This is a genomic window from Haemophilus parainfluenzae T3T1, from assembly GCF_000210895.1.
GTDB lineage: Bacteria > Pseudomonadota > Gammaproteobacteria > Enterobacterales > Pasteurellaceae > Haemophilus_D > Haemophilus_D parainfluenzae_A.
The window spans coordinates 1,633,709-1,749,051 of record NC_015964.1; the positions used below are offsets into that span (position 1 = coordinate 1,633,709).

Annotated in this window: 95 protein-coding genes, 1 tRNA gene and 1 riboswitch (1 of these 97 cut by a window edge); of the genes, 50 read left to right on the forward strand and 46 right to left on the reverse strand. The window is 38.3% G+C overall.

The features are described from left to right. The 7 genes from recB to PARA_RS08190 all read left to right on the forward strand — a co-directional run. Positions 1–1,659, forward strand: the end of a protein-coding gene (gene recB / locus PARA_RS08160; protein WP_014065354.1) for an exodeoxyribonuclease V subunit beta. The gene continues 2,022 nt to the left of window position 1, outside the view; the window shows 1,659 of its 3,681 coding nt (coding positions 2,023–3,681); the start codon falls outside the window, past its left edge; it ends in the stop codon at positions 1,657–1,659. Beyond that, positions 1,659–3,593 (forward strand): exodeoxyribonuclease V subunit alpha, encoded by a 1,935-nt coding sequence (gene recD / locus PARA_RS08165; RefSeq protein ID WP_014065355.1) that lies wholly within the window; start codon positions 1,659–1,661, stop codon positions 3,591–3,593. Before recB ends, recD begins: the two co-directional genes overlap by 1 nt. A gap of 3 nt (positions 3,594–3,596) precedes the next feature. Next, entirely contained in the window at positions 3,597–4,244 is a 648-nt protein-coding gene (gene grxB / locus PARA_RS08170; RefSeq protein ID WP_014065356.1) for a glutaredoxin 2, read from the forward strand. A gap of 129 nt (positions 4,245–4,373) precedes the next feature. Continuing rightward, positions 4,374–5,144 (forward strand): threonine/serine ThrE exporter family protein, encoded by a 771-nt coding sequence (locus tag PARA_RS08175; protein ID WP_014065357.1) that lies wholly within the window; start codon positions 4,374–4,376, stop codon positions 5,142–5,144. A 4-nt stretch (positions 5,145–5,148) separates the two neighbouring features. Continuing rightward, on the forward strand, positions 5,149–5,610 hold the full coding sequence (locus tag PARA_RS08180; protein ID WP_014065358.1) for a threonine/serine exporter family protein: 462 nt from the start codon (positions 5,149–5,151) through the stop codon (positions 5,608–5,610). 234 nt (positions 5,611–5,844) lie between these two features. Continuing rightward, positions 5,845–7,101, forward strand: coding sequence for a tetratricopeptide repeat protein (locus PARA_RS08185; protein ID WP_014065359.1), 1,257 nt, complete (start codon positions 5,845–5,847; stop codon positions 7,099–7,101). Positions 7,102–7,208: 107 nt separating this feature from the next. Next, on the forward strand, positions 7,209–8,420 hold the full coding sequence (locus PARA_RS08190) for a tetratricopeptide repeat protein (RefSeq protein ID WP_014065360.1): 1,212 nt from the start codon (positions 7,209–7,211) through the stop codon (positions 8,418–8,420). Positions 8,421–8,497: 77 nt separating this feature from the next. Here PARA_RS08190 and PARA_RS08195 read toward each other — a convergent pair whose 3' ends face one another. Next, positions 8,498–8,980 carry a Dps family protein gene (locus PARA_RS08195; RefSeq protein WP_014065361.1) on the reverse strand — a complete coding sequence of 161 codons (483 nt, stop codon included), beginning with the start codon at positions 8,978–8,980 and terminating at the stop codon, positions 8,498–8,500. A gap of 355 nt (positions 8,981–9,335) precedes the next feature. On the opposite strand from PARA_RS08195, the gene PARA_RS08200 reads away from it, so the two are divergent. From PARA_RS08200 to cdd, 5 genes are all read left to right on the forward strand, one after another. Continuing rightward, on the forward strand, positions 9,336–10,934 hold the full coding sequence (locus PARA_RS08200; RefSeq protein WP_014065362.1) for an ABC transporter substrate-binding protein: 1,599 nt from the start codon (positions 9,336–9,338) through the stop codon (positions 10,932–10,934). A gap of 292 nt (positions 10,935–11,226) precedes the next feature. Continuing rightward, positions 11,227–12,180 (forward strand): ABC transporter permease, encoded by a 954-nt coding sequence (locus PARA_RS08205; protein ID WP_014065363.1) that lies wholly within the window; start codon positions 11,227–11,229, stop codon positions 12,178–12,180. Continuing rightward, positions 12,180–14,156, forward strand: a complete 1,977-nt coding sequence (locus PARA_RS08210; RefSeq protein ID WP_014065364.1) for a dipeptide/oligopeptide/nickel ABC transporter permease/ATP-binding protein — start codon at positions 12,180–12,182, stop codon at positions 14,154–14,156. Before PARA_RS08205 ends, PARA_RS08210 begins: the two co-directional genes overlap by 1 nt. A gap of 1 nt (position 14,157) precedes the next feature. Then, the gene (locus PARA_RS08215; protein WP_005696082.1) at positions 14,158–14,970 is read left to right on the forward strand and encodes an ABC transporter ATP-binding protein; all 813 of its coding nucleotides are present in this window, start codon (positions 14,158–14,160) and stop codon (positions 14,968–14,970) included. A 176-nt stretch (positions 14,971–15,146) separates the two neighbouring features. Further along, positions 15,147–16,022 carry a cytidine deaminase gene (gene cdd / locus PARA_RS08220; RefSeq protein WP_014065365.1) on the forward strand — a complete coding sequence of 292 codons (876 nt, stop codon included), beginning with the start codon at positions 15,147–15,149 and terminating at the stop codon, positions 16,020–16,022. An 87-nt stretch (positions 16,023–16,109) separates the two neighbouring features. Here the strand turns inward: cdd and metE are convergent, their stop codons facing one another. Further along, positions 16,110–18,383, reverse strand: a complete 2,274-nt coding sequence (gene metE, locus PARA_RS08225) for a 5-methyltetrahydropteroyltriglutamate--homocysteine S-methyltransferase (RefSeq protein ID WP_014065366.1) — start codon at positions 18,381–18,383, stop codon at positions 16,110–16,112. A 522-nt stretch (positions 18,384–18,905) separates the two neighbouring features. Between metE and PARA_RS08230 the strand changes: the two genes are divergently transcribed. After that, on the forward strand, positions 18,906–19,925 hold the full coding sequence (locus PARA_RS08230) for an ABC transporter substrate-binding protein (protein ID WP_014065367.1): 1,020 nt from the start codon (positions 18,906–18,908) through the stop codon (positions 19,923–19,925). A 63-nt stretch (positions 19,926–19,988) separates the two neighbouring features. Here PARA_RS08230 and PARA_RS08235 read toward each other — a convergent pair whose 3' ends face one another. The 6 genes from PARA_RS08235 to PARA_RS08260 form a co-directional block, all read right to left on the reverse strand. Then, positions 19,989–22,256, reverse strand: a complete 2,268-nt coding sequence (locus PARA_RS08235) for a FepA family TonB-dependent siderophore receptor (RefSeq protein WP_014065368.1) — start codon at positions 22,254–22,256, stop codon at positions 19,989–19,991. Between the two features lie 233 nt (positions 22,257–22,489). Beyond that, the gene (locus tag PARA_RS08240) at positions 22,490–22,750 is read right to left on the reverse strand and encodes a SemiSWEET family transporter (RefSeq protein WP_014065369.1); all 261 of its coding nucleotides are present in this window, start codon (positions 22,748–22,750) and stop codon (positions 22,490–22,492) included. A gap of 251 nt (positions 22,751–23,001) precedes the next feature. After that, on the reverse strand, positions 23,002–23,211 hold the full coding sequence (locus PARA_RS08245; RefSeq protein WP_007525241.1) for a TOBE domain-containing protein: 210 nt from the start codon (positions 23,209–23,211) through the stop codon (positions 23,002–23,004). 68 nt (positions 23,212–23,279) lie between these two features. Next, on the reverse strand, positions 23,280–24,314 hold the full coding sequence (locus PARA_RS08250; RefSeq protein ID WP_014065370.1) for an ABC transporter substrate-binding protein: 1,035 nt from the start codon (positions 24,312–24,314) through the stop codon (positions 23,280–23,282). Positions 24,315–24,335: 21 nt separating this feature from the next. After that, the gene (locus PARA_RS08255) at positions 24,336–25,124 is read right to left on the reverse strand and encodes an ABC transporter ATP-binding protein (RefSeq protein ID WP_014065371.1); all 789 of its coding nucleotides are present in this window, start codon (positions 25,122–25,124) and stop codon (positions 24,336–24,338) included. Next, positions 25,124–26,110 carry a FecCD family ABC transporter permease gene (locus PARA_RS08260; RefSeq protein WP_005698982.1) on the reverse strand — a complete coding sequence of 329 codons (987 nt, stop codon included), beginning with the start codon at positions 26,108–26,110 and terminating at the stop codon, positions 25,124–25,126. The genes PARA_RS08255 and PARA_RS08260 overlap by 1 nt, the downstream gene beginning before the upstream one ends. Positions 26,111–26,438: 328 nt before the next feature. On the opposite strand from PARA_RS08260, the gene PARA_RS08265 reads away from it, so the two are divergent. The 12 genes from PARA_RS08265 to PARA_RS08320 all read left to right on the forward strand — a co-directional run bounded on the left by PARA_RS08265 (position 26,439) and on the right by PARA_RS08320 (position 44,586). Beyond that, positions 26,439–28,016 carry an SrfA family protein gene (locus PARA_RS08265; protein ID WP_014065372.1) on the forward strand — a complete coding sequence of 526 codons (1,578 nt, stop codon included), beginning with the start codon at positions 26,439–26,441 and terminating at the stop codon, positions 28,014–28,016. 36 nt (positions 28,017–28,052) lie between these two features. Further along, a complete protein-coding gene (locus PARA_RS08270; protein WP_005696099.1) occupies positions 28,053–31,091 on the forward strand; it encodes a virulence factor SrfB in 3,039 nt (1,012 codons plus the stop codon). Positions 31,092–31,103: 12 nt separating this feature from the next. Then, positions 31,104–33,785 (forward strand): putative virulence factor, encoded by a 2,682-nt coding sequence (locus PARA_RS08275; protein WP_014065373.1) that lies wholly within the window; start codon positions 31,104–31,106, stop codon positions 33,783–33,785. Positions 33,786–33,795: 10 nt separating this feature from the next. Next, positions 33,796–34,785 (forward strand): hypothetical protein, encoded by a 990-nt coding sequence (locus PARA_RS08280; RefSeq protein ID WP_014065374.1) that lies wholly within the window; start codon positions 33,796–33,798, stop codon positions 34,783–34,785. After that, entirely contained in the window at positions 34,785–36,788 is a 2,004-nt protein-coding gene (locus tag PARA_RS08285; protein ID WP_041918268.1) for a vWA domain-containing protein, read from the forward strand. Before PARA_RS08280 ends, PARA_RS08285 begins: the two co-directional genes overlap by 1 nt. A 13-nt stretch (positions 36,789–36,801) precedes the next feature. Continuing rightward, positions 36,802–37,530 (forward strand): ABC transporter ATP-binding protein, encoded by a 729-nt coding sequence (locus tag PARA_RS08290; protein ID WP_014065376.1) that lies wholly within the window; start codon positions 36,802–36,804, stop codon positions 37,528–37,530. A gap of 9 nt (positions 37,531–37,539) precedes the next feature. After that, a complete protein-coding gene (locus PARA_RS08295; protein ID WP_014065377.1) occupies positions 37,540–38,748 on the forward strand; it encodes an ABC transporter permease in 1,209 nt (402 codons plus the stop codon). Then, positions 38,741–40,318, forward strand: coding sequence for an SUMF1/EgtB/PvdO family nonheme iron enzyme (locus PARA_RS08300; protein ID WP_014065378.1), 1,578 nt, complete (start codon positions 38,741–38,743; stop codon positions 40,316–40,318). The genes PARA_RS08295 and PARA_RS08300 overlap by 8 nt, the downstream gene beginning before the upstream one ends. Before the next feature lie 20 nt (positions 40,319–40,338). Next, complete coding sequence (locus PARA_RS08305) at positions 40,339–41,043, forward strand: membrane protein (protein ID WP_014065379.1); 705 nt, start codon at positions 40,339–40,341, stop codon at positions 41,041–41,043. 9 nt (positions 41,044–41,052) lie between these two features. After that, complete coding sequence (locus tag PARA_RS08310; protein WP_014065380.1) at positions 41,053–41,538, forward strand: hypothetical protein; 486 nt, start codon at positions 41,053–41,055, stop codon at positions 41,536–41,538. A gap of 99 nt (positions 41,539–41,637) precedes the next feature. After that, complete coding sequence (locus PARA_RS08315; RefSeq protein WP_014065381.1) at positions 41,638–43,128, forward strand: VWA domain-containing protein; 1,491 nt, start codon at positions 41,638–41,640, stop codon at positions 43,126–43,128. A 9-nt stretch (positions 43,129–43,137) separates the two neighbouring features. Then, positions 43,138–44,586 carry a hypothetical protein gene (locus PARA_RS08320; RefSeq protein ID WP_014065382.1) on the forward strand — a complete coding sequence of 483 codons (1,449 nt, stop codon included), beginning with the start codon at positions 43,138–43,140 and terminating at the stop codon, positions 44,584–44,586. Between the two features lie 157 nt (positions 44,587–44,743). Here PARA_RS08320 and PARA_RS08325 read toward each other — a convergent pair whose 3' ends face one another. The 11 genes from PARA_RS08325 to mukF form a co-directional block, all read right to left on the reverse strand. Beyond that, a complete protein-coding gene (locus PARA_RS08325; RefSeq protein ID WP_014065383.1) occupies positions 44,744–45,073 on the reverse strand; it encodes a TusE/DsrC/DsvC family sulfur relay protein in 330 nt (109 codons plus the stop codon). A 1-nt stretch (position 45,074) separates the two neighbouring features. Further along, positions 45,075–46,004 (reverse strand): tRNA 2-thiocytidine(32) synthetase TtcA, encoded by a 930-nt coding sequence (gene ttcA / locus PARA_RS08330; RefSeq protein WP_014065384.1) that lies wholly within the window; start codon positions 46,002–46,004, stop codon positions 45,075–45,077. A 348-nt stretch (positions 46,005–46,352) separates the two neighbouring features. Continuing rightward, positions 46,353–46,577 carry a DUF2513 domain-containing protein gene (locus PARA_RS10475; protein ID WP_014065385.1) on the reverse strand — a complete coding sequence of 75 codons (225 nt, stop codon included), beginning with the start codon at positions 46,575–46,577 and terminating at the stop codon, positions 46,353–46,355. A gap of 299 nt (positions 46,578–46,876) precedes the next feature. Beyond that, positions 46,877–46,962: transfer RNA gene (locus tag PARA_RS08340), tRNA-Leu, on the reverse strand. A gap of 194 nt (positions 46,963–47,156) precedes the next feature. Then, positions 47,157–47,657 carry a non-heme ferritin gene (gene ftnA / locus PARA_RS08345; RefSeq protein WP_014065386.1) on the reverse strand — a complete coding sequence of 167 codons (501 nt, stop codon included), beginning with the start codon at positions 47,655–47,657 and terminating at the stop codon, positions 47,157–47,159. 20 nt (positions 47,658–47,677) lie between these two features. Further along, positions 47,678–48,163 carry a non-heme ferritin gene (ftnA, locus tag PARA_RS08350; protein ID WP_014065387.1) on the reverse strand — a complete coding sequence of 162 codons (486 nt, stop codon included), beginning with the start codon at positions 48,161–48,163 and terminating at the stop codon, positions 47,678–47,680. Positions 48,164–48,931: 768 nt separating this feature from the next. Next, a complete protein-coding gene (gene sbcB, locus PARA_RS08355) occupies positions 48,932–50,353 on the reverse strand; it encodes an exodeoxyribonuclease I (RefSeq protein ID WP_014065388.1) in 1,422 nt (473 codons plus the stop codon). A gap of 2 nt (positions 50,354–50,355) precedes the next feature. After that, a complete protein-coding gene (locus PARA_RS08360) occupies positions 50,356–51,228 on the reverse strand; it encodes a DMT family transporter (protein ID WP_014065389.1) in 873 nt (290 codons plus the stop codon). Between the two features lie 69 nt (positions 51,229–51,297). Beyond that, entirely contained in the window at positions 51,298–55,815 is a 4,518-nt protein-coding gene (mukB, locus tag PARA_RS08365) for a chromosome partition protein MukB (protein ID WP_014065390.1), read from the reverse strand. Beyond that, positions 55,815–56,567 (reverse strand): chromosome partition protein MukE, encoded by a 753-nt coding sequence (gene mukE / locus PARA_RS08370; protein ID WP_014065391.1) that lies wholly within the window; start codon positions 56,565–56,567, stop codon positions 55,815–55,817. The genes mukB and mukE overlap by 1 nt, the downstream gene beginning before the upstream one ends. A gap of 46 nt (positions 56,568–56,613) precedes the next feature. Continuing rightward, positions 56,614–57,948, reverse strand: a complete 1,335-nt coding sequence (gene mukF, locus PARA_RS08375; protein WP_014065392.1) for a chromosome partition protein MukF — start codon at positions 57,946–57,948, stop codon at positions 56,614–56,616. Between the two features lie 432 nt (positions 57,949–58,380). Between mukF and PARA_RS08380 the strand changes: the two genes are divergently transcribed. The 4 genes from PARA_RS08380 (at position 58,381) to PARA_RS08395 (ending at position 63,301) form a co-directional block, all read left to right on the forward strand. Continuing rightward, a complete protein-coding gene (locus PARA_RS08380; protein WP_014065393.1) occupies positions 58,381–60,153 on the forward strand; it encodes a YadA family autotransporter adhesin in 1,773 nt (590 codons plus the stop codon). 278 nt (positions 60,154–60,431) lie between these two features. Beyond that, a complete protein-coding gene (locus PARA_RS08385; RefSeq protein ID WP_014065394.1) occupies positions 60,432–61,205 on the forward strand; it encodes an FNR family transcription factor in 774 nt (257 codons plus the stop codon). Between the two features lie 137 nt (positions 61,206–61,342). After that, the gene (gene uspE / locus PARA_RS08390; RefSeq protein ID WP_014065395.1) at positions 61,343–62,266 is read left to right on the forward strand and encodes a universal stress protein UspE; all 924 of its coding nucleotides are present in this window, start codon (positions 61,343–61,345) and stop codon (positions 62,264–62,266) included. Positions 62,267–62,464: 198 nt separating this feature from the next. Continuing rightward, positions 62,465–63,301: a DUF4198 domain-containing protein gene (locus PARA_RS08395; RefSeq protein ID WP_014065396.1), complete on the forward strand. Its 837-nt coding sequence runs from the start codon at positions 62,465–62,467 to the stop codon at positions 63,299–63,301. 37 nt (positions 63,302–63,338) lie between these two features. On the opposite strand, the gene PARA_RS08400 is transcribed toward PARA_RS08395, so the two are convergent. Beyond that, positions 63,339–63,899 carry a TIGR00730 family Rossman fold protein gene (locus PARA_RS08400; protein WP_014065397.1) on the reverse strand — a complete coding sequence of 187 codons (561 nt, stop codon included), beginning with the start codon at positions 63,897–63,899 and terminating at the stop codon, positions 63,339–63,341. A gap of 1 nt (position 63,900) precedes the next feature. Beyond that, positions 63,901–66,507, reverse strand: a complete 2,607-nt coding sequence (gene topA / locus PARA_RS08405) for a type I DNA topoisomerase (RefSeq protein WP_014065398.1) — start codon at positions 66,505–66,507, stop codon at positions 63,901–63,903. 97 nt (positions 66,508–66,604) lie between these two features. Here topA and PARA_RS08410 point away from each other — a divergent pair, with 97 nt between their 5' ends. Beyond that, the gene (locus PARA_RS08410) at positions 66,605–67,504 is read left to right on the forward strand and encodes a LysR family transcriptional regulator (protein WP_014065399.1); all 900 of its coding nucleotides are present in this window, start codon (positions 66,605–66,607) and stop codon (positions 67,502–67,504) included. Positions 67,505–67,533: 29 nt separating this feature from the next. Here the strand turns inward: PARA_RS08410 and rnm are convergent, their stop codons facing one another. From rnm to pepN, 4 genes are all read right to left on the reverse strand, one after another. After that, the gene (gene rnm, locus PARA_RS08415; protein WP_014065400.1) at positions 67,534–68,361 is read right to left on the reverse strand and encodes an RNase RNM; all 828 of its coding nucleotides are present in this window, start codon (positions 68,359–68,361) and stop codon (positions 67,534–67,536) included. Continuing rightward, complete coding sequence (gene pyrD, locus PARA_RS08420) at positions 68,362–69,381, reverse strand: quinone-dependent dihydroorotate dehydrogenase (protein WP_041918269.1); 1,020 nt, start codon at positions 69,379–69,381, stop codon at positions 68,362–68,364. 131 nt (positions 69,382–69,512) lie between these two features. Further along, entirely contained in the window at positions 69,513–71,123 is a 1,611-nt protein-coding gene (locus PARA_RS08425; protein WP_014065402.1) for an ABC transporter substrate-binding protein, read from the reverse strand. 151 nt (positions 71,124–71,274) lie between these two features. Next, on the reverse strand, positions 71,275–73,884 hold the full coding sequence (gene pepN, locus PARA_RS08430; protein WP_014065403.1) for an aminopeptidase N: 2,610 nt from the start codon (positions 73,882–73,884) through the stop codon (positions 71,275–71,277). A gap of 161 nt (positions 73,885–74,045) precedes the next feature. On the opposite strand from pepN, the gene purE reads away from it, so the two are divergent. From purE to PARA_RS08445, 3 genes are all read left to right on the forward strand, one after another. Beyond that, the gene (gene purE / locus PARA_RS08435; protein WP_014065404.1) at positions 74,046–74,540 is read left to right on the forward strand and encodes a 5-(carboxyamino)imidazole ribonucleotide mutase; all 495 of its coding nucleotides are present in this window, start codon (positions 74,046–74,048) and stop codon (positions 74,538–74,540) included. Positions 74,541–74,610: 70 nt separating this feature from the next. Then, positions 74,611–75,699 (forward strand): 5-(carboxyamino)imidazole ribonucleotide synthase, encoded by a 1,089-nt coding sequence (gene purK / locus PARA_RS08440; protein ID WP_014065405.1) that lies wholly within the window; start codon positions 74,611–74,613, stop codon positions 75,697–75,699. A gap of 138 nt (positions 75,700–75,837) precedes the next feature. Further along, positions 75,838–77,028 carry an amino acid aminotransferase gene (locus tag PARA_RS08445; RefSeq protein ID WP_014065407.1) on the forward strand — a complete coding sequence of 397 codons (1,191 nt, stop codon included), beginning with the start codon at positions 75,838–75,840 and terminating at the stop codon, positions 77,026–77,028. 98 nt (positions 77,029–77,126) lie between these two features. Here PARA_RS08445 and PARA_RS08450 read toward each other — a convergent pair whose 3' ends face one another. The 5 genes from PARA_RS08450 to moaA form a co-directional block, all read right to left on the reverse strand. Continuing rightward, the gene (locus PARA_RS08450; RefSeq protein ID WP_014065408.1) at positions 77,127–79,712 is read right to left on the reverse strand and encodes a YadA-like family protein; all 2,586 of its coding nucleotides are present in this window, start codon (positions 79,710–79,712) and stop codon (positions 77,127–77,129) included. 289 nt (positions 79,713–80,001) lie between these two features. Next, positions 80,002–80,454 carry a molybdopterin synthase catalytic subunit MoaE gene (gene moaE / locus PARA_RS08455; RefSeq protein ID WP_014065409.1) on the reverse strand — a complete coding sequence of 151 codons (453 nt, stop codon included), beginning with the start codon at positions 80,452–80,454 and terminating at the stop codon, positions 80,002–80,004. Further along, on the reverse strand, positions 80,455–80,700 hold the full coding sequence (moaD, locus tag PARA_RS08460) for a molybdopterin synthase sulfur carrier subunit (protein ID WP_014065410.1): 246 nt from the start codon (positions 80,698–80,700) through the stop codon (positions 80,455–80,457). Between the two features lies 1 nt (position 80,701). Further along, positions 80,702–81,184, reverse strand: a complete 483-nt coding sequence (gene moaC / locus PARA_RS08465) for a cyclic pyranopterin monophosphate synthase MoaC (RefSeq protein WP_005625811.1) — start codon at positions 81,182–81,184, stop codon at positions 80,702–80,704. Between the two features lie 88 nt (positions 81,185–81,272). Next, a complete protein-coding gene (gene moaA, locus PARA_RS08470) occupies positions 81,273–82,286 on the reverse strand; it encodes a GTP 3',8-cyclase MoaA (protein WP_014065412.1) in 1,014 nt (337 codons plus the stop codon). Then, a riboswitch (molybdenum cofactor riboswitch) is annotated at positions 82,275–82,416 on the reverse strand. (Overlaps the previous gene by 12 nt.) A 157-nt stretch (positions 82,417–82,573) precedes the next feature. Here moaA and PARA_RS08475 point away from each other — a divergent pair. After that, positions 82,574–83,518 carry a gluconeogenesis factor YvcK family protein gene (locus PARA_RS08475; RefSeq protein ID WP_014065413.1) on the forward strand — a complete coding sequence of 315 codons (945 nt, stop codon included), beginning with the start codon at positions 82,574–82,576 and terminating at the stop codon, positions 83,516–83,518. A 35-nt stretch (positions 83,519–83,553) separates the two neighbouring features. On the opposite strand, the gene thiI is transcribed toward PARA_RS08475, so the two are convergent. Next, positions 83,554–85,005 carry a tRNA uracil 4-sulfurtransferase ThiI gene (gene thiI / locus PARA_RS08480; RefSeq protein WP_014065414.1) on the reverse strand — a complete coding sequence of 484 codons (1,452 nt, stop codon included), beginning with the start codon at positions 85,003–85,005 and terminating at the stop codon, positions 83,554–83,556. Positions 85,006–85,172: 167 nt separating this feature from the next. Here thiI and xseB point away from each other — a divergent pair, with 167 nt between their 5' ends. From xseB to dxs, 3 genes are all read left to right on the forward strand, one after another. After that, on the forward strand, positions 85,173–85,415 hold the full coding sequence (gene xseB, locus PARA_RS08485; protein ID WP_005696153.1) for an exodeoxyribonuclease VII small subunit: 243 nt from the start codon (positions 85,173–85,175) through the stop codon (positions 85,413–85,415). A gap of 3 nt (positions 85,416–85,418) precedes the next feature. After that, the gene (gene ispA / locus PARA_RS08490) at positions 85,419–86,312 is read left to right on the forward strand and encodes a (2E,6E)-farnesyl diphosphate synthase (protein WP_014065415.1); all 894 of its coding nucleotides are present in this window, start codon (positions 85,419–85,421) and stop codon (positions 86,310–86,312) included. Between the two features lie 69 nt (positions 86,313–86,381). After that, positions 86,382–88,235: a 1-deoxy-D-xylulose-5-phosphate synthase gene (gene dxs / locus PARA_RS08495; protein WP_014065416.1), complete on the forward strand. Its 1,854-nt coding sequence runs from the start codon at positions 86,382–86,384 to the stop codon at positions 88,233–88,235. A 244-nt stretch (positions 88,236–88,479) separates the two neighbouring features. Here the strand turns inward: dxs and rplT are convergent, their stop codons facing one another. The 5 genes from rplT to thrS form a co-directional block, all read right to left on the reverse strand. After that, on the reverse strand, positions 88,480–88,833 hold the full coding sequence (gene rplT / locus PARA_RS08500) for a 50S ribosomal protein L20 (RefSeq protein WP_005596075.1): 354 nt from the start codon (positions 88,831–88,833) through the stop codon (positions 88,480–88,482). Positions 88,834–88,898: 65 nt separating this feature from the next. Continuing rightward, positions 88,899–89,096, reverse strand: a complete 198-nt coding sequence (rpmI, locus tag PARA_RS08505) for a 50S ribosomal protein L35 (protein ID WP_005596065.1) — start codon at positions 89,094–89,096, stop codon at positions 88,899–88,901. Positions 89,097–89,294: 198 nt separating this feature from the next. Continuing rightward, entirely contained in the window at positions 89,295–89,837 is a 543-nt protein-coding gene (infC, locus tag PARA_RS08510) for a translation initiation factor IF-3 (RefSeq protein ID WP_080351268.1), read from the reverse strand. Between the two features lie 144 nt (positions 89,838–89,981). Then, complete coding sequence (locus tag PARA_RS08515; protein ID WP_014065417.1) at positions 89,982–90,800, reverse strand: D-hexose-6-phosphate mutarotase; 819 nt, start codon at positions 90,798–90,800, stop codon at positions 89,982–89,984. A gap of 127 nt (positions 90,801–90,927) precedes the next feature. After that, positions 90,928–92,859 (reverse strand): threonine--tRNA ligase, encoded by a 1,932-nt coding sequence (gene thrS, locus PARA_RS08520; protein ID WP_014065418.1) that lies wholly within the window; start codon positions 92,857–92,859, stop codon positions 90,928–90,930. Positions 92,860–93,119: 260 nt separating this feature from the next. On the opposite strand from thrS, the gene PARA_RS08525 reads away from it, so the two are divergent. The 10 genes from PARA_RS08525 (at position 93,120) to PARA_RS08570 (ending at position 102,710) form a co-directional block, all read left to right on the forward strand. Next, positions 93,120–93,701 (forward strand): FMN-dependent NADH-azoreductase, encoded by a 582-nt coding sequence (locus PARA_RS08525; protein WP_014065419.1) that lies wholly within the window; start codon positions 93,120–93,122, stop codon positions 93,699–93,701. 203 nt (positions 93,702–93,904) lie between these two features. Next, complete coding sequence (gene trpE / locus PARA_RS08530; RefSeq protein WP_014065420.1) at positions 93,905–95,455, forward strand: anthranilate synthase component I; 1,551 nt, start codon at positions 93,905–93,907, stop codon at positions 95,453–95,455. A gap of 12 nt (positions 95,456–95,467) precedes the next feature. Beyond that, positions 95,468–96,052: an aminodeoxychorismate/anthranilate synthase component II gene (locus tag PARA_RS08535; RefSeq protein ID WP_014065421.1), complete on the forward strand. Its 585-nt coding sequence runs from the start codon at positions 95,468–95,470 to the stop codon at positions 96,050–96,052. Between the two features lie 9 nt (positions 96,053–96,061). Further along, a complete protein-coding gene (locus tag PARA_RS08540) occupies positions 96,062–96,448 on the forward strand; it encodes a tautomerase family protein (RefSeq protein WP_005629316.1) in 387 nt (128 codons plus the stop codon). An 11-nt stretch (positions 96,449–96,459) separates the two neighbouring features. Beyond that, entirely contained in the window at positions 96,460–97,461 is a 1,002-nt protein-coding gene (trpD, locus tag PARA_RS08545) for an anthranilate phosphoribosyltransferase (protein ID WP_014065422.1), read from the forward strand. A 45-nt stretch (positions 97,462–97,506) separates the two neighbouring features. Continuing rightward, positions 97,507–98,943, forward strand: a complete 1,437-nt coding sequence (trpCF, locus tag PARA_RS08550; protein ID WP_014065423.1) for a bifunctional indole-3-glycerol-phosphate synthase TrpC/phosphoribosylanthranilate isomerase TrpF — start codon at positions 97,507–97,509, stop codon at positions 98,941–98,943. Positions 98,944–98,966: 23 nt separating this feature from the next. Beyond that, positions 98,967–99,725: an SDR family oxidoreductase gene (locus PARA_RS08555; protein WP_014065424.1), complete on the forward strand. Its 759-nt coding sequence runs from the start codon at positions 98,967–98,969 to the stop codon at positions 99,723–99,725. Between the two features lie 12 nt (positions 99,726–99,737). Continuing rightward, positions 99,738–100,934: a tryptophan synthase subunit beta gene (gene trpB / locus PARA_RS08560; protein WP_014065425.1), complete on the forward strand. Its 1,197-nt coding sequence runs from the start codon at positions 99,738–99,740 to the stop codon at positions 100,932–100,934. Continuing rightward, a complete protein-coding gene (trpA, locus tag PARA_RS08565) occupies positions 100,934–101,740 on the forward strand; it encodes a tryptophan synthase subunit alpha (RefSeq protein ID WP_014065426.1) in 807 nt (268 codons plus the stop codon). Before trpB ends, trpA begins: the two co-directional genes overlap by 1 nt. A gap of 40 nt (positions 101,741–101,780) precedes the next feature. Next, positions 101,781–102,710: a hypothetical protein gene (locus PARA_RS08570; protein ID WP_014065427.1), complete on the forward strand. Its 930-nt coding sequence runs from the start codon at positions 101,781–101,783 to the stop codon at positions 102,708–102,710. 46 nt (positions 102,711–102,756) lie between these two features. Here the strand turns inward: PARA_RS08570 and PARA_RS08575 are convergent, their stop codons facing one another. From PARA_RS08575 to rplM, 4 genes are all read right to left on the reverse strand, one after another. Continuing rightward, positions 102,757–103,203, reverse strand: a complete 447-nt coding sequence (locus tag PARA_RS08575; protein ID WP_014065428.1) for a ClpXP protease specificity-enhancing factor — start codon at positions 103,201–103,203, stop codon at positions 102,757–102,759. Beyond that, a complete protein-coding gene (sspA, locus tag PARA_RS08580) occupies positions 103,203–103,841 on the reverse strand; it encodes a stringent starvation protein SspA (RefSeq protein ID WP_005696172.1) in 639 nt (212 codons plus the stop codon). Before sspA ends, PARA_RS08575 begins: the two co-directional genes overlap by 1 nt. Before the next feature lie 229 nt (positions 103,842–104,070). Next, positions 104,071–104,463 (reverse strand): 30S ribosomal protein S9, encoded by a 393-nt coding sequence (rpsI, locus tag PARA_RS08585; RefSeq protein WP_005696173.1) that lies wholly within the window; start codon positions 104,461–104,463, stop codon positions 104,071–104,073. A gap of 16 nt (positions 104,464–104,479) precedes the next feature. Beyond that, positions 104,480–104,908: a 50S ribosomal protein L13 gene (rplM, locus tag PARA_RS08590; RefSeq protein WP_005628896.1), complete on the reverse strand. Its 429-nt coding sequence runs from the start codon at positions 104,906–104,908 to the stop codon at positions 104,480–104,482. Between the two features lie 329 nt (positions 104,909–105,237). Between rplM and metF the strand changes: the two genes are divergently transcribed. After that, a complete protein-coding gene (gene metF, locus PARA_RS08595) occupies positions 105,238–106,128 on the forward strand; it encodes a methylenetetrahydrofolate reductase (protein ID WP_014065429.1) in 891 nt (296 codons plus the stop codon). 43 nt (positions 106,129–106,171) lie between these two features. On the opposite strand, the gene PARA_RS08600 is transcribed toward metF, so the two are convergent. The 4 genes from PARA_RS08600 to pheS all read right to left on the reverse strand — a co-directional run bounded on the left by PARA_RS08600 (position 106,172) and on the right by pheS (position 110,473). Beyond that, positions 106,172–106,657 carry a C40 family peptidase gene (locus tag PARA_RS08600; protein WP_005696176.1) on the reverse strand — a complete coding sequence of 162 codons (486 nt, stop codon included), beginning with the start codon at positions 106,655–106,657 and terminating at the stop codon, positions 106,172–106,174. A 47-nt stretch (positions 106,658–106,704) separates the two neighbouring features. After that, positions 106,705–107,004, reverse strand: a complete 300-nt coding sequence (locus PARA_RS08605; RefSeq protein ID WP_005697518.1) for an integration host factor subunit alpha — start codon at positions 107,002–107,004, stop codon at positions 106,705–106,707. A 13-nt stretch (positions 107,005–107,017) separates the two neighbouring features. Continuing rightward, positions 107,018–109,408: a phenylalanine--tRNA ligase subunit beta gene (gene pheT, locus PARA_RS08610; protein ID WP_014065430.1), complete on the reverse strand. Its 2,391-nt coding sequence runs from the start codon at positions 109,406–109,408 to the stop codon at positions 107,018–107,020. Between the two features lie 75 nt (positions 109,409–109,483). Continuing rightward, a complete protein-coding gene (gene pheS, locus PARA_RS08615; protein ID WP_014065431.1) occupies positions 109,484–110,473 on the reverse strand; it encodes a phenylalanine--tRNA ligase subunit alpha in 990 nt (329 codons plus the stop codon). Positions 110,474–110,673: 200 nt separating this feature from the next. On the opposite strand from pheS, the gene PARA_RS08620 reads away from it, so the two are divergent. After that, entirely contained in the window at positions 110,674–111,537 is an 864-nt protein-coding gene (locus PARA_RS08620; RefSeq protein ID WP_014065432.1) for a fructosamine kinase family protein, read from the forward strand. A gap of 64 nt (positions 111,538–111,601) precedes the next feature. Here the strand turns inward: PARA_RS08620 and PARA_RS08625 are convergent, their stop codons facing one another. Beyond that, positions 111,602–112,459 carry an OmpA family protein gene (locus PARA_RS08625; protein WP_014065433.1) on the reverse strand — a complete coding sequence of 286 codons (858 nt, stop codon included), beginning with the start codon at positions 112,457–112,459 and terminating at the stop codon, positions 111,602–111,604. 213 nt (positions 112,460–112,672) lie between these two features. Beyond that, on the reverse strand, positions 112,673–113,728 hold the full coding sequence (gene sohB / locus PARA_RS08630; protein ID WP_014065434.1) for a protease SohB: 1,056 nt from the start codon (positions 113,726–113,728) through the stop codon (positions 112,673–112,675). 140 nt (positions 113,729–113,868) lie between these two features. On the opposite strand from sohB, the gene asnS reads away from it, so the two are divergent. Next, positions 113,869–115,272, forward strand: coding sequence for an asparagine--tRNA ligase (asnS, locus tag PARA_RS08635; protein ID WP_014065435.1), 1,404 nt, complete (start codon positions 113,869–113,871; stop codon positions 115,270–115,272). Positions 115,273–115,343: the final 71 nt, after the last annotated feature.

Sequence of the window (115,343 nt, forward strand, 5' to 3'; positions counted from 1 at the left end):
TGGGCTGAAAAATTCGCAGAGTATCAACAAATTTGGCAACGCCAAGGCGTATTGCCGATGTTGCACCATTTACTTTTAGCTGAAAATATCACAGAAAAACTATTATCTCGGCCTGATGGCGAACGAAAACTGACGGATTTATTACATTTAGCCGAAATTTTACAGCAAGCAGCGGCATTAAATGAAAGTGAAGCGGCATTATTGCGCTGGTTTGAAAAGCAAATTCAAGATGAAGGTCGTCAAGAAGCACAAATTCGTTTAGAAAGCGAACGTCAATTAGTGAAGATTGTGACTATCCATAAATCCAAAGGCTTGGAATATGATTTGGTTTGGTTGCCATTTTTAGGTAATGAAGCAAAAGACCCAACAAAATCAGGTAAGCAGAAGAAACTGTTTAATTTATATTACGACAGTGATGAAGAGAAAACCTTGTGGGATATGCAAGATCAACACTTGGATGAATTAACAGAAGAAGTTTTTGCGGAAGAATTGCGTTTGCTTTATGTGGCATTAACCCGAGCAAAATACCAAATGGCCTTTGTGTTACCGAAAGCCTTTGATAAAAAATGGAATGCTTTATTATATGTTTTAACGCAAGGTGAAATTGGTCGAAAACTCGATTTGCCAAATAATTGGGATACCCAACCGGTATTGGAAAAATTTAAGCAGCTTTTACCCAATGATGTAGCGATTGAATTAACCGATGTGTTACAAGCCAGTGAACCACTGACCTTAAATGTTTCTCAAGAAAATTTAAGTGCGGAAACTTTCCGAGGTGAAATTGAACAAGATTGGCGAGTGACAAGCTTTAGTGGCATTGAACAAACACATCAACGCAAAGCTTATTTGAATGAAAGTGCGGTGAAAAAATCGCTCATTTTTGATGATGCGAAAGATTATGATGCCTCGATTTCAACAGAAAATATCCCTGAAAATCTGACCGCACTTGCTCATGATAACGATGAAATGGTTTTAGATTTCCCACGGGGAACACAAATCGGTACGTTATTGCATCGTTATTTTGAAAAGGTGCCTTTTGCTCAACTGGCTGAGAAAGAAAATATTGAAAAATTATGTCAGGATTTGAATCTTGCAGAAGAGCAATTTGTAGCAGTTCAATACTGGTTTGCACAAATACTCAGCACGCCAATTTTGCCAAACGATGATTTTACCCTTGCACAAATTAACGAAAAACAATGCTTAAAAGAGTTGGCATTTTATCTCAATATCACAAGCCATTTTGATGTCACAGGTTTTAATCGAGCGTTATCAACCTTACATCATTTGCCGTCAGAACCGTTACAGTTTGATGATATTCAAGGCATGGTGCGAGGCACAATAGACTTAGTTTTCAGTCATCAAGATAAATATTATTTGCTTGATTACAAATCGAATTTCTTGGGCGAAATATTAAAGGATTACGATCAAGCTGCATTGAAAAAAGCCATGTTAGAGCATCATTATGATTGGCAATATTTGTTGTATGTGGTGGCATTGCACCGTTATTTAAAAACACGTTTGCCTCACTACGATTACAAGCGAGATTTTGGTGGTGTGGTCTATGCATTTTTACGAGGAATGAATGGTTCGCCACAATCGGGCATCTTTTTTGATAAACCAGATTGGCAATTAATCCAACAATTAGAGGAATTATTTTAATGTTAAGCCTATTAAAATCCTTGCAAGAACAAGGTGTGATTACTCAAGGCGATTATTATTTTGCTCAATTAATTGCTGATAAACAAAAAGATAAAGGCTATGCCGAACCCGTACAAAATTTAGCGATTTTATTAGCCGCACTTTGCAACTGGAGCTATACACAAGGCAATACTTGTTGTGTGTTAGATCGTTTCTTAGAACGTAATTTATTTGGTTTGGCTTATCGTCATACTGAAACGGATTTTTTGTCGCTTATCAATGAAAAGATTGGTTCGCTTCCTGTATCCAAATGGCAATCAGCCTTAGCGGGGCATATTGCTTTTACACAAGATCCTGAAAATCAGATTGCGCCTCTCGCATTTCAATTTGGGGCTATTTATTTCTATCGAGCTTGGCAAGATGAGTTCCGCGTGGCGCAATATATTAAAAATGCCTTGAAAAATAACCGCACTTTATCGGTAGAACCGCAACAAATTCGGGCATTATTAGATCGTTATTTCCCTCAACAACAAGCACAAATTGATTGGCAAAAAGTAGCAGTCGCAACAGCAGTGAAAACTCCATTTTCTGTGATTACAGGTGGACCGGGAACAGGGAAAACCACGACAGTCACTCGATTATTATGTGTATTACAGGAATTATTTGGTGGCAAACTTCATATTAAATTGGTTGCGCCAACGGGAAAAGCGGCGGCTCGTTTAACGGAATCCATTGAAAATGCCTTGGCACAAATGCCGATTTCAGATGAGTTACGTGCATCCATTCCGAAAACCGCAGAAACGTTGCATCGTTTATTAGGCGTTCGACCTTTTACCGATAGCGTGAAATATCATGCACATAATCCACTGCAAATTGATGTGTTAGTGGTGGATGAAACTTCGATGATTGATTTGCCGATGATGGCGAAACTGGTGCAAGCGTTGAAGCCCGAAACGCGTTTGATTTTATTGGGCGACCAAGCTCAATTGGCTTCAGTGGAAGCTGGCGCGGTATTAGGTGAAATTGCACAGTTTTTAACGCTAGATTATAGCCCCGCTCAAGCTGATTATATCCATACAACAACAGGCTATACCGTTCCAACTTCAGATGAACATAGTCCGCTACGTGATGCCATTTGCCATTTAACCTTTAGTCGTCGTTTCCGAGATGATTCGGGCATAAAACAACTTGCTGAGCAAATTCAACAAGGAAAAGGTGAGGGCAGTGTGGCAACCTTTGCGGAATATCCACAAGAGTTACATTTCCATCATTTTGATGAAGAGCAAGACGTTAAAGAATCTGTTCGTCAAGTGGTGAAAAGTGCGGTCGAAAATTACCGTGTTTATTTAACGCAACTTCAAACTTATTTTGCTCAGAAGAAAGATCTCAATGCAAAATTTATAGATGAAAAGGGCAATGAGAAAACTTATGCGGAAGCAATTTTAGACCGTTTTAATTCGGTGAGATTTTTGACCGCACTTCGCGCTTCGGCATTAGGTGTGGAAGAGTTAAATCGAGAAATTGCTTTAGCATTGCGTGCAGAAAAACTACTTTGGTTCCGCCAAGAGGATGATTGGTATATCGGTAAGCCAATTATGATTACCGAAAACGATCATAACGTGAAACTGTATAACGGTGATATTGGCTTGTGTTTAGCTAAAGGCAAAGTGTGGTTCGGCAATCGAGAAGTTTCTACCAGTCGTATTCCCGCTCACGAACCTGCATTTATGATGACGATTCATAAATCCCAAGGTTCGGAGTTTGATCATACCGTTATAGTGTTACCAACAGAACCCAATCCAGTGCTTTCACGAGAGCTGGTATTTACCGGTGTTACCCGTGCGAAAAATCAACTTTCCGTATTTGCTAATGAAAAAATCTGGCAAAGTGCGGTCAGAAATACGGTAAAAAGACAAAGTGGTTTAGGAAAGTTATTACAGGAAGAAGAGGAGTAAAAAATGAAATTATATGTTTACGATCATTGCCCGTTTTGTGTACGTGCCCGCATGATTTTTGGTTTAAAAAATTTACCGGTAGAACTTGTAGTGCTGGCAAATGATGATGAAGCAACGCCAATTGGTTTAGTGGGCAAAAAGGTTGTGCCAATTCTTGTCAAAGAAGATGGTACTGCGATGCCGGAAAGTTTGGATATCGTGCATTATGTAGATGAACATTTTGGTGAAAAAATCTTATCTGAACACGTTCGTCCTGAAATTGAAGCATGGTTAAAAGAAGTCGGCAGTTATTATGGTCATCTTACGACTGCACGCTTTACGCAAATTGGTTTAGCTGAATTTGAAACCCAAAGTGCGGTTAATTATTTTACTAAAAAGAAAACGGAATTTATTGGTGATTTTGCTGAAAATATTGCGAAGACCGAAACCTATCTCACTCGCTTAAAAGGCGATTTAGAGAAATTAGCTGTATTAATTCAATCTGAAAATGCCTTAAACGGCCAACTTTCTCTCGAAGATATTATCGTTTTCCCTGTATTACGAAATCTGACTTGTGTGAAAGGAATCGAATTCCCACCAGCGGTTTTAGGTTATATCACGAATATGGCTAAGTTAAGCGATGTACCATTGTATTTTGATAAAGCTATTTAACCACAGCTGATTAATAGGGCTAGGAAATACTGAAGTTTTGACTTGGATCATAGGTGCGGTCATTTTTTCAGTATTTTTTATTCATCGATCTATAATCTCTAACGTTTACTTTAATAAGAGCGCAGAGATATGGATCAGGAATACCAACGAGCGGTTACCCGTATTTGTGTGGAAACCGCTTTATTATTGTTACAGCATGGCGCAGAAAGTGCTGTCGTCGTACAAATGGCACAGCGATTAGGTGTAGCGTTAGGCATTGAAAGCGTGGAGTGTGCTTTAACGGCAAATGCCGTCTTATTGACCACACTTTCTAAGCAGCATTGTATTACCACCGTGCGGAAGAATGTCGATAAAGGCATTAATATGCAAATCGTTACGGATGTTCAGCACATTGTGGTTGCTGTAGAGCATCACTTGTATGATTTGTCCATGGCTCAAAAGAAACTGGATAAATTAAAACCACTAAAATATAACCGTTATTTGGTGGTGTTTATGATTGGTTTATCTTGTGCCTCTTTTGCTCATCTTTCTGGTGGAGATATCACAATTTGTGCAATCACCTTTATCGCTTCTGCCATTGCCATGTTTGTTCGACAAGAAATTTCTAAACGTCATTACAATCCACTCATCGTTTTTGCCATTACCGCTTTTGTTGCCTCACTGATTTCCGGTGTCAGTTTGAAATATAGTTTAGGTAATGATCCTCATATTGCATTGGCTTCTAGCGTTTTATTACTCGTCCCGGGATTCCCATTAATTAATTCACTTGCAGATATTTTAAAAGGGTATGTCAATATGGGAATAGGACGATGGACCATTGCTACGGTTCTCACCTTTGGTGCTTGTTTAGGTATCGTTTTTGCATTAGATCTTTTAAATATTGTTTCGTGGGTGGGGTAATAGAATGTTTTTACTGAATTTACTCGACGATATGCTTTTTGCCGCCATTCCAGCAGTAGGATTTGCTTTAGTATTTAATGTTCCGCCTAAAGCCTTAAAGTATTGTGCTATTTTAGGCGCGCTTGGGCATGTCACGAGAACTTTATTATTACACTTTGGAGTCCCGATTGTTTTTGCCACTTTTTTTGCCACTTGTGTGATTGGTTTTATTGGTGTGCATTTATCTCATCGCTATTTAGCCCATCCAAAAGTCTTTACCGTTGCGGCAATTATTCCAATGATTCCGGGTGTTCATGCTTATAAAGCGATGATTGCTATCGTACAAATTCATCATTATGGATTTTCCGATAAATTATTTGAGCAAATGATCAGCTCTTTTATCAATACCAGCTTTATTTTGGGGGCGCTAGTTTTAGGTTTAGCCTTGCCAGGATTATTGTTTTATAGACAAAGGCCCGTTGTGTAGAAAAAAAGTATTTTGATTATAACGTTAATAAGTTTAAATTAAGGACGTGTGTAATACTTCCTTATTTTTTTAATTGAATCATAATCCCATATATTCCCTTGATTTCTAAATTTTGTAGGTGTTTTTTCTTGAATAGTTGAGTGAAATAACTATATTATTTAGTGTTTATTAGATTTCACGATGTTTTTATAAAAGAGTAGAAATTTAACCGCTCTTAAAATAGAAGGAATACAAATGCTTAATCTTATTGTCACTATCATTGCAACTATTTTTGCTGCAAACGCATTAAACTCACTTCCTGAGTTATCACAAAAACATCCAGGTGATATGACATCAATGACACAGGACCAACGTCTTGAAAAAGCAAAAGCACTTTATGAGAAAGGCTTTGATTATGAATATGGGATCACAAAAACCGTTGATCGTACTTTAGCGAATAAATTTTTAAAAGAAGCTGCCGATTTAGGTCACGCTGATGCCCTCTTTTTCTTAGGGATGAATGCGGTAGATAATGGCGATCTTGAACAAGCTAGAAAATATGCTGATTCTGCTATTGAGCTAGGAAACATGGCAGGAAAGTATATATTGGCGGAAATTTCCGAACTGGAATATTTTGGGGATGCTGAAGAATTATATAAGGCAGGCTTTAAGGCATTAAAAGAGAAGGTTGAACAAGGCGATTTACATTATTCTAATGTACTTGGCTATGCTTACCGTTTCGGTATCGGCACTGAAGAGAATATTAAACAGGCAATTAAAGTTTTTACCCCTTCGGCTGAGCAAGGTAATGCGATGTCATTAGGACATTTAAGTGAAATTTACCTTGAACAGGATAAAATTGAAAAGGCTAAACCGCTTATGCTGAAATCGGCTGAAAAAAATAATGATATGGCACAATACAATTTAGGTTATAGCATTTATGAGGCGGGCTCAGAAGAATCACTTTATTGGCTCAATAAAGCGGCTGAAAATAATAACCTTCAAGCCATCATGTATTTAGCGAGTTATTATCATAATCAGGATATAAACAAAGCCATTTATTATTATCAAAAAGCTGCCAAATTGAATGATTCTCAGGCGATGCTTGAGTTAAGTTATTTATATGAAAATGGCGAAGGCGTAGAAAAGGATGATAAGAAAGCTGTAGAGTTATTAGAGGAAGCATTTCGATTACAAAATTTAGAAGCCATGAATGAGCTTTCTATTCGCTATTTAGAAGGCAGAGGTGTTGAACGAAATTATGAAATAGCAGAAGGGTTATTTAATAACATAATTGCATTGGATGAAAGTTTAAGCGAGAAAGAAAAAGCTTCATATAATGTATATTATCAATTGGCAGAGCGTTATGAAGAATTCGCCAAAGATGATAATGCGGCATTAGATGCTTATAAACAAGGGTACGAAATTGAAAAGAAAGAAACCAAACGAGATAACAAAAAAATTAAAGCAAAAATTAAAGCATTAGAAGCAAAATTAAACAAGAAAAAATAATGAAAGTGCGGTTAAATTTCATCGTGTTTTTGCAAAACAAGGAAGAAATTTAACCGCTTGTTATTCTTGAATGGAAACAGAATAGTCCTCTAACAAAAGGAATCCAAATGACAAATATTGTCGCATTAATTGCAGCAACCGTATTAAATCTACAAACTCATTTTATACCTGTGAAATCAAATGAGGCTCTAACAGACTTGGTGATGATTGAACAGATACCCATGACTCAAGCCCAGCGCGCTGAAAAAGCGAAAACCTTTTATGAAGAAGGTTATGATTATTTCTACGGTATTTCATATCCCGTAAATCGTACTCTAGCAGTGAAGTATTTTCAGGAAGCTGAAAAGTTAAAGAATGCGGATGCTTTATTTTTCCTATCTATTCATCAACAAAATAATGGCAATTTGAAGGAAGCCGCCCAAGCAGCGAAAAGATCGCTTGAGTTGGGGAATGAAGCTGCCAAAATTATATTAGGTAAAATTCAAAAAGATGAAAAATTGAGGAAAGAAGGTAATACACTTGAATTAGGAAATGAAGTCACCAAAATTACAGTAGGTGAAACTCAAGAAGATGAAACATTGATGAAAGAGGGTTTCAATGCACTTAAAAAGAAAGTGGATTCTGGCGATATGCATTATTCGGATTCTTTAGGCTATGCTTATGAATTTGGAATCGGCACTTCTTTTAGTATTAAAGAAGCGATGAAATACTATGAAATGGCAGCAAAACAGAACAATACGATGGGGATGACGAATCTCGCTAATCTTTATCTTCGAGAAAATAAGTTTAAAAAAGCGAAGCCTTTATTAGTTAAAGCCGCAGAAAAAGAATATGGCTATGCACAGTATTTACTCGCGATGAATTTTTTTGATCTTTATTCTGACAACAATAAAGAAGCATTATTTTGGTTAGAAAGGGCAGCGAGCAATGATGAGCCACATGCACTTTATCAATTAGGTTTGTATTATGGAGAAAAAGCTGATTTAGCTAAATCCATTCAATACTATCAACGCGCCGCAGAGCTTAATTATGGAGATGCGCTTCTTGAGTTATATTATATCTATGGCGAAGGTATTGGTGTTGAGCAAGATGATGATAAAGCGCTATTTTTCCTTAAGAAGGTTGCAGAATTAGGGAACCAAGAGGCGATTGAGGAGTTAGCCGCTATGGCATTGAGTGGGCAAGGCAATATGGATGCTAAAGAAGCAGAGTATTGGATTAAAAAAGCTGGCTATACGGAAGAGATGCTTAAAGAATTAGATAAGCTACAAGAAAAAAGTTTAGAGATGTTTGAAAAAATGCAGAAAGAGAATCAGTAAAAGCGATAGATATACATATTAAAAAACAAAATAAAAACCTGCTTTTCAGCAGGTTTTTATTTTATATGAATGCCAAATTAAGCATGGCAAGTTTGACAAGCAGCCTGGAACATCCAAACAAGTTTTTCTTGTTCTTTGATGTAGTCGCTCATTTGAGAAGCGGTACCTTCATCATCAGACTCACCCGCTAATTCAAGGATTTCACGTTGTTGTTCAAGTAATACTTTTAATCCTTCTAATGTGCCTTTTAAGCAAGATTGCGCATCACTTACCCCTAACTCTTCTTTAATACGTGAGTGTTGGAAGTATTGTGAATAACCGTTATGCGGAGTGTAACCTAAAGTTAAGATACGTTCTGCTACTTCATCGACTTTTTCTACTAAATCGGTGTAGATTTCTTCAAATTTTGCGTGTAATTCAAAGAAGTTTACCCCTTTAATGTTCCAGTGGTAACCGCGCACGTTGGTATAGAAGACTTGATAGGTTGCTAATAATTCATTTAATTTTGCTGCTAATTTTTCAGATGCTTTTTTATCTAAACCGATTGATGTTTTTGACATAGTATTTTCCTCTTTATTGTTGATTAAAATGTTGTTCCCTTGCTTGGGAAGTGTGGTCATTATAAGCATCGTTTTTTCTGATAGCTATTTCATATTATCTAGTGGTTCAATAGTTAAAATCTATCCATAATAAATTATACATAGTTAAAAACTTTTATTGTGAATTGCGAAAAAAACTCTGTGAAGTAGATCACACATTCAATATTTCCCCTTTGACAGAATGAATCGAAGATGATTATGATTGATGCAAATCATTTTATTCTAAGATTTGATTGCTTTACTTCATTTTCGAATGAAATGTTTGGCTAGGTTTAAAAACCAAAAATATGATTTTATTACTCATCAGGAGTTTAGTATGACAAAGCATTTTTCCTTTGAAACTAATGAATCTCGTCGTCATTTTATGAAACTTATGGCTGGCGTAGGGGCAGGTCTTGCATTTAGTGGTACATTAGGCACATTTGCACCAAAAGCCTTTGCTGCAGAAATTAAAGGTAAAACCATTGAAGCGGGGATTGCTTATCCGCTTTCTACCGGTTTTGACCCAATGACATCAAGTGGTGCATCACCTTATGCAGCAAACTTGCACATTTTTGAAGGTTTGGTGGATTTGCATCCTGCAACTCGTGAACCTTATCTTGCTTTAGCTGGAAAAGAGCCAGAACAAGTTGATGAAACAACATGGCGTATTACTTTACGTGAAGGCGCAACCTTCCATGACGGATCTCCAGTCACCACTGAAGACGTTGTATATTCTTTCAATCGTATTATGGATCCAGCCAATAAATCACTATTTGTGATGTTTATTGATTTCGTTGAAAGTGTGAAAGCGGTAGATGATAAAGTGGTGGAATTCAAACTGAAATATCCATTTGCTTTATTCGCTAACCGCTTAACTTGTGTGAAAATTGTACCGAAACATGTGATCGATAAAGTGGGACAATCTGCCTTTGATGCACACCCAGTTGGTTCGGGTCCATTCAAATTTGTTTCAGCAGTGAAAGATGACAAAATCGTCTTTGAAGCTTATGAACCTTACAATGGTAAATATCCAGCGCAAGTTGAAAAAATGTCTTGGTTATTACTTTCTGATGCCGCAGCTCGTGTAACTGCACAAGAGTCTAAACGTACTCAAGCAATGGAAAGTGTGCCTTATTTAGACATTAGTCGCTTGAAAAACAAAAAACAACAAGTGCAATCCGTTCAATCTTTCGGCTTGCTATTCTTAATGTTTAACTGTGAGAAAGCTCCGTTTAACAATCCAAAAGTACGTCAAGCGTTACACTATGGTTTAAACACTGACAAACTTGTTGATATTGTATTTGATGGTAATGCAGAAGCTGCAACATCATACTTACAAACCACTCACCCTGATTACATTAAGGCATCAACTCAATATCCTTATGATCCGGAAAAAGCAGCGGCATTATTAAAAGAAGCCGGTGTAACTGAGCTTAAATTTGAATTGCTCGCAACCGACCACGACTGGGTAAAAGAATCAGCACCGTTAATTTTAGAGTCTTGGAACAAGATTCCTGGTGTGAAAGTGACTTTACAACACTTACAATCAGGTGCGTTATACAGCAACAACGTGGATCCAGGTGTATATGAAGTGGCAATCGCTCCAGGTGACCCATCAGTGTTCGGTAATGACTTAGACTTGCTTTTAAGCTGGTGGTACCGTGGTGATGTATGGCCGAAACGTCGTTTCCGTTGGAGCAACACCCCTGAATTTGCGAAAGTGACTGAATTACTCAATGCAGCAGTGAGAGCAAAAGATCACGCTGAAGCGAAAAAATCATGGGAAGAAGCGATTAACATTATTGCGGCAGAAGTACCACTTTATCCGATTGTTCATCGTAAACTTCCTTCTGCATGGGATGATAGCAGCCTTGAAGGCTATCAACCATTGGCAACAACCGGTTTATCTTTCCTCGGTGTGGGCCGTAAATAAAAGCACTTTTTAATTTAATGTTTTGGCTGTTGAGCAATCAACAGCCTTTTTTCTTTTTATCTTAAAGTGCGGTCATTTTTCTCTCTGTTTTTCAGTCATTTTTTCTCTTAATTTCATTTCCAAAAAATCTTTGTGAAGCCGATCACAGATTTGAATTTTGCTCTATGCACTTGGATTGACAGGGCTTAGACTGAACACTATGATTACTGTGATTCATTTTGTTTTTGAATTTGATTGTTTTACTTCATTTTTGAAGCTAACGAATTTCTCAAGCTAGAATAGGAGAAGTCAGATGGAAATGATACTTCGATTATTGTTACGCCGATTGATGGCTTTGCCGGTCATGATACTTGGTGTAACAGCACTCGTCTTTGTAGTGCTTCAATTCACGCCGGGTGATCCCGCTACAGTGGCATTGGGCGAAAGTGCTAGTGAAGCGGCAAAACAACTTTACCGCGAATCACATGGCTTAAATGATCCACTCTTTGTTCAATATTTTCGTTTCTTAGGTAATTTACTTGTATTGGATTTTGGTGTGACCATGCCACCAGAATTACCCATCAGTAGCATGCTAGCGAAATCTTTCCCAATCACGTTACAGCTTACTCTAATTGGTGTGGTGTTTGCGGCAGTAGTGTCTTTCTCATTAGGTGTACTTGCTGCGCTTTATCGTGATAGCTGGGTAGACCAAGTGATTCGTTTAATCTCTGTAGCAGCGGTTGCGACACCATCATTCTGGTTAGGTATCTTACTTATTCAATGGTTCTCTTTGGAATTAGATTGGTTGCCTTCTGGTGGTTTTGTGCCATTCAGCGAAAGCCCGATGGGGTATATCAATTCCATGATTTTGCCATCTCTTGCGCTTGCCGTGCCAGTATGTGCGTCATTAATTCGTGTGGTGCGTACAACCATGGTAGAAGAAATGGATAAAGATTATGTGAGAACCGCGATTGGTAACGGTGTGCCTTATGCAACCGTTATTCGTCACAACGTATTACGCAATGCCTTAATTACACCTGTGACTGTATTAGGCTTACGTGTAGGTTACTTACTTGGTGGTGCGGTAGTTATCGAACAAATCTTTGACTTACCAGGCATGGGGAAATTGATTTTTAACGGCATCGTCAACCATGACTTACACTTAGTACAAGGTGTGGTTCTGACAATCGCTTTTACCTTCGTTTTAGTGAATATTATCGTTGATATTCTCTATGTGTTGATTAACCCTAAAATTCGGAGTCTATAATGTTTCGTCAAGGTTTAGCAGATCGATTAGCTGCAAGCGGTGCGAGATTCCGAGCACTTTCCACCGCATCAAAAATTTCATTATTATTCTTAGTTTTCGTTGCCTTAGTGGCGGTGTTTGCTCCTTGGGTCGCAACACATGATCCATTAGAAGTGATCGCACGTATGCGTGCTCCAAGTGCGGAATATTGGTTTGGGACTGATCGACTTGGTCGTGATATTTTCTCTCGTATTGTTTACGGTGCCCAAACGTCATTATTTATCGGTTTAGGCGCAGTAGCTTGTGCCATTCTTTTCGGTAGTGTTTTAGGGGCTACTGCAGCGACATCCGATAAATGGGGCAATGAAATTATTATGCGCTTAATGGATATTTTAATGGCTTTCCCGGGTATCGCATTAGCCGCAGTGTTATTAGCGACCTTTGGGAACTCAGTGCCGGTTATTATTATCACTATTGCCGTGGTTTATACTCCGCAACTTGCGCGTGTGGTTCGTGCGAATGTGGTATCACAATGGGATGAAGACTATGTGCGCGCTGAACGCGTGATTGGTGGTAGCCGTACTTATATTCTTCTCAAACACGTTGTACGCAATACTGCTGCACCTGTTTTAGTCTTCGCAACCGTAATGGTAGCAGATGCTATTGTATTCGAAGCCTCGCTTTCTTTCTTAGGCGCAGGTGTACAACCACCACATCCTTCATGGGGTAACATTCTTTCTGAAGGCCGTAACATCGTATTAAACGGTGCATGGTGGGCAACAACCTTTGCGGGTGTCATGATTCTTTTAACTGTATTAGCCTTAAATATCTTGGCGGAAGGTCTTACCGATGCCTTGGTTAACCCGCGCTTGAAAGGCGGTAAAAAACCAGAAGGCAAATCAGATGAGCGTCTTTCTACCGATGTACAAGAAGCACTTGCTGAAGGTCTTGCGTTAAAACGTTACTTACTCAAATTACATGAAAAAGAAATCACACGTACGAATCGTATGCAATTAAATCCAAATGCAAAACCGATTTTACAAGTGAAAAACTTATCAATCCGTTTCCCGAATCGTTATGGTGAAATTCCATTGGTTGATAACATCAGCTTCACCGTAAATGAAGGGGAAACCATGGGGTTAGTGGGTGAGTCTGGTTGTGGTAAATCCATTACAGCATTCTCTATCATGGGCTTGTTACCAAAAACAGCCAAAATCACTGGGGAAGTGCTTTTCACCGACCGTAGCGGTAAACAACACAGCTTACTCAATTCTCACAATTTAAGTGAATTGCGTGGTTCTGAAATTGCGATGATTTACCAAGACTCTTTAAGTGCGTTAAACCCATCAATGCGTATCAAAGATCAAATGGCACAGCTCATTAAACGTGGCAGCCACCATACCGCAGAAAAATTGTTGGAATGGGTACACCTTGATCCTGAAAAAGTATTGAACCGTTATCCGCATGAACTTTCTGGTGGTCAACGTCAACGTGTGGTAATTGCGATGGCATTAACTCGTGAGCCGAAATTATTAATCGCCGATGAACCAACAACTGCATTAGACGTAACTGTTCAAGCTGAAGTCGTGAAATTATTAAATGAATTACGTGAAAAACTGGGTTTCGCGATGGTGTTTGTTAGCCACGATTTAGCATTGGTAGCTCAATTAGCTCACCACATTACGGTAATGTATGCGGGACAAGTGGTTGAAATGGCACCAACATCCTTATTGCTTGCTAATCCAACTCATGAATATACACGTGGCTTATTGGGTTCCGTACTTTCAACTGAAGTGCGTGCGAAACGTTTATATCAAATTCCGGGCAGCGTACCATCACCTTACGATTTTGCTGTGGGTGACCGTTTCGCAAGTCGTTCATTACGACCAGATGCAGATCCGGATCAAAAATTGATATTAACCGCCGTGGAAGGCGAGCCGTCTCACTTGTGGGCTTCTCATCTAGCTAAGCCTGTAACGGAAGCGAAAGGAGCATAATATGAGCAGTAGTATTAAAGTCATTAAAGAACAAAACATCATCGATTTAGAAAATATCGTGGTGCAATTTCCTTCTCGCGACGGTTCATTGTTTGGTCGTAAAAAATTCACTGCGGTGAACAATGTGAGTCTTGGCATAAAAGCAGGGGAAACCATTGGTTTAGTTGGGGAGTCTGGCTGCGGAAAATCTACCTTAGCCAACGTGATTATTGGACTTCTTAAACCGACATCAGGTTTAGTGAAATTCAACGGTTTACAAATGCAATATGGCAGCTCAGAAGCGAGAAAACAATTCGGCCGCCAAGTATCGGTCATTTTCCAAGACCCAGCAACCGCACTGAATCCTCGTATGAAAGTGTTGGATATTTTGCGTGACCCAATGGATATTCACAATGTGTTACAACCCCATGAACGGGAAAAACGTGTGTATGACTTGCTTTCTCGCGTCGGTTTACCGCGTTCTGCAGCACAAGTTGAACCAACTCGTTTATCGGGTGGGCAAAAACAACGTGTGGCGATTGCACGTGCTTTAGCACTGAATCCAAAACTGATTGTTGCGGATGAGCCGACTTCTGCATTAGACGTATCCGTTCGTGCTCAGGTATTAAACTTATTGGCTGATTTGAAAAAAGAACTCAATCTTGCCATGGTGTTTATCTCTCATGATATCCAAACAGTACGCCAAGTATCTGACCGCATTGTCGTAATGTACGGCGGCCAAATTTTGGAAACGGGTAGCACTGAAGATATTTTCAACCACCCAACAGTGGATTACACCCGAAAATTACTCGGTGTTGCACCATCGTTGTTATAACACGAGCGAATAAAATACTTTAATTTATAACCGCACTTTTAAAGTGCGGTTATTTTTTTGCTATTTTTTGTTTTAAGGTGCTGATAAATTTTAGAAACATATTCCGAAAGCCTTTTAGAGTTTAGGTTTTTTCTCAAATAGCGTAGAATGGGCATATAAAAATAAGGAGATTTAATATGCAACAAAAAATTCAACAAGCATTAGCCGATTCGCCACTTTCAAATGCAATTCTTTCTGCATTAGAAGAACAAGAATGGAAAGGTTTTTTACCGGCTGAGAAAGTGCGGTCAATTTGTGATGAATTTAAGCTTACGCCTGTTCAATTAGGTTTGGCGCTTTTACCTGTGGCAGCTTGTTATAGTCATACACCCATTTCAGAATTTCATGTTGGCGCGATTGCGATTGGTGAAAGTGGTGATTTTTACTTTGGTGCGAATCAAGAATTTAAGGGTAGTAGTATGGCTCAAACCATCCATGCTGAACAAAGTGCGATTAGCCATGCATGGTTACGTAATGAGCCTCGCATCACGGATATCGTGGTGAATTACACGCCTTGCGGTCACTGCCGTCAATTTATGAATGAGCTTTATCAAGCGGATGATTTGAAAATTCATTTGCCACACAGCCAAAATAATCCACTTCCTCAATATTTACCCGATAGCTTTGGCCCGAAAGATTTAGGTGTTGATTTGCTTCTATTAAACAAAGAAGAACAAGGTTTCACATTGACGACGGAAGATGAAGTGGCAAATAAAGCGATTTTAGGCGCAAACCGAGCTCATTCACCTTATTCTAAAAGCCCTCATGGTGTAGGCATTTTATTTAAAAATGGGGAAATGATTTGTGGTAGATATGCAGAAAATGCGGCATTCAACCCAAGCCTACCTGCTATGCAAACAGCGATTAATTTTGCTTATTTAAATCAACTGGATGTATCGAAAATTGAGCGCGTAGTATTTGCAGAGAAACCATTGCGTTTAAGTCATCGTAAGATGGCAGAGCAGTTATTAAAGAGCCTCTGCAAGGTGAAAATGGAATATATTAGCCTGTAAGTGCGGTCAAAAATGAATTAGTTTTTTTAACTAAAAGAAAAGGTGAACAGAGATAATCTCTCATGTTCGCCTTTCTTTTTACTGATTTTATGCTAATTCAGCACGTAATTTTTTCGTAACATCAACCATCACTTTTAATGCCGCAATTGTTTCTGGCCAACCGCGCGTTTTCAAACCACAGTCTGGGTTTACCCATAAACGTTCTTTCGGCACCACTTGTAATGCTTTACGAAGAAGATGTTCAATTTCTTCTGCTGCAGGCACTCGTGGACTGTGAATATCATATACACCTGGGCCAATATCATTCGGGTATTTGAAATCACCAAATGCGGTGAGTAATTCCATATCAGAACGCGAGGTTTCGATAGTAATGACATCGGCATCTAAGGCTGCGATAGCAGGTAGAATGTCGTTAAATTCGGAATAACACATGTGCGTATGAATTTGTGTATCATCTTGGCAACCCATTGAGCTTAAACGGAAGGCTTCGCCCGCCCATTTCAAATAAGCATCCCAATCTGCACGTTTTAATGGTAAACCTTCACGAATAGCCGGTTCATCAATTTGAATCACTTTGATGCCTGCTTTTTCTAAATCTAATACTTCGTCAGAAAGCGCAACCGCAATTTGTTTACAGACGGTTTCACGAGAAATATCGTTACGCACGAAAGACCATTGTAAGATCGTGACTGGACCAGTCAGCATGCCTTTCATGACTTTCTTGGTAAGGCTTTGGGCATATTGCGACCAACGTACCGTCATTGGTTCTGGACGACTAACATCACCGTAAATCACTGGCGGTTTCACACAACGTGAACCATAACTTTGTACCCAACCGAATTTGGTGAAAGCAAAACCATCGAGTAATTCGCCGAAATATTCCACCATGTCGTTACGTTCTGCTTCGCCATGTACCAATACATCTAAGTCTAATTTTTCTTGTTCACGTACAACGAATTCAATTTCTTTTTTCATTGCAGCTTCGTAATCCGCTAAGCTAAGTTCGCCTTTTTTGAAGGCTGCACGAGCGTGACGAATTGCTGTCGTTTGTGGGAAAGAACCAATATTCGTCGTTGGCAGAAGTGGTAAATTTAACCACGCATTTTGTAATTTAATACGTTCTGCAAATGGCAATTTACGTTGGTCAGCATTTTTCGGTAGATTTGCTAAACGTTCTGCCACACAAGTGCGGTGAATTTCATGCGAGTTTTTACGTGCATCCGCAGCAGCTTGAGAAGCCGCTAATTCAGCTTGAACCACTTCACGACCTTGGTCTAGTGCTGTCTTAAGAACGCGTAATTCTTGGATTTTTTGTAATGTGAAAGCCAACCATTGATAAAGCTCAGGCTTATTGGCTTGTAGCTGTGTTTCGACTTCTAAATCATAAGGTGTATGAAGGAGAGAGCAGCTTGGCGCAATCCATAAACGATCGCCTAATTTCGCTTTTAATGGTTCAACCACATCTAACACTTGATTTAAGTTTGCACGCCAGATATTACGACCATCAATGATGCCGACAGATAAGATTTTGTCATAATCCGCAAAGGCAGAAAGTTGTTCAGGTGCACGTACTAAATCAATATGTAAACCGGCTACTGGTAAGGCTTTTAACAAATCAGCATGTTCTGCGACAGAACCAAAATAAGTCGCAAGCAATAATTTCGTTTTCACTTGTTCAGCAAAAGTGGCGTAAACCGCTTTATAAGCGGCAATCCATTCTGACGGTAAATCTAAGGTGAGAGCGGGTTCATCAATTTGAATAAACTCCACGCCTTCCGCAGCTAACGCATTTAAGATTTCAACATAAACAGGCACGAGTTTTGCTAATAAATCAAAGCGATTAAATGCAACGCCTTTTTCTTTCCCTAACCAAAGGAAGGTGAGTGGCCCAACAATTGTTGGTTTAACTTGGTACCCAAGCGCTTTAGCTTCGCGGATTTGTGTCACATAATGTGCTGGGTTTGCTTTGAATTGTGTCTCTTTATGGAATTCTGGTACAAGATAATGGTAGTTGGTATCGAACCATTTTGTCATTTCAATGGCAAATTGTGTTTTGTTACCACGCGCCAATTGGAAATATTGATCGAGCGTTAAGTTTTGGCTATCAAAACCAAAGCGTGCAGGAATCGCACCTGTTGCCACTTGTAAATCTAAAATGTGATCGTAAAGTGTGAAATCAGCCACCGCAACAAAATCAGCATTTGCCTTGGCTTGGTGTTGCCAGTTAAGTTCACGTAATCTTTTTGCAATATCTAATAAATCCGCTTCTGCAATTTCGCCACGCCAGTAACGCTCTTGAGCAAATTTAAGTTCACGCTTTGCGCCTACGCGCGGAAATCCTGCTAAATGAAATGTTGTCATAATTAATCCTTCTATTGTTTGTTTTGTTTAGACGTCTAAACGTCTGTTCGAACATAGAATGCAATAGAATTTAAAATTAAACAACTTCATAATTTTCAAGTTTTGGATGAATTTAATTAATAATTATTTGAAATTATATAACCAGTTTTCGCTATTTACATTTTTATATAGCAATATAAGATACAATCACTACGTTTGAATTTGTGTAGCAATTTTTTAAAGATAAGCTAATGAAAAAATATTATAACGAGCGAGGTCGTTCCTACTTTGCAAATTTAAAATATAGTTTCTAATTTTTTCATCCTCTATCGTCGTAATCAAAGTGCGGTCAATTTGGCCGCCTTTTTTATTCAATATAACGATCATTATATATTTTAGTTTATAATTCACCTCTCTGTAGATTTCAATATTGGAAGGCTATTTTGAGGTGAAAATGGAACTTCACTAGAGACTATAAAAGCCACTAATTCGTTTCTAAGAATTTTTACATTAACTTTTCTAACTATTAGGGAGATAAAAAATATGTGGAAAAAAGCAATAAAACTGAGCTTGATTGCTTTATTAGTTGCCCCTTGTGCATTGCAAGCCAAAGTGATTGAAGATGTAGCCGGCAATAAAATTGAAATTGCTGATAATGTGCAACGTATCGCAGATTTATGGAATGCAAACAACCAAATCGTCCTTTTATTAGGCGGAATGGATAAAGTGGTTGCCACCACTAATTATATTCATGATCATCCTTGGTTTGCGGAAGTTTATCCTAAAATCAAAACCGTGACTGCGCTAGGCAACGGACGTGATTTACAGACTGAAGAATTATTAGGTACACAACCAGATGTCGTGATTCTTCCTAGTCAAAACATGGTCGATGAAGTTAATCGCGCAGGATTAAAAGGAGTTTTAGCCATTTTCAAAGATTTTGATGGTCTCAAGAAAACCGTTCGATTAACCGCTGATATTATCGGTGGTGATGCAAAAAACATTGCAGAAGAATACATTAAAGAATTAGAAGGTAATATTGCTTTCACCAAGGAAAGAACGAAACATCTTACTGAGTCAGAAAAACCTGTGGTCATGCATATTACAGGCAATGAAAATCTCACCGTGGTAGATGGTGGAAAAAGTATTATCGGAGCCTGGACCCGTCAAGCAGGGGGGAGAAGTGCATTCCCAGAATTAGACAGTGCAGTCGAGGTGGGATTAGAAGAAGTGATTAAAATTAATCCTGATGTGATTACTGTTGGTGGTCCAAATGCAGCACGTGCAGTTACGGAGATTAAACAAAGCCCTCGTTGGCAAAGTATAAGTGCGGTTAAAAATAATCGTATTTTTGTCAACCCAATGGGCACCTTCTTGTGGGATCGTTATAGTGCAGAAGAAGCATTACAAGTTCTTTGGGCGGCGCAGGTTTTTCATCCAGACTTGTTTAAAGATTTAGATATGGTAGAAAAAACACAAGTTTTTTATAAAAAATACTATAACTATGATCTAAGCAAAGAAAATGCACAGCAAATTTTACAAGGCTTACCGCCTTTAAAATAAGGTATAGATAAAATAAAAGAGCGATGAATATGATTTTTCATCGCTCTTTTTTATTTTAAGAGATTAGAAGCTATATTTTAAAGTCGTGTAATAAGCACGTCCTGGTTCATTATAGCTTTGTGCTTTGCCATCAACATATAATCTTTTATTTAAGATATTGCTGACACCGATGCGTGCACTAAAGTTTTGCCATTTATAACCAATACTTGCCCCCCAAATACCATAACTACCTTGGCTTTCTTGAAGCGTTGTATCTTGTGCTAAACCATTACGACTGAAATCCATATAACGTGTTCCTGTCGATTTGCTAAACTGTTTACCAAAACGAGTATAAGTTGTGGCAAAATCAAGGTTATCTGTCACTTGATAAGAAAGGGTAGAACTAATCGTATATTTGGGTGAAAGATTTAACGGGTTACCTGTTGCACGGTTTTTACTTTTTGTGAAATAAGTAAAGTTAGTATTTAAACTTAATTTATTCGCAATAAGAGGTAAGTTTAAATAACCTTCAAAACCAGCAACCGTTGCACGAGTTACATTACCCCATTTATAAATATTGGTGGTTTTAATGTAATCTTTTTGGTCTGCTTTTGTCCCATAACGTGTAACGCGAGAGAAACTTGGGTTAAAGGTTGTACCAAGCAAGGTTTCATCTGCTTCAATTTTATTTCGGTAATCATTATGGAAATAGGTTAAGCCGAATTTATAACCATCTTGATTATGAAGTTCAAAACCAATCTCTTTATTTACACTGGTTTCCGGTTTGAGATCTTTCGTACCAATGGTATAACATGCGCCTACCGTTCTAATATTTGCAGCGGTTGCAGGGCAGTTATTTTGACGGTTTGCCAATACATAACCTTCTGTAATTTGATAAAGGTTAGGAGCTTTATAGGCACGAGCGATACCACCTTTTAAGGTTAAATATGGATTCACTTCTTGTGAAAGATTTAAGCTCGGTGTCCAGTTACCGCCAGAAACACTGTGATGATCAAAACGAATGGCTGGGGTAACAACTGTTCCTTGACCAAAGTCAATCATATCTTCAACAAAGACACCGTATTCGCTTAAGCTGGTTTCACCGCTACGGTTTTCACTTTGTAACCAAGGAATCACACCTAAATTCATCGGTTTATTATTTTTCAAGTTATAACTCATTGAACTTGGGTCATTGAGTTTACTGTGATTGGCTTCCATACCAATAGTCAATAGATGTTCTGCACCCAATGTGAATGGAATACGTAACTCATTGCTAAAGCGAGTATTGGTAAGATCACTATCAGTAAAGTTTAAATCACCGCCATTCCAATGTCCTTCCATTGCAAAACCTAAGCCAACAGGTAGTCGTGCGTTAGTTGTTTTGTCAAAAGCAATGTAAGTTTCATTTTCCCCCCAAGACCATTTACCTTTATGAGTGAGAGAATAAGCTTGACGATAAACACGGTTAGTTTCTAAATTTCGTCCTGCTAATGCTTTTTCACTTTCATTTGCGCCCCAAGATTCGCTATCGCCAGAATAAATATTGCCTTGGCGGCTATAACTTGCGTCTAAGGTTAAGGTTTGATTTGGGGTAATATTCCAATCTAAACGACCAGCAATATCTTTATTGCGTAAACCTTCACGACCTGCATAAGACCATGTACCATCTGGGTTTTCATTAATAGATGGTGAATCTGCACGAGTTTTACTCCAACTACCGTATAAACGGAATCCTAATACATCTTTGATTAAAGGGCCGCTTAAATTAAACGTTGTACGGTTAGTTGTGCCGTATTTACTGTCTTCAGGTAAATTTAAATAATAGGAAAGGCCACCTTTTAATTCATTTGTAACAGGTTTTGTTTTGATGTTTACCACACCGCCCATCGCACCTGAACCATAACGCGCGGCTGATGTACCACGAATTACTTCTACAGAATCAATTTCTTCCACCGGAACCCATTTACTGTCACCGTGTGTATCACGTGCACCGAATCGTCCGTAACGCGCACTATTACGTGAAGTAGCTGGTTTTCCATCAATTAAAATAAGCGTATTTTCTGGCCCCATAGAACGAATATCAATTTGGCGTTTGTTGCCATAAGAAGCATTGCTGTTACCAGATGTAAAGTTCACACCAGGCTGCATTCTTACTAATTCAGCAATATCATTGACAATAGGTTGTTTAGCAATTTCTTTAGCAGATACAACGCTTGTATTAAAACCTTGTTGTGACTGTTCAGCGCTACTATTTGCTGATACCTGTATTTCCTCTAATTGTTCTTCTGCATAGGTAAATGCAGAAATGAGCGCCAAACTCAATAAACTGAGTTTGTACTTTTTGTGTAACATAAAACCTCCATATAATAAAAACAAATATGCTATATATAATTATATATAACGATTGGTAAATTTATCACTAAAACATGAGATGTAAAATACCCCAGAGGGGATAATCTGAAATATTGATGAGATTTTCTGTTTGTTTATAAACAAGTGCGGTTAATTTAGCCGCCTTTTTAATAACAAAAAACCGCACAGTGATTTTATCAACGTGCGGTTTTTTATATGAGCATTTTATGCTGTTATAAAGCGGTGACGAAAGTAATTAAACCAAGTATGACACCAGGCGCATTTGCTAATGAAATAGGCAGATCGCGTTTTTCTTTTAACAAACCATAAACCACCCATAAACTACAGTTAATCATGGTGGCAAAAGGTTGTAACCAACCACCTTTTTGACCTGATAAATTTAGACCAATTTGTTGCAAGTAAGACACATACATACAAACTGAAGTAAATGTTGCGACATAGCCTAAAATGGTAATAAAACGTTGGTTTGTCATTTGCTCTCCTAAATTTAACAGAATAATTCTAAATCAGATTATTAACTAAGAATTTATAATTCATGAGTATTATACATTAATTTTAATTTAAATTCAATAAATAGCAAAATTGCATAAATATTCTTTCAGTTTAGTTAAGGATAAAATGCATTTTATTAGGAGGGGAATAAAGAGATTAGAGAGAAAAAAGACAAAAAAATAACCGCACTTTAAAGCGCGGTTATATAGGATTCTGAACAGTTCAGTTGAGATTATTCAACACCAACCATTACAGAGGTTGCTTTGATAATCGCATATGCTTCTTTACCAACTGCTAAACCTAATTCTTTTACTGCATCGATAGAGATGGTAGAAGAAATTACGTTACCGTTACCGATATCAATGTGTACGATTGCGTTCACAGAACCAGTTTCGATTGATTTTACAGTACCTTTAAGTTGATTTCTTGCGCTAATTTTCATTAAGCATTTCCTTATGTTTGAGTTAAAAAGAGTAAGTATTATATAGGTAAATATATAAGTTGAAAATACTACTTAATAGGTGATAACCCTTTTAAGATTTGTTCGGCATTTTCTTTGCTTAACACGTAATCGTAATATTTTTTATAGAAGGCTTGCGTTTTTTCTACCATGTTTAAATCTTTAAATTGCTCTGGATGGAAGAGTTGAGCCGCCCAGAGAATTTGTAAAGCTTCTTCTGCACTGTAGCGATCCCATGGGAACGTGCCGGTTGGGTTGGCATAAATACGATTATTTTTGACCGCACTTATTGATTGCCATGCTGGGTCAGCTTTAATTTTTTCGATTGCTGCTTGCGCTTTATTACCGCTGCTGCCGATAATAATGACATCTGGATTCGCCTGAATAATGCTTTCTACGGTGACGGTCACCATATTGGCTTCATCGGGTAATACACTTTTACCGCCAGCTAATTTAATCCATTCACCAATCATCGATTTTCCGCCATCAATCATAAACAAATCAGAGCCTTTAGTGATATGTAACACGGTTGGGCGTTGTTCATCTTTTAAGCCTTTAAGACGGCTTTCTACAAATTGAATGTTGCCTTCTAATTCTTTGATATAGTTTTCTGCGATTTCAGGGGCTTTATCACCTAACACTTCAGCCGTGATGCGTACGGTTTTTTTCAAACCATCAAAATCTTGGAAACTTACACGCACGCCTTTCAAGGCGGCTTGTTCCACTTCAGTTAACATGGATTTTTTCGAGAGCAATACTGCATCTGGTTTATGACTTAACAGTTCTTCCGTTTGAATGGTTTCACCATTGGTTAATACCGGTACATTTTTGATATTTGGATATACTTCGCTATACCAAGGATTGGCTGCGATAGATGTGGTCGTGCCAACCAGTTTATTGGCGCCGCCTAATAGTAAGACAATTTGGTTATTCGCATGCCAAAGATCAGCAACACGTTGAACGTTGTCTGGTAGTTCGATTTTATTTCCTTCAACATCCGTGATAACTTTCGCTTGCAGCGGTAGGGCAAAACAGGCAGCAAGAGAAAGGGCAATCAAGCCTTTTTTTAGAGAATGTTTCAACATATGAATTTCCTTCTAGTGGTTTTATAAATGAGTTATCGCACAAATTTGGCGTTGTAGTGCAGGTACATCAACTAAGCGCAAATCGGTTTGATAAAGTGCTTTTAAATTAGCTTCAGTAATAATTTCTGGTGCGGTGCCTGTTTGTAATTTGCCGTGTTCATTTAATATGGTTACGCGGCTATGGGGCAGGGCACTATGCAACAACATCGGATGATCGGGGTTATGTGTTGTCATTATTATGGTAAAGCCTTGCAATGAGAGCTCTTTGATTAGGCTTAAGGTTTTAAACACATTACCGTAATCTAATGCCGAAGTGGGTTCATCAAACAAAATCAGTTGAGGTTGTTGCACCAAAATACGGGCAAGATTGACTAGTTGTTTTTCACCACCACTCATTTGCATATAAATTCTGTTAGCAAAATGACTGATACCCAGTTTATTTAAGGCTTCATCAACCAAGGCAAAATCCGCTTCATTTGGCTTATCAAGCACACCTAAATGCGCAGCACGACCAAGCACCACATAATCACGTACACGATATTGATAGGTTTGTGGGCTATGTTGCGAGACATAAGCAATTTTTTGAGCAATTTGTTTACTGCTCATGTCGCTTAATTTGCAATTATCTAGCAAAATCTGACCGCTCTTTGGTTTCAAAAGCCCCGCGATACAGTTTAATAACGTTGATTTGCCACGACCGTTGGCTCCAAGAATCGTCAGTAATTCGCCTTTTTGTAAGGTTAAATCAATGCCATTGAGTAGAGAATGTTCAACATTGTGCCAGTAATACAGATTATCAATTTTCAGCATTAGTCCACCACCTTTTGTTTAATCAGAACCCAAGCAAAGAATGGCGCACCGATAAAACCGGTGAGAATGCCGAGTGGAATTTCTTGAATGTATAAATTGCGGGCGAGAGTGTCGATAACGAGCAAGAAAATCGCACCGATAAGTCCGGCTAGCGGTAAACTTTTGACATTGTTATCACCAATGAAAAGACGTGCTAAATGCGGAATCACTAAACCAAGCCAACCAATTGTCCCGCTTAAGCAAACCGATGAAGCCGTCAGCAACGTGGCACAAACCACCATTAATCCACGCTCTAATCGAATATTTGCCCCAATTAATTTTGCCTCACGATCCCCCAATGAAAGCACATTGATACGCCAACGCATTAAAAATAAGCCAAGGGTGGTAAGCAAAATGATAGGAGAAAGGATGAACAAATTATCGTAGTTGGATTTGGTTAGGCTACCTAATTGCCAATATACAATGTCAGCTAGCTGGGTTTCGGGATCGGCGAGATATTTCAATAGGCCTAATGTTGCCATCATAAAGCCCGAAACGATAATGCCGGAAAGCACTAAAACGATGGTGGAGTCGCGTTGAATTAAACGTGGTAAATTCATGGTGAGTAAGACGGCTATCAAACCACCGACAAAGGCAAAGGCTTGAATGCCCAGCATCCCTGAACCGATTAAAATCGCCAATGCCGCACCAACACAAGCGCCATTAGATACCCCTAAAATATCAGGTGAAACCAAAGGATTGCGGAAAATACCTTGATATACCACACCCGCAATAGCCAATGAAGCACCGACAAGCATGGCAGCAATTACACGAGGCAAACGAAGATTAAAAATAATGTTGTTTTGAACATCATTGACATTATTACCAATAAGACTTTGTACGACATTCTCAAGCGGAATCGCAAAGCGTCCCCAAGAGAGTGAACATAAAATGAGCCCAATAAGTAGGCAAAGTAAAAGGGGAAAGGTAAGGAAAGATTTGTTCATATACTTAAAATTCGTTGTTTTTATAAGTATATAGCGATTGTATTTTTTTGTATATAGCGAAATTTGAGTAAAAGGTAACCGCACTTTAGCACGGCAGAATGATGAAATAGAGTGCTACGTAAAACTATTTTATTAGTATTTGCGTTAATTAAGAGTGTTTCTATGAAGCAACACTTAATAGTATTAAGAAATTTATTTATCCCATATAAAATTTAATGATTTAAAAGTTATATTTCTTTACAAAACATATAAATATGTCTTCATTTTTCATCTCAACTTTTATAGAATGTTAACTATTTTAATAAGTTTTAGTCCGCGGAGTTTTTTTATGTTAAGTGCATTATTGAGAAGTGGTGAAATCAAAAACTATACGCCATTAGGCCAAGATGGCATGGCAGTTTATACGGTAGCATCCCAGTTGCGAGATGCACTTAAGTTTAAGCGAGGTCGTTCCTTTGCTGAATATTTAGCGATTCCACAGCGTAATGAACAGGGGGATAAAATCGATTGGTATGTACCGTTTGATTCCACTCGTGCAGATGGGCAATATATGATTATCCCTTGGACTTCGGCTACGGAAGAAGAGCGTGAAAATGCTCGTGCAGAATTGAAAATTTTTGAACGAACTGCACTGGAGTTAGGTAAAGAACTCATTCAATCTCCCTCTTCCAAAGGCGATCAACTGCTATTTGCCCGTTTACTCTGTGGCGGCAATCCTGATGATATTACCGATCCTGAAAATCTCAAAGCCTTGCGCTTTCCTAATCCTGAACATGTTTATTTAGTCAATGATCGTCCAGTGATCACTTTCTGGGGATTTCTAGAAAAACATGCAGCTGCGCACGGTAACCCATTCCTTTCTTTACAAGCTGCAGCACCAAAACCAATTGAACCAGCTTTACCTATAACGCCAGTTGAACCTGTCGTTGTGAAAAAACATCCTTGTCGTGTGTTTTGGTGGGTATTGCCGTTATTACTTGGATTACTTTTATTATTGGCTTGGTGGTTTAAGGATTTATGGTGGCCAAAAGAGGAAGCAACAGTAAAAAATGACCCTGTCACAGTTTCTGAGCCACAAACAAAAAATCTCAAAAAGCCGAAAGAAAAAGAATTACGTAAATTGAAAGATGTTCTTTACCGATATCTGAATGGACGCTGGGTTGATGGAAAGGGTGTGGCTGTAACAGATCCTTCAGTTTTAAATCAACTAGGCGATGCTCCGATTGTTGGAGAAGGAAATATGCAAGGTGAAGGTCTTAATACACCATTAACAGAAACAGATGCTGCCAAAGCTGATGAATCAAAAAATGATAAAGCAGATGATGCCAAAGCAGAGCAAAATAAAGATGAAAATAAACAACAACCGCCAGTAGACCCTCTAGCAGAGGGTAAATCGGATACTAAAGAGGATCAAAATAAAGTAGATGAAAAAACACAGCAACCACCAGTAGATCCGTTAGCCGAAAATAAATCAGATACTCAGGCTGGACAAAATAAAGAAGATGATAAAAAGAATCAAACCACTTCTAATGCTAAACCATTACAAATTCCAACAACTAGTACACAAAATGGTAATGTAGATTTTCTAAATGGCCAGTGGAATGCTGGAGCAGGGATTCAGGATAAAACTACGGGTAAACCTCTACGCTTAAAATATGCATTCTCAAATGGCGTAGGTCAAGTACAAGTACAACGCGGTGACGGCGTACAATGTACAGGAGATGTTTCTGCAAAAATGCAAGGCAGTGGTTTGAATATTACTAATAAAGGTGTGGCAAAATGTAGCGATGGATCAAGCTATCAGTTACCTGAAGTAATTTGTAAACCTGGCGCGAAGAGTATTGCCGATTGTCAAGGTGGATATGGCTCAGGACAGAGTTTCCCAATGACAATGAAATCGAATTAGTGAACCAATAAACAACGAATAGAAGCGAGAATAAAAATGTTACCGGATTTACATCATTACGGAAAAGAAATCTCACTAATTATGAATAGTGGGGTGCAATTTTTAGACTTCGGTTTAAAAATTGATTGGAAAGACAAAGAATGGCGTACTAAAAGTATGGGAAACTTCGCCTCTGGCGGTGAGAACCATCCAATTCGTCGATTAGTTGAACATCGTAGCGGCGAAGGTTATTGCGATAGCAGTGATTTGAGCCGAATGGTTAAAGTGGAACATGAAATCAGTGTAGAACAGTCATTTAAATTATTAGATGGTGTTTGGTTACCTATTCCTGTTTTGCGTACAGTAGCTTCTACAGATGGTTTTGATGAAGGCCCTTATAACTGGGCGCGTGCACGAATTGTTAAACTAGCTGAACCAGATGTAGAAGGCAATACTTATCGAGTTACTTTAGCTTTTGATACTAAAATTTTTCCTAATCGTGCTGATGTTGCTTACCTTGCGCCAACTGAAGAAGATGTGCGTTCTGGCGCGGTTTTTGGTCTCGCTTATCAATCTCATCAAATGTCGTGGTTTTTGGACTACAAATGGATAAATGAATGGTTATTGGAACTCTTCACTGAATTAGCTCCCGAAAATGATCGTTTAAAAATTCATCCAGATGATCTGAAAATGGACATTGCTGCTAAATTTCATCAAGGTCATTACTTAAATATTTTGGCTATTCTAGGTGAAGAAATTGATATTCCACGGATTAAAATGATTTCCAATCGTTCTGATGAAATTAATCGTGCAATTCCTGTCGATATGGTTTTAGATGTTGGTAATTCTCGTACTTGTGGCATTTTAATTGAAGATCATGTGCAGGAAAAAGACGGTTTGAAAAAACGCTATGAATTGGAATTACGTGATTTAACGCGCCCGGAACGAGTGTACTCCGAACCATTTGAAAGTCGAGTTGAATTTGCCCAAGCGTTTTTTGGCAAAGATCATTTTTCTGTACAAAGTGGGCGTCGTGATGCTTTCCAATGGGCAACAATTGCGCGTGTAGGGAAGGAAGCCGCCCGTTTAGCAAGTCGTCGAGAGGGGAATGAAGGTTCAACAGGTTTATCTAGTCCAAAACGTTATTTATGGGATGATGCTCGTTACGAACAAGGCTGGCGTTTTAACTCATCCTATGTAAAAACAGATTACGAGCCTTATGCAACAGCAGATCCGCTTTCTGGATTAATCAATGAGTATGGTGAAGCATTACATATTTTGCGGGATGATATTGATGAAGAATTTGAACGCAAAATGCCTGTATTCCAACCTAAATATTCTCGTCGTTCATTGATGACGTTTATGTTATCAGAAGTGTTGATGCAAGCATTAATGCAGATTAACAGTCCTGCTCAACGAGCTAAATTGGAACATTCTAAAGCACCACGTTTTTTACGTTCGATTATTTTGACTGTACCACCAGCAATGCCTAAACCTGAACGAGAAATTTTCCGTCAATCTATTTATCAGGCTATCGGCTTAGTTTGGAAATCTCTTGGCTGGGATAAATCTGATGATGATTTTGACTTCAATTCACAAAGTGCAAGAGAAAAATATTGGCCGATTTTACCTGAGGTGATTATTCAATGGGATGAAGCAACCTGTGGACAAGTTGTTTATCTATTTAATGAAACTCAAAATAACTATGGCGGTCGACCAGAAGAATTTATTGCTGCATTGCAACGTCCAGATAAAAAAGAAAAGGATCGTATTACTATCGCAACTATTGATATAGGTGGTGGTACAACAGACTTAGTAATCAACGATTACTCGCTGGATTATGGAGAAAACGGTGGTTCAGGTAGTAATGCCTATATTATCCCGACTCAGCGTTTCCGTGATGGTTTCAAAGTGGCCGGTGATGATATTTTGCTAGATATGATTCGTAATGTAGTAGTGGAATCTTTAACTGTTGGTTTGAAAAATGCAGGTTTACGTGATCCTGAACCTATTCTTTCTGAATTGATTGGCGATCAGGCATTAAAAGTACAAGATGCATTATTACGCCAACAATTGACATTACAAGTATTCAGCCCAATTGGCTTGCGAGTATTGAAAGAGTACGAAGGCTATGATCCAATGCAAAAGACCAATGCATTAAATGGGAAGACTTTTGGTGAATTATTAGAAGACGTAGAACAGCCTACAGAAAGTGTGTTGGACTATATTAATGAACCGATTCGCCGTGCCTTAGGTCGTTCAGATTTTAATATTTTAGATTTACCGGTTCAGGTGAATTTAGAACGTATTCACAGTTTATTTATTCGTGGTGATTATTTTGATATCTGCAAAACCTTCAACGCCTTGTGTGAGGTAGTCAACAGCTATCAATGTGATGTGTTGTTACTAACCGGCCGACCATCTCGTTTGCCTGGTGTACAATCCTTCTTCCGTTCTCGTTTACCTTTACCAGTCGGACGGATTTTACCATTACATCATTACCGCACAGGAAACTGGTATCCATTCCACAAACAAGGTCGTATAGATGATCCAAAAACGACTGCCGCAGTGGGTGCGATGCTTTGTTTCTTATGTAAAGATATGCGTTTAACCAACTTCTATTTACGCTCAATGGCAATGACTGCTTATTCTACAGTGAAATACATTGGGTATTTAGATAACAATAACGTAATTAAAGACAGCAACGTTTATTATCACGATATTGATTTAGACAATGAGGATTATGATTTCCCAGATACTTCCTTTGAAGTACGCGGTGATACCCGTTTAGGTTTCCGTCAATTGAATGTGGAGCGTTGGGTTGCTTCTCCACTTTATATGCTCTCTATAGAAAGCCGCGAATGGAAAGCGATGTTGAATAATGAAGGTGTGGTATTACAAGTAACATTAGGTATAAAAAATAGCCGTAATAGCCAAGAAAGAGCAGAAAATTTCTACATAAAAAATGTGACAGCATCAAATGGCCGTTCTTGCGTACGAGAAAGGGATATTACCCTTCATCTAAACACAATGACCGATGCGGGACTTGGTGATCAAAAATTATATTGGTTAGATACTGGCTGTGTGAAACGATAGGTGGAAGAGAAAATGACGGATAATCAATTAACAGAATCTTGGGATAAGGTATTCCAAGCATCACAACAAGCGATTGATTGGGTAAATGATGTTCGCCCAAATGTTGCCCGTTTAAATAATGAGGCTGATGGTTTAATTCTTGAATTAAGACGTTTACGCAATACAGCAAAACGCCTAGGTGCCGTTTCTTCTAAACCAATTACAGCTGGTTTTTTTGGCTTATCACAAGCAGGGAAATCTTTCTTAATTTCAGCACTGGCAGCCGATCAAAAGGGCAATTTGGAAACGATTTTTGACGGTCAACAGTTGGATTTCATTAAACATATCAATCCTCCTGGTGGCGGAAAAGAAGCAACGGGTTTGGTTACTCGTTTTACTCGCTCAGCAAAAGCGGCTGTTCCAGGCTATCCTTTAGAACTTCGCTTATTTCATGAAATTGAAGTTGCCAAAATTTTAGTTAATGCTTATTTCAACGATTTTGATAAAGAACGTGTGACTTATCAATTGGAACAATCTCGCATTAATGAAATACTTAAACCTTTAAATGCTAAATTAAATGCTCAACCTGTAAAAGGTGTTAATGAAGATGACGTAGTTGATTTGCAGGATTACGCCCAGGAAAGCTTCGGAAAATCTTTATCTGTATTACAGGCTAATTATTGGGCTAGAGCGGTAGCCATGGCACCAAGACTGAGCATTGAAGATAGAGCAACATTATTCTCCATATTATGGGCAGAAATTCCAGAGTTGACTCAAATCTATATTCAATTTGCAAAAACACTGGCTCAATTAGGTAATCCTGAACGTGTTTATGCACCGCTTACCGCAGTAGTAAAAGATAATGGTAGTGGTGGCCTTTCTCAAGCTGACAGTATTATGAACGTGGATATGCTTGAGCGTTTAGGTACAAATCGAGATGAACAAATTGCTGTTCGTCCTTTTATTGAAGAAGGCCATGTTGGTGAGCCTGTTTCCATTTCTTTGGCTGAATTAACCGCACTTACCGCAGAATTAGTTTTCCCGTTGATTAACCCTACTAAAGTGCCGGCTGTTGAAACGGTTGATTTATTAGATTTCCCAGGGTACCGTGGTCGTTTAGCAATCACTTCTTTAAGTGAAGTAAAAGAAGGTAATCCTGTATCTCAACTCATTTTAAGGGGTAAAGTAGCTTATCTTTTTGAGCGTTATACCGATAGTCAAGAAATGAACATTTTGATTGTTTGTACTCCATCAACCAAACAATCCGATGTGAATAGTGTAGGTCCTGTATTGGAGCGCTGGATTAATAAAACGCAAGGAGATAATCCGACTGATCGTGCTAAACGTAAACCCGGACTTCTTTGGGCGATAACCATGTTTGATATGCGTATCAGTAGTGATTTGGCCAAAGATGAAGATATGCTGAAAATGTCTTGGGGACAAGGTGGATTGCTGAAACAAACAATTTTAGAGCGTTTCGGAAACTATTCTTGGCTAAATGAATGGGCAAATGGCAAGCCGTTTGATAATGTTTTTTTAGTACGTAAGCCAGGTTTCAAAGTGGCTTTTTTAGATATGGATAATACTGAAGAATTAGCCATTAATCCAAAAGAGGCTGGTCAGCTTAATCTTTTACGTAGTACTTTTGCTAATGACCCTGATATTCAAAAACATGTTGCTCAACCTCAAGAAGCTTGGGATGCAATGATGAAATTGAATGATGGTGGGATGCAACGAATTAGTGATTATTTGAAAACGATTGCTTTGCCAGAAGTGAAAGCTCAACGTTTAACTGAGCAACTTAATGAAGCTATCCATCATATTGTAGAAAACCGTTTTTCTTCTTGGTATCAAAGTGAAGGAGCCGAAGAGGTCAATAAAAAACGCCAATTAGCACAAATGATTGTTGGTGAATTAAGTAAAAAAGGGCTTTTGGTCGGTGAGTTTTTACGTTGTCTTCAATTACCTGAAGAGACAATTCGTTCTTTATATTTTTCTGATTATGAAGAAGTCTTACTAAACAAAGGTGAAGAAGAAACTAAAGCACAAGAAAATTCAGCAAATACCTTTGATGCTGGTTTTGGTTTTAGTTCAGAAGGATTTGATTTATTTGCTGAACCAGCTCCTGTTGTTGTAGAAGAGAAACCGGCTGAAAAAATTGTGGAATCTCGTTTTGCTATGGCTGCATTTAAATCCTGGATTGAACATTTGCGTTCAATTTCTTCTGATCAGCATTTGATGCAATTCTTTGGTTTTACTAAAGAAGCCGTTGAAGGTTTAGTTGGCGAATTGATTACTGGTGCAAATCGCCTTCATTTACAGGATAAACTTTCTAAGGTCGTTTTCCGTAATGAAAACGCAGGAAGTAAACGTGATCAATTAGCTGAGCGTCAAGTATTTTCTATTAATACTGAAATTGCGGATTTTATTGCATGGTTAGATTTTGTTAATCAACCACTGACTCAACGTCCGGCTAGTCGTGTGATGAACGAGCGAGCAATATTTGAAAATAGGGAAGTTGAAAAGGTAAACGGTTTACCTAAATTAGATGACCAAACTAATAATTACACTAAAAATTATCTTTTTGACTGGTTTGTAGCCTTTGGTCACTTTGCTGAAGGAAATGCCGGACACAGCGCTGGACGGGAAATTGATCAGGTCAGCAATACAAAGTTAGGTTCGGTATTAGATTTATATCGTTCAGCACAATGCTAAGGAATAGAAAATGTTACGAATTCAATTAGAGGAAGATCGTCCAGGATACGCTAAATTCACTGCGACGAAATGGAGTTGTAGTACAGAAGTTGAAATTGCAGTACAACGAAATCAGGATGGCTGCTATTTTAATGGCAATGAAACCCCATGGAATCCAGAACCAGTATGGCATAAGGTGGAGGGATTAACCTTAGAAAATGATGTATTGCAAGGTGTTATTGGTAAATGGCTCATTGATAGTCTTGTTCAACAGATCGGTAATGTACGTTATATGATGTCTGTCCGTGATGTACAGAACGGTACGATTGTTGATAGTGGCCCAGTCAGAATGGTTGGTAATATCTTAGCTTCTCTTGCTGGTGGTGACTCCAGTCGAGAAGACAATGTACAGAGTCATGTGCAAGCTGAACCAGAACCAGTCATTGAAGAGCCTTTGGTAGAACCCATTGTTGTAGCTGAAAATGAGCAATCAACAGAACCAGCTATAGTATTTGAAGATTTAGCGCAAAACGAAACACAGACTGAGCCAGCAGATAATATTGAAGTACCAGTTTCAGTAGAGCAAAAGAAAAAAGGTAAAGGAGGCTTAATTGCCTTAATTTTAGCTCTGTTAATTGGCGGTGGTGTTGGGGCTTATTTCTTCTTAAACAAGAAAGATGAGCCAGTGGCAAAATCTGACTGTGCAGTGGATACAAATACTAATGATGAATTGGCGTTTATTCAGAGCTGTCTGAAAACTAAACCAGAGCCAAAACAAATTTTAGAAATTATTGCTTCGGCTAAACAAGCAAATAAATGTGCGATTGCTCAACGACTTTATGCCAACCAGGCTCAAGGTGGCAATGTGGAGATTGCACTGGCTTATGCAGAGGAATATGAAAAAGGTAGTTCTTGTTTCCAAGCTGATAAGGAAACAGCAATTTATTGGTATGAAACTGCATTAAGTAATGATCCGAATAATGCGACAGCTAAAGAAAAATTAGAGGCATTGAAAAAATAATGAAACAGTTAAGACTTTCTACTTTATCTCTTTGTTGCTTAACAGCAATCATGTCTCCGTCAGTTTTTGCTGAAGAGATAAAACCATTACTGCAAGAAGGTAAAACCACACTTTATCAACGCGTGTTAAGTACACCAAGTTGTGAGTTATTAGAAAAAAGTGATGCTAAGAGCGGTCAAAAAATTCCTGCTTTTTCCCGCTATTATGTATATAAACGGGAAAATGTAGGAAATAAGGCTTTATTACAGGTAGGTCCAGATAGCTTTGGTAAAACTGTCGGTTGGTTAGATGCTAATTGTGCTGTACCTTGGAATATGCAAATGACAATGGTCTTTACTAATCCATCCGATCGGGGGTCTTTATTATTCTTTAAGGATAAAGCAACTCTTGAAAGTATTATTAATGACAATTCTCCAGCAAAAGCAGTTGAGTCAATTCGTGCTGAACTTTCCCAAAAGAAAAGTAGTGAGAAAGTGTTAGCGGAAGAACCAAAGGAATTTGTAGATTTCCAAAAAAACTTCTATCTATTACCTGTTTTACAGGGAGAAGAAGTGATGGATAGTCAAGGATTTTATGAGCGCTTGTTAGAAGTCGCATCTGTCAGCAAAAATGATAAGCCGGTCACTCAACCAACTACAAGCACAACAAACAATAATCAAACTAACAAAACAGGTCAAAACCAACCTCAAGAAATTGTTGGATTTAGCGCTGCGGTAGTATTTGTTATTGATTCGACGATTTCTATGGACCCTTACATCAATAGAACGCGCGATGCGATTAAAAAAGTTTATGAAAAAATCGAAAAAGAGAACCTGGGTAAACAGGTTAAATTTGGTTTAGTGGCGTTCCGTTCAAGCACTAAAGCAGTACCTGGATTAGAGTACACTTCGAAAATGTTCGTTGATCCAAGTACCGTAAAAGATGGTAAAGATTTCATGGATAAAGTGGCGAATTTAAAACAAGCTACTGTTTCTTCAAAAGAATTTAGTGAAGATGCTTATGCCGGTGTGTCACAGGCATTAAATGAAATTAATTGGAACAATTTTGGAGGCCGTTATTTAGTATTGATTACTGACGCCGGTGCGATTGAAGGGGATAATCCAATTTCGACTACGGGGTTAGATGCAAAACAATTACGTTTAGAGGCTCAGCATCGAGGTGTTGCACTTTATACTCTACATCTTAAAACACCATCTGGAAAAAATAACCATCAAATAGCTCAAGCACAATATAATGAATTATCTTTTAATAATTATTTAAATAAACCACTTTACTATCCGGTCAATGCTGGAGATGTGAATGAGTTTGGGCAAAAAGTAGATACTCTTGCTAGTGCTTTAACTAAGCAGGTAAAACAAGCTTACTCAGGTGAAGAGGCTGCTGGTAGCGTATTAACAGCCACCACAAAAACAGGCGGAGATCCGAAAAAATCTGAAATTGAAGAAGATGCTGTTTTATTAGGTAAAGCAATGCAATTGGCATATTTAGGGGAAGTAAAAGGTACAAAAGCACCACCAGTATTTAAAGCTTGGGTGAGTGACCGTGATTTTGCTAAACCAACAGTCCCAACCGCCGAGGCTCGAGTATTACTAACCAAATCACAATTAAGTGATTTGAGTGATGTAGTAAAGAAAATTGCGGATGCGGCAAATAGCGGGTTAATTTCACCAACAGATATGTTTGCACAACTTCGTTCAGTAGCTGCTGCAATGGGACAAGATCCAAATAAAATCAAGGAAGATAAATCAACTAAATTGGCAGATTTAGGTTTACTTGGTGAATATTTGGATGGCATTCCTTATAAGAGTCAAGTGACAGGAATTGATGAAGATACTTGGAAAGGTATGAGTGTGCAGGAACAAGAGAAATTTATTCGCGATCTGCATAGTAAGTTACGTCATTATCGTATTTTTAACGAGGACCAATCTCGTTGGATTTCTTTATCAGAAGGAGCCGATCCTCGCGATAATGTATATCCAGTACCATTGGATGCCTTACCATAGAAAAGGATATAGCGTGCTAACCATTAAAGATTTATCCATAACTCGCGGACAAGGGGAGCAAAGTTTTACGGTTTCCCTACCGCATTTATCTTTGGCTGAAGGTGAGGTCGTTTCACTTTGTGGTTCGAGCGGTTGTGGAAAAAGCACGCTATTGGAAATGATGGGGCTAATTTTAAAACCTGATAACTTGAGCCAATATGAATTGAGCTCAGCTACGTTAAGCATGGATTTAGCCCCTCTTATTCTAAGTAATAAGCAAAAGACTTTGGCTGAGATTCGCTCTAAAAATCTTGGCTTTATGTTACAAAATGGTGGGCTATTACCTTTTTTAAGCGTATGGCAAAATATTCTGCTACCTTGTCAAACAAATGGGATTTTAGCTGATGAAAGTTGGTTACATCATCTATGCGAAAAACTAAACATCAATCATTTAATGACAAAATATCCAAAGCAGCTTTCTATAGGTGAACGTCAACGGGTCGCTTTTGTTCGCTCTATTGCTCATAAACCACTTTTATTATTAGCGGATGAGCCGACATCTGCATTAGATCCCCACCACTCAGAGGTCTTATTTCATTTAATGCTATCCTTAGCAAAACAGCAAAAAATAGCCGTACTGCTAGTAACTCACGATTGGGATTTAGTGCAACGTAATGAACTTCGTACTTTTAGTGCAAAATTGGATATGTCTTTACGTCAGTCTTGTTTTATTGAACAAGCCAATAATGACTCGCAAGAATAGGGTATCTTAATGAAAAATAGATTTACATTATTGGCAAAATTAGCACTAAACGATATTTTCTATGATCGTAAGGTTTCTTTTTGTATTATCGCTTCATTGGTAGCGGTAATTGCTCCTTTATTGCTTCTATTTAGCTTGAAATATGGCATTGTTTCTCAATTACGTCATCAATTGGTTAATGATCCAACCAATTTAGAAATTAAAATTGTTGGTAATTTAAATCTTTCTCAAGATTGGTTTGATTGGCTTAAACAACAGCCGGAAACCCAATTCTCGATTCCATTAACGCGTTCACTTAATACAATTATTGATTTGAAGAAAGAGGCAAATTTTGTTCGTAATGTGGAATTAATTCCAACCACTTCAGGCGATCCAATTACTCAACAATCTTTGCTAAATGAGAACTCCATTATTTTAAGTGCATTAAGTGCAGAAAAACTACAAGCTAAACAAGGTGAAAGTATTACTTTAGTTGCAACTCGAAATGAAAATGGACAAGAAGAAAAGGCATTATTGCCATTAAAAGTTCAAGCTATTTTAAATGAGCAACAATTTCCTCGTGCTGCAATTTTTGTGCCCATGTCATTATTAATTGGTGTTGAAGATTTTCGCGATGGTATGAAAACGGAACTTTTCCCTACGGCAAGTGGAAAGCCAAATGATAAACTCCGTAAAAATTTTGCTAGAGCGAGAATTTATGCTAAAAGCCTGGATGATGTGGCACCTTTAGCACTAAAGCTACGTGAACAATTTCATATTGATACTCGAACAGAATCCAAAGCGATTGAAAATGTAAAAGCGATTGATAGTGTATTAAATGTTATTTTTATGGTCATTGCTTTTACTTCTGTAGTGGGTTGCGTGCTATCTCTTATTGGTGCATTTCTTGCAAATATTGATCGAAAACGTAAGGATATTGCTGTTTTACGTTTAATAGGTTTTCAGCAAAGTGCGGTTGGTATTTATTTAGTTTTTCAAGCAATCGTACTCAGTAGTATTGCGTTCATTTTATCTTATGGGCTGTATTTGTTTGGCAGTCAATTATTTAATCAAATACTAGGAACAAGCTTAAGTGGCTCCCATTTTGTTAGTCGTTTGGCTCCAATACATTTATGCTTGGCTTTTATTTTCTCTTTTCTACTTGCTGGCGTGGTTGCTGCTATAGGGGCAGTTCGCGCAGTAAAAATTCAACCAGCGGAGAGTCTGCGAGATGTTTAAATATCGCTTTTCTTTATTAGCATTAATTATGGCCAGTACGGCTGTATCAGCCCAACCTTGGGAAGAAAAATTTTTTAACCCGAAAAAATTAGATGGTGATATTGTATTACCCATGCCTTGTGAAGGGAGTATGGTTTTTCGAGTAATTAAAACTAACACCAAAAAGCCATTAGAAGATATTAAAGTCACTCTCGGTGGCAATAGCAATGATGCAGATGGTTATGCGCAATATGCTACGCCAAATTATATTTCGGGTAGTTTTGCCAATGAAAAACAAGAACGCTATTTCTTAATGGGAAAATATGAGGTGACAGAAGCTCAGTTTAATGCCGTAATGAAAGGTGAGCAATGTCCTTCAGTAAATATGAAAACCAGTTTACCCGCAATTAATATGAGTTGGTTTGATGCGGTAGAATTTACCCATAAATATAATGAATGGCTACTTAAAAATGCAGCCGATAAACTTCCAACGGAAGATGGAAGTAAAGGATTTGTCCGTTTGCCAACTAATGCTGAATGGGAATTTGCTTCTCGAGGTGGGGTTGCGGTTGATGAAGCAGCATTCCGTGAAAATACCTTTCCTATGCCAGATGGTATAGCTCGTTATGCATGGTCATCTAAAAATGCTAATGGTCGTTTGCAAGTTATCGGTTTACTTGAGCCGAATCCACTTGGTTTATTTGATACATTGGGGAATGTTTCTGAAATGGTATTTGACGGTTTTCGTGCTAATAAGCTAAGCCGTTATCATGGTCAAGAGGGGGGCATGATTGCCCGAGGTGGAAGCTATATTAAAGGAGAAAGTGAAGTCAACAATACTTCACGTATTGAGGTCCCTTATTACGATAATAATGGTGCGATGAAGAAAAAAGATATGGGATTCCGTGTAGCAATTACCGCGCCTTTATTAACATCAAATAATCGTATTAATCAATTACGTCAAGAATGGTCAGCTTTAGGTTCAGATAGTAAAGAGAGTAATGATCCAAATATTGTAGGTAAACTGGAAAAATTAGCGTCGAACGTTGAAGATGAAAAACTTAAACAAGAAATCACTAAGACCAAAGATGAATTGCGAGCAGCAAACCAGGCACGCGATGAACAGAGAGATGCCGCAATTCGTTCAGCCTTACAATTAGGTGGATTCCTTTGTGCTAATGTTTCTGATTTACAGGCAGAAGTAGAACAGCAAGAAACAGCGGTAAAAGCTTTTGCTGAGGAAATAAAAAATGAACAGGATACCGATTTAAAACAAATTTATCAGCAAAAAGAATCTGATTTTAAACAACGATTACAAGAGGCAGAAAAGGCTAGAGATTTTGTTGTGCAATATTATGCAGGCACAATTACTAGTACATTTGACACTTATAGCCTTGCTAATGTAAAAGAACAAGTAGAAAGAACAAAATCCATGATGAGCGAGAAAAAACTTGCTAATGGACAAGCGACGAATTTGAGCCAGTACCTTGATTTATATTGGAAACATTTAAGCCAATATTATCAGAATGGCAAAATTACCCGAGAGCAATGGTTACAGCAATGTAATCAAATTAAACCTCAAACTCACTAATGATAAATAAGGAAAATCTTATGAAATTGAAAAAGACCTTTGGTGTACTAATTTTATCTAGTTCATTAGCCCTTGCAGGCTGTGCTGGTACAGGTAGTAGTTCAAGCAGCTTAGATAGCGGTGATGATGCTAAATTTTTTAGCTCATCAGGCTGGGGTTCTTGTGCTTGGGGAGCAGCAGGAGGTGCTGCATTAGGTGCTTTAACAGGATTATTGACGGGTGGTGATACTGAAAGTACAGTAGCGGGTGCCGCAATTGGTGGAGCAGCAGGCTGTGCAGCTGGTATGAGTGCTAACTACTATTTAGAAAAACAACGTAAAACTTATGTGAAAAAAGAAGATCGTTTGAATGCTTATATTGCTGATGTTCGTCAAAATTCACAGATGGTACAAAAATCCACAGCAAAATTAAATGCTGCTACGGCTAAAAACAATCAATTGATTGCTAAAGTGAATAGTCAATTAAAAGCCGGAACAATTCAAAAAGCAGAAGCTAAACAACAATTAGCTCAAGTAGATGCTGATATTAAAGCTGCAAAAGAACGTTTAAGTGTAATGAAATCCAATTTAAATATGCTTAGTGATACAGCTAAAGCTGAACGTTCTTCCGGTGCTTCAAGCAAGAGATTGGATCAAGAAATTTCTCAATTAAGAAAACAGGTTTCAACCTATGAACAAGCATTACAAGCACAGGTGAAACAACGCTCTGCAATTCAAGTCGGGTAAGGAGTGAGCGTGAAAACGATTAAATTATTCACCGCACTTTCTGCTTGTGCTTTATTAGTTGCTTGTTCTGCGACGCCTGAAGAATGTGATCCAAATGTGGAGCAAAGTATTTGGGGTAAAATGGCCTGTGTGAATTCAGGTAGCTATGATACCCGAGTGCAGCGTAAAGAAAGCGAGTTATCACAAGAGCAAGCCAAAAATGCTGATTTGCAAGCTAAAAATAAACGAGCTCAAGAGGCAAAAAATAAATCAACCAAGCAACTGAATCAGAAAAAAGCTGCATTGGCTAATTTAAATAAGGAATTGCAAAATGATGCGGCCTTGCTTAAACAAAAAGCTCAAGGTAATAGCGACCTATTAGCAAAAATTCAAGATGTAGAACAACAAATGAAGCAGGTAAATACTTCTAGTGCATCTGATGAAGTGAAAGCAAAAGAATTGCAAACGTTACAGCGTAAGTTGACTGCTTACAAAAAAGCGCTTGCTGTTAAATAATTATAAAGGCTGATCTTGAAAAAAGATCAGCCCTTATTATTGGAATAAGAATATTGACAGTTTTTATTCCAATAATACGACTCAAATGTAGAGGGATTTATGCAACGTTTAGCTCGTTTTAAACTAGAAGAAATTAATCAAAATGCAACGGTGCTTTTTGAACATTACGATGAAATACTTAAAATTGTGAGAGCTCATCTTCCACCAAGCACAGCCACTTTATTCGCTAAACCTGAAATCAAATCAGATCGAGTAACGGTAGAATGGTATAGCGAACTGGAAGGGCAGCCTTATCTAGTGTCTGAAAATGAATCAGATAAAGCGGCACTACAAAAAATTTCACCTCTCATTCAACAGCGTTTAAATGCTATTGCTGCACTTACTCAAAATCTAACTGAAAGAGGGGTTATTAGTGCAGAACAAAGCACTTGGTTGAGTCAATTAGTGGAAGGTGCCAATCATAACACCCGTCAAATTTATTTAATCAATAATGAACCCGTTATTACTGGTTGGGGGATTGGAAAAAAAGTAGAACCACCGGCTCCGCCACCGATTGTCCCTGTGGCAACACCTAAACACCGTTGGTGCTATTGGTTATTACCGCTTCTTTTATTGCTACTCGGTTTATTGGCTTGGTGGTGGTTTAATCGTGAACCTGTTGTTCCCCCTAAAGTGGAACCACCTAAGGTAGAAGAACCGAAAAAAGAAGAACCAAAAATTGAGGAGCCTAAACCAGAACCTCCAAAAGAAGAGCCAAAGGTTGAAGAGCCTAAACCTGAGCCTATAAAAGAGGAACCAAAGGTTGAGGAGCCTAAGCCTGAGCCTATTCAAGAGCCGATTAAGGAAGAGCCGAAAGTAGAACCTCCTGTTGTTGAGCCACCGAAGGAAGAGCCTAAACAACCACCACAAAAAGTGTGCAAGCCGAAATACAAACCAGGTGAAACACCACAGATGGTAATGATTTTTGATAATTCTGCATCAATGCTTTATAGTTTGTTAGAGAACTCACAAACTATAAGTAATTTTGAACAGCGTTGGGATGCGTATGGTGTAAGTAATGAGGAGCTTGAGTATATGCGTCGTTTACCAAATCGCTTAGCCACTGCTAAAAAAGCCTCTTCCAATATTATTAATAGCATTGGCAAAAATGTAGATATCGGCTTAGTCTCATTAAAAACTTGTCCGGCTGCAACTAACCATGGTTTCTATTCACCAGGTAAACGTAATGCACTTAAAGCCAAAATTCAAGCAATGAAACCAGGAGAAGAGAATAGCGGAACTCCTCTATATAATGGATTACAAATTGCAAGCAGCATGATTGATGGTGTAAAACGCGATGCCTTTATTTTGCTTCTAAGTGATGGCAAAGATAGCTGTACTACAGCAGATATTTGTGGCCTAGCCAATCAAATAGCCAAACAAAAACCGCGTTTAAAAGTGAATGTGGTTGATATTGGTGGGGCTAGAGCTGCCAACTGTGTAGCCAGCGCTACTGGCGGAAAAGTATTTACCGCAAATAATCAGAAACAAGTGGTGAGTATGGTGAATCAAGCTATTAAACCTATGACTAAAACTGATGAGTGTGAATAAGGAACGCTTATGCAACGTCTAGCTCGTTTTAAATTGCAAGAAATTAATCAAAATGTGACCGCACTTTTTGTCCATTATGATGAAATAATTAAAATCTTGCGTAGCCATTTGCCACCAAGTACCGCCACTTTATTTGCAAAACCAGAAATAAAAGCCGATCAGGTTACAGTGGAATGGTATAGCGAACTAGAAGGTCAGCCTGTCTTGATTGCTCAAGAAATGCAAGAAGAGAAGCAATTTAAACCAATAATTTCACTGATTCAACAACGCCTAAATGCGATTGTAACATTGAATCAGGAGCTTATGGCTAAAGGTGTACTGACACCCGAACAAAGTGCTTGGTTAACTCAATTGGTGGAAGGGGCGACTCATGATACCCGTCAAATTTATTTAGTAAATAATGAACCAGTTATTACTGGTTGGGGTATTGGAAAAAAAGTAGAACCACCGGCTCCACCACCAGTTGTTCCTCTTACTGCACCAAAACACCGTTGGTGCTATTGGCTTTTACCGCTTCTTTTATTACTACTAGGCTTATTGGCTTGGTGGTGGCTCAATCGCGAACCGGTTGTACCGCCTAAAGTAGAACCACCTAAGGTCGAAGAACCGAAGAAAGAAGAGCCTAAACCAGAGCCACCGAAAGAAGAGCCTAAAGTGGAAGAACCAAAACCGGAGCCGGTTCAAGAACCACCAAAAGAAGAACCGAAAGTAGAGGAGCCCAAACCTGAACCGAAAAAAAACTGTCGAGTAGTGGAAAAGCCAACTGATGCACCACAGATGGCAATTATTTTTAATAATGCTTCAGGAATGCGCTATACCTTATTAGAAAGCGCCAAAAAAGTAGCAATTTTTGATGAAAAATTAAGAAATCCAGCAAAATATGGCATCACGCAACAAGATATCTATTACATGGAGCGCAAACCAAATCGATCCGTGGCATCCAAAAAATCGGTAGCGGAATTAATTAATAATATTCCACCAGCAGTGGATATTGGTTTAGTCGAACTAAAAAGTTGTTTATCTACCTCGAAAAAAGCATCTTATGCTACCAATCATGGCATATTTACTGCGGCACAACGCAGTACATTAAAAGCCAAACTTAATAAAATGCAGGTACGCGATCATCGTGTTCCTGGTACACCTATTTATGAAGGATTACAAAAAGCCTTAACCATGGTAGATGGAAAAGAACGTGAAGCATTAATTGTATTAATCACCGAAGGTAATGGCGATTGTACGAATCGCAGCGCCTGTGAGCTCATTAAAAAAGAAGCAAAAGAAAGACCAAAATTAAAAATTAATATCGTCAATATTAATTCACCTTGGAATAATACGGATTGCCTAGCTAAGACAACTGGTGGTGAAATTCTAAACGGTGATATGACGAATCAAGTTAAATTAACTGAAGCTATTAAAAAATCAATGGAACCAGTACAGCAAGAAATCTGTGATGAATAATGGAAAGGGCGTTTAACGCCCTTTTTTTCAATATCAGAATCCATTTAATGGAATTTTTTTAGTCTCCACCTAATAACGCATCGATTTTATTATTGTTTTTATCTGGATTAAATTTTTTCAAAAAAATAACCGCACTTTATCGCGCGGTTACATTATTTTATAAGCATTTAGCTGGCTTTGGCAGACCAGCCAATTTAGTTGCTTGCTTAGCTGGTCCGTCAGGGAAGAGCCGTTGCAAATAGCGGCTATTCCCTTTATCCGCACCTAATTTTTCTGACATTGCTTTTACCAACATTCTAATCGCAGGGGAGGTGTTATATTCTTGGTAAAAATCACGCACAAAATAAATCACTTCCCAGTGAGCTTCGGTCAGTTCTACATCTTCTAGCTGAGCAATGTGTTTTGCTACATCCTCATTCCAATCAGCAATATTAAGTAAATAGCCAAAGGCGTCCGTTTCTATTTGTTTTCCTTGTACGATAATCATATTAATTCACTTCTTTAAAGCTGATCATTTCATTATAGGAGTAGTCAGAGACATCTTCATCATCAAATTTCATTGGTTCGATGCGTTCTTCATCAAATGCGGTATCCCCTTCAATGCCATCAAGTGATTGACCATGTTTAATGCCTTTGAAATCGAAGAGTTTTGGGTCACATAAGTGTGACAACGTAATGTTTTGCATGGCGCTAAACATGGTTTCTAAGCGTCCAGGATATTGACGGTCCCAAGTATTCAACATTTCTTTTACTACTTGACGTTGTAAATTAGGTTGAGAACCACATAAATTACAAGGAATAATTGGGAATGCTTTGGCTACAGCATACTTTTCAATATCTTTTTCTTTACAGTAAGCCAATGGACGAATCACGATTTGCTTGCCGTCATCTGAAATTAATTTCGGTGGCATAGATTTTAATTTTCCACCGTAGAATATATTCAGAAACAGGGTAGCCAACATATCATCACGATGATGACCAAGTGCAATTTTTGTTGCCCCAAGTTCAGTTGCTGTACGGTATAAAATACCACGGCGTAGGCGAGAGCAGAGAGAGCATGTTGTTTTGCCTTCTGGGATTTTCTCTTTTACGATGCCGTAAGTATTTTCTTCAACGATTTTATAATCCACACCAATACTTTGCAGATATTCAGGTAAAACATGCTCAGGAAAACCTGGCTGCTTTTGGTCTAAATTGACTGCAACGATATCAAATTTAATCGGTGCACTTTGTTGTAAATTCAACAAAATATCGAGAAGCGTATAGCTGTCTTTACCACCAGAAAGACAAACCATTACTTTATCACCATCTTCAATCATACCGAAATCAGCAATCGCATTGCCAACATTACGGCGAAGGCGCTTTTGCAATTTATTGAAATTATAACTTTGTTTTTTATCTTGGTTTTGTTCTGTCATATTGATTACTTTAGTTAATAAAAAAGCCCTGAAATAATTTCAGAGCTTATAAATTTTATGGAGCCAGCAGGTGAGAATTTTTCTGTTTTTTCTTCTAAAAGAAAAACTCAACTTTTGGCGTAATCTTAAATGTAATTGCTCTAAAAACAATTTTGGAATTATATCACACAACCTAGTAGGAATGTGGCTATGTATTTTCCGCAAAGATTATTAATCTCCTCTCAATATTGAAGTAATTAATGTTGCACATATGCTTTTTATCACATCAAAAGATAAGTCAAGGCTTTTAGCTTTAGCTGCATTTTTAATTTTATTCCAAACATTATCACTACGAATTTTGTCAAAGAATTAATGTCCTTGCCAAGTAAGTGAAAGTGCAACATAGTTTTCACCATCAAGATCACTCAAATCTTCAAGGGTGATTAAGCCAGCCTGCTCAAGCAATTTATAATGGTAATTGACAATAGCTGGTGAAACCCCATCGAACACATCATTTTCAAGAAAACTTGTGTTATCTGCTTTTTCTTCTAATTTAAGTAGTATTTTACGAATTAAATCCCAATCTCTTTTCATTTTGTTATACCTGTACAATCTTATACACTTCTGTTAAATCTAGCTCTTATTAAATGTGAATTCAACCATATTTTGAGGGAGGCTTACAATTTAAAAACAAAAAACTTCATATAGAGTAATCACAAAAATATTTAACTGATTGGCGTAATTCTGGCGTAATAAACTTATAAAATATATGAAAACGGGTAGTGCTAAAGAGTAGAAATGTTTAAACGTTGATATAAAGATTTATAGGCGATTGATTTTATTTTGAAATATACAAAATAAAAATCCCCGTCCAATGAACGAGGATTATAATATGGTGCCTAGGGTCGGACTCGAACCGACACAGTTATTCACCGGCGGATTTTGAATCCGCTGCGTCTACCAATTTCGCCACCCAGGCATTTGGGTTGTTCTGAATTATACGTTTATCTTACTTCGTTGCAAGTAAAATTTCATTAAAAACGTGTGGTTGTTTTAAATTTCATCAACTTGTATTCAAAAAGAAAAGGGAGGTTTAAAATAATTTGATACGTTGTCACAAATTATAGGTAAAATAAAAGCTTAGTATTTCTACTAAGCTTTATGATTATCTAATTAAGCGGTTTGACCTGCAAGGTTACCTAAATCTTTATCGATTAAGAATAAGCCTTTGCCATCTTCGCCAAGAAGATTTAATTTGTCTAAAATACCGCTGAATAATTTCTCTTCTTCGTGTTGTTCTGCAACATACCATTGTAAGAAATTGAATGCAGAGTAGTCTTTTTCTTCAAAAGTTTTACCCACTAATTCATTGATTTTACTTGTGATCAATTTTTCGTGTTTATAAGTTAATTCAATGATTTCTTTTAATGATTTGTACTCATGCGCAGGCGCTTCAATTGCAGTGATTACCGCTAATGCACCAGTTTCGTTTAAATAAGTGAATAATTTACGCATGTGTTGCATTTCTTCTGCAGCGTGTTCTGATAAGAATTTAGCTGCACCTTCAAAACCATTTTGTTCGCACCATGCACTCATTTGTAAGTAAAGGTTTGAAGAGTAGAACTCAAGGTTCATTTGATCATTTAATAATTTGATTACGTTTGCTGATAACATTTTGTATTCTCCTTCTAAAATTATAATGTTGCTAAATCACGATCGATAAAGTAAAGCGAACGACCGTCTTCACCCAGCAAGTTAAATTTATCAATAATGCTATTGAATAATTTTTCTTCTTCGTGTTGTTCTGCAACATACCATTGTAAGAAGTTAAAAGTAGAATAGTCTTTGTTTGCGAAAGTTACTTCAACTAATTCATTAATTTTAGAAGTAACGAGTTTTTCATGTTCAAGTGTGGTTTCAAATACTTCTTTAAGTGATTTGTAGTCATTCTTAGGTGCATCAATTTTACCTAAAAGTGGCATACCACTTGTTTCACTCACATATTTGAATAATTTTTGCATGTGTTCTAATTCTTCATCAGCATGACGAAGTAAAAATGCTGCAGCACCTTCGTAACCGTGCTTGCTACACCAAGAACTCATTTGTAAATAAACATTAGAAGAGTAGAACTCTAAATTGATTTGTTCATTTAACTTATCTGCGATTGCTTTATTAAGCATAACCAACTCCTTTCCTTATTAAGTAGAGATTAAAAATAAAAACAAGACTGCTTAACTTGTCATCGGTGTGCATTCTAATCTCACAAATGAGAATAGTCAAGTATTTTTTTTAAATTATTTCTATAAGTCACTAATAACAAAAGAAAAATCAATGTTAATTATTCTCATTTAGGTGATGTATGTAAAATAAATTCTCATTATCAGATCAAGAATAATGAAATCTGCAGAATTGATGTACGCAATTGTATTCAGAATTCACATAGCGTTATCTACAAATTTCATACTAATTCCAATTATTCCATTTCAAAGACATCCATTTATTTCTTTTATATCCACAACCCAAAATCACCTTATTTTGAGTAATGCATGAAATAGGATAGTCACTTATATTGATTTGTGACATATTTATATTATACAATTTAACATAATATACATTATGCGAAATCAATTACAAGGTTAGTGAAAGCTACGTATTAATAAAATCACAAAGTTATACACAGGTTGTAAATACCACTTAAGCGATGCAAAACCTGGCTCTAAAGCACCTTGCAATAAGATGAAATAATGATTTATACACTCTAAAGTTGTTATGTAAGGAAAAAATAAAGAAGTTTACATGTATCAAATAATGACAACGCTACGTGAATTCTGCGTTATTTTATGAGGTGAATATCATCAGATTTAAAAAAGAAAAACGTAAATCTCAGGGATTAGGATTTACGTTTTGATGAATGGCATTTGTGTGACTATGTCACGATATGTATAAGATTAAGATAACAGTTTTGCTCCGTATTCATAAACCTGTTGCAGTAAATTCAGTTTGGTTGGATTATCAGAATATTCCTCCGCTAACCGTTGTAGACTTTCCTCAAATTTAACCGCACTTTGTTCTAATTTACGTTGGCGATATTTTTGCCATTTGATTTGCTCAGCACGATTTAGAGTTTTATAGAAATGTCTGGCACGATAATGGAATAACAATTCAGGAATTCGTTTATCTTCAAATGCTAAACCATGTTCAGCTAATTTTTCAGCTGGTAAATCGCGTAAAATAGCCATATTGTTTTTATCGGCATTGCTAAAGAAACCATTATAAAGTTCAGTTTCTACATTATTACTCGGCTCAAATTCTCGTTCTCCTGAGAAGATTTCAATAACTTTCTCGCGAATATCTAAGGATTGGCGCAATTTTGCTAAATTATCTAAGCAATGTTGTCTATCTATCCCTAAACGAGCTGCATTTTCCGGCAGTAACGTTTTTGCAGGCGCCAAAATTGGGCATTTATTTATATGAACCAATTTTAGTGGGATTGATGAAACTCCCCTTTCTTCTAGCTCGCTTTTCTTGGTATATAAATCTTGTCGCAAATCAACCGCACTTTTACTGAGTAAATTATTAATATCACCAGATAAATCACAGACGATTACAGCATTCTGATTAGTAGGATGCCATGCTAATGGTGCCACCCAAGCACAGTTGCCGCGATAATTACCCAGCATGCCCGAAACGTGCACTAATGGTGTCATTTCAGCGGTATCGATCAGTTTCTCAATTTCCTTTTTACCTCTATGCTCAAAGAAGAATTGAAATAATTTAGGCTGCTTTTCTTTAATTAATTTAGCCATGGCGATGGTTGCATACACATCAGCCATCGCATCATGGGCATTTTCATGCTCAATGCCATTTGCTTTGGTTAGTTTTTCTAAGCGGAAGCTTGGCATTCCATCATCGTCATAGGCCCAATTAATGCCTTCAGGACGCAAAGCATAACAGGCGCGCACTAAATCCAGTAAATCCCAACGAGAATTACCATTTTTCCAGCTATATTCATAGGGATCGATGAAGTTACGGTAAAAGGTATAACGAGTCATTTCATCATCATAACGAATGTTGTTGTAACCCATCACACAAGTATTGGGTTGTGAAAATTCAGCTAGAATTTTTGCGGCGAATTCAGGTTCAGGAATTCCCTTTTCATTACATTCTTGTGGTGTAATTCCTGTGACCATTACGGCTTCCGGGGCAGGCAAATAATCATTGGTTTGCTTGCAATACAACATAACAGGCTCGCCAATAATATTAAAATCTGCATCGGTACGAATACCAGCAAATTGAGCTGGACGATCACTTGCCGGATTGATACCAAAACTTTCGTAATCGTAGATAAAAAAACTAAAATTGTTTGCCATAATTAAGCCAAAATTTTATCTAAATAATATAAACAGAAAATTGCTGAAAGGCTGATAAGAACACCAAACCAGTTGATTTTGCTGATTTTTTCTTTAAAGAAAAATGCGCCGGTGATGGTGCCTAAACAAATAACACCAATATTCATTCCCGCAAAAACTAAGGTTGGATTTTGTCCGAAACTTTGGTGCGCTTTAATGTAAAACAGGATATTAAAGAAATTCAATACACCTAAAATAATTCCACCAATAAAGCTTGGCACAGTCCATTGAGTGCGTTTTAGGAATAAATATAGGAACATGACACAAGCGGCTAATGAGAAAGCAATGAATAATGTGGTTGGGAATGCTCCCCCGCTTTTGGCTACTTGTTTGAATAAAATATCAATGGTGCCATAGCCAAACCAAACACCGATTAAGCCTAAAATACCTTTAAAAGTGACCGCACTTTGTTCATTTGATTTGTTCAAGATACAGAATAAACCAATGAATGCCAAAATAATGCCAACGATTTTTGGCGGACTTAATGTTTCATGGAAGATAATGAAAGAGGCAACAATTGGTAGAAATAACGATAAGCGTTGTGCTGCATCTGAACGCACGATACCCGCAAATTCAACGGCTTTAGACATAATGATAAATACGGTTGGTAATAAAATACCTAACGCCAGGAAAATAGGTGTGCTATCACTTTGTGCTAGATATTCGGTAAATTCTAATCCTTTGAAATCAGGTTTGAGTAAGAAATAGCTTAATGAAATGGCGACAATATAGTTAAACGCAATTGCTTGTTCAATAATGATATTTTTCTTGCGAGCAACTTTGAGTAACACCGATACGGCAACACTACATAGAATGGCTAAAATAAGGTTGTGCATAATTCGTCCTAAATTCTCATAAAAATAACAATGAAAAAAGCGGCCAATTGCTTTGACCGCTTTAAAAAACTACTCTGTTGCGCCAAAGCCACGCAAACCAACCACATGAACTTGTTCTTGGTTGCCGGCAATTTTACGCACCAGTTTATAGGTTGTCCCTTTTTCAGGGCTGATATTCTCTGGCGCAGCGATAAGTAATTGCATATCCAAACGTTCGCAAAGTTCGAACAAGGTGGAAATGGATTTACCATCCAAACGCGCCGCTTCATCCAAGAATAGCAAACGACATGGTACGATATCTTTTCCGCGAATACGGCGGCTTTCCTCTTCCCAGCTTTGTACAACCATTAATAGGATTGACATACCCGTACCGATCGCTTCACCTGTCGATAATGCACCACTTTCAGCACGTAACCAGCCATCTGCACCACGGAAGACTTCAACTTCTAGCTCAAGGTAATTACGGTAATCTAATAATTCTTCACCGATAGTTTGTGCTGTGCGTTGGCCCATATCAATATGCGGGTTAATGCGTTGATAAAGTTTCGCAATGGCTTCAGAGAAAGTAATACGATTATCGCTGAATAAATCTTGATATTCTTCCTGTTTACCAGATAGCGCATCAAGCAACATCGCATGTGTATCACGAATATTGACCACTAAACGTACCGATTTCACCTGACCGAATGCAATATTTTGTAGACCTTGGTTCAACATGCGAATACGGTTCTGTTCACGTTGAATGGTTTTACGCATAATATTCGCCACACTTTCAGAACTGATCGCCAATTTTTTCTCACGGCCAGTCAATTCTTCTGTTAAGCGATTAAGCTCAATTTCCATTTGCTCAATTGCATCAATCGGATCATCCGTTTTAATAATATCCTGACGAATACGTTCACGAAGATGTTGATATACCGCAATGAAGAAGCGGACTTTATTTTCCGGTTTGCGGCTGTCTTCAGAAATACGCAATGCATCGCGGAGATATTCATTATCAGCCACCGCAGTACGTAACGCACCTAAGGCTTTATCTGACATTGAACGTAACTCATCAGCAGATAAATAAGCTAACTCACGACGATTGAGTCGTTTTTCCACATCAGAATTGCGAGATAAACGGAGAACCACGCACCAGCTGACTTTCGCTGCCACAACTAATTCACGTTGAGTTTTGTAATCACGTTCTGCTTTGCGAATACGTTTATTTAAGTTATCCGCTTCGCTTTCAATAAGCGTTAGTTGTTTTTCGACATAAGAACGACGTTGACGGCTAGTTGAAAGTTGTTGATACAACTCATCACGGCGATTTCTTGCACGTTCCTCTGCCCCTTCATCAGCACGCACGCCCAACTCACCAATCTCAGCAATTAATTCTTTCAACAATTGATTTTTACTGTCGTAAGAACTTTGCAATTGAATAAATACTTGGTTGTATTGTGCAAATTGACTTTGTTTTTGACGCAATTGTTCACGTTGAGTATCACGCTGTGTTTGTAATTGTTCCAAGCGTTGACGTAGTTGCTCATTAAGCTCTGATGTTTCTGCTTGTCCAGCATCTTCATAACTGAAGTGATTTTTACGTTGCACCACATCCGCTAAAGCAAATACACGTTGTTGTACTTGTTTTTGACGTTCAACGGCTTGAGTTAAATCAGCTTTTAAGCGCTCATAGTTTTCTGGATCGCTTTGTAAAGTATTTGCAATCGGCTCTAATTGTGACAACGCAACGCCATGTTGACGAATAAAGCTTTCATCTTGCTCTGCGATGTCTAATTGTTCACGGCACTCTTCAATGCGATCAAGTAATTCTTCATCAGCAAGTAAGTTAAGCTGTGGCATTAACTTATTCAACAATTGCATTTTTTCTTTGGCATTATCCAATTTAATTCGAATTTGTTGTTCACTGCTTGAGAATTGATTGAGCTCACGATCAATTTCATTGCGCTCTTGATTGATTTCCGCCATCACCTCTTCAGGATTTGGTTGGAATGCAAGGGCTAGATGTAAGCCAACAAATTGACTAAAGTGTTCGTATAAACGTTGACATTTTTGTACATCAAAGGCGATTTGTGCGTATTCTTCCGCAATTTCATCACGTTTAGCTTGTAATTCTTCTAAATGTTTTTCACGTGCAGCACGGCCGAATAATGGAATTTGCGGGAATTTTGAATAACGCAATTCACGATCAGATACTTGCACCACAACGCCCATTTCAAGTTCTTGGGCTGAAAGTACGCTGTCATCAAAGGCATTTGGGTCACCTTCGATTAAATATAAATCGTCCGGACAATCTTCTAAATTAGCTAATTGTTCACGTACCGTGTTGAGATCACGCACAACAATAGCATGACGAGCTGGACCATAAAGTGCCGAGAAATAAGGTGCATCTTCAATTGGTACATCATCATATAATTCAGAAAGCAATACCCCACCAAAACGTTCTGCAAGCACATTTAAACGAGCATCTTCAGAACCATCTGGTTGGCTTAAACGAGAAATTTGCTCGTCTAATTGTTGACGTTGTTTTTCTAAATTGTCACGTTGAATAGTCAGTTCACGTTCTTTTACCAATTGTGATTGCATAAAATGCATTACATCTTGGCTATGCTCGAAGGTTTCACCACTTTGCTCTTGTAAGCGTTCTAAAGCGGCTTGAGCAGTCAACCAAGCGGGTGCTTTACGAGCATTTTCTTCGTAAAGTGCGGTCAAACTTTCACGTTTTTGACGCAAGGTTGAACGGTTTTCTACTTGCTCAGCAAGTTCTTCATTCAAACTTTCAATGAGTTCTTCTTGTTCAGCGTGATATGCTTCAAGTTCATCTGCGGTTTCTAAAGATAAATCAGCACGTTGATTAAAATCAGCCAATAATTTAACCGCACTTTGTTGTTGAGCATAGCGCTGTTCTAACTCATGTAATTTTGCGCGTAATTGAGGTGTTTGTTGAGCTTGAATTTTTTGTGTTGGATATTCACGCAATAATTCTTTAGCACTTTCCCAAGCACTTGAACGAGGCACATCACCGGCAATTTTGCACACTAACTGATAGGCCTTATCAAATTGTGATTTTGCCGCTTCAGAAATAGACATTTTATGTTCTAACTCAAGCACTTGCTCGGTAAGACTTTCTGCATGGGCCGCAAATTCCGCATGGTAATCTTCCGCATTTTTCACGCTTAAATCGGCTAAACCACATAAGGTTTTCGCTTTTTCAAGCGCGGCAATCGCTTGTTGATATTGCAATGCACGGGTTTGTTGTGCATCTAATGCTTGTTGATAGTCCGCAAGTTGCGCACGTACTTGGTCAATTTCAAGTTCCGTTTGCTCAAATTGCGCTTGGCTTTCTTCAAGCTGTTCGGTTGCGGTTTCCACAACCATTTTTTGTTCTTCTAATTTTTCTGTAAGCTCAGCCACATCTTCTTGATAACGCGATACTTTTTCTTGATGACGTAACGCATTTAATACCAAGTTTAGATGGTCTGCCGCACTTTGATGATCGACTTCTAAAGTACGTTCATTTTCTGCCAACTCTGCAGCTTCACGGCTTAAGTCAATTAAGCGATGTTGTGATAATTCTTGCTCAGCTTTTGCTTTATACCAATCACGGCGGAAACCTAGAGCGGCTTCGATATTGCCGCGGCGTTCATTGGCATTACGCATATAATCTGATGCCACATAATTAGTGGTTTCGGTGATTAAATGTTTGAATAAATCACGGTCAGATTGCGTAACTTTAATTGCTTCAAGGGTCATGCGGTTTTCACGTAACGCACTTTCCATATCTTGGAAGGCTTTGCGCACACCAAGGTTTTCCGGCAATAAGTAATCACGTAAAGAACGGGTAATGGCACTGGAAATACCACCGTATAAAGAAGCTTCAATTAATTTATAGAATTTGCTACGGTCTGAGGCACTGCGTAAGCGTTTTGGAATAATGCCCAAATCAAACATCATGCCGTGATAATCGGTGATAGAATGATATTGCTTAAATTGCGCACCAAGGTTTTCAATTTTATCTTTTAATTCATTTAAATTGAGTACGCGCGCTTGACGTTCACCGACTGTTTCGGTGAAAAGTGCGGTCGGATTTAAGGATAATTCCACTCCTTGAATTGAGAAGGTTTTTAAATCCACTTTCTTATCACGACCCGCAATTTGTTGTAGACGCACCCCCACGAGAATTCGTTGGTGACGAGAGTTGATGGTATCTAATACTGCGTAACAAACGCCCGGACGCAATTTACCGTGTAACCCTTTATCACGCGATCCGCCTGTCGAGCCGGCTTCTGTGGTATTACGGAAATGCAACAAGGTTAAGTCTGGAATCAACGCTGTGACAAAACCCGCCATGGTTGTGGATTTACCGGCACCGTTACCACCGGAAAGTGTGGTCACCAATTCATCCAAATCAAAGGTACGGGCAAAAAAACCGTTCCAATTAATTAAGGTTAATGAACGGAATTTACCTCGTTCTACTCCACTATGTTGGTTTAATACAGGAGCAATAAATTCTTCTTCAACCTGTTCGGTTGATTGCTCAGGTTCGTCTTGATAGATTTCGTTTTCAAGTTCTAATACATCAGACATTATTCTTCTTCTCCTGCATCATCAAATTCTTCATCAATTTCGACCGCACTTTCTTCATCATCGAGATCATCAGCATTGCTCGCCGCTTTTGCTTGCTTTTCGAGTTCGAGAGATTGTGGTGTTGCTGCTTCCCCATCACGAATTAAACGAGCTTGTGCTTCTAACGGGTCATCACCAGAACGGACTTCAGCCCCAAAACGGAAAACTGATTCTGAAATCGTAAATTTACCGCTATGCTGTTCGCCTACGGTATGAATCATGCCTAAACGACGTAAACGACCGATCGCCGCACGTACTTTTTCAGATAATTTTTGCTTATCTAAATCTGAACCGCTGGAACGTTGATTGACTGCTTTTAATAATTTACCTTCGTCTGCTAAATTCAGTAATTCATCATAAACTTCTTGCGTACTGAAGATACCTTGCTGTGCCAAACGTTCTGGGCTTAAATACAAATAGCAAAGCACTTTTCCTACTAACATTTCTAATTCGGAAAGCACTGAACGGGCGATTAACGTCGTCGCTTTTGGACGTAAATAGAAAAAGCCTTCCGGTGCACGAATTAATTCCACGTTGTAACGGCGGTAAAAGCCATCTAACTCATTTTGGAAATCCATCAAAAAAGCATGATTATCTAATTGATCTGTGCTGATATGGCGACCTGAACGCAACAAGCTGTCCACTGCCGGGAAAATAGGATTTGCAATGGCATTTGCCAATTTCGGGGAAATTACATCTTGAATATCTGTCATGGTTAATTTCTCATTTTATGAATTCGTTTTTGGTTAAGCCACAGAATTAATATTTATCAATCACATGCGCTTGCACTTCTGCGCCGTAATCGTTAATTTCCTGCCATTGCGGATAAATACCGGCTAAATCATCATTTGCCATACCTAAACGCACTGCTTGATCCACAATAATACGTGCCACATCAAAATGACGTGAAAGCGGATAAGCCTCTAATTGTTCTTTTAAGACTAAACTTAAATCAATCGGACGATTATTTTCACGGTATTGAATGAGTAAGTCTTGCATGTGTTCGACGATTTGATCATGTAAATCAGCTAAAGATTCATATTGCAATTCTTCAGGTAATTCGCCCAATGCATCATCTTCACGTAATACCATTTCTTCATCTCGCAGATCAACCAAACGTTCCGCTTGAGCAGTCCACAAGAACCAAGGATGATCGAAATAGCTGTGGATAGAATTACGCAAGCGTTGTGAGAATACGCGGTTTTTATCCATATCAATGGCGGTACGGATAAATTTATGCACGTGACGGTCATAACCAATCCATAAATCAATGGCTTGCTGTCCCCAACTAATAATGCGGTCAAGCTTGGATTGCAAATCAGTGATTAATTGTTCAATAAAATACAGCTCATCATGGCCAATTACACAATCTTGAATACGTAATAATTGCGCCTGTAACTTATCACCCGCTGCATTTAAGGTGTCTTGTAACTCACGTAAATTGCCTGAGGTTTCATCTAATAAACGCTCACAGCTGGAAATTGCAGCCTGCCAATCTTTGGTAAGTAAATTGGCAATTTCTTCTTTAATGCTTTGCTGATTTTCATCCATCACACGTTGTGATAAATCAATACTATCGAAAATCTCTGCCACAGAATATTTTAACGGAGCGAAAACATTCCGGCGCCAAAAATGCTCATTCTCCCCTTTTGCTGTACCTTCTTCTGCAGCATCAGATGCACGCTGAATTTCATCAGCCACAATAGAAAGCTGTACAGAAAGACGCAACGCAGAAAATTCACGCTGACGAATATAATAATCTGATACGCCAACACCTAGCGGAGTGAGACGATAAATGGAAAGGCCTTCAGTAAATTCACTGCTGAAACGGTTAAGAAAACGCTGCTTCACCAATTCATTAATAGCATTATTGGCACGAGTGGCAATCGCGTCCGTTGATTGGTCAAAGGCATTGGCAGTATGGCGGAAAATATCCACTAAATCCGCTTCTAGCATCTCACCGTCTAAACGTTCGTTGTTATAAATGGCAATAGCCAATAAAAACACTAAGCGCTCTGTCGGCAGATTTAACGAAAATTCCCGCTCTTTCGCCCATGAGACGAGTTCAGGAATGGTTTGTGAGGTTTCGATCATTCGGTTACAAAAGCTTAAAATTGAACAAAAAATTTCTGAGATTATACAGGATTTTTTCTCAATCTTGAAAATCTTCTTGCAAATTGACCGCTCTTTTTAAATTTAAAATATCCTTAACTTAAATAAGGAAATATATTTCCGAATAATCGAACAACATTCAAACAAAATTTACAATTCTTTACAAAATTACCATACTCATTTACTTTTCTATACAAAAAAAGCTATCTATAATCCCAGCGTATAGATACGCAATCGTTTTCTTAGTGAAAGATATTTTAATTATCCTGTTTTAAAAAACATTATAAATCAATAATTGAATCTATGATCGACTCGTATTCTATATTGTTCTGTGTATATTTTATACAAAACTCTATGAAATTTTTTAATTACATGCAATTTATGTAGTTAAAGAAGAAAATCAAGCGAGGACATATGAAAAACTTTAAATTTAATGCTATCACGGCATTAATTGTGGGGCTGAATATGGCCGCAGTCAATGCTGCAGATGGTCCCATTCTTAATAATGGTTTAGATAATACTGCAACAGGACAAAATGTCATTGTTATAGGACATAAATCTGTTGTCGGAGGAGAGAATTCTACATCTATCGGCACTAATACAACAGCAGATGGTATTAATGCCCTAGCTCTTGGTACTGATGCAAAAGCAAAAGTCACAAATCCTGCTGCTGCAAATTCTAATAAACCTGCAAATTTGATTGCAATTGGTACAAATGCTAAATCTGAAGCAGCTGAAACAGTGGCTATTGGGGAATCAGCTAAAGCATCAAAACAAAATGCTAATGCCTTTGGTTCAAAAGCAAAAGCTGAGGGAGAAAGTTCATTAGCTTTAGGCTCTGGTTCATATGCAAAAGAAGACTCATCAGTAGCAATTGGTAATGATTCCAATGCCACTGCTGAATCTTCAGTCGCAGTCGGAGAATCTACAAATGCAACTGCTGTTTTTGCTACTGCTATAGGTGATAGTTCAACTGCTGCAGGTGTACGTAGCGTTGCAATCAGCGTAAATTCTAAAGCTAAAGCAGAGGATTCTATTGCGATTGGTGCGAATACAAGTTCTGAAATTAGAGGGGTTTCTATTGGAGCTGGTGCTTCTGCACATTATCAAGGTATTTCTGTTGGTTATGAAAGTAAGGCAACAGGTATTGGTTCAATTGCAACTGGAGTTGGCTCAACTGCGGCGGGATTATCTGCTATTGCAACAGGTTCAAATGCAACTTCGTCAGGTATAGCATCAATAGCTGTTGGTGACAAATCTAAAGCAACTGCAGGTTATGCTGTTGCAATTGGTGATAAAGCAAGTGCAACTCACGGCTCAAGTGTGGCGTTAGGTAATGCTTCAGAAACAAAACAGGCTGCTGCAGTAAATGACGCTACTGTAAATGGTATTTCTTATAATGCCTTTGCTGGAACAGATGCGACTGGGACAGTCTCCGTTGGTTCAGTAGGCAATGAACAATTTACTCGTCAAATTGTTAATGTTGGTGCGGGTGAAATTTCCAAAACATCTACTGACGCAATCAATGGTTCACAACTTTATATGGTCGCCGAGCAAGTTGGTGAAAATAAAAAACGTATCGAGAACATCCGAGTTCGCGCAGGTGATGTAAAAGTAAAAGCTGGTGATAACATCGATGTAGAAGAAACTCACGATGATGCTAACCAAGTAAAAACCTATACTGTTAGTACCAAAAAAGACATCAAAGCAAATTCTTATACCATTAATAATTCCAATATCAAAATTGATCAAAACGGAATTAATGCAGGTAACAAAAAAGTTATCAACGTTGCAAATGGTGAAAATGATAACGATGCGGTTAATGTTTCACAATTAAATAAAGTGAAAACTGATGTGGCTAACAATACTAAAAATATTGCTACAAACACTCAAAACATCGCTAACAATACTAAAGCAATTAATACTTTAAATAAGAAAGTTCATGATGTTGACCGTAAATCTCGCGCAGGTATTGCTGGCGTTGCAGCAATTGCCTCAGCTCCATCTGCTCGTAAAGATGGTAAGAGCATGGTATCAACTGGGGTTGCTCACCACCGTGGTGAAAGTGCGATTGCAATCAAAGCGTCTCGCAACTCTGACAATGGTCATTGGTCATCGAACGTAAATGGTGCAGCAGATACTCGTGGTCAATGGACTGTAGGTGCTGGCGTAGGTTACGAATGGTAATCTGATTTTAATCTAAAAACAAAGAGCCACAAATTTGTGGCTCTTTCTCTCTTCTCAAAATAATCAAAAATTTGACCGCACTTATTACAATAGATATCGCCAAACGAATGCGCTAACTAAAATAATCAGCATGATAATAATTTGTATTAAACGTTTTTTGGTTAATTTTTCTGCAGCCATATTGATTTGCTCTTCGATAACTTCTGAAATTGACTATTTAGTGGTAGAATAATTGCGTTAGATCAATTTTACACTATATTTATCGATTTGAGGAATAAATGAAGAATTTCGTTTCAGAAACCAAATCAGGACGCAGAGTTCAATCTGGCGGTTGTGCAATCCATTGTCAAGATTGCAGTATTAGCCAACTTTGTATCCCTTTCACATTGAACGAACATGAGCTCGATCAGCTTGATAATATCATCGAGCGTAAAAAACCCATCCAAAAATCTCAAGTCCTTTTTAAAGCCGGTGATACACTGAATTCCATTTATGCGATTCGTTCTGGAACCATTAAAACTTATACCATTAGCGAAGCCGGTGAAGAACAAATTACCTCTTTCCACTTACCTGGTGATTTAGTGGGCTTTGATGCGATCACAAATATGCAACATCCAAGTTTTGCACAGGCTTTGGAAACCGCTATGGTATGTGAAATTCCATTTGATATCTTAGATGACTTATCTGGAAAAATGCCTAAGCTTCGTCAACAAATTATGCGTTTGATGAGTAGTGAAATCAAAAGCGATCAAGAAATGATTTTATTACTGTCTAAAATGAACGCTGAAGAACGTTTAGCGGCATTTATTCACAATCTATCAAAACGTTACTCCGCTCGCGGTTTCTCTGCGAAAGAATTCCGTTTAACCATGACCCGTAGTGATATCGGTAACTATCTCGGTTTAACTGTTGAAACCATCAGCCGTTTACTTGGACGTTTCCAAAAATTGGGTGTACTCTCTGTTCAAGGTAAATACATTACTATTAATGATATTAATGCCTTGATTGATTTAACCGGTGTACATAAAACCAAAATCCAATTAGCAGAATAATTTAAAAGCGTGAGTTTTCACGCTTTTTTAACATTTGAAACAAAAAAACTTGCACGAGATCACTTTTTTGATAATCGGTTCTTGTCATCGTTTAAAATCTTTTCTATCCTATTGATATCTCATATCTTGGAGGTTTTATGAAATTTAATAATATTCTTGTTGTACTCAATCCTGATAACGAAAAACAATATGCTCTAGCTCGTGCTGTTCGTCTTGTTAAAGAACAGCAAAATGAAACAAAGGTAAAAATCACCACCCTTTTGAGTGTTTATGACTTATCGTATGAGATGTCAGCGCTTCTTTCTTCTGAAGAACGCAGTGAAATGCATAAAACAGCCGTTGAACAACAACGTCAAGCTGTGCAATTTTATTTAGATAAATATGCTGATCCGGAAATTGAGTTTGAATCTCACATTGTATGGAGCAGCAATGAAGCGGATGCAATTCGTGAAGAAGTTGAAAAGAATCAATACGACCTCGTTGTGAAATACACTAAAGATGAAGAGAGTTTCACTTCATTGATTTTCACACCAGTAGATTGGCAATTATTGCGTAAATGTCCAATTCCAGTATTAATGGTGCGTGATGGTGACTGGAAACACCAACGCCGTATTTTAGTTGCTGTTAATGTGTCAGGTGAACAAGAATATCAAGATGAATTCAACCGAGAGTTAGTTTCAACAGGCATGAATTTAGCGGAAAACTTAAACCGTGGTAACGTACATTTAGTGGCAGCCTACCCTGTTGCGCCAATTAATATGGCAATTGATTTACCTGAATTTAATACTTCAGGTTATGAAAATGGCATTCGCGGCCAGCACCTCATCAATATGAAAGCCTTACGTCAAAAATTTGGTATTGATGAAGATCATACCCATGTACGTGAAGGTTTCCCTGAAGAAGTGATTCCTGAAGTGGCGAAAGAAATTGAAGCTGAATTAGTGATTTTAGGCACAGTAGGTAGAACAGGTTTATCTGCAGCGTTATTAGGTAATACAGCTGAACATGTGATTAGTAAATTAAGCTGCAATCTACTAGCCATTAAACCTTCTAAAAAATAAGCCTATTTAGCTTTTTATTTAAAATAAGTGCGGTCAAAAAAAAACAATCATTTTAATGACCGCACTTTTTTGTTAAAAAAATGTGAAGTTCCTCACAAAATCAACTTTTTCCATTCGTCTCATCATTTCTTTTTCGTTATACTCATCCGCCCTATCGAAGACTTTCTATAAATTGATTTTGATTAAAAAGGAAAGACAATGAAAAAAACATTAATTGCAGCACTACTTGGTTTCTCTGCGCTCGCACAAGCTCATGAAGTTTGGGTTGCAACACCTGCACAACTTGCTTCTAATTCCGTTTTAAAAGCTGATTTAGCTTATGGTGACTACCCTTACGTTGAAAAAATTCCTGAAAAACGTCTTGCTATTTTTCCACCGATGGAACTCATCAATCAAGATGGTGAAATGCAAACATTAGTACAAAAAGGTGAAAACTACCAATATCAATCAGAAAAACCGTTAAAAGATGGTTCATATTGGGTAACAGCGACTTATAAACCAACTTTCTGGTCACAAAATAATGAAGGTTGGAAAATGGATAACTTACAAGGCACACCAAATGCATTCTATTGCGAACAAACTCAAATGTTTGGTAAAGCCTTTACCGTTGTTGGTAAGAAACCGTTGAATGCAGATATGTCGATGACACGCCTCGGCTTACCACTTGAAATCGTGCCACTTAAAGATCCAAAAGCAATTAAAGCGGGCGAAGCTTTCCCTCTTCAAATTTTCTATAAAGACAAACCACTTGCGGGCGAAACGATTATTGCAACGTCTGATACCTTTGTCGTAAAAGATATGGAAGCAGCAACATCTCACCGTGAACCACAAGCGTTCTCAGGTAAAACAGATAGTGAAGGTAAAGTTAACTTTATTCCATTAATTGAAGGCGTTTGGAAACTTAAAGTGATTCATAAAGAACCATTTGAAGATCAAAAAGTTTGTCAACATTCAGCGAATTACGCGACGTTAATTCTCCCTGTTGGTAAAGCTAGGGCTAAACTGCCACCAAAACCAGAACATCATCACCATTAATCATAAAAAAAGTGCGGTCAAATTTAACCGCACTTTTTTAATATGTTCTTAATGCTGGAGGTTTATAATGTTCAATAAAGCTTTCTATTTCTTGAAGATCATTCGAGAATAAAATTTTCTCAAAATCACCTTGAGTAAAAAAGCCTTCTTTCACCATATGGCTAAAAAAGGACTTTAATGAATCGAAATACCCCTTTTCATTAAATAGAATACAAGGATTATTATTTTTCCCTATTCTAGCCCAAGAAATCACTTCAGCAATCTCTTCTAAAGTGCCAGGTCCACCAGGCAAAGCGATATAAGCATCACCGAGCTCAATCATTTTATTTTTTCGCTCAGACATGCTTTCAACAACCACGGTCTTGGTCAAATTAGGATGTGCAACTTCTCTGTCTTGTAAAAATTGAGGAATAATGCCAATTACCTTGCCTTGATGAGCAAGTACAGTATCTGAAACCACGCCCATTAATCCCAATTTTCCGCCACCATAGACTAAAGTATGTTGGCCATCAGCAATCCATTTTCCTAATTTTTTTGCGGCAGCCTGATAGGCAGAATCATTACCTAAACTCGCACCGCAATAAACCGTGACGTTCATCCTACTTTTTCCGTTCTACCCATTTTCCATCAATATAATCCACAATCCATTTTGTGGCTTTACCATTCTTTTCAGAGGTAACATATTGATGTTTTTCTTTACGGCTGAAACGGATAATGGCTTCATTACCCTCAGGGTCTTTTTGCGGCGCATCGGCTAAATAACGTAATTTTTCTGGTAAACGATCACGATAAAGGGCTAATTCCGCCACTTTTGCTGGGCGTGTTTCACGTGATTTCGGGAAGTTATGTGCAGACATAAACACACCACTTGCCCCATCACGTAATACAAAATACGCGTCAGATTTTTCACATTTTAATTCAGGGAAATGAACCGGCTCTTCTTTTGGCGGTGCAACCTCGCCGTTTTTCAAAATCTTACGGGTGTTATCACAGTTGGTACAGCCCATATATTTACCAAAACGACCGAGTTTCAAGTGCATATCCGAACCACACTTGTCACATTCTACAATCGGACCGTCATAGCCTTTAATTTTAAATTGGCCTTGTTCAACCAAATAACCATCACAATTTGGATTGTTACCACAAATATGCAATTTACGATGTGGGTCAATAATGTAACTGTCCATCGCCGTGCCACATATCGGGCAACGTTTACGATCCATTAAGGCCTTGGTCTCAGAAGCCTCATCCAACACATTTAATAATTCCGTTTCTGGAATGAGATTAATCGTGGTTTTACAACGCTCTTTTGGCGGTAAAGCATAACCAGAACAACCTAAGAATACACCTGTGCTTGCTGTACGAATGGCCATTTTACGGCTACAAGTCGGACAATCAATATCGGTGAGTACAAGGCTATTTGGCTTCATTCCACCTTCTAACTCATCTAATTCAGCCGTAGAAAGTTGGGTAGAAAAATCTTTGAAGAATTGATTTAACTCTGCCTTCCAATTTTTCTCACCTGATGCAATTTGGTCTAGTACGTTTTCCATATTGGCGGTGAAATCGTAGCTCATCAAATCAGTAAAAGATTGATTTAAACGATCAGTAACAATTTCGCCCATTTTCTCGGCATAGAATCGACGATTTTCAATGCGCACATAACCACGTTCTTGAATAGTCGATATAATTGCCGCATAAGTCGAAGGACGACCAATACCACGTTTCTCCAATTCTTTAACCAATGCTGCTTCAGTAAAACGAGCGGGCGGTTTGGTAAAGTGTTGGCTTGGCGAAACCGTTTTTAGTGCTAATGTTTCGTTTAAACTCACAGCCGGTAAAATTTGGTCTTCTGGATTCTTACCTAATTGTGGTAAGACTTTTGTCCAACCATCAAAACGTAAAATACGGCCTTTGGCTTTCAATTCATAATCGCCAGCCATTACAGTAACGGTTGTACTGTCATATTGTGCAGCCGGCATTTGGCAAGCTACAAATTGACGCCAGATTAAATCATACAAGCGCACGGCATCTTTATCCATACCACTTAAATGATCCGCGAGCATTTTCACATCAGAAGGACGAATCGCTTCGTGTGCTTCTTGTGCATTTTCTTTGCTCGAATAGAAATTCGGTTTAGCGGGCAAATAATCTTTACCGAAATGGCTTTCGATATAAGAGCGTGCCATATTTAATGCATCTTGGCTCAAGTTGGTTGAGTCCGTACGCATATAAGTGATGTAACCGGCTTCATATAAACGTTGAGCCAACATCATAGTTTTCTTCACCCCAAAACCTAAACGCGTGCTTGCAGTTTGTTGTAAGGTTGAAGTAATAAATGGGGCTCTTGGTTTAGAACCTGTTGGTTTTGTTTCTAAATCCGTGACAACGTAATGTGATTTATTTAAGAAATCAACCGCACTTTGTGCTTCTTTTTCATTTTTCGGCTCAAATTTCTTGCCTTTATATTGCACCACATCCAAACGCAAGTCTTCTTTCTTGCTCGTTTGGGTTAGGGCTTCAATTTCCCAAAACTCTTCTGGTTGGAATGCTTTAATTTCACGTTCACGCTCTACTACCAATTTCACGGCAACAGATTGCACACGTCCAGCAGATAGACCTCGTGCCACTTTCTTCCATAATAATGGCGACACCATGAAACCTACCACGCGGTCTAAGAAACGACGGGTTTGCTGAGCATTAACCTGGTCCATATTAATATGAGCAGGATGCTGGAATGCTTTTTCAATCGCTTTCTTCGTAATCTCATTAAATACAACGCGACTAAAACGACTATCATCGCCACCAATGACTTCGCGTAAATGCCACGCGATAGCCTCTCCTTCTCTATCCAAGTCGGTTGCGAGATAAACATGGTCAGATTTTTTAGCAAGGGATTTTAATTCAGCTACCACTTTTTCTTTGCCTGGTAGAATTTGGTAATTGGCTTTCCAATCATGATAAGGGTCAATTCCCATACGTTTCACTAAGGCCGCACGGTCTTTTTCTGCTTTAATTTTGTTTTTTTCTTCCGCACTTAATCCTTTAGTGGAAACGGGTTTAGCCTTCTCGCCTGTGCTACTCCCTGCAGTAGGCAAATCACAAATATGCCCTACGCTGGATTTCACCACATACTGGCTACCTAAATATTTATTGATGGTTTTCGCTTTGGCTGGCGACTCCACAATCACTAAAGATTTGCTCATTTGCTTACCTAAAATATAACTAGAATTCTGTAAAATTGGCGATATACTGCAAACTTACGCCGATAAAATCAAGCTTTTTTTCAAAAAGGATTTATAAATGGATAAACTCAATGCAATTTCGGTTTTCTGTAAAGTGATCGAAACGCAAAGTTTTACACAAGCCGCCAACCAACAGAATATTTCTGTGGCGATGGCGAGTAAATTAGTTTCACAATTAGAAGAACATTTAAAAACGCGATTATTACAACGTACAACACGAAAAATTGTGCCAACTGAAGCCGGCATGCTTTATTACCAACGTTGCCAAGCCATTCTATTAGATTTAAGCGAGGCTGATTCTAGCATTAGTAATATGGCAACGAGCTTACAAGGCAATTTATTAATCTCTGTGCCACGTGATTTTGGCTTACTTTATATCTCGCCTAACTTGCCTAAATTTATTGAACTTCATCCTAATTTACACGTAGAAATTGAATTTGAAGACAAACGTGTTGATCTCGTTGCTGAGGGCTATGACTTAGCATTACGTATCGGCTATATGCAAGATAGCTCACTTGTTGCACGTAAAATTAGTAGCTCCCTTATGCATTTTGTTGCCTCTCCAAGTTATTTAGAAGCACGAGGCACACCACTTACACCTGACGATTTAGAATATCACCAAGGTTTACTTTATAAATCATCGTTAAATCAAGTGCATTGGCAATCAACAAAAGCCAATCAAATTCAACGGTATAAAATTCAATCTAAAGTGGTTTCCAATAATGGTATGGCATTGTTAGAAATGACAAAAGCGGGATTGGGCATCAGTAATGCACCGGATTTCTTTGTAAAAGATGCGCTTGCTTCAGGTGACTTAGTTGAAATTTTGTCTGAATATAAACAAAAACCTTTAGATATTTATGTGGTTTACCCAAACCGTCGTCATTTGCCTGCAAAAGTTCGTGCATTTATTGAATTTCTCGCAAGTCTCGGTTTGTGTGAGAACTGTCAAATATAAAAAATAAGGGCGGATTTAACCGCCCTTTATTATTCAAATAATGTCCAAATCGGTTTTACCTCTTCAGGTAAAAACAAATTTTTTCCTAATTCAATCCAGCCGCAAGGAAAATGAAAGTCTGAACCTAAAGACGCGGCCAAGTCATATTCATTGGCTAAGCGCGCAAGATATTGACGCTGATCTTTAGTTTGTCCACTATCCGCGACTTCCATGCCATCACCCCCCCATTGTTTAAAATCAACAATTAATCGACGAATCCATTTTCCTGTCATGTTATAGCGCATAGGATGGGCAATGACTGCAACACCACCTGCCGCATGAATCGTATCAATCGCCGTTGGAATATTCACCCATTCAGCTTTGACAAAACACGATTTTCCACTGCCTAGATAACGCTTAAAGGCTTGCCCATCATTTGAAACCTTTCCGATTTGTACCAAATAGCGCGCATAATGAGCACGAGTTACTTCCCCATTGGCTAACGCTTTTGCGCCTTCATAGGCATTTGGAATGCCTGCTTTTTCTAATTTATGGCCAATTTCGACCGCTCTTTTTTCTCTCAGTGATTTTTGTTCAGCTAAAAGTGCGGTCATTTTTGGATGCGTTTTATCAAAATTTAATCCAACAATATGGATACCACGACCTTCCCAATTTGTTGAAATTTCCACGCCATTAATTAGCTCAATACCTAATTTATCGGCTTCGAGTTTGGCTTCATCAATGCCCATCACAGTGTCGTGATCACATAAAGCGAGCACATTGACACCTTGTTCATGAGCTCGTTGTACGAGTTCTGTAGGCATTAAAACACCATCTGAAGCCGTACTATGGCAATGTAAATCATATTTTTTTATCATTTATTTGATCGCTTTTACTAATTCTTTAACTAATCTTGGACCGTGATAAATCAAACCAGAATAAACTTGTAACAATTCAGCACCTGCTTCAATCTTCTCTTGTGCATTTTGTACACCATCAATGCCACCACTCCCAATAATCGGAATTTGCCCTTTCAGCTCTTGATGTAATCTTCGAATAATTTCTGTACTTTTGTGCTGTAATGGTTTTCCACTTAAGCCGCCTTGTTGTTCCGCATTTTTTAAACCTGTGACGTTGTCGCGAGAAATCGTCGTATTAGTCGCAATTACCCCGTCCATTTGATGACGAAGTAACGTATCTGCAATTTGAACGAGCTCAGTCTCGGATAAATCAGGTGCAATTTTTACTGCAATCGGCACATATTTATTATATTGCTCAGCTAATACTTTTTGGCGCTGTTTTACACTTTGCAGTAAATCATCAAAATAATCACCATACTGCAATTGACGCAAATCTGGAGTGTTTGGTGATGAAATATTTACCGTAATATAATCCGCATAGTTATAGGCTTTATTTAAGCAAAATAAGTAATCATCTTTCCCCTTTTCAAGGGGCGTGATTTTATTTTTACCAATATTAATCCCAATTACGCCATCAAATTTTGCCTTTTTAACATTTTCGACCACGTAATCAATGCCATAATTATTGAATCCATTACGGTTAATAATCCCTTCCGCTTCCACTAAACGGAATTGGCGAGGTTTCGCATTTCCCTCTTGTGCTAAAGGCGTAACCGTCCCCACTTCAATAAAACCAAATCCCATCGCACCAAATCCATCAATGGCTTCGGCATTTTTATCTGCTCCTGCCGCTAACCCAATAGGATTTTTAAAGGTAATGCCCATCACTTGCTTAGGCGTACATTGTGGACAAGCTAAAAGCTGCTTTAATAAAAATTGAAAAGGATATTTACCCGCTAAATGCAATGATTTAATCACTAAATCATGGGCGGTTTCAGGATCAAGGGAAAAGATGGCTTTACGGATCAAAGAATACATACTCGTTTATCTCTCAGGATAGTTCACTGTAAATGGAAAGTGCGGTTGATTTTACCGCACTTTTGTTGAAAAGTTGTGTTGCATTTTAAAATGAAAGCAAAGTATATGCAACGAAAGGTACTTAGATAACTCTACTTGCGAATGTAAAGCTCCTTAGTATAAACATAATCCTGTGGATTATGCATTGGGAATCCACCTACTGCTGGATTAATTACTTTGATCAACGGTGAATAGAATATCGGGATTAGAGGAGCCTCTTCCGCAATAATCAGCTCTGCTTGACGATATAATTCAGCACGCGTCTTATCATTTAAAGTACTTTGTGCTTCTTTCATGATTTGATCAAATTTCTCATTCTTCCACTGCCCCACATTTTCTGGTGATGTAGAAAGCAAAGAATTGAGAAATGCAGACGGTTCATTGTATTCAGCATCAATAGACATACGGGATAATTGGAAATTACCGATATTGCGTTCACCCAAGTAGGTTTTCCATTCCATCGTACGTAATTTTACATCTGCACCTAATTGTTTCTTCCATTCAGAAGCGAGCGCCAACGCAACTTTTTCATGTGTCGCATATTTGTTATAAAAAATCTCAAACTGGAGCGGACGTTTTTCATTATATCCTGCATCATTTAATAATTTTTTAGCTTGTTTAACTCTATCTGTTAACGGTTGATTTAATTCAGCAATGTTCGGTGCAGTAAAACCATCAACGTCTGGAGGTGTCAATGTCGTTGCAGGTTTACGTAACCCAATAATATGTTCAGCTATTAATGGTCGGTCTAACGTAAGATATAACGCTTTGCGAACCTTTTCGTTATCAAATGGTGGTTTCACCACATTGAACGTGTAGAATTCAGTCGTTAGTCTCGGGACCACAAGTAACGCGCTTGGCGTATTTTTCTGAATGTGTGGTATTTGCTCCACTGGTATCCAAGTTAAATCCAATTCTTTAGCTTGGTATCGTTGATATGCAGAAGCTAAACTTTCTTGAAATAGGTATTCAGAAGTATTAATGAGCGTATTTTTATCATTCCAATAAAGTGGATTACGTTCCGCTGTAATTTTCTCATTAATCGTCCATTGCTTTAATTGATAGGCTCCATTGCTTACTATATTTTGAGCTGTCGCCCATTTATCACCAAATTGAGCCAATTTATGATGTGGTACAGGGAATGTCGTAGGGTACGCAAGTAATTGCAAGAAATAAGGTGTAGCTTGGGTAAGAGTAACTTCAACTTGTTTATCATTAAGTGCTTTAATGCCTAATTCATTCAACGGCATTTTACCTTGCATTACTTCTTCAGCATTTAAAATATGTGCCTTTGTTAAATAATTCGCATTTGGGCTACCAAACTTAGGATCAACTGCACGTTGCCAACCTAGCACAAAATCTTGAGCAGTTACTGGTGTACCGTCCGACCATTTTGCATCACGCAATGAAAAGGTATAAATCTTGCCATCGTCAGATACTGTCCATTTCTCTGCCTGTGCAGGCTGTACTTGTCCATTTTCATCTAACCAAATTAATCCTTCAAATAAATCAATCACAATTTGTGCAGCTGTATTTTCTTGCACCAATTGGGGATCAAGTGACCCAGGATCACTATGTGTATTTTGACGGAAGACCTGTGTTTCAGAAAGTGGTGTGCCCTCAGGCACATTGGCTGAAAATGCTGTTGTTGAAAAAATGCCAAGCATCATACTGACCAGCACTGATGTTTTGTATGTTTTCATATAAAATCCTTATTAACTAATATGGCGAAATGCCATTAATCATTCTATCAAAGGCAATAAAAGAAAAGATTGATATAGTTAACAAATTTGAAAAAAAATACGGAATGTCTTAGACATCCCGTATTGAATTTATGAAGTATCTGTTCAGAGATTATTGCAAGGCTTTTTCAATCTTCTCAAATAAATCTTTTGAAAGATCTTCCACTGCACTTAATCGTTCTAAGGCACGTTTCATTAAGGTTTGACGTTGTGCATCAAAACGTGAGAAACGAATTAATGGCTCTATTAAACGCGCAGCCACTTGTGGATTTGTTTCATTTAAACGAATTAAAACATCTGTTAAGAAACGATAGCCTGAGCCACTAATATGATGGAAAGCTTTTAAGTTGTGATTTGCAAAGCTACCCACTAATGAACGTAAACGGTTTGGATTGTTGAAGTTAAAGCTTGGGTGATCCATTAATGCTTGTACAATTTCCAATACGTTTTCATCTGGGCGGGTTGCTTGTAAAGCAAACCATTTATCCATAACTAAGCCATCATGTTGCCATTTTTGTTCGAAATCCGCTAACAAGGTATCACGACAAGGTAATGCCGCTTTGGTTGCCATATTTAATGCAGCCAACGTATCTGTCATATTATTGGCATTGTTATAATGTTTTTGAACGACATTATTACCAAGATTGGTGTAAGCCAAATAACTTAAACAAAGATTACGCATTGCTCGTAAGGCAATATCTTCTTGTGTTACTCGATAATCTTCAAGACGAATATGGGTGTAAATACGCAATAAATCTTCTTTCAAGTATTCTGCAATTTGCACCAACATAAATTCTCTTGCAGCTGCAATGCCATCTGGATCAATCGTTTTAAAGCTTTCTGCAAACTCAATGTCTTTTGGCAAGGTCAGAATTAATGTGGCTAATTCAATATCTTGTTCATAATTTTCCAATACATGCGCAAGTGCGGTCAAAACATCAGGTGAAATTTCAAAGGCTTCACCTTGTTGGAAATGCGCCACATTACGACGCAATTCTTGAGTAAACAGCATTTGTGCTGCATCCCAACGAGCAAATTGGTTATCCGCGAATTTAAGCAAACCTAATAACTGCTCTGTAGTGTAATCATAATCCAGTTTAACCGGTGCAGAGAAATCACATAATAACGCAGGAATTGGGCGACCATAAATACCATGGAACTCAAACACTTGGTCCTTTTCTGTTACATTTAATACATCGCTTAGCAATTCACCGTTATGCTGTAACATTTGTTTGGTGCCGTTGGCATCATAAAGTGCAATTTTTAATGGAATATGTAAGTTTACTTTTTCCATTTGGTCTGCTGTTGGTGGCGTAGATTGCGAAACGGTTAAACGATAAGTATGAGTTTGTTCATCATAGGCATCGCTAATCAATAATTCTGGTGTACCAGATTGGCTATACCAACGACGGAATTGTGCTAAATCAACGTCATTTGCACGTTCCATTGCAGACACAAAATCTTCACAGGTTGCGGCTTTACCATCATTTTCTGCAATATAAAGTTGCATCCCTTTTTGGAAACCTTGTTCACCTAATAAAGTGTGCAACATACGAATCACTTCAGCCCCTTTTTCATATACAGTCACGGTATAGAAGTTATTCATTTCAATGACTTTTTCAGGGCGAATTGGGTGTGACATTGGGCTTGCATCTTCGGCAAATTGTACCGTACGTAAGAATTTCACGTTATTAATGCGATTGACTGCACGAGAACCCGTATCAGATGAAAATTCTTGATCACGGAAAACTGTTAAACCTTCTTTCAAACTTAATTGGAACCAATCACGGCAAGTCACACGGTTTCCTGTCCAGTTATGGAAATATTCATGCGCAATCACGCTTTCAATAGCGAGATAATCATCATCAGTTGCTGTTTGTGGATTCGCCAACACAAATTTAGAGTTAAAAATATTCAACCCTTTATTTTCCATGGCCCCCATATTGAAGAAGTCCACGGCAACAATCATGTAAATATCTAAGTCGTATTCTAAATTGAAACGCTCTTCATCCCATTTCATCGCTTTTTTCAGACTTTCCATTGCCCAAGAAGCACGATCAAGATTTCCACGGTCAACATAAAGCTCTAAAGCCACTTCTCGACCACTTTTTGTCGTAAAGGTATCTTGTAATAAATCAAAATCACCTGCTACTAAAGCGAATAAATAGCTTGGTTTCGGGAATGGGTCATTCCATTCAACCCAATGACGACCATCCTCTAATTCACCACTTGCAATGCGGTTACCATTAGAAAGCAAGTAAGGATATTTAGTTTTATCTGCGGTAATTTTGGTTGTATAGCGAGCTAATACATCAGGACGATCAAGCATATAGGTAATTTGACGGAAACCTTCTGCTTCGCATTGAGTACAAATGCCTTCCCCTGATTGATAAAGCCCTTGTAAAGAGGTGTTTTGTGCAGGCTCTAAATTCGTTACAATTTCAAGTTCAAAATTGGCCGCACTTTGATTGGTTAAATCTAACGTTAAACTTTCGTGGTCTTGATGATAATGTTTAAAATCTTCGCCATTAAATTTGATAGAAGCAAATTGGAAACCATGACCATCTAATCGTAGGTGTGTTGCTTCGTCATTTAAACGTTGGAAAGTTGTTTTTGCAGTGACAACGGTATGGTTAGGATCTAATTGAAAATCAAGGAAAATATCCGTAACTGTAAAATCAGGTTGTTTGTAATCTTTTCTATATTTCGCTTTAGCTAACATAATCTGCTCTATTTCTAAGAAAAAAACTCCTATTAGGATAAAATTTTATGACAAAACTTGCAATGGAATTTTCAGTCTTTACCGCATAGCAAACGTTTGCTTAAAAGTGAGTAAATGTGCTATTCTACGCATCGTTTTTTATCAGATAATTTTTTAAAAATATGTCAAATACCGCACAAATTGCTATTGTTATGGGCTCAAAAAGCGATTGGGCAACCATGCAAGAAGCCACTCAAATTTTAGATGAACTCAATGTGGCATATCATGTTGAAGTGGTTTCCGCACATCGAACCCCCGACAAATTGTTTGAATTTGCCGAAAATGCACAAAAGAATGGTTACAAAGTGATTATTGCGGGTGCAGGTGGTGCAGCACATTTACCTGGTATGATTGCGGCCAAAACGCTTGTGCCAGTACTTGGAGTACCGGTTAAAAGCTCTATGTTAAGCGGTGTTGATAGTCTCTATTCTATCGTTCAAATGCCGAAAGGCATTCCTGTCGGTACGTTAGCGATTGGCCCTGCTGGTGCAGCGAATGCAGGATTACTCGCCGCACAAATTCTTGCTGGTTGGGATGATGAGTTATTCGCTCGCCTACAAGCATTCCGCGAAAATCAAACTAATATGGTATTGGATAATCCTGATCCACGTACATAAAACACCTTTCATTTTGACCGCACTTTTCAAAGTGCGGTTGTTTTTTTAGCTAGATTTGATGAGAAATTTTATGCAAAGCTCTACCCTCTATCCTACCGTTTATGTGCTTGGTAATGGTCAACTCGGCAGAATGTTACGTTATGCAGGCGCCCCATTAGATATTCATGTTCAACCGCTTGAATTCAATGCGCCCGTATTTGATTTACCTAAAGATGCCATCATTACCGCAGAAATTGAACGTTGGGAAAAAACGCCTTTAACTGAATTATTAGGTCACCATAAAAATTTCGTTAATCAGAATGTTTTTGGCTTATTGGCTGATCGTTTTACCCAAAAATCTTTACTGGATGAACTCAATCTCTCGACCTCACCATGGTGTTTATTAAAAGATAAAACGCAATGGCCTGAAGTATTTAAAAACGTGGGTGAAAAAGTCGTGGTAAAACGTCGCACAGGTGGTTATGACGGTCGCGGCCAATGGATTATTACTGAAACTAATCAACGTGACATTACGGACGATTTATTTGGTGAAGTTATCGCAGAACAATTCATTCCTTTTGATTATGAAGTCTCTATTGTAGGCGCAAGATTTAAAAACGGTGAAAAACGTTTCTATCCTGTGACACACAACCTACAGCAAAATGGCATTTTACGTTACAGTGTGACAGATATTTCATTCCCTCAACAACAAAGCCAACAACTTCAGGCTGAATCTATGCTAGGAAAAATCATGGACAAGCTTGAATATGTGGGTGTAATGGCGATGGAATGCTTTGTGGTGGGAGAGAAATTATTGATTAATGAGCTTGCTCCTCGTGTGCATAACAGTGGCCATTGGACACAACTAGGTTGCGCTATTAGTCAATTTGAATTGCATCTACGAGCCTTATTAGATTTACCTACACCGTCATTACAACCTATTGCGCCAAGTGTTATGGTCAATTTGATTGGTACAGAACATAATCCACAATGGTTGAACACGCCGTTCTCTCAGTTACATTGGTATGGTAAAGAAGTTCGTCCAGGTAGAAAATTAGGTCATATCAATATTACGCATCCTGATAAAACAATCATTATCCAACAGCTTGAAAAACTTCGTCACGAACTCCCTGAAGACTATCAATCTGGTTTAAATTGGGCGATTGAGAAATTAAAATAATCGAAAAAATAACCGCACTTTTTGATGAATATCTAAAAACATCAAAGTGCGGTTGATTTTTATTAGGTTCTTCTTGATAAAATCCATCGACTGAAGTATAAAATTACTCATCTCACAACACATACATAAGGAAAAGCTATGTTTGAACATATCAAAGCGGCTCCGGCCGATCCTATCTTAGGCTTAGGCGAAGCATTCAAATCTGAAACACGTGAAAATAAAATCAATTTAGGCATTGGCGTTTATAAAGATGCACAAGGTACAACGCCAATTATGCGTGCGGTAAAAGAAGCCGAAAAACGCTTATTTGATAACGAAAAAACGAAAAACTATCTGACTATCGATGGTATTGCCGATTATAACGAACGTACAAAAGAACTCCTTTTCGGTAAAGATTCAGAAGTCATTAAAGCAAACCGTGCAAGAACTGCGCAAAGTTTAGGTGGCACAGGTGCATTACGCATTGCGGCAGAATTCATCAAACGCCAAACCAAAGCTCAAAATGTGTGGATTAGTACGCCAACATGGCCAAACCACAATGCAATTTTCAATGCGGTGGGCATGACAATTCGTGAATATCGTTATTATGATGCTGAACGCAAAGCCCTTGACTGGGAACATTTACTTGAAGATTTAAGCCAAGCAAGCGAAGGTGATGTCGTGCTTTTACACGGATGCTGCCACAATCCAACCGGTATTGACCCAACCCCTGAACAATGGCAAGAATTAGCTGCGCTTTCAGCAAAAAACGGTTGGTTACCACTCTTTGACTTTGCTTATCAAGGTTTAGCCAATGGCTTAGACCAAGATGCTTACGGTTTACGTGCTTTTGCGGCAAATCATAAAGAATTATTAGTGGCAAGTTCATTCTCTAAAAACTTTGGTTTATACAATGAGCGTGTCGGTGCCTTTACCCTTGTGGCAGAAAATGCAGAAATTGCTTCAACTGCATTAACACAGGTGAAATCAATTATTCGTACCCTCTACTCTAATCCAGCATCTCACGGTGGGGCGACCGTAGCAACAGTATTAAATGATGCACAACTTCGCCAAGAATGGGAAAATGAATTGACTGAAATGCGTGAACGTATCAAAAAAATGCGTCATTTATTCGTTCAGTTATTAAAAGAATATGGTGCAGAACAAGATTTCAGCTTTATCATGGAACAAAATGGTATGTTCTCTTTCAGCGGTTTATCGCCTGAACAAGTTGATCGCTTAAAAGAAGAATTTGCGATTTACGCTGTTCGTTCTGGTCGTATCAATGTGGCTGGTATCACTGAGGACAATATTCGTTATTTATGTGAAAGCATTGTAAAAGTGCTTTAATCAATAAAAACAAAAAGTGCGGTTAAATTTGACCGCACTTTTTTTCATCTCAATATAATAAAAAAAGGCAGATTTTACTCTGCCTTTTTATCAAATAATTACCATTGGTAACCGATGCTTCCGCCCCAGTTTACATCACTGCGGGAATTGATACTTGCACCAACTTTAATCGAAATTTTGTTGTTATCAGAATTTCGGCCATAACCAACTGCGATTGCATTTTCATTGCGATAACCACCAACACCAACAGAAACTAAGCTTTTACCCGCTTCATTTGGACGTTGTAAGAAAGAAATCGCTGTCGCACCTGCAATACCTGCTCGTAATTTACGATCAACGTGATCAATTTTGTTGTCTAAACGATTGATGTTGTTATTAATGTTTTTCACTGCATTATCAACATAGCGTTTATTTACTGCATCAGTTGGGTCTTTCGGATCAGCCACATTTACAATACGATTATTGTGCATATCTAATCCACCATGTGCATGGATAGTACCACCAACGTTAACGTCACCTGTTGTAGTTACATTTTTGAATGTCGGTGTATCAGACACAGCAACGCTTAACACTTTTCCTTTTTTGTGAGTTAATTTAATATTTTTACCCGCATCAAGTGTTAACTTATCCATTTTTGTTGCAGTAGATTGAACCGTTTCTTCTGTCACTTCATTTACAACAGTACCTTCAGATGCACTTGCAGTCACGTTAAATCCACGACCACCTGCATTTTTGATTTCATCTTTGGTTTTTTGTGAAAGATCTACTTTGTAATTGGTTACTGTGGTAACAGAAATACCATTTTTAACTTCTGTTTTTTCACCAACTGTTACTGTAACAGCATCAGAAGCTGCTTCAACAGAAGCTGAAGTGTCTTTTGCATTAACGGTGTAAATCGTTTGATTATTCGCACCAGTTTCAGAAGTCACCTCTACATTTGTTCCTGCTTTTACTTCTGTTTTAGCTGCCGCTGCGGCTTTAGTAATATTGGTATTAAGCTCGTTCTTCGCTGCATATAATTGGCTACCATTCACAGCTTCTTTACTATCTGCTGAAATTGTACCATTTGATACATTCGTGATTTTTTTATCACCTGCATTAATACCATCTTGATTAATTGTAACAGGCCCCACGGTGACATTTTTAGCTGTAACATTATTAACAGTAATATCATCTTTTAAATTCACTGTGATATTAGCTGCATTATCACCATCTTCAACAACCACTTTGGTATTCTTACCATCCACAAAATTCACTTTGCCATGGGTATTAATACGTGATGTTTCTTTACCATTATTTTTAATGTTAAAGCCCGCATTGTAATAAGCTTGATATAACTGGCTACCATTTACTGCGTCATTCGAAGTAGCGGTAATTCGACCTGCTCCTACATTTTGGATTTGGCGAACAAGTTTTCCATCACCGACAGATACTGCACCTTTTTGAGTTGAAAAAGTACCATTGTAATTAACTGTTGTACCTGTCGCCTTATCATCAAAAGAAGATAAAGCTTTTGCTGTCTGATCAAAATCATTAGCTGCACTGCTTGAATAAGAACCTAATGTCACAGAGTTTTCATGCGTACCTTTTGCTTGAGTACCAATCACAACAGCACTAACTGCAGAGGCATTACTCGCTTGACCAAGAGCAATAGCATTAACTGCAGAGGCATTACTCGCTTGACCAATAGCAACAGCATTCATCTTAGAAGCTTTACTTGTTTGTCCGATAGCAAGTGCATTAGTTGCTGAAGCATCGGATTTAGCTCCTAGAGCTAATGCAGCACCTCCACTTGCATTTGCACCATTACCTAAGGCAGAAGCTTCAACAGCACTCGCTTTCGCATCGTTACCAACAGCGGTCGAAACGATTGCACTTGCATTAGCTAAGGTACCTAAAGCCGTCGCACTTTGAGCACCTGCATAAGAACGACCTCCTAATGCTGTTGATCCTCGCCCCTCGGTTACTGCTTGAGAACCAACTGCAATAGAATTATCTGCTCTAGCAGATGCTCCAACGCCTAATGCAGTCGCACCCCATGCAGAAGCAGATGCACTATCCCCAAAAGCTGATGCACTTTTTGCAAGAGCTTTTGAGTTTCTACCAACAGCGGTTGCTAGAGCGCCTGTTGCATTTGCTGTTGCACCAAAGGCTGAAGCCCCTTCACCATCAGCATAAGATGCCACCCCTACTGCAGTTTGGCTATTTCCACCTGCTTTCTCATTAGAGGTTTTTGCCATTAAACCGATAGCAACCGAGTTTGAACCTGTGCCACTTGATGCGCGATCACCAAGAGTAACACCATATCCTGATTGACTTGTTGCATTATTTCCTAATGTTATTGACCAACGTGCTTTGTTTGTCACGTTATTACCAATTACTATGCTCTCTGTTGCTTCTGATTTTGCTTTTTTGCCTAAAACGACAGAATCACCTGTGGTACCAACTCCGGCAACTGCACTAACATCAGTACCACCAACAATATTTCCGTCATTATTTAATACCACATTGGTTTCAGCCATTGCACTTGTGCTTACACCCGCTAAAACTGCAGCACCAATAATTACATTTAATGCTTTACGTTTGTCAGTTTGAGATGATTTACCCACAGATTTACTTAGTTCTGAAACAGCAATCCAACATTGATTTACTTTATTCCAAATAATTTTAAAAACATGATTCATATTAAAGTTTCCTATAATCTAAAAATAACTAGTCAAGACAAACAACATCTTGATTACGAATAAGTATAATAGGAAACTCAGCAATTAACAGATAATTTACAAGATTTTACAAAAGCTTACAAAGAATAGTTTTTTATGGAGAAGTTAAATGTAATGTAAAGATAAATTAAAGATAAATTAAAGATAAATTAAAGATAAATTAATAACTTAAAACATATGTATAATTATATACTTATTCTGCTGATAAAAGTAAAAAAGGCCATAAAAATGACCATTTTTTTATATTGAATTACCACTTCTCTAACGCTTCTTTATCGCTTTCTCTTGCTTCAATCCAGCGTTCACCTTGATTGGTTTGTTCTTTTTTCCAGAACGGCGCTTTGGATTTTAAGAAGTCCATAATAAATTCATTAGCGTGATAAGCATCACCTCGGTGAGCGGAACTGATGCCGACTAAAACAATTTCATCGCCAGTATGTAAAAGCCCCACACGATGAATCACCGACACTCGTTGGATATCCCAACGGGCTTTCGCCTGTTCTACAATTTCACGTAAGGCTTTTTCTGTCATGGCGGGATAATGTTCTAAGTATAAGCTGGATACCTCATCGCCTAAATTAAGATCGCGTACTTTGCCCACAAAAATAACCGTTGCACCAACTGAATGTTGCTCAGAAAGCCATTGATAAACGGCATTTTGATCAAAAGGCTGTTCTTGTACCGCAATTTGAATATCGCTCATTTAGCCTCCTGTTACAGGTGGGAAAAACGCAATTTCATCACCATTTTTGACCGCACTTTCTAATGGCATCAAGGTTTGATTGATAGCGACTAAAAGCTTCCCTTTTTCTAACGCTAACGCCCATCTATCACCTTTTTGAGCAAGATGTTCACGTACTTCTTCTGCTGTCGTAAAATCACCTTCCAATTGAATTGAATCTTCCCCAATTAATTCACGAGTTTGAGCAAAAAATAAAACATTTAGCATCTTATTTTTCCTCCGCAATAAAATGACCAGATTTTCCACCGCTCTTTTCTAACAGGCGAACGTGCTCAATTACCATGTCTTTTTGTACGGCTTTACACATATCGTAAATAGTTAAAGCTGCTACACTTGCAGCCGTTAATGCTTCCATTTCTACGCCGGTTTTTCCGGTTAATTTACAAAGAGATTGAATGCGAACTTGATTGGTTTCAAGTAACGGTTCTAAATTCACTTCAACTTTAGAAAGCAATAAGGGATGGCAAAGCGGGATAAGTTCCCAAGTACGTTTTGCCGCTTGAATCCCTGCAATACGAGCAGTAGCAAATACATCACCTTTGTGATGTTTACCTTCCACGATCATAGCAAGGGTTTCTTTTGACATGGTTACAATAGCTTCAGCACGAGCTTCACGAACAGTCTCTGCCTTTGCAGAAACATCCACCATATTGGCTTCGCCTTGAGAGTTGATATGCGTAAATGTAGTCATAATAAAATAAAGTGCGGTTAAAATATTGAATGTTTTACATGTGTGACAAAAGCAAAATAAGTGAATAGCAAAATTCACCTATTTTCTTTTAGCCACCGATAGAAGCTAAATGATTTCTTACGCCACTATCACCGATATGTAAATAATGATGTTCACGTTTACCTTGAAGCGCAGCAAAAATACGGGCTTGCAAAATATCTTGCTGTTCATGGGATTGTAATAAATCACGTAATTCAATGCCTTCTTCGCCGAACAAGCAAAGATGAAGTTTGCCCTTCGCTGACACTCTGAGACGATTACAGCTTGCGCAGAAATTCTTCTCATAAGGCATGATTAAGCCAATTTCGCCTGCATAATCAGGATGCGTGAATACTTTAGCTGGACCATCAGTATGGGATTTATGTTGTAATTGCCAACCATTTTGTAGCAATTTCTCCGCCAATACTTGTCCTGAAAGATGGTGTTTTTTAAAGAAACTATCCATTTCACCGGTTTGCATCAGCTCGATAAAACGCATTTGAATTGGGCGATCTTTCACCCAAGCAAGAAATTGGTCAAACTCTTTGTCATTCAAATTTTTCATCAAAACTGAATTAACTTTGACTTTGTTGTAACCCACTTCAAATGCACGATCGATACCACGCATCACGTCATCAAACTTATTGATGCCGGTGATTTGATGAAACATTTTGGGATCGAGACTATCCACACTCACATTAACAGAGGTAATCCCTGCTTTTTTCCAATCAGCGACATCTTTTGCCATACGGTAGCCGTTAGTCGTAACAGCCAATTGACGAATGCCATCAATGTTCGCAATACTTTCTGCAATAGGAATAAAATCTTTGCGTAGAGTGGGCTCTCCGCCGGTCAAACGGATCTTTTCTGTGCCCATTTCAGCAAAGGCTTGAGCTAGGTGTGTAATTTCTTTTAATGTTAAGAAACTTGGCTTGTTAGCTTCGGGTTGATAGCCATCCGGCAAACAATAAGTACAACGAAAATTACACTGGTCGGTAATCGACAGTCGTAGATAGTAATATTGACGTTGGAAAGGATCGACCAAGCGAGACTCTCCCACGTTTTTAATAGGAATGGATTGCATTTTACACCTTTCTAAATATGGAGAGGATAAACCGTTTCCAGCGTATCCCTGAATAACATACCGCGTTATTGGCTTGCCGCCGTATTTCTTCTGAAACTTAGGCTAAACAAGCTCGGAGTTATGCGTTAAAAATAAATTGTGTCTGTATTGTAATAAAAGCAAGCGGTTAATAGCAATAATTTGATAGAATAACCTCACTATATTGATAAAAATAATAGAATTAACTTATATAATAAAATATATAACATTATTTCTTATAATAATTTATAGGTAAAAAAGGAAGAAAAATGTCTGATTTATCTCGTCACAGCCGTCATGAACATTTAGACGAAATCAAACATATTGTTGCTATTGGTGGTGGTCATGGATTAGGGCGTGTATTATCGGCGCTTAGTTTTATGAAAGAGCGTTTAACTGGTATTGTCACCACCACAGATAACGGCGGTTCAACCGGTCGAATCCGTCAAGAACAAGGCGGTATTGCGTGGGGCGATCTGCGTAATTGCTTAAATCAAATCATTATTGAGCCAAGCACGGCATCCGCATTATTTGAATATCGTTTTACTGGCGAAGGTGAACTTTCTGGGCATAATTTGGGTAATTTAATGCTTAAAGCTTTAGAAGATATGCATATTCGCCCTACTGAAGCAGTGAATTTAATTCGTGAATTACTCAAAGTAAAATCTCATATCATTCCGATGTCAGAAGAACCGGTTCATCTTGCCGCGAGTTTAGGTTCTGGCTCCAGTATTGTAGGTGAAGTAAGCATTGATAATTTAACAGAATTACCCCAATCGCTCTTCTTAGTGCCAATGGTTAAAGCTGCCCAGGAAGCGATTAGTGCATTAGAGCAAGCGGAAGTTATTTTGCTTGGTCCAGGAAGTTTCATGACGAGCATTATGCCGCCACTATTGCTACCAGAATTAGCGACTGCCCTGCGTAACAGCAAAGCGAAAGTAATTTTTATTGATAATTTAGGGGTAGAAATTGGTGCCGCCTCTCAGCTTTCACTAGCAGATCGTATTCAAAAAATTAATGAAATCGTCGGTGCCCCTGTCATTAATGGTGCTATTACCCCTTATCGCGAACAAAGTGCGGTCGATTTGTCTGCCATTTCTTCCGTTAAAATCTTGGCTAAACGCTTGAATGCGGATGATGTCAGCTATCGTCATGACAGAACATTACTTGCCAAAGCTATCGATGAATTAGTGGGTGAATTAGATTACGAATAAAAAACCGCACGTTAAAGTGCGGTCATTTTTTTGGCTTATTTTTTCCCGAAAACTTTCACATTCGTGAAACCATTTTCTTTTAAATAAAGCGCTTGCAGTTTACTCATCACGCCTCGCTCACAGTAAAGCACATAGTTTTTACTTTGATCTAATGAACCGAATTGCGAAGATAATTTGTAAAACGGCAACTGCATTACTTGATGCTCGTCTGATTCAAATGGATTTTCATCTGTCTCTTCTGGGCTACGAATATCTAAAATAATATCGTTTTCACCAAGCACTGAAATGGTATCCACTTCCACCACTTCTTTCTCTGTTTCTTCTGCAATTTGGCGAATATCTAAATATTGTGCATTTTCAACCGCACTTTCCAACACGCCAAAATCAAAGTGATTTTCTTCTTCAAGAATTTTTTCACGTACCGCTTTAATCGTTGGATTTTTAGAAATCACTCCACAGAATTCAGGCATGGATTTAGCAATATCATCTGTGCCGATCTCTTTCGCCATCGTGATAATCTGTTCTTTATCATGGGTGATGAGTGGACGTAATACTAATGCATCTGCAGCTTCATCAATTAAACGTAAATTGGTTAACGTTTGGCTGGAAACTTGTCCGAGTGCCTCACCGGTAACAATGGCTTGAATATCAAAACGTTGTGCAACTTTACTTGCAGATCGCACCATCATTCGTTTTAACACGACGCCCATTTGGCCGTTATCGACTTTCTCTAAAATCTCGCCTACTACGCCTTCAAAGGGAATGGCAATAAAACGAACTTTATGTGATGAACTATAACGATTCCAAATATGGTAAGCCATTTGTTTCACGCCAATTTCATGGGCTGCACCACCTAAATTGAAGAAACAATAATGCACACGTGAACCACGACGAATAAGCATATAACTGGATACGCCCGAGTCAAAGCCCCCTGAAATCAATGAAAGTACGTCTTCTTGTGTCCCAATTGGATAACCACCAAGACCAACATGGCGAGCTCTCACCAGCATCATTTTGTCATCTTCAATATCAATACGCACCGTCACATCAGGATTTTTTAAGCGTACTTTGGCGCTTTCAATATGCTGATTTAAACCACCACCGATATAACGTTCAGCTTCAATGGAACTGAAATCATGTTTCCCTTTGCGTTTTACACGTACACAAAAGGTTTTGTTTTCAAGTTGAGCTGCAACATCCGCTAAGGTCAACTCAAAGATATGATGTAAATCGGTAAACGGTTTTTCTTCCACTTCTAAAAAATGATGAATCCCTGGGATGCGTTGTAAAAGTGCAATCAACTCTTCACGATTGGCTTCATTTTTTGAGCGCACTTCAATGTAATCCCAATGACGAACCACTGCTGTTTCTTCATCATATTTTTGTAAAATATTGCGGATATTAGAGGTCAAAATTTTTGCGAAACGCTTACGCACAGTTTCGCTTTTAATCATAATTTCAGGAAAAAGTTTAACGATAAATTTCATAATAATCTGTGAATAATAAAAAATGGCCGTATTGTACGCTAAATTCCAGATCCCACAAAGTTCAAATTCTCACGAAAAACTGACCGCACTTTGAAATAAGTTTTTAACATCCCTATAAAAATCAAGTACAATACGGAGCAATTTATTCATCTGAAAAGGATAATTTAATGGCGCGTAAACCAGCAAATGCTGAACCTGATTTTGAAACAACACTTGCACAATTAGAAACCATTGTGACAAAACTTGAAAGCGGTGAATTACCATTGGAAGATGCGCTGAAAGAATTTGAAAACGGCATTAAATTGGCTCAACTTGGTCAAGAGCGCTTGCAACAAGCAGAACAACGTATTCAAATTTTATTACAAAAAAGCGAAACCGCCCCATTAAGTGATTATCAAGGGGACGAGTAATCCATGAGTTATCAATTCGGCACTGAACTCAAACAAGTTCAAGATCGCATTAATCAGTTTTTAGCCAATCAATTTGAAGAAATTGACTCTTATAATGCCCCTTTGCGTGATGCCATGAAATATGGCTTATTGCTAGGCGGAAAACGCGTTCGTCCTTTCCTTGTCTATGCAACGGGTAAAATGCTGGGGGCAGAAATGTCCGCTTTGGATTACGCGGCCGCAGCCATTGAATCTATCCATGCTTATTCTTTAATCCATGATGATTTGCCTGCCATGGACAACGATGAACTTCGTCGTGGTCAACCAACTTGTCATATTGCTTTTGATGAAGCGACGGCCATTTTAGCTGGCGATGCATTACAAGCTTTTGCCTTTGAAATTCTTACTGAAGCCCCTTCTCTTTCTGCTGAACAAAAATTGCAATTAGTGAAAGTATTGGCTCAAGCATCTGGCGTACAAGGCATGTGTTTAGGGCAAAGTTTAGATTTAATTTCAGAGCACAAACAAGTTAATTTAGACGAATTAGAACTTATTCATCGCAACAAAACTGGTGCATTGCTAACAGCCGCATTAAAACTGGGTTTTATCTGTTCACCTCACTTTGAAAACAAAGAATTAGAGCAACAACTAGAACGTTATTCACAAGCTATTGGTTTAGCTTTCCAAGTACAAGATGACATTTTAGATATTGAAGGTAACAGTGCGGAAATCGGTAAACCGGTGGGATCTGATTTAGATTTAGATAAAAGCACTTATCCAAAGCTGTTAGGATTAGAGGGCGCGAAACAAAAAGCGCAAGAACTCTATCACACTGCCTTACATGAATTAGACAATTTACCTTTTGATACCACTGCATTGCGTGCATTAGCTGAATTTATTGTCAATCGTAAAAGTTAATTGTGACAGCACTGACTTTAATTTCTCAAAGTGCGGTCACTTTTTTCACATTTTAGGACTAACGAATATATGAACAACTATCCTCTTTTATCCTTAATTAATTCGCCGGAAGATTTGCGTCTGTTGAATAAAGAGCAGCTTCCGCAGCTTTGTCAGGAATTACGGAGTTATCTGTTGGAGTCCGTTAGTCAAAGCAGTGGTCATTTGGCATCTGGTCTTGGTACCGTTGAATTGACGGTTGCACTACACTACATTTTCAAAACTCCTTTTGATCAATTAATTTGGGATGTGGGACATCAAGCTTACCCACACAAAATTTTGACGGGTCGTCGTGATCAAATGTCCACCATTCGCCAAAAAGGCGGAATTCATCCCTTCCCTTGGCGTGAAGAAAGTGAATTCGATGTATTAAGTGTTGGTCACTCTTCTACTTCTATCAGTGCAGGACTAGGGATTGCAGTTGCGGCAGAGCGTGAAAATGCAGGTCGTAAAACCGTTTGTGTAATTGGTGATGGTGCAATCACTGCGGGTATGGCATTTGAAGCCTTAAACCATGCAGGTTCTTTACATACTGATATGTTGGTCATTTTAAATGACAATGAAATGTCGATTTCTGAAAATGTGGGGGCATTAAATAATCACCTTGCCCGTATTTTCTCTGGCTCATTATATTCAACAGTTCGTGACGGCAGTAAAAAAATCTTAGATAAAGTACCGACCGTTAAAAACTTTATGAAGAAAACCGAAGAGCACATGAAAGGCGTGATGTTCTCTCCAGAAAGTACGCTTTTTGAAGAACTCGGTTTTAACTATATTGGACCTATTGACGGACATAATATTGATGAATTAATTGCTACTTTAAGCAATATGCGCGATCTCAAAGGGCCGCAATTCTTACACATCAAAACCAAAAAAGGGAAAGGTTACGAGCCTGCAGAAAAAGATCCAATTGGTTTCCATGGCGTACCAAAATTTGATCCAACAAGCGGTCAACTACCTAAATCAAATGCCAAACCAACCTATTCAAAAATCTTTGGTGATTGGTTATGCGAAATGGCGGAACAAGACGATAAATTAGTCGGTATTACCCCGGCAATGCGTGAAGGTTCTGGCATGGTTGAATTTTCAGAACGATTCCCACAACAATATTTTGATGTGGCCATCGCAGAGCAACATGCTGTTACCTTTGCAGCCGGTCTTGCAATTGGCGGTTATAAACCGGTTGTGGCAATTTATTCTACCTTCTTACAACGTGCTTATGATCAGCTTATTCATGATGTCGCCATTCAAAACTTACCAGTTCTCTTTGCCATTGATCGTGCAGGCATCGTAGGTGCTGATGGTCAAACTCACCAAGGTGCTTTTGATTTAAGTTTTATGCGCTGCATTCCGAATATGATCATTATGACACCAAGTGATGAAAATGAATGTCGCCAAATGCTTTATACCGGTTATAAATGTGGTAAACCGGCTGCGGTACGTTATCCGCGTGGAAATGCAATCGGCGTAGAATTAACCCCACTTGCTGAATTAGAAATTGGTCGTTCAAAAATGGTTCGTCAAGGTGAAAAAATCGCGATTCTGAATTTTGGTACACTCTTACCAGCTGCTTTATCTGTGGCAGAAAAGCTCAATGCGACTGTTGTCGATATGCGCTTTGTGAAACCAATTGATGAAGCTCGTATTCTAGAAGTGGCAAATACCCATGATGTCATTGTGACATTGGAAGAAAATGCGATTCAAGGTGGTGCGGGTTCTGCTGTTTCAGAAGTGCTAAATTCTCATGGAAAAACAACCGCACTTTTACAGCTTGGTTTACCTGATATTTTTATTCCGCAAGGCACACAACAAGAAGCGCTTGCTGAAATTAAATTAGATGAAAAAGGGATTGAAGAGCAAATTATTGCCTTTATAAAGGGCTAAATTCGTTCATTTTGGTTTAATTTTGATATTTTTAAAAATTTTTTCAAAAATATCGAACTATTTCAAAAACACACAGTCTGATACATTGCTAGTGCACTGCATATTGCAGTTATCTTTTTGAAGTTTCTTATAAATTAAGACCTCCCCGCTATTCAAGTTTTGAGTAGCGGTTTTTTCTTTTTTGGAGGTAATAAAAAAGGACGCTTTTCAGCGTCCTAATTTTTTGGATCTAAACTTTAAAAAATTAAAGTGCAGATTTTGCTTTTTCAACTAATGCAGCGAACGCTACTTTGTCGAATACAGCGATATCAGCAAGGATCTTACGGTCGATTTCAACAGACGCTTTTTTCAAGCCGTTGATGAATTTGCTGTAAGATAAACCATTTTGACGAGCCGCAGCGTTGATACGTGCAATCCATAATTGACGGAATTGACGTTTACGTTGACGACGGTCACGATATGCGTATTGACCAGCTTTGATCACCGCTTGGAAAGCAACGCGATACACGCGTGAACGTGCACCATAATAACCTTTAGCAGCCTTAAGAACTTTCTTATGGCGTGCTCTTGCAATAACACCACGTTTTACACGAGCCATTATTTAATCTCCTATGTAATATTTTAACTAATTTAACTAATCGTACGTTTTGCTTAAATAACGGCTTATGCGTATGGTAAGCAAGCTACTACTAAAACTTGGTCTGCTTTCGCAACCATTGATTTATGACGTAAATGACGTTTACGTTTAGTTGTCTTTTTAGTCAAAATATGACGTAAGTGAGATTGTTTACGTTTGAAACCGCCAGAAGCTGTTTTTTTGAAACGCTTAGCAGCACCACGTACTGTTTTAATTTTAGGCATTGTTAAAATAACTCCGCATTTTAAGTTAAACACATAATTAGGCGAATCCGAAGATTACTTGTAGGCACTAATTATTCCAATATGGCAAATTGAATTGCCCTTCTCCAAAAGCAATTAGGCTGCGTAGTTTGCCCAATATGCAGTTGTATTCTCACCGAAGTGAAAATTCGATTATCTAGATTAGATCTAAATAAAAAATTATTTTTTCTTAGGTGCTAACACCATTACCGCTTGGCGACCTTCTAATTTACCTGGTGCTGATTCCACCACAGAAATATCAGCCAAATCGTTTTTAACGCGTTCTAATACATCTAAACCGATATCTTGGTGAGCCATTTCACGACCACGGAAACGTACGGTAATTTTTGCTTTATCGCCATCTTCTAAGAAACGGATTAAGCTACGTAATTTAACTTGGTAGTCACCTTCGTCAGTACCTGGACGGAATTTAATTTCCTTCACTTGTACAACTTTTTGTTTTTTCTTCTGTTCTTTTGCGGTTTTGCTCTTTTCATAGAGGAACTTGCCGTAGTTCATAATACGACAAACCGGTGGTTCGGCATTCGGACTGATCTCAACTAAATCAAGCGCTGCTTGTTCTGCCATATCTAAGGCTTGTTGAATTGACACAATCCCCGCTTGTTCACCATCTTGGTCAATCAAACGAACTTCTTTTACTCGAATTTCATCGTTAATGCGATTCGGGCGGTTAGCTGCCGGAGCTTTTTTTACGGTTTTGATAATATTATTCCTTCTATTTATTTAAGAAAAAACCTACTGTATTCAAACAGAAGATTTATTAAATCATTTGCTATAAAAACAAACAAAAAACGGGCAAAATTTTATAGTATTTGCCACGTTTATGCAACAAGGATTTCTATTCCTTTAAATATCAGCGGGTAAAGTACTTATTTCAGCAGAAATACTTTCACCAAATTGAAGTAATTTTTCTAATCTTGCAGTTTCAATACACACCATATTTCGATATCCATCTGCTTTCATTGCACTTGGCGTTTTTTCCCAAGGATTCCATAGCACAATTGAATCGGCATGATGATGGGTAATTTGAATACGTCGATTAAATGCTTGATCCACCAAGAATGTTTTATCTTCCTCTAATGTATAAATACAATCGACGCCTTGTTCTATTCTTCGAGTTGAAGGAACATCAGTATGTTTACCTTGTAATGAGTCATAACAACGACTTGGTAAATTTTGTACTTCAATTTGTGAAATATCACTGATGTTAAAATAACTGTGTAATGCCGCTTGAGCAGGTTCTTGTCCCAAATGTGTTAAAGTCATTGTGCATTTATCGGTAAATTCCATTTTCATTTTGGCTTCAATCACACCATATTCAGAAAAGAGCGAAAATTCTAACCGCACTTTATTTGCTTGCAGATCATAGTCACTTAATTGCCACAAACGTAAACGCGCTGTGCCGTGTGAAGGTTGTTTTACGCCACCAAACCAAGGGTAACAAAGCGGTACACCACCACGAATCGCGACACCTTGTGTAAAAGGTTCAATCTCACTTAACCAAAAGACATCCTGCTCTGCCCCTTTAGGTTTCCAATTTAATAGCTGTGCCCCTTGTAGTGCAATTCGAGCTGAACCCACAGGGTGATTTAAGGTTAAAACGGGTATTTCATTGATACGTTGTAAAGTTAATTCTAGTGTTAATTGTTGAATTTGAGCTGTCATATTCGCCTCCTTGTGATAAGGCTATTATATAGAAGAAAGAGAGACTTGAGTTTATTTTTATACCGTGAATATAAAAAAACCGCACCTCAAAGTGCGGTCATTTTTAATTAAGATTTTAAAGAGTCAATTACTCTTCACCCAACAATTTCAACTCACGTTGTCTTACTTGAGATTTTAAGATTTCAGCAAATTCTTCAATGGTGAAAGTACCTAAATCTGCACCTTTACGGGTACGTACCGCCACTTTACCTTCTGCGATTTCTTTATCACCGCAAACGAGCATATAAGGCACGCGACGTAAGGTATGTTCGCGGATCTTGAAGCCGACTTTCTCATTACGTAAATCTGCTTTAACACGTAATCCGGCATCAGAAAGTTGTTTTACTACTTTTTGCACGTAATCCGCTTGGCTGTCTGTAATATTCATCACAACCGCTTGAACTGGTGCTAACCATGCTGGGAAGAAGCCCGCATACTCTTCAGTAATGATACCGATGAAACGCTCAATCGAACCTAAAATCGCACGGTGAATCATAACCGGTGTACGACGATCATTGTCTTCCGCCACATAAGATGCGTTTAAACGACCCGGTAAAGCAAAGTCTAATTGGATGGTACCGCATTGCCATTCACGATCTAAACAGTCGCGTAATGCAAACTCAATTTTCGGCCCATAGAATGCACCTTCACCTTCTTGAATTTCATATTCAAGACCGTTATGCGCTAATGCTGCCGCAAGACCTGCTTCTGCGCGATCCCACATATCATCTGCACCGATACGTTTTTCAGGTCGAGTAGATAATTTCACCTGAATATTTTGGAAACCGAAAGTGCTGTAAATGTCGTAAACCATTTTAATACAGCTGGTTACTTCACTTTCAATTTGATCTTCAGTACAGAAAATGTGTGCATCATCTTGAGTGAAGCCACGTACACGCATTAAACCGTGTAAAGAACCCGATGGTTCATTACGGTGACAAGAACCAAATTCCGCCATACGGATTGGTAAATCACGGTAAGATTTTAAACCTTGGTTAAAGATTTGAACGTGTCCTGGACAGTTCATTGGTTTAATCGCATATTCACGGTTTTCTGATTGTGTAGTAAACATCAAATCGCCGTAATTTTGCCAGTGACCTGTTTTTTCCCATAATACACGGTCCATCATAAACGGACCTTTCACTTCTTGATAATCGTATTCTTTTAATTTTGTACGTACGAAGGTTTCTAATTCACGGAAAATTGTCCAACCATCGTTATGCCAGAACACCATACCCGGTGCTTCTTCTTGCATATGATATAAATCTAACGCTTTACCGATTTTACGGTGGTCACGTTTTGCTGCTTCTTCTAAGCGAGTTAAGTATTCCGCTAATTGTTTTTTATCAGCCCAAGCCGTACCATAGATACGTTGTAACATTTTATTTTTACTATCACCACGCCAGTACGCACCTGCAACTTTCATCAATTTGAAGTGTTGGCAGAAACGCATATTTGGCACATGTGGCCCACGACACATATCAATGTATTCTTCGTGATGATAAAGCGCAGGCGTTGCGGTACGTTCGATGTTTTCATCTAAAATAGCCATTTTGTATGGCTCACCGCGTTTTTCAAAAGTATCTCTTGCTTCTTGCCAGCTTACCGGAGTTTTGATGACGTCATAATTGGTTTTCGCCAATTCAAGCATACGTTTTTCGATAGCATCAATATCTTCTTGCGTTAAAGAACGGTCTAAATCCACGTCATAATAGAAGCCATTTTCAATCGTTGGACCGATTGCCATTTTGACATCTGGAAATAATTGTTTGATTGCGTGACCAAGCAAGTGTGCGCAAGAGTGACGAATAATTTCTAAACCGTCTTCATCTTTTGCTGTAATAATTTCAAGGTTAGCATCTTCATTGATGATGTCACAGGCATCACGACGTTCGCCGTTTACACGGCCCGCGATAGTTGCTTTGGCAAGACCGGCTCCGATATCTTGAGCCACTTCTAACACAGAAACTGGACGATCAAATTCACGTTTAGAACCGTCCGGTAAAGTAATAATAGGCATAATTTTTCCTTATACAGTGGTCGCCCATACGAAAGGCAACATGCAAATAATGATTAAAAACAAACCGCACTTTCATTCACTCCCACTATCGAGCAAACCAAGTGCGGCGGAGAATTTTAGCACTTTCCACCACACTTGTTAATATCTCGCTGAATTCTTTCCAATGAGTAAACAATGATTTTCCTGATAGTGACTTTATCTATTCAAAATTTTCGATAAAATGACCGCACTTTTGATAGACACAAATTAAAGGAAACTCTATGAACGTATTAGTATTAAAATCAAGCATCCTTGCAGATAACTCTCAAAGCAATAAATTAGCCGATTACACCATTGAGAAATTAAAAGCTCACAACATTGTGGTACGTGATTTAGCGGCGCAACAACTTCCCCATTTTGATGCAACGGCGGCAACTGCAGTACGTGGCGAACCTAAAACAGCAGAAGAAAATGCACTTTTAGCCTTATCTGATGAATTAGTGGCTGAATTAAAGGCTGCGGATATTATCGTCATTGGGGCGCCAATGTATAACTTAGGCATCCCAACACAACTTAAATCCTATTTTGATTTTATTGCTCGCCCTCGTGTAACGTTCCAATACACCGCAAATGGCCCTGAAGGTTTACTTCAAGGTAAAAAAGCGATTGTGTTAGCAAGCTTTGGTGGCATGTATAATGAAAACAATAATGTGACAAATTACTTAAAAGCGATTTTAGGTTTTGTTGGCATTACCGATGTTCAGTTTGCTTATGCAAAAGGTATCGGATTAGGTGCTGAAGCGATTGAAAAAGCACAACGTTCAGCAAGAAATAAAATCGATGAGATCGTTGCTTCTCTCTAATCTCTGAATCTATTCCCTCTATTAAGCCATTTTGAGATATGCCTCGAAATGGCTTTTTTTCTGACATAAAATCTCTATTTCTAATCTTACTGGTTAAAAATTAAAAAAATATTGTAAAATTACGCCAATTTTTTGATTATTTTCTTGACTTATGCATTGTGTACTAGTTTAATAGTGCAAAAGTTCAGAATACAGGATTGACTATGAAAAATACCCCTTTTATTGCGGTGACCTCTCAACCGGTTCCCTACCATGCCGATACTACCGCAATTTTTAATACGCTTTGCCAACAGAACTCAAATTCTCTTCTTCTCGACTCTGCCGAAATTGGTAGTAAAAATAGCTTACAGAGCCTTATTCTAATTAATGCGGTCGTTAAAATTACTTGTTTAGGCAATCAAGTGACTTTTAGAGCACTAAATGCGAACGGAAAACAAGTGTTAAATGAAATTCATCCAGTATTAAGCCAACTCGGTACCGTAAGTGCGGTCAATTTTGATAATGAATTTTCTGTACAATTTGCGTCGCTCGACAATCAATTAGATGAAGACAGCAAATTACAAGCTGCAACCATTTTTGATGGACTTCGTGTAATTTCTAACCATTATCAACATAGCAGCACACCTGTCTTTTTAGGTGGTTTATTTGCTTATGATTTGGTGGCAAATTTTATTCCAATGCAAGGTGTTGAATTAAAAGATGATGGTATTCACTGTCCTGATTACAGTTTTTATCTCGCAGAAAATTTAATCACCATCGATCACCAAAGCCAACAAGCCACATTAAAAAGCTTTTGTTTTAGTCAAGAAGAACAAGTAGAAGTCGCGAAAACAGCACTTTCTATTGCACAAAAATTAAAAAATATTGATGGCGTACTTTCCATTAAAGCAGCAAGTGATGAGGTCAGCACCAACTTTGAAGATCCTGAATTTACAGGTATCGTTAAAGCGTTAAAACATCATATTAATATTGGTGATGTGTTCCAAATCGTGCCATCCCGCCGTTTTTCATTAGCTTGTCCGAATACCCTTGCGAGCTACGCACAATTAAAGCTTAATAATCCAAGTCCTTACATGTTCTATATGAACGATGAGGATTTCATTTTATTTGGCGCATCACCTGAAAGTGCGTTGAAATATGCGCCAGACAATCGCCAATTAGAAATTTATCCAATTGCAGGTTCTCGCCCGCGTGGTTTTGATGCACATGGTAATATTGATCCAGAATTAGATGCACGTTTGGAATTAGAATTACGCCTTGATCATAAAGAGCAAGCCGAACATTTAATGTTGGTAGATTTAGCGCGTAATGACATTGCTCGCGTATGCCAAAGCGGTACACGTAAAGTCGCTGAATTAATGCAAGTAGATCGCTATTCGCACATCATGCATTTGGTTTCTCGCGTAGTGGGTAAACTTCGTCCTGAACTTGATGCCTTACACGCTTATCAAGCTTGTATGAATATGGGGACATTAACTGGTGCGCCTAAAATTAAAGCCATGCAGTTAATTTATCAATTTGAACAGCAAAAACGCCACAGCTACGGTGGTGCGGTCGGTTATCTCACCTCTGACGGCCGTTTTGATACCTGTATCGTGATTCGTTCTGCCTTTGTACAAAATGGCATTGCCCATATTCAAGCAGGTTGTGGTGAAGTATTAGATTCTGATCCTCAAATGGAAGCGGATGAAACTCGCCATAAAGCGGCTGCTGTGCTTAAAGCAATCAAACAAATCAATACCCAAGCAAAATAAGGACGATAAATTATGGCTAATATTCTCTTTTTGGATAATTTCGATTCATTCACTTATAACTTAGTGGATCAATTCCGTGTGCTTGGGCATAACGTAAAAATTTATCGTAATGACACCAATTTAGAACAAGTGGTGCAAGAGGCATTAAATACACCTGATACGATTCTTGCGCTCTCTCCAGGTCCAGGTACTCCGGCAGAAGCAGGCATCTTACTCCCGCTCATTGAACGTTTAAAAAATGATGTGCCAATTATTGGTATTTGCTTAGGCCATCAAGCACTTATTCAAGCCTTTGGTGGGGAGGTTGTACATGCAGGCGAAGTATTACATGGTAAAGTATCGCGCATTCAACACGATAACCAAGCCATGTTTAAAGATATTGCCAACCCAATGCCTGTGGCCCGTTATCACTCTTTAATGGGTAAAAATCTGCCTGACGAATTTATTGTCAATGCTGATTACAATGGTATCGTGATGGCGATTCGTCATAAAACCTTGCCAATTTGTGCTTTCCAATTCCACCCAGAAAGCATCCTTACTGCGCAAGGTTCCAAATTATTACAACAATCTGTGGAATGGTTATTAAACAGAGATTAAGGAAGAAAAATGATTACCGTATATGGATTAAAAGAAGTGCTTGCACCTCGTCGTCAAGATATTGCTGAAGTAATTTATAACTGTTTAAACCTTGGTTTAGACATTCCTCGCGGAAAACATGCAATTCGTTTTTTATGTTTAGATAAAGAAGATTTCCTTTATCCTATCGATCGTAACGATGATTACACCGTTATTGAGATTAACCTCATGCAAGGTCGTATGGAAGGTACAAAAAAACGTTTAATCAAAATGCTCTTCAGCGAACTGGAATACAAAATTGGGATTAAATCTCACAACGTTGAAATTACAATTAAAGAACAACCAGCACACTGCTGGGGCTTCCGTGGTATGACTGGTGATGAAGCTCGCGATTTAGATTACGATATTTACGTATAAGGGATGAGATTATGCAAACGGCTCAATTATTAGAACAACTTTACAGCGGAAAAACACTTAACAAAGAAGAAAGTGCGGTCATTTTTAATGCCATTATGCAAGGCGAACTGAATAACGAACAAATCGCTGCCATGCTGATTGCATTAAAAGTACGTGGTGCCACTATTGATGAATTAAGTGGTGCGGTATCGGCATCTTTGCAAAATGCCAAATCATTCCCTCGTCCTGATTACCCTTTTGCGGATATCGTGGGAACAGGTGGTGATGGTCAAAACACCATTAATATCTCTACGGCGAGTGCCATTGTTGCAGCCTCTATGGGTGCTAAAGTGGCAAAACACGGTAACCGCAGCGTATCAAGTAAATCCGGTGCCAGTGATGTATTAACTGCACTCGGTGTGAATGTCAACGTCACGCCAGAACAAGCTCGTCAAGCACTTGATGATATTGGGGTATGTTTCTTATTTGCTCAACAATATCACAGTGGGTTTAAACATGTTGCCCCTGTTCGTGCGGCATTAAAAACACGTACGCTTTTTAATATTTTAGGTCCATTAATTAACCCCGCTCGCCCAACTTATCATTTGCTTGGCGTGTATGCCCCTGAATTAGTAAAAACCTATGCCGAAACGGCTGTTGCATTAGGTCATCAACATACTTTTGTGGTTCATGGAGCCGGTCTTGATGAAGTCGCTGTACACGGTGAAACGCAAGTCGCTGAAATTAAAAATGGTAAAATTGACTACTTCACCTTAACACCTGAAGATTTTGGTTTAAAAACACAATCTTTAGAAAGTTTACGTGGTGGCGAACCGCAAGAAAATGCCCAATATCTGGCCGCACTTTTACAAGGTAAAGGCAAAGCGGAACATGCTAATGCGGTAGCGGCGAATGTGGCATTATTGTTGAAATTATTTGGTCATGATGACTTAAAACAAAATGTTCAAAATGTATTGGCTCATCTTTCATCAGGCAAAGCGTTTGATACATTACAACATTTGACAAAATATTAAGATAAAGGCTGATTTGATACGCCCAATAAAATAAGAAGAAAATTTATGATCACGCAAGATTTCACCAAACCAATTGACTCTGCGACGGTACTGCAAAAAATCGTCTTAGACAAAGCACAATGGGTTAAAGCAAAGGAAGCTGAATTTCCGCTTTCACAATTTAAAGAAAACATTCAAAAATCTGACCGCTCTTTTTATGATGCGTTGGCTAAAGGCACTCATCAAAAACCGGCTTATATTTTAGAATGCAAGAAAGCTTCACCTTCTAAAGGATTAATTCGTGGTGAATTTAATTTAGATGAAATCGCCAATGTGTATAAACATTATGCGTCAGCTGTTTCTGTGCTAACGGATGAGAAATACTTCCAAGGTAAATTTGACTATTTGCCGCAAGTACGTGACGTTATCTCACAACCTGTATTGTGCAAAGATTTTATGATCAGCGAATATCAGGTTTATCTTGCACGCTATTATCAAGCTGATGCTATTTTATTGATGCTTTCAGTGGTGAATGATGAAACCTATCGCGTACTAGCTGATCTAGCGCATTCTCTTGGTATGGGCGTGTTGACGGAAACCAGCAACGAAGAAGAATTTGAACGAGCTCTTGCATTAGATGCAAAAATTATCGGTGTTAACAATCGTAATCTTCACGATCTCACCGTTGATTTAAACCGCGTAGTAGAACTTACACAAAAATATGCTGATCGCATTCCTGCTGATGCTCGTATTATTAGCGAATCGGGGATTTATAATCACAGCCAAATTCGTGATTTGCAAAAAGTGGCACATGGCTTTTTAATCGGCAGTAGCCTAATGGGCAGTGCAGATTTAAACAATGCTGTGCGTGAAGTGATTTTTGGAGAAAATAAAGTATGCGGTTTAACTCGCACGCAAGATGTCAAAGAGGTTTACGCAAACGGGGCATTATACGGCGGCTTAATTTTTGTCGAACATTCAAAACGCTGTGTGAGCCTACGTCAAGCCCAAGAATTAGTGACAGCATCACCACTTCGTTTTGTTGGCGTGTTCCAGAATCAAGAAATTGATTTTATTGTAAAAATCGCTAAACAATTGCAGCTTTATGCCGTTCAGCTACACGGTTCAGAAACCGCTGAATTTATTACGGCACTTCGCCATCAACTACCAGAGGAAACTCAAATTTGGAAAGCTATTTCAGTAGATACTGAAGCACAAAGTGCGGTTGATTTTACTGATGATTTAAATATCACTCGCTATATTTTCGATAGCCAATCCGCTAATCAACAAGGTGGCACAGGAAAAACTTTTAATTGGTCACTCATTCCTGAAAACTTGAAACACAAAATTATTTTGGCTGGTGGCATTTCACCTGACAATATTGAACAAGCCATTAAGCAAGGTTGCTTAGGGGTTGATCTTAATTCTGGTGTAGAAACTGCCGCTGGCGTGAAAGATAGCGAAAAAGTGCGGTTAGTTTTTAATAAAATTTTATCAAATTAATCTGATTACTAAAGGAAAACATTATGCAAAGAACAGCGTTAGTAACCGGCGCAACTGCTGGATTTGGTGCGGCAATTTGTCGCACCCTCATTGAAAATGGCTATCGTGTAATTGGCACGGGGCGCCGCGTAACTCGTTTAGAACAATTACAGCAAGAATTAGGTGAAAACTTCCACTTTCTTGCCTTTGATATTTCAGATCGCCAAGCAACAGAAGATGCTTTCCATTCCCTTCCCGCTAATTGGCAATCCATTGATTTATTGGTGAATAATGCAGGATTAGCATTAGGCTTAGAAAGTGCTGATAAAGCGAATTTAGACGATTGGATGCAAATGATTGATACCAATATTAAAGGACTCGTCACCATCACTCGTCTTGTGTTACCACAAATGGTAGAACGTAATTCAGGTCATATTATTAATTTAGGCTCAATTGCAGGTACTTATCCTTATCCAGGTGGCAATATGTACGGTGGCACCAAAGCTTTTGTGAAACAATTTAGCTTAAATCTTCGTGCCGATCTTGCTGGTACACAAATTCGCGTTTCCAATGTTGAACCCGGTCTTTGTGGTGGAACTGAATTTTCTAATATTCGCTTTAAAGGTGATGATGCCCGAGCAAAAAAACTCTATGAAAATGTGGAATATGTCAGTCCACAAGATATTGCTAATATTGTGTTATGGCTCAATCAACAACCTGAACATGTCAATATTAATCGCATTGAAGTGATGCCTACCGCACAAACTTTTGCACCACTTAATGTCGCAAGAATTCAAAAATAACAAGGAAATATTATGTCAGAACCCCTTTTAAACCCTTATTTCGGTGAATTTGGCGGAATGTACGTACCGGAAATTCTCGTACCGGTGCTGCAACAGCTAGAAAAAGCTTTTGTTGAAGCAAAAGACGATCCTGAATTCCAACGTGAATTTCAAGATTTACTTAAAAATTATGCGGGCAGACCAACCGCACTTACTCTTTGCCGTAATTTAACCAAAGGCACTAAAGCAAAAATTTATTTAAAACGTGAAGATTTACTTCACGGTGGTGCCCATAAAACTAACCAGGTTTTAGGTCAAATTTTATTGGCAAAACGCATGGGTAAAACGCGTATTATCGCTGAAACCGGTGCGGGCCAACATGGTGTTGCGACTGCCCTTGCTTGTGCAATGTTAGATATGCCTTGCAGTGTTTATATGGGGGCGAAAGATGTAGAACGTCAATCACCAAACGTATTCCGTATGCGTTTGATGGGCGCAGAAGTGATTCCTGTTCAAAAAGGCTCTTGCTCATTGAAAGATGCATGCTGTGAAGCGATGCGTGATTGGTCAGCTAATTATGAAAATACCCATTATTTATTGGGTACAGCGGCAGGCCCTCATCCATTCCCAACCATTGTACGTGAATTCCAAAAAATGATTGGTGAAGAAACTAAACGTCAAATTTTAGAAAAAGAAGGCCGTTTACCGGATGCTGTCATCGCGGCAGTTGGTGGTGGTTCAAATGCGATTGGTATGTTTACTGATTTTATTGATGAAAAAGGTGTTCGCTTAATTGGTGTGGAACCTGCTGGTCATGGTATCGAAAGTGGTGAACATGGTGCGCCATTAGGTCATGCAAAAGTCGGCATTTATTTCGGTATGAAATCACCTTTGATGCAAACTGAAGATGGCCAAATAGAAGAATCCTACTCTATTTCTGCAGGATTGGACTTCCCTTCTGTAGGACCTCAACATGCTTACTTGCAAAGTATTGGTCGTGCTGAATACCCAAGTATTACAGATGATGAAGCGTTAAACGCTTTCCAAGCATTAGCAAAACATGAAGGGATTATTCCTGCATTGGAAAGTTCTCATGCATTAGCACATGCGCTAAAAATGATTCATCAAGAACCGAATAAAGAACAAATCTTAGTGGTGAATCTCTCTGGTCGTGGTGATAAAGATATTTTCACCGTTGATAAAGTTTTAAAAGAAAAAGGAATGCAATAATGAGCCGTTTTGAAACTAAATTTGCAGAACTTGCAGCGAAAAAAGAAGGGGCTTTTGTACCTTTCGTGACATTATGCGATCCAACATTTGATCGCTCTTTTGAGATTATTTGCACGTTAGTCGAAAATGGTGCAGATGCGTTGGAATTAGGCTTTCCATTTTCTGATCCATTATTAGACGGCCCTGTTATTCAAGCGGCTAATAACCGTGCGCTCAATGCGGGCCATAGCACTGAGGATAGCTTTAAATTACTCGCTAAAGTGCGGTCAAAATATCCAGAAATTCCGATTAGTTTACTTCTTTGTGCGAATTTAATTTTTGCGAAAGGCTTAGATAATTTCTATCAATGTTGTGCAGAAGTCGGCGTAGATGCGGTTTTAGTGGCAGATATTCCACTATTGGCAAAAGAAGACTATATTCAAGCCGCTAAAAAACATGGCATTCAACCTGTCTTTATTTGCCCACCAAATGCTGATGCCAAAACGGTGCAAGGCGTTGCTGAAAACAGCGAAGGCTATACCTATTTAGTGTCTCGTGCAGGTGTAACAAGTGCAGAGAATCAAGCTCATGCCGCAAACTTAGATACACTTGTAGAACAACTTAAAGCCCACAAGGCTCCACCAATTCTACAAGGTTTTGGTATTGCTCAACCTGCTCAGGTGAAAGAAGCCCTTCAACTTGGTGCAACAGGCGCAATTTCAGGCTCTGCAACGGTAAAAATCATTGAACGAAACTTAGATAATCAGGCTCAATGCTTATCTGAACTTGCCGAATTTGTTCGCAATATGAAAACGGCAACAAAATAATTAATAAAAATTTTTATATTACAGCTTAAGGAACCAAAAAATGTCTTTTCTAATGCCTTTTCTGAGGAAACAATTCGCTTTCTGGCGTATTTTTCTTTACTTTCTAGCTTTTACTGCACTTTATGCTAGATTAGTAGCTCAATTCTTCTTCTCAAACTTCTCTCTCCCTACAGGGGTAGGCGTCTTAAGTAATGCAGTTTTATTTGCCTATACTATTTTTTTTGTTGGAGGAATATTTTTTTTAATTTACTTTATGCTGATTTGGGGAATATCCACCGGATTTATTCTCGGATTATGTCAATTTAGGAGAAGCGTTAAAGGCATTCTTAGTGCCACCTTCATCGGAACACTCACCGCTGGAATTTCTTTTTATATCATAGCAAACGATGTTAACGATGTTAACGATGCTTACCTTTACCTCTGCCTTTTCCACGGTGTATTAGCTGCAATTTTTGGTCTAATTGCTTTTCCAAATAAAGCGGGAATTCTCTTAGAATCCCAAATCATGCATAAACTACTGCCTAAGGCTGTTTCAACGGGAGTAAATCTAACTAACCAAGTCATAGAGAAAAAAGGCTTTGCCTCTTATCGTTGGTTAATTCCTCTTGTATTTACTTTGCTTGGCACTATTATTTTTGGAATCACATCCATATTATTAACGCAAGTGACAGATCTAGATAGCATCGTAGCATTAATGCTTTTAATGATGTTTATTGCTGCATTGCCGATGTTATTCACTGGTCTTACCGTCATGTTTGCACGATTCCACAAGACTTTTCGCCATTTTGCCTTTAGCGTTCTGATTGGTGTGTTATATTACAGTTTAGTTGCTTATTATTTATTTAATGATAGTAATATTGAAAACTTCAGATTGTTTGCAATACAAAACTACATAGCCTTAATCATTGCCATTATTTTATCTGCATTGATTTCATTTAAAAAAATTACACCAATTAACAAAATCCAATAAACAAAAAAGTGCGGTTAATTTTAACCGCACTTTTGTTTTTCTTTCCTTAATCCACAATTCGTAAATGAGATGCTGATTTTTGTGGTTTCTTTTCAGCTTTAGGCTTATCTACCGCTTCTGCAAAACTTAATGGCTGTTCTGATGTCGGCTCACGATTGAGTTCATCGTAAATTTCTTCTGGCTCAAACATCACGCCATCACCATTTTCACGTGCATAAATGGCTAAAGCGGCACCCATCGGAATATATAACTCACGAGCCACACCTTGGAAACGTGCATTAAACTGAATAAAGTCATTGGTTAATTGCAAATTCCCAGTCGCCCCAGCAGAAAGATTTAAGACGATTTGCCCATCTTTCACGTATTCCACAGGCACATTGGTACCATAATAATTAGCATCCACCACTAAATATGGGGTGAAATCGTTATCCACTAACCAATCATAATAGGCTCTTAGTAAATAAGGACGTTTTGGAGAAGGTGTATGGGTCATTATTTATCATCCATTAAATTTTTAGGTGCAGCTTCACCTACAGATTGTAAGAATGAATCACGGCTAAATACTCGATCCATATAGCCTTTGATTGCTTTGCTTCCTGTACCGCTGAATTCCACGCCCATATTACGTAGTTTCCATAATAATGGTGCAACATAGCAATCAACCAAGCCAAACTCTTCGCTCATAAAATAAGGAGTTTGTTGGAAGATAACCGATACCGCTAACAACTCTTCTTTTAACTGTTTTAACGCTTCTTCACGTTCAACTTCCGTGCCTTTTTCAGCAATTTCTAATGTTGGGTACCAATCTTGTTCGATACGTAGCATTAAAAGACGGCTTTTCGCACGAGAAACCGGATAAACTGGCATAAGTGGAGGATGTGGAAAACGCTCATCAAGATATTCCATAATAATGCGTGAGCTGAATAACACTAAATCACGATCCACCAACGTTGGTAATGTACCGTAAGGATTTAATTCCATTAAATCTTCTGATAATGCTTGCAGATCAACTTCTTCGTTTTCGTAAGCAACACCTTTTTCAGCTAAAACAATTTTTACCTGATGGCAGTAAATGTCATTTTTATTTGAAAAAAGAGTCATTACTGAACGTTTACTTGATGCATTGGACATTTATTCCTCCGAAGATCCAAACTAACTTATATACTTCTACTAAAAATGGGCGATTATTTTAACATAATCGGCATGTAAATTGCTAACAATTTCTTATTTTCACTTTAAAATCAAATAATTACAAACGCATAATAAGAAATTAAAGAACGGCAATTTTTAATTAATTTGTTTTTACAGACATAAAAAAAGCAGAGATTTTTCTCTGCTTTCTTGAAACGATAATAAAAAATTAACGTTTGGAGTATTGTGGACGACGACGTGCTTTGTGTAAACCAACTTTTTTACGTTCAACGCGACGTGCGTCACGAGTAACGAAGCCAGCTGCACGAAGAGCAGGACGTAAAGTCTCATCATATTCCATTAATGCACGAGTGATACCGTGACGGATTGCACCCGCTTGACCAGAAATACCACCACCTTTAACAGTAATGTATAGGTCTAATTTATCAGTTAATTCCACTAATTCTAACGGTTGACGTACGATCATACGAGCTGTTTCGCGACCGAAATATACGTCTAATTCACGTTGGTTGATAGTGATTTTACCACTGCCCGGTTTGATAAATACACGAGCTGAAGAGCTTTTGCGGCGACCAGTGCCGTAGTTTTGATTCTCTGCCATTTCCTAAACCTCGTGATTAAATGTCTAATACTTGTGGTTGTTGTGCTGCGTGTTGGTGTTCTGCACCTGCATACACTTTTAATTTACGGAACATTGCACGGCCTAATGGACCTTTTGGCAACATACCTTTAACCGCAATTTCAATCACCGCTTCAGGACGGCGAGCGATCATTTCTTTGAAAGTCGCTTGTTTGATACCACCTACATAGCCAGTGTGCCAGTAGTAAAGTTTATCTGTTTCTTTACGACCAGTTACTGCCACTTTGTCTGCGTTGATAACGATGATGTAATCACCAGTATCTACGTGTGGAGTGTACTCAGCCTTGTGTTTACCACGAAGACGGCGTGCTAATTCAGTAGCTAAACGACCTAAAGTTTTACCTGTCGCATCTACCACATACCAGTCACGTTTTACTGTTTCCGGTTTTGCTACAAAAGTTTTCATTAATTAATTACCAAAATATAAGTTTGATACCCAGTGTTCCATATTGATTGAAACACAACCATTAATCTTAATCTCCACCCCTTCGAGTGTGATCTCGATAAAATAATGCACGGTGGGAATCCGTGCATTTACAGGGTCGGCGTATTATACCTATTTTTAGAAAAAATGCTAACTTTTTGTGCAAATAAATTGATTTTCTTTTAAAATACAACGCACAACAAACAATCATTAATTTCATTCATTATTTTGATGAAATCATTGAAATTGACGCATATTAGTTCTTATCTTATGATAAGCGCATTCTAATAAAAAATGTAAGAAGGCATGCTATGAGCTACGCAAACGAAATTAACACTTTAAATCAACATCTTGCTGATACTAACAAAAAAATTAATGTCTCCTTTGAATTCTTTCCGCCTAAAAATGAAAAAATGGAAAGCATGCTTTGGGATTCCATCCATCGCTTAAAAGTATTAAATCCTAAATTTGTTTCCGTCACCTATGGCGCAAACTCTGGAGAACGTGATCGTACACATAGCATCGTGAAAGCCATTAAAGCAGAAACTGGCATAGAAGCTGCACCACATTTAACGGGTATTGATGCCACACCTGAAGAATTAAAAGAAATTGCAAAAGATTATTGGGATAGCGGTATTCGTCGTATTGTAGCTTTACGCGGTGATGAGCCAAAAGGCTATGCTAAAAAACCTTTCTATGCGGCTGATTTAGTTGAACTACTCCGCTCCGTAGCTGATTTTGATATCTCAGTTGCAGCATACCCTGAGGTTCACCCTGAAGCAAAATCAGCACAAGCAGATTTAATCAATTTGAAACGTAAAATTGATGCGGGCGCTAATCATGTCATTACTCAATTCTTCTTTGATATTGATAGTTATCTTCGCTTCCGAGACCGCTGTGCATCCATTGGTATTGAGGCTGAAATTGTTCCGGGTATTCTACCTGTAACTAACTTCAAACAACTTCAAAAAATGGCATCATTTACGAATGTAAAAATTCCAGCATGGTTGGCTAAAGCATATGAAGGATTAGATGATGATCCAACTACTCGTAATCTCGTCGCGGCGAGTGTGGCAATGGATATGGTAAAAATCCTTTCTCATGAAGGCGTGAATGACTTCCACTTCTACACATTAAATCGTAGTGAACTCACTTATGCGATTTGCCATACATTAGGTATTCGCCCTACAGCAAATCCATAAAGAAAAAGTGCGGTTAAAATTAACCGCACTTTTTTTATTTCCACTATACTCGTCTAACTTGCCAAAAAGCTTTTTTCCAATAAGGGCTATTCATCGAAGAATAAATCACGCCACCTTTAGTTGAAGCGTGTAAAAATTTATCTTCTTTCACATAAATCCCCACATGATAACCATTTGGTCCGCGTCCCGTTTTAAAGAAAATTAAATCGCCTGTTTGGATATCTTCTTTACGAACAAGTTTTCCGTAACCCGCTTGATCTTTCGTAGTTCGAGGAAGGTTGATATTAAAACGATCAATAAAGGTTTTTTGCACAAAACCAGAACAATCAATACCACCACGAGACTGCCCACCTAACACATAAGGTGTCCCCGCCCATTCGTATTGTTGTTCACTTAACATGGCAATCGCTATAATCGGATCTCCAATCTGACCTTTATAGTTCATGGCATATTCTTCACGAACACCACTTGAACAAGCAAAAAGCAAAAAACTTCCTGCGACTAAAAAAGCACATTTAATCTTATTCATGTTCAATCCTGACAAAAGTGCGGTCAAAAACGACCGCACTTTTTTTACTATTGTTTTGGCTTGGTATTTTCCACGCGAGCACGTAATTTTTGCCCTGGCTTGAATGCCACTACTCGGCGAGCAGAAACAGGAATGCTTTCACCCGTTTTTGGATTACGCCCTGGACGGGAAGCTTTATTACGAAGTTCAAAATTACCAAAACCGGATAATTTCACTTCGCCACCAGATTCTAACGATAAACGAATTTCCTCAAAAAAGTCTTCCACTAATGCTTTAGCTTCAGCTTTTTGTAATTGATACTTATCTAATAAGTATTCAGTAATATCAATTTTTGTAATCGTTGCCATATTAGTCTCCTGTTTAGTCTCTAAGCTCCGCATTAAAGCGTTGTTTAACTTCGTTTAATACAGCAGAGATTACCGCATTAATCTCATCATCTTCAAGCGTTTTTTCATTATCTTGAATGGTTAAACTGATTGCTAAGCTTTTATGTCCGCTAGCAACGCCAATGCCTTGATATACGTCGAATAAATTGACTTGTGTTAATTTTTCTCCGCCAGCTTGCTTACATGCTTCGATAATATCGCCTGCCGGCACATTATCAGCAACGACTAAAGCTAAGTCACGACGGTTTGCTGGGAATTTTGAAATCTCTTTGGCTTGAACCACACGACGATTTGCAATGGCATCCCATAAAATTTCAAAAACAACCGCTTTGCCATTTAATCCTAATTTTTGAGCGATAAGTGGATGAATAGTTCCAATAAAACCAATTTCTTTTCCATCTAATTCAATTGAAGCAGATTGTCCTGGGTGCAATGCACTGTGTGCTTTTGCCACAAACTTAACACGACTCCCCACTTCAGTGAGAGAAAGAATGCTTTCTAAATCACCTTTAAGATCAAAGAAATCAACATTTTCGGCCTTACCTGTCCAAGATTCAGATTTAGCGGTACCTGTAATTACACCAGCAAGAACAAACTCTTGGCGAATGCCAAATTCTGCATTAGCATCAGGAATAAAACGTAATCCCGTTTCAAATAAACGTACGCGGTTTTGCTGGCGATTTTGGTTGTATAACACCGCACCGAGTAATCCACTTAACAATGAAACGCGCATCGCTGACATTTCAACTGAAATTGGATTTGGTAATACAAGTGCTTCAATTTCTGGATGAAGTAAAGTTTGTACTTTTGGATCAACGAAGCTATAAGTAATCGCCTCTTGATAATCTGCATCAACAAGAGCGGTTTTAATTCGGCTTAATTCTAAATCAGCTTCTTTATGCTCACGCATACGAAGATGTGCTAATGGCGCATTATTTGGAATGCTGTTATAGCCATAAATACGTGCTACTTCTTCAATGAGATCTTCTTCGATTTCAATATCAAAACGCCAGCTTGCTGAAGTCACGGTCCAAACATCATTAGCATATTTCACCGCAAAACCTAAACGCTCAAAAATCTCGGTCACGGTTTCAGTTTCGATATGATGACCTAATAAGCTATCTAATTTTTCACGACGTAAAGTGACTTCATTGACTTTTGGTAAATATTGCTCACTCACCACTTCACAAATTTCGCCAGCTTCACCACCACAAATTTCAAGTAACAATGCTGTTGCTCTTTCCATTGCGTGACGTTGTAGCGTAAAATCAACACCGCGTTCAAAACGATGTGAAGAATCAGTGTGTAAACCGTATTGTCTTGCACGTCCCGCAATCGCTAATGGTGCAAAGAATGCCGCTTCTAAAATCACATCTTTTGTTGTTTCAGCATCAACACCGCTAGCTTGACCACCAAAGATACCAGCCATTGCGAGTGGACCTGTTTGGTCTGCGATCACTAAAGTATTCGGTTGTAATTTTGCGGTTGTACCATCTAATAAAACAAGTTCTTCGCCGTTATTGGCTAAACGTACTTGAACAGGTTGAGCCACTTTTGATGCATCAAAAGCATGCATTGGTTGACCTAATTCAAGTAAAACATAGTTGGTAATATCCACAATTGGGTCGATAGAACGAAGACCACAACGACGTAATTTTTCTTGCAACCAAATTGGTGATTGCGCTTTAACATTCACATTTTTCACCACGCGCAATAAATAACGAGGGCATGCTTCAGGTGCTTTTAATTCAATTTGAACTTTATCTGAAATCGTTGCAGGCACAGCATCAAAGTGCGGTTGATTAACAACTTGTTTATTAACCACGCCAACTTCACGCGCAACACCTGCAATACTTAAACAATCTGCACGGTTTGGCGTTAAGCTAATTTCAATGGCTTTATCATCTAAATCTAAATATTCACGTAGATTGGTGCCTACTGGTGCATCTAACGGTAATTCAATAATACCATCTGCATCCACATCAATGCCTAATTCAGAGAATGAGCAAAGCATCCCTTCTGAAGGTTGACCACGTAATTTAGTCTTCTTAATTTTAAAATCACCAGGTAATACAGCGCCTTCAGTTGCACATGCTACTTTTAAACCTTGACGGCAATTTGGTGCACCACAAACGATATCTAATAAGCGGTCACCACCAACATTTACTTTAGTGACACGTAATTTGTCTGCATCTGGGTGTTGAGCACATTCAACAACTTCACCTACAACAACGCCGGTAAAATCACCAGCTACCTTTTCAACGCCATCAACTTCTAAACCAAGCATCGTGATTTGATCACATAACTGCTCTGTTGAAATTGATGGATTAACCCATTCTCTCACCCAATTTTCGCTAAATTTCATTATCTCTGTATCCTTTATTGATGAACGTGTTACGTTCTGAATTAATCATTATCGTTAATTTAACCTAGCGGTTAATTACTTAAATTGTTTTAAAAAACGTAAGTCGTTTTCAAAGAATGAACGTAAATCTGTGACGTTGTAGCGTAACATAGTTAAGCGCTCAACTCCCATGCCTACTGCGAAGCCAGAATATTCATTTGGATCAATACCTACGTTGCGTAACACATTAGGATGCACCATACCACAACCTAATACTTCTAACCATTTACCATTTTTACCCATTACATCGACTTCTGCAGAAGGTTCGGTAAATGGGAAATAGGATGGACGGAAACGAACTTGTAAATCTTCTTCAAAAAACGCACGTAAGAAATCATGTAATAAGCCTTTCAATTCAGTGAAGTTTGCTTTTTTATCTACATAAAGCAATTCAATTTGATGGAACATTGGTGTGTGTGTTTGATCATAGTCGTTACGATATACACGACCTGGCGCCATAATACGAATAGGTGGTTGCATTTTTTCCATGGTACGAATTTGTACACCTGAGGTTTGTGTACGGAGTAATAATTCAGGATTAAACCAGAATGTATCGTGATCAGCTCGTGCTGGGTGATGTTTAGGGATATTTAATGCATCGAAATTGTAATAATCACTTTCAATTTCGGGGCCAGTCTCAACTGAAAAACCTAACTCTGAAAAGAATTTTGTTACGCGATTGATGGTAATGGTCACTGGATGTAAACCACCAGTTTCTGTTTTACGACCAGGAAGGCTCACATCAATACGTTCTTTTTCTAATTTCGCATTGAGTTCAGCTTGCTCCCATTCTGCTTTTTTAGCATTTAAAAAATCTAATGCAGCTTGTTTCGCTTCATTGATTTTAGCGCCCATTGCAGGACGCTCTTCCGCTGCAACATTACGCAATTCCTGCATAAGTTGGGTGAAATGCCCTTTTTTACCAAAATATTCCACACGAATTTCATCTAATGTGGCTAAACTTTTATTTTCGATTTGTTCAATCGCTGATTTTGCTTTCTCAACAAGATCTTTCAGATGTTGCATAGTTTCCCCTGATTATCTTTTCTAACTAAAAATACGCTTAATGATAATACTAACTCATTAAAAAATCACGCGTTTATTGGTAAATTGATGTTTCAGGTGAAAAATGACAAAGATTTTTGCTATTTTTTGAGATATATCACAGTAATTTTTAACATTTTAGATAGAATGAAGAAGAATCGAGCATGTCTAGGAGGCGTATTATGTGGAAATCAATTTCTCAAGTCTTAGCTGATCAATTTGGTGCTTACTATAACATCAAAGAAAAAAACAAAGTACCAGGGGGCGAAGTAAATGAAACTTGGCTTATTACGGATGGAATCCAACCAGTCTTTGTTAAAGTGAATGAACGGTCTTATCGTTCAATGTTTCGTGCTGAGGCTGATCAATTAAACCTACTAGACAAAACCAATACAATCAGACTTCCACAAGTGTATGGCGTAGGCTGTTCTCAAAATCATAGTTTCTTATTGTTAGAAGCGCTTACTATTACTCAACAAACTGATGCCACAGCACATTTTGGCGAAGAATTAGCAAAACTTCATCAAGTATCCGGTACTAAAAACTATGGTTTAGATTTTGATACTTGGCTTGGTCCTGAGTATCAACCTAATAAATGGAATGGGAGCTGGGCGAAATTCTTTGCAGAACAACGCATTGGATGGCAATTACAGCTTTGCAAAGACAAAGGTTTAGATTTTGGCGATCTTGATTTAATAACTGAGAAAGTAAAACAAAAGCTTGCAAAACATAATCCGAAGCCCTCTTTGTTACATGGTAACTTATGGATTGAAAATACTGCTGTTGTAGGTAACCAAACCTTTACTTATGACCCTGCTTGCTACTGGGGGGATAGAGAATGTGATTTAGCATTCAGTGAACTATTCCAACCTTTCTCGCCTGAATTCTATGAAATTTATGACCGCACTTTCCCGCTTGATAAAGAAGGTTTTGAAGAAAGAAAACACCTTTACCAGCTCTATTATTTACTCAATTTCAGCCATCGTTTTAATGGAAGTTATATCAACTTAACCACTAAATTGATTGAAGAACTTTTACTTGAATAATTTCTTAACATAAAATAAAAAAGAGCGTAATTTTTATTACGCTCTTTTTGTCTTCTCTATCTAATTATTTTTGATAAAGAGGTGCTGGACCTTGAGTTCCACCGTTAGTTTGACCACCTTCTTGTAATTTTAATACAGAACCAGAAGCAGTGATTTCTACACGACGGTTTGGACGTAAACAGTCTTTCTCAGCTTTACTTGCGTGTTTGTAACCATTACAAGCTTTAACTTGTGGCACTTTACCGTAACCAACAGCTGTAATTTCAGATGTTACGCCATCTTCAATTAAACGAGCTTTAACACGGTTTGCACGACGTTGAGAAAGATCTAAGTTGTAAGCATCAGAACCTAAACGGTCAGTATAACCTGCAACTTTAACTTCTTTAGCACCAGTTTCTTTTAATTGTGCTGCAACGTTATCAACAACTTCTTTACCACGTGGAGTTAAAGTATCTTTATCGAAGTCGAACAAGAAGTCACCACTTAAAGTAAATGCTGAGTTTCCGTTACAACCGTTTGGATACCAGAAGAAGCTTTGAGCATTGTGGTTTTTGTCAAATAATATTTTGTATTGACAAATTTTGTGAACACCATTCTCACGATAGTTGAACGCATAATCCCACTCTTCAACACCGTATAAACCTTCAGAGAAGTGTGGACGACCGATTAGGTTATATAATTGGTCTTTGTTCATACCACGTTCGATCATACGAACGTTGTCCCAGTTTGGCCATGAACCGAACTGGCTACCATCATGGTTGAAGCCTGCTTTATCAATTTTAGGCCATACAAGTTGTGGTACTTGTTGACCATCAACTTCTTTATATTCTGGTGTACCAGCTTCTGTAACTTTGCTCAAGTTACCACAAGCAGCAACTGTTGCTACTGCAACTGCAGATAATAAAATACGAGATAATTTCATTTCTTTACCTTTTTACTGTTAAGGTGCAATCCTTGCAAGAAGAACCTACACAACTAAACTTTATAAATTTTACAAATAAAACTATAAAAAGTTTCATTGCGTATGGTAGTCATAATTCTTTAACTTGTAAATAAAAAAACATTAAAAAATGATTTTTTATGGAACTTTTTTGTAAAGTTGTGTAAAGAGTTGTCAAATAAGTAAAAATTTTTCTTATTGAATAAAATCTTGCCCATTTTTTGTTAAATTTCGATGAATAATTCCCTCAATACTCTCTTCAGCTTGCTTACCTATTTTTTGTAAAAGTGGCTTTTTCACTTTATATTTCACAGCGATCACAGACTTATCTTTCATTTTTTCGAGAATAATATCATCACTGGTTGCTAACTCATCGACTAGCTGAAGCTCTAGAGCTTGCTGACCAAACCAATGTTCACCAGTTGCGACTTTATCCACATCTAAGTGCGGTCGATTTTGGGCCACAAATTGTTTAAATAATTGATGGGTTTCTTCAAGTTCAGCTTGGAATTTCTGTTTTCCTTTTTCGGTATTCTCACCTAACACTGTGACTGTACGTTTAAACTCCCCGGCTGTCATCACATCAACATCGACATCATGTTTTTTTAATAAACGATGAATATTAGGGATTTGTGCAACCACACCAATAGAACCGATAATCGCAAAAGGTGCGGAAACAATTTTATCTGCCACACAAGCCATCATATACCCACCACTTGCAGCAACCTTATCGACTGCAACCGTTAATTTAATCCCTTTTTGTTTTAAGCGAGCTAACTGCGAGGCGGCCAAACCATAACCATGAACAACACCACCTGGGCTTTCTAAACGTAGCAAGACTTCATCATCTGCTTTCGCCACATTAATAATCGCAGAAATTTCCTCACGAAGTGCGGTTGTTTCTGATGCAGAAATATCACCCTTAAAATCGAGCACGTAAACACAAGGTTTAAGTGCTGCTTTCTCACCGTTTTTTAATTTTGCTTTTAAAGCCTTTGCTTCTTGTTTTTTGGCTTTCTTCTCTGTTTTTTCCGCTTGTTTAAGCTCTTCTTCTGAAAGTTGGAAATCGCGTAAATGCTTAACTGTTTCCTTAAATTCCTCAGAAAGATCTATCACAACTAATTCACCATGATGTGCCGCATTACGTTGCTTTGCAGAAATAATCATTGCGACAATAGCAGCAATCACAAGTAAAATCGTTAAAATCTCCAAAATAAAAATGCCATAGCCGGTCAAAATATCAGACCACATAGTTTTCTCCTAAAATAAAGTGAAGGCATTATTTTACTGTGCAAGCCTGATTTACACTAACTTTTTATGGAAAATTTTGCGATTTAAGGTAAACTAACGTAGTTTTATTGCCTAATTTATAATGAATTACAGAGGTTTATATGTCTAAAGTTGCATCTATTGTTGATGTGTTACAAGGTAAAATCGCTATTGGCGAAAAAGTTACCGTACGCGGCTGGGTTCGTACCCGTCGTGATTCTAAAGCGGGTCTTTCTTTCCTTGCTGTTTATGACGGCTCTTGCTTTGATCCTATTCAAGCAATTGTTAATAACGATATTGAAAATTATGAGAGCGAAGTCTTACGCTTAACAACGGGTTGCTCTGTTATCGTAACTGGTACTATTGTTGAGTCACCTGCTGAAGGTCAAGCTGTTGAACTTCAAGCTGAAAAAGTAGAAGTGACAGGGTTTGTAGAAGATCCTGACACTTATCCTATGGCAGCAAAACGTCACTCAATTGAATACTTACGTGAAGTGGCACACTTACGTCCTCGTACTAATATTATCGGTGCCGTGGCGCGTGTTCGTCACTGCTTAGCACAAGCTATTCATCGTTTCTTCCATGAACAAGGCTTCTACTGGGTCGCTACTCCATTAATTACTGCTTCAGACACTGAAGGTGCGGGTGAAATGTTCCGTGTTTCAACGCTTGATTTAGAAAATCTTCCTCGTGGTGAAGATGGTAAAGTCGATTTCAGCCAAGACTTCTTTGGGAAAGAATCATTTTTAACGGTTTCAGGTCAATTAAACGGTGAAACTTATGCTTGCGCATTAAGCAAAATCTATACTTTCGGTCCAACATTCCGAGCTGAAAATTCAAATACAACTCGTCACCTTGCAGAATTCTGGATGGTTGAACCTGAAGTAGCTTTTGCAACGCTTGCTGACAATGCTAAATTAGCAGAAGACATGTTGAAATACGTGTTCCGTGCAGTACTTACCGAGCGCAAAGATGACTTGAAATTCTTTGAAAAACATGTAGATAAAGATGTTATTACTCGTTTAGAAAACTTTGTAAACTCTGATTTTGCTCAAATCGACTATACCGATGCGATCGATGTATTATTAAAATCAGGTAAAAAATTCGAGTTCCCAGTATCTTGGGGTATCGATTTGTCTTCTGAACATGAACGTTTCTTAGCGGAAGAATATTTCAAATCACCTGTTGTTGTGAAGAACTATCCGAAAGATATTAAAGCCTTCTATATGCGTTTAAATGATGATGGTAAAACCGTTGCAGCAATGGATGTTCTCGCCCCAGGAATTGGTGAAATCATCGGTGGTTCTCAACGTGAAGAACGTTTAGACGTATTAGATAAACGTATGGAAGAAATGGGCTTAAATCCTGAAGATTACTGGTGGTATCGTGATCTTCGTAAATATGGTACCGTACCACATTCAGGCTTTGGTCTTGGTTTTGAACGCTTAATTGTTTATGTAACAGGCGTACAAAATATTCGCGATGTGATTCCATTCCCTCGCGCACCAAGAAATGCAAACTTCTAAAAATATTGTTTAAATTGACCGCACTTTCTTTAAAGTGCGGTTATCATTTTAGGCGATAAATTTTATCCCTA

Excerpts from the sequence above, each read along its gene's own strand:
- PARA_RS08535 (WP_014065421.1), top strand. The coding sequence starts at position 95,468 with ATGGCTAATATTCTCTTTTTGGATAATTTCGATTCATTCACTTATAAC.
- PARA_RS08570 (WP_014065427.1), top strand. The coding sequence starts at position 101,781 with ATGTCTTTTCTAATGCCTTTTCTGAGGAAACAATTCGCTTTCTGGCGT.
- PARA_RS08265 (WP_014065372.1), top strand. The coding sequence starts at position 26,439 with ATGTTAAGTGCATTATTGAGAAGTGGTGAAATCAAAAACTATACGCCA.
- rplT (WP_005596075.1), bottom strand. The coding sequence starts at position 88,833 with ATGGCTCGTGTAAAACGTGGTGTTATTGCAAGAGCACGCCATAAGAAA.
- mukF (WP_014065392.1), bottom strand. The coding sequence starts at position 57,948 with ATGATCGAAACCTCACAAACCATTCCTGAACTCGTCTCATGGGCGAAA.
- metE (WP_014065366.1), bottom strand. The coding sequence starts at position 18,383 with ATGACAACATTTCATTTAGCAGGATTTCCGCGCGTAGGCGCAAAGCGT.
- PARA_RS08445 (WP_014065407.1), top strand. The coding sequence starts at position 75,838 with ATGTTTGAACATATCAAAGCGGCTCCGGCCGATCCTATCTTAGGCTTA.
- moaE (WP_014065409.1), bottom strand. The coding sequence starts at position 80,454 with ATGAGCGATATTCAAATTGCGGTACAAGAACAGCCTTTTGATCAAAAT.
- purE (WP_014065404.1), top strand. The coding sequence starts at position 74,046 with ATGTCAAATACCGCACAAATTGCTATTGTTATGGGCTCAAAAAGCGAT.
- rpmI (WP_005596065.1), bottom strand. The coding sequence starts at position 89,096 with ATGCCTAAAATTAAAACAGTACGTGGTGCTGCTAAGCGTTTCAAAAAA.
- PARA_RS08600 (WP_005696176.1), bottom strand. The coding sequence starts at position 106,657 with ATGAATAAGATTAAATGTGCTTTTTTAGTCGCAGGAAGTTTTTTGCTT.
- PARA_RS08475 (WP_014065413.1), top strand. The coding sequence starts at position 82,574 with ATGTCTGATTTATCTCGTCACAGCCGTCATGAACATTTAGACGAAATC.
- PARA_RS08450 (WP_014065408.1), bottom strand. The coding sequence starts at position 79,712 with ATGAATCATGTTTTTAAAATTATTTGGAATAAAGTAAATCAATGTTGG.
- PARA_RS08620 (WP_014065432.1), top strand. The coding sequence starts at position 110,674 with ATGTGGAAATCAATTTCTCAAGTCTTAGCTGATCAATTTGGTGCTTAC.
- PARA_RS08240 (WP_014065369.1), bottom strand. The coding sequence starts at position 22,750 with ATGACAAACCAACGTTTTATTACCATTTTAGGCTATGTCGCAACATTT.
- PARA_RS08625 (WP_014065433.1), bottom strand. The coding sequence starts at position 112,459 with ATGAAATTATCTCGTATTTTATTATCTGCAGTTGCAGTAGCAACAGTT.
- PARA_RS08425 (WP_014065402.1), bottom strand. The coding sequence starts at position 71,123 with ATGAAAACATACAAAACATCAGTGCTGGTCAGTATGATGCTTGGCATT.
- PARA_RS08575 (WP_014065428.1), bottom strand. The coding sequence starts at position 103,203 with ATGACCCATACACCTTCTCCAAAACGTCCTTATTTACTAAGAGCCTAT.
- purK (WP_014065405.1), top strand. The coding sequence starts at position 74,611 with ATGCAAAGCTCTACCCTCTATCCTACCGTTTATGTGCTTGGTAATGGT.
- PARA_RS08295 (WP_014065377.1), top strand. The coding sequence starts at position 37,540 with ATGAAAAATAGATTTACATTATTGGCAAAATTAGCACTAAACGATATT.
- PARA_RS08275 (WP_014065373.1), top strand. The coding sequence starts at position 31,104 with ATGACGGATAATCAATTAACAGAATCTTGGGATAAGGTATTCCAAGCA.
- PARA_RS08325 (WP_014065383.1), bottom strand. The coding sequence starts at position 45,073 with ATGATTATCGTACAAGGAAAACAAATAGAAACGGACGCCTTTGGCTAT.
- PARA_RS08525 (WP_014065419.1), top strand. The coding sequence starts at position 93,120 with ATGAACGTATTAGTATTAAAATCAAGCATCCTTGCAGATAACTCTCAA.
- PARA_RS08205 (WP_014065363.1), top strand. The coding sequence starts at position 11,227 with ATGGAAATGATACTTCGATTATTGTTACGCCGATTGATGGCTTTGCCG.
- PARA_RS08230 (WP_014065367.1), top strand. The coding sequence starts at position 18,906 with ATGTGGAAAAAAGCAATAAAACTGAGCTTGATTGCTTTATTAGTTGCC.
- moaC (WP_005625811.1), bottom strand. The coding sequence starts at position 81,184 with ATGACTACATTTACGCATATCAACTCTCAAGGCGAAGCCAATATGGTG.
- PARA_RS08235 (WP_014065368.1), bottom strand. The coding sequence starts at position 22,256 with ATGTTACACAAAAAGTACAAACTCAGTTTATTGAGTTTGGCGCTCATT.
- sohB (WP_014065434.1), bottom strand. The coding sequence starts at position 113,728 with ATGTGGTCTGATATTTTGACCGGCTATGGCATTTTTATTTTGGAGATT.
- PARA_RS08270 (WP_005696099.1), top strand. The coding sequence starts at position 28,053 with ATGTTACCGGATTTACATCATTACGGAAAAGAAATCTCACTAATTATG.
- rpsI (WP_005696173.1), bottom strand. The coding sequence starts at position 104,463 with ATGGCAGAGAATCAAAACTACGGCACTGGTCGCCGCAAAAGCTCTTCA.
- PARA_RS08200 (WP_014065362.1), top strand. The coding sequence starts at position 9,336 with ATGACAAAGCATTTTTCCTTTGAAACTAATGAATCTCGTCGTCATTTT.
- PARA_RS08180 (WP_014065358.1), top strand. The coding sequence starts at position 5,149 with ATGTTTTTACTGAATTTACTCGACGATATGCTTTTTGCCGCCATTCCA.
- PARA_RS08605 (WP_005697518.1), bottom strand. The coding sequence starts at position 107,004 with ATGGCAACGATTACAAAAATTGATATTACTGAATACTTATTAGATAAG.
- dxs (WP_014065416.1), top strand. The coding sequence starts at position 86,382 with ATGAACAACTATCCTCTTTTATCCTTAATTAATTCGCCGGAAGATTTG.
- PARA_RS08400 (WP_014065397.1), bottom strand. The coding sequence starts at position 63,899 with ATGAACGTCACGGTTTATTGCGGTGCGAGTTTAGGTAATGATTCTGCC.
- PARA_RS08410 (WP_014065399.1), top strand. The coding sequence starts at position 66,605 with ATGGATAAACTCAATGCAATTTCGGTTTTCTGTAAAGTGATCGAAACG.
- thrS (WP_014065418.1), bottom strand. The coding sequence starts at position 92,859 with ATGCCTATTATTACTTTACCGGACGGTTCTAAACGTGAATTTGATCGT.
- thiI (WP_014065414.1), bottom strand. The coding sequence starts at position 85,005 with ATGAAATTTATCGTTAAACTTTTTCCTGAAATTATGATTAAAAGCGAA.
- PARA_RS08175 (WP_014065357.1), top strand. The coding sequence starts at position 4,374 with ATGGATCAGGAATACCAACGAGCGGTTACCCGTATTTGTGTGGAAACC.
- PARA_RS08360 (WP_014065389.1), bottom strand. The coding sequence starts at position 51,228 with ATGCACAACCTTATTTTAGCCATTCTATGTAGTGTTGCCGTATCGGTG.
- mukE (WP_014065391.1), bottom strand. The coding sequence starts at position 56,567 with ATGACAGATATTCAAGATGTAATTTCCCCGAAATTGGCAAATGCCATT.
- sspA (WP_005696172.1), bottom strand. The coding sequence starts at position 103,841 with ATGTCCAATGCATCAAGTAAACGTTCAGTAATGACTCTTTTTTCAAAT.
- PARA_RS08215 (WP_005696082.1), top strand. The coding sequence starts at position 14,158 with ATGAGCAGTAGTATTAAAGTCATTAAAGAACAAAACATCATCGATTTA.
- trpCF (WP_014065423.1), top strand. The coding sequence starts at position 97,507 with ATGATCACGCAAGATTTCACCAAACCAATTGACTCTGCGACGGTACTG.
- pyrD (WP_041918269.1), bottom strand. The coding sequence starts at position 69,381 with ATGTATTCTTTGATCCGTAAAGCCATCTTTTCCCTTGATCCTGAAACC.
- ttcA (WP_014065384.1), bottom strand. The coding sequence starts at position 46,004 with ATGACAGAACAAAACCAAGATAAAAAACAAAGTTATAATTTCAATAAA.
- ftnA (WP_014065387.1), bottom strand. The coding sequence starts at position 48,163 with ATGCTTAATAAAGCAATCGCAGATAAGTTAAATGAACAAATCAATTTA.
- rplM (WP_005628896.1), bottom strand. The coding sequence starts at position 104,908 with ATGAAAACTTTTGTAGCAAAACCGGAAACAGTAAAACGTGACTGGTAT.
- grxB (WP_014065356.1), top strand. The coding sequence starts at position 3,597 with ATGAAATTATATGTTTACGATCATTGCCCGTTTTGTGTACGTGCCCGC.
- PARA_RS08380 (WP_014065393.1), top strand. The coding sequence starts at position 58,381 with ATGAAAAACTTTAAATTTAATGCTATCACGGCATTAATTGTGGGGCTG.
- PARA_RS08185 (WP_014065359.1), top strand. The coding sequence starts at position 5,845 with ATGCTTAATCTTATTGTCACTATCATTGCAACTATTTTTGCTGCAAAC.
- PARA_RS08260 (WP_005698982.1), bottom strand. The coding sequence starts at position 26,110 with ATGAACAAATCTTTCCTTACCTTTCCCCTTTTACTTTGCCTACTTATT.
- PARA_RS08245 (WP_007525241.1), bottom strand. The coding sequence starts at position 23,211 with ATGAAAATTAGCGCAAGAAATCAACTTAAAGGTACTGTAAAATCAATC.
- trpE (WP_014065420.1), top strand. The coding sequence starts at position 93,905 with ATGAAAAATACCCCTTTTATTGCGGTGACCTCTCAACCGGTTCCCTAC.
- PARA_RS08285 (WP_041918268.1), top strand. The coding sequence starts at position 34,785 with ATGAAACAGTTAAGACTTTCTACTTTATCTCTTTGTTGCTTAACAGCA.
- ftnA (WP_014065386.1), bottom strand. The coding sequence starts at position 47,657 with ATGTTATCAGCAAACGTAATCAAATTATTAAATGATCAAATGAACCTT.
- PARA_RS08540 (WP_005629316.1), top strand. The coding sequence starts at position 96,062 with ATGATTACCGTATATGGATTAAAAGAAGTGCTTGCACCTCGTCGTCAA.
- PARA_RS08315 (WP_014065381.1), top strand. The coding sequence starts at position 41,638 with ATGCAACGTTTAGCTCGTTTTAAACTAGAAGAAATTAATCAAAATGCA.
- pheT (WP_014065430.1), bottom strand. The coding sequence starts at position 109,408 with ATGAAATTTAGCGAAAATTGGGTGAGAGAATGGGTTAATCCATCAATT.
- xseB (WP_005696153.1), top strand. The coding sequence starts at position 85,173 with ATGGCGCGTAAACCAGCAAATGCTGAACCTGATTTTGAAACAACACTT.
- metF (WP_014065429.1), top strand. The coding sequence starts at position 105,238 with ATGAGCTACGCAAACGAAATTAACACTTTAAATCAACATCTTGCTGAT.
- PARA_RS08280 (WP_014065374.1), top strand. The coding sequence starts at position 33,796 with ATGTTACGAATTCAATTAGAGGAAGATCGTCCAGGATACGCTAAATTC.
- pepN (WP_014065403.1), bottom strand. The coding sequence starts at position 73,884 with ATGTTAGCTAAAGCGAAATATAGAAAAGATTACAAACAACCTGATTTT.
- trpB (WP_014065425.1), top strand. The coding sequence starts at position 99,738 with ATGTCAGAACCCCTTTTAAACCCTTATTTCGGTGAATTTGGCGGAATG.
- PARA_RS08515 (WP_014065417.1), bottom strand. The coding sequence starts at position 90,800 with ATGACAGCTCAAATTCAACAATTAACACTAGAATTAACTTTACAACGT.
- asnS (WP_014065435.1), top strand. The coding sequence starts at position 113,869 with ATGTCTAAAGTTGCATCTATTGTTGATGTGTTACAAGGTAAAATCGCT.
- recD (WP_014065355.1), top strand. The coding sequence starts at position 1,659 with ATGTTAAGCCTATTAAAATCCTTGCAAGAACAAGGTGTGATTACTCAA.
- cdd (WP_014065365.1), top strand. The coding sequence starts at position 15,147 with ATGCAACAAAAAATTCAACAAGCATTAGCCGATTCGCCACTTTCAAAT.
- mukB (WP_014065390.1), bottom strand. The coding sequence starts at position 55,815 with ATGTCTGATGTATTAGAACTTGAAAACGAAATCTATCAAGACGAACCT.
- PARA_RS08250 (WP_014065370.1), bottom strand. The coding sequence starts at position 24,314 with ATGTTGAAACATTCTCTAAAAAAAGGCTTGATTGCCCTTTCTCTTGCT.
- uspE (WP_014065395.1), top strand. The coding sequence starts at position 61,343 with ATGAAATTTAATAATATTCTTGTTGTACTCAATCCTGATAACGAAAAA.
- PARA_RS08385 (WP_014065394.1), top strand. The coding sequence starts at position 60,432 with ATGAAGAATTTCGTTTCAGAAACCAAATCAGGACGCAGAGTTCAATCT.
- moaA (WP_014065412.1), bottom strand. The coding sequence starts at position 82,286 with ATGCAATCCATTCCTATTAAAAACGTGGGAGAGTCTCGCTTGGTCGAT.
- PARA_RS08190 (WP_014065360.1), top strand. The coding sequence starts at position 7,209 with ATGACAAATATTGTCGCATTAATTGCAGCAACCGTATTAAATCTACAA.
- pheS (WP_014065431.1), bottom strand. The coding sequence starts at position 110,473 with ATGCAACATCTGAAAGATCTTGTTGAGAAAGCAAAATCAGCGATTGAA.
- PARA_RS08320 (WP_014065382.1), top strand. The coding sequence starts at position 43,138 with ATGCAACGTCTAGCTCGTTTTAAATTGCAAGAAATTAATCAAAATGTG.
- PARA_RS08210 (WP_014065364.1), top strand. The coding sequence starts at position 12,180 with ATGTTTCGTCAAGGTTTAGCAGATCGATTAGCTGCAAGCGGTGCGAGA.
- PARA_RS10475 (WP_014065385.1), bottom strand. The coding sequence starts at position 46,577 with ATGAAAAGAGATTGGGATTTAATTCGTAAAATACTACTTAAATTAGAA.
- topA (WP_014065398.1), bottom strand. The coding sequence starts at position 66,507 with ATGAGCAAATCTTTAGTGATTGTGGAGTCGCCAGCCAAAGCGAAAACC.
- PARA_RS08395 (WP_014065396.1), top strand. The coding sequence starts at position 62,465 with ATGAAAAAAACATTAATTGCAGCACTACTTGGTTTCTCTGCGCTCGCA.
- PARA_RS08555 (WP_014065424.1), top strand. The coding sequence starts at position 98,967 with ATGCAAAGAACAGCGTTAGTAACCGGCGCAACTGCTGGATTTGGTGCG.
- PARA_RS08300 (WP_014065378.1), top strand. The coding sequence starts at position 38,741 with ATGTTTAAATATCGCTTTTCTTTATTAGCATTAATTATGGCCAGTACG.
- rnm (WP_014065400.1), bottom strand. The coding sequence starts at position 68,361 with ATGATAAAAAAATATGATTTACATTGCCATAGTACGGCTTCAGATGGT.
- PARA_RS08195 (WP_014065361.1), bottom strand. The coding sequence starts at position 8,980 with ATGTCAAAAACATCAATCGGTTTAGATAAAAAAGCATCTGAAAAATTA.
- PARA_RS08305 (WP_014065379.1), top strand. The coding sequence starts at position 40,339 with ATGAAATTGAAAAAGACCTTTGGTGTACTAATTTTATCTAGTTCATTA.
- sbcB (WP_014065388.1), bottom strand. The coding sequence starts at position 50,353 with ATGGCAAACAATTTTAGTTTTTTTATCTACGATTACGAAAGTTTTGGT.
- moaD (WP_014065410.1), bottom strand. The coding sequence starts at position 80,700 with ATGCTAAATGTTTTATTTTTTGCTCAAACTCGTGAATTAATTGGGGAA.
- trpD (WP_014065422.1), top strand. The coding sequence starts at position 96,460 with ATGCAAACGGCTCAATTATTAGAACAACTTTACAGCGGAAAAACACTT.
- PARA_RS08255 (WP_014065371.1), bottom strand. The coding sequence starts at position 25,124 with ATGCTGAAAATTGATAATCTGTATTACTGGCACAATGTTGAACATTCT.
- trpA (WP_014065426.1), top strand. The coding sequence starts at position 100,934 with ATGAGCCGTTTTGAAACTAAATTTGCAGAACTTGCAGCGAAAAAAGAA.
- ispA (WP_014065415.1), top strand. The coding sequence starts at position 85,419 with ATGAGTTATCAATTCGGCACTGAACTCAAACAAGTTCAAGATCGCATT.